The 111437-nt window shown below is 65.7% G+C and carries 112 protein-coding genes (2 of these 112 only partly in view); 57 read left to right on the forward strand and 55 right to left on the reverse strand.

Annotated elements, in window-relative coordinates:
• On the forward strand, positions 1 to 723 hold the 3' end of the coding sequence (locus tag IEW02_RS01320) for an amino acid permease (protein WP_188542912.1). Its footprint begins 759 nt before the window's first position; 723 of the gene's 1482 nt are visible here — the last part of the coding sequence; the start codon falls outside the window, past its left edge; its stop codon occupies positions 721 to 723.
• Positions 724 to 737: 14 nt separating this feature from the next.
• On the opposite strand, the gene IEW02_RS01325 is transcribed toward IEW02_RS01320, so the two are convergent.
• Both IEW02_RS01325 and IEW02_RS01330 read right to left on the reverse strand, forming a co-directional pair.
• On the reverse strand, positions 738 to 2009 hold the full coding sequence (locus IEW02_RS01325; RefSeq protein ID WP_188542913.1) for a YhgE/Pip domain-containing protein: 1272 nt from the start codon (positions 2007 to 2009) through the stop codon (positions 738 to 740).
• Between the two features lie 64 nt (positions 2010 to 2073).
• Positions 2074 to 3660: an MFS transporter gene (locus IEW02_RS01330; protein ID WP_229745722.1), complete on the reverse strand. Its 1587-nt coding sequence runs from the start codon at positions 3658 to 3660 to the stop codon at positions 2074 to 2076.
• A 68-nt stretch (positions 3661 to 3728) separates the two neighbouring features.
• Here IEW02_RS01330 and IEW02_RS01335 point away from each other — a divergent pair, with 68 nt between their 5' ends.
• Positions 3729 to 4280, forward strand: a complete 552-nt coding sequence (locus tag IEW02_RS01335; RefSeq protein WP_229745723.1) for a TetR/AcrR family transcriptional regulator — start codon at positions 3729 to 3731, stop codon at positions 4278 to 4280.
• A gap of 89 nt (positions 4281 to 4369) precedes the next feature.
• Positions 4370 to 4639 (forward strand): YchJ family protein, encoded by a 270-nt coding sequence (locus tag IEW02_RS01340; protein WP_371829897.1) that lies wholly within the window; start codon positions 4370 to 4372, stop codon positions 4637 to 4639.
• On the opposite strand, the gene IEW02_RS01345 is transcribed toward IEW02_RS01340, so the two are convergent.
• The 3 genes from IEW02_RS01345 to IEW02_RS01355 are packed head-to-tail and all read right to left on the reverse strand — an operon-like array spanning position 4627 to position 7491.
• Entirely contained in the window at positions 4627 to 5529 is a 903-nt protein-coding gene (locus IEW02_RS01345) for an alpha/beta fold hydrolase (protein ID WP_188542916.1), read from the reverse strand. The two genes, IEW02_RS01340 and IEW02_RS01345, sit on opposite strands and share 13 nt — an antisense overlap.
• A gap of 13 nt (positions 5530 to 5542) precedes the next feature.
• On the reverse strand, positions 5543 to 6610 hold the full coding sequence (locus IEW02_RS01350) for a PDR/VanB family oxidoreductase (protein ID WP_188542917.1): 1068 nt from the start codon (positions 6608 to 6610) through the stop codon (positions 5543 to 5545).
• Positions 6607 to 7491: a metal-dependent hydrolase gene (locus tag IEW02_RS01355; RefSeq protein ID WP_188542918.1), complete on the reverse strand. Its 885-nt coding sequence runs from the start codon at positions 7489 to 7491 to the stop codon at positions 6607 to 6609. The genes IEW02_RS01350 and IEW02_RS01355 overlap by 4 nt, the downstream gene beginning before the upstream one ends.
• Before the next feature lie 203 nt (positions 7492 to 7694).
• Between IEW02_RS01355 and IEW02_RS01360 the strand changes: the two genes are divergently transcribed.
• Positions 7695 to 8270: an Rv1733c family protein gene (locus IEW02_RS01360; RefSeq protein ID WP_188542919.1), complete on the forward strand. Its 576-nt coding sequence runs from the start codon at positions 7695 to 7697 to the stop codon at positions 8268 to 8270.
• Between the two features lie 24 nt (positions 8271 to 8294).
• Here IEW02_RS01360 and IEW02_RS01365 read toward each other — a convergent pair whose 3' ends face one another.
• Complete coding sequence (locus IEW02_RS01365; protein ID WP_188542920.1) at positions 8295 to 8738, reverse strand: 2-isopropylmalate synthase; 444 nt, start codon at positions 8736 to 8738, stop codon at positions 8295 to 8297.
• Positions 8739 to 9025: 287 nt separating this feature from the next.
• On the opposite strand from IEW02_RS01365, the gene IEW02_RS01370 reads away from it, so the two are divergent.
• Positions 9026 to 10213, forward strand: a complete 1188-nt coding sequence (locus IEW02_RS01370; protein WP_188542921.1) for a DUF8462 domain-containing protein — start codon at positions 9026 to 9028, stop codon at positions 10211 to 10213.
• A gap of 4 nt (positions 10214 to 10217) precedes the next feature.
• Here the strand turns inward: IEW02_RS01370 and IEW02_RS01375 are convergent, their stop codons facing one another.
• The 7 genes from IEW02_RS01375 to IEW02_RS01405 form a co-directional block, all read right to left on the reverse strand.
• Complete coding sequence (locus IEW02_RS01375) at positions 10218 to 10934, reverse strand: SIMPL domain-containing protein (RefSeq protein WP_229745724.1); 717 nt, start codon at positions 10932 to 10934, stop codon at positions 10218 to 10220.
• Positions 10935 to 10991: 57 nt separating this feature from the next.
• Positions 10992 to 11888 (reverse strand): ferredoxin family protein, encoded by an 897-nt coding sequence (locus IEW02_RS01380; RefSeq protein WP_188542922.1) that lies wholly within the window; start codon positions 11886 to 11888, stop codon positions 10992 to 10994.
• The gene (locus IEW02_RS01385; RefSeq protein WP_188543927.1) at positions 11885 to 13108 is read right to left on the reverse strand and encodes a cupin domain-containing protein; all 1224 of its coding nucleotides are present in this window, start codon (positions 13106 to 13108) and stop codon (positions 11885 to 11887) included. The genes IEW02_RS01380 and IEW02_RS01385 overlap by 4 nt, the downstream gene beginning before the upstream one ends.
• Before the next feature lie 32 nt (positions 13109 to 13140).
• Entirely contained in the window at positions 13141 to 13392 is a 252-nt protein-coding gene (locus tag IEW02_RS01390; protein WP_188542923.1) for a BatC protein, read from the reverse strand.
• A gap of 109 nt (positions 13393 to 13501) precedes the next feature.
• Positions 13502 to 15280, reverse strand: coding sequence for an MFS transporter (locus IEW02_RS01395; protein WP_188542924.1), 1779 nt, complete (start codon positions 15278 to 15280; stop codon positions 13502 to 13504).
• A gap of 85 nt (positions 15281 to 15365) precedes the next feature.
• Positions 15366 to 16553, reverse strand: coding sequence for an acetyl-CoA C-acetyltransferase (locus tag IEW02_RS01400; RefSeq protein WP_188542925.1), 1188 nt, complete (start codon positions 16551 to 16553; stop codon positions 15366 to 15368).
• Entirely contained in the window at positions 16550 to 17206 is a 657-nt protein-coding gene (locus IEW02_RS01405; protein WP_308933147.1) for an SACE_7040 family transcriptional regulator, read from the reverse strand. The genes IEW02_RS01400 and IEW02_RS01405 overlap by 4 nt, the downstream gene beginning before the upstream one ends.
• 280 nt (positions 17207 to 17486) lie before the next feature.
• Here IEW02_RS01405 and IEW02_RS01410 point away from each other — a divergent pair, with 280 nt between their 5' ends.
• Genes IEW02_RS01410 through IEW02_RS01430 form a run of 5 tightly spaced genes read left to right on the forward strand, consistent with a single transcriptional unit; the run spans position 17487 to position 22666 of the window.
• A complete protein-coding gene (locus tag IEW02_RS01410) occupies positions 17487 to 19724 on the forward strand; it encodes a putative bifunctional diguanylate cyclase/phosphodiesterase (protein WP_188542926.1) in 2238 nt (745 codons plus the stop codon).
• Positions 19725 to 19779: 55 nt separating this feature from the next.
• Positions 19780 to 20772, forward strand: a complete 993-nt coding sequence (locus tag IEW02_RS01415) for an NADPH:quinone oxidoreductase family protein (RefSeq protein WP_188542927.1) — start codon at positions 19780 to 19782, stop codon at positions 20770 to 20772.
• Entirely contained in the window at positions 20769 to 21152 is a 384-nt protein-coding gene (locus tag IEW02_RS01420) for a carboxymuconolactone decarboxylase family protein (RefSeq protein ID WP_188542928.1), read from the forward strand. Before IEW02_RS01415 ends, IEW02_RS01420 begins: the two co-directional genes overlap by 4 nt.
• Positions 21153 to 21170: 18 nt before the next feature.
• Entirely contained in the window at positions 21171 to 21935 is a 765-nt protein-coding gene (locus tag IEW02_RS01425) for a deoxyribonuclease IV (RefSeq protein ID WP_188542929.1), read from the forward strand.
• Positions 21936 to 21952: 17 nt separating this feature from the next.
• On the forward strand, positions 21953 to 22666 hold the full coding sequence (locus IEW02_RS01430) for an IclR family transcriptional regulator (protein WP_188543929.1): 714 nt from the start codon (positions 21953 to 21955) through the stop codon (positions 22664 to 22666).
• A 22-nt stretch (positions 22667 to 22688) separates the two neighbouring features.
• On the opposite strand, the gene msrB is transcribed toward IEW02_RS01430, so the two are convergent.
• The 6 genes from msrB to IEW02_RS01460 all read right to left on the reverse strand — a co-directional run bounded on the left by msrB (position 22689) and on the right by IEW02_RS01460 (position 27853).
• Positions 22689 to 23138 carry a peptide-methionine (R)-S-oxide reductase MsrB gene (gene msrB, locus IEW02_RS01435; protein ID WP_188542930.1) on the reverse strand — a complete coding sequence of 150 codons (450 nt, stop codon included), beginning with the start codon at positions 23136 to 23138 and terminating at the stop codon, positions 22689 to 22691.
• Entirely contained in the window at positions 23110 to 24378 is a 1269-nt protein-coding gene (locus IEW02_RS01440) for a multidrug effflux MFS transporter (protein WP_188542931.1), read from the reverse strand. The genes msrB and IEW02_RS01440 overlap by 29 nt, the downstream gene beginning before the upstream one ends.
• Positions 24379 to 24478: 100 nt before the next feature.
• Positions 24479 to 24877, reverse strand: a complete 399-nt coding sequence (locus IEW02_RS01445; protein WP_188542932.1) for a DUF309 domain-containing protein — start codon at positions 24875 to 24877, stop codon at positions 24479 to 24481.
• Between the two features lie 72 nt (positions 24878 to 24949).
• Complete coding sequence (locus tag IEW02_RS01450; RefSeq protein WP_188542933.1) at positions 24950 to 25897, reverse strand: aldo/keto reductase; 948 nt, start codon at positions 25895 to 25897, stop codon at positions 24950 to 24952.
• Between the two features lie 40 nt (positions 25898 to 25937).
• Positions 25938 to 26840, reverse strand: coding sequence for a DNA-3-methyladenine glycosylase family protein (locus IEW02_RS01455; protein ID WP_371829898.1), 903 nt, complete (start codon positions 26838 to 26840; stop codon positions 25938 to 25940).
• A gap of 8 nt (positions 26841 to 26848) precedes the next feature.
• Positions 26849 to 27853 (reverse strand): oxidoreductase, encoded by a 1005-nt coding sequence (locus IEW02_RS01460; RefSeq protein ID WP_188542934.1) that lies wholly within the window; start codon positions 27851 to 27853, stop codon positions 26849 to 26851.
• A gap of 128 nt (positions 27854 to 27981) precedes the next feature.
• Here IEW02_RS01460 and IEW02_RS01465 point away from each other — a divergent pair, with 128 nt between their 5' ends.
• On the forward strand, positions 27982 to 28464 hold the full coding sequence (locus tag IEW02_RS01465) for a ribonuclease H family protein (protein WP_188543931.1): 483 nt from the start codon (positions 27982 to 27984) through the stop codon (positions 28462 to 28464).
• On the opposite strand, the gene IEW02_RS01470 is transcribed toward IEW02_RS01465, so the two are convergent.
• Positions 28451 to 28723 (reverse strand): autophagy-related protein 2, encoded by a 273-nt coding sequence (locus IEW02_RS01470; RefSeq protein ID WP_188542935.1) that lies wholly within the window; start codon positions 28721 to 28723, stop codon positions 28451 to 28453. The two genes, IEW02_RS01465 and IEW02_RS01470, sit on opposite strands and share 14 nt — an antisense overlap.
• A gap of 76 nt (positions 28724 to 28799) precedes the next feature.
• Between IEW02_RS01470 and IEW02_RS01475 the strand changes: the two genes are divergently transcribed.
• Positions 28800 to 29264 (forward strand): SRPBCC family protein, encoded by a 465-nt coding sequence (locus tag IEW02_RS01475; RefSeq protein ID WP_188542936.1) that lies wholly within the window; start codon positions 28800 to 28802, stop codon positions 29262 to 29264.
• Here IEW02_RS01475 and IEW02_RS01480 read toward each other — a convergent pair.
• From IEW02_RS01480 to IEW02_RS01490, 3 genes are read right to left on the reverse strand one after another with little or no spacing between them, the layout of a single operon-like run.
• Positions 29261 to 30238, reverse strand: a complete 978-nt coding sequence (locus tag IEW02_RS01480) for a pirin family protein (protein ID WP_188542937.1) — start codon at positions 30236 to 30238, stop codon at positions 29261 to 29263. The two genes, IEW02_RS01475 and IEW02_RS01480, sit on opposite strands and share 4 nt — an antisense overlap.
• Before the next feature lie 14 nt (positions 30239 to 30252).
• On the reverse strand, positions 30253 to 30741 hold the full coding sequence (locus IEW02_RS01485) for a winged helix-turn-helix transcriptional regulator (RefSeq protein WP_188542938.1): 489 nt from the start codon (positions 30739 to 30741) through the stop codon (positions 30253 to 30255).
• Positions 30742 to 30797: 56 nt separating this feature from the next.
• Entirely contained in the window at positions 30798 to 31316 is a 519-nt protein-coding gene (locus IEW02_RS01490) for a DUF4190 domain-containing protein (protein ID WP_188542939.1), read from the reverse strand.
• Between the two features lie 153 nt (positions 31317 to 31469).
• Between IEW02_RS01490 and IEW02_RS01495 the strand changes: the two genes are divergently transcribed.
• Positions 31470 to 32654: a thiolase family protein gene (locus IEW02_RS01495; RefSeq protein WP_188542940.1), complete on the forward strand. Its 1185-nt coding sequence runs from the start codon at positions 31470 to 31472 to the stop codon at positions 32652 to 32654.
• Here IEW02_RS01495 and IEW02_RS01500 read toward each other — a convergent pair.
• Positions 32638 to 33702 (reverse strand): Brp/Blh family beta-carotene 15,15'-dioxygenase, encoded by a 1065-nt coding sequence (locus IEW02_RS01500; protein WP_188542941.1) that lies wholly within the window; start codon positions 33700 to 33702, stop codon positions 32638 to 32640. The two genes, IEW02_RS01495 and IEW02_RS01500, sit on opposite strands and share 17 nt — an antisense overlap.
• Here IEW02_RS01500 and IEW02_RS01505 point away from each other — a divergent pair.
• The 6 genes from IEW02_RS01505 (at position 33695) to IEW02_RS01530 (ending at position 41085) form a co-directional block, all read left to right on the forward strand.
• Positions 33695 to 34750: a bacteriorhodopsin-like gene (locus IEW02_RS01505; protein WP_188542942.1), complete on the forward strand. Its 1056-nt coding sequence runs from the start codon at positions 33695 to 33697 to the stop codon at positions 34748 to 34750. The genes IEW02_RS01500 and IEW02_RS01505 overlap by 8 nt on opposite strands.
• 146 nt (positions 34751 to 34896) lie before the next feature.
• Complete coding sequence (locus tag IEW02_RS01510; RefSeq protein ID WP_188542943.1) at positions 34897 to 35385, forward strand: hypothetical protein; 489 nt, start codon at positions 34897 to 34899, stop codon at positions 35383 to 35385.
• Positions 35386 to 35476: 91 nt separating this feature from the next.
• The gene (gene lon, locus IEW02_RS01515) at positions 35477 to 37795 is read left to right on the forward strand and encodes an endopeptidase La (RefSeq protein WP_188542944.1); all 2319 of its coding nucleotides are present in this window, start codon (positions 35477 to 35479) and stop codon (positions 37793 to 37795) included.
• A gap of 104 nt (positions 37796 to 37899) precedes the next feature.
• The gene (locus IEW02_RS01520; RefSeq protein WP_188542945.1) at positions 37900 to 38748 is read left to right on the forward strand and encodes an SDR family oxidoreductase; all 849 of its coding nucleotides are present in this window, start codon (positions 37900 to 37902) and stop codon (positions 38746 to 38748) included.
• Positions 38749 to 38760: 12 nt separating this feature from the next.
• On the forward strand, positions 38761 to 40638 hold the full coding sequence (locus IEW02_RS01525) for an ABC transporter ATP-binding protein (RefSeq protein ID WP_188542946.1): 1878 nt from the start codon (positions 38761 to 38763) through the stop codon (positions 40636 to 40638).
• A 9-nt stretch (positions 40639 to 40647) separates the two neighbouring features.
• Positions 40648 to 41085: a hypothetical protein gene (locus tag IEW02_RS01530; protein WP_188542947.1), complete on the forward strand. Its 438-nt coding sequence runs from the start codon at positions 40648 to 40650 to the stop codon at positions 41083 to 41085.
• Here IEW02_RS01530 and IEW02_RS01535 read toward each other — a convergent pair.
• The gene (locus IEW02_RS01535; RefSeq protein ID WP_188542948.1) at positions 41057 to 41374 is read right to left on the reverse strand and encodes a hypothetical protein; all 318 of its coding nucleotides are present in this window, start codon (positions 41372 to 41374) and stop codon (positions 41057 to 41059) included. The two genes, IEW02_RS01530 and IEW02_RS01535, sit on opposite strands and share 29 nt — an antisense overlap.
• A gap of 113 nt (positions 41375 to 41487) precedes the next feature.
• Here IEW02_RS01535 and IEW02_RS01540 point away from each other — a divergent pair, with 113 nt between their 5' ends.
• The gene (locus IEW02_RS01540) at positions 41488 to 42981 is read left to right on the forward strand and encodes an AfsR/SARP family transcriptional regulator (protein WP_188542949.1); all 1494 of its coding nucleotides are present in this window, start codon (positions 41488 to 41490) and stop codon (positions 42979 to 42981) included.
• A gap of 25 nt (positions 42982 to 43006) precedes the next feature.
• Here IEW02_RS01540 and lpqN read toward each other — a convergent pair whose 3' ends face one another.
• On the reverse strand, positions 43007 to 43747 hold the full coding sequence (gene lpqN / locus IEW02_RS01545) for an envelope biogenesis lipoprotein LpqN (protein ID WP_188542950.1): 741 nt from the start codon (positions 43745 to 43747) through the stop codon (positions 43007 to 43009).
• Between the two features lie 135 nt (positions 43748 to 43882).
• Between lpqN and IEW02_RS01550 the strand changes: the two genes are divergently transcribed.
• Positions 43883 to 45238 carry a neutral zinc metallopeptidase gene (locus tag IEW02_RS01550; protein WP_188542951.1) on the forward strand — a complete coding sequence of 452 codons (1356 nt, stop codon included), beginning with the start codon at positions 43883 to 43885 and terminating at the stop codon, positions 45236 to 45238.
• Positions 45239 to 45328: 90 nt separating this feature from the next.
• Here the strand turns inward: IEW02_RS01550 and IEW02_RS01555 are convergent, their stop codons facing one another.
• Both IEW02_RS01555 and IEW02_RS01560 read right to left on the reverse strand, forming a co-directional pair.
• Entirely contained in the window at positions 45329 to 46555 is a 1227-nt protein-coding gene (locus IEW02_RS01555; protein ID WP_371829915.1) for a lipase family protein, read from the reverse strand.
• A gap of 194 nt (positions 46556 to 46749) precedes the next feature.
• On the reverse strand, positions 46750 to 49017 hold the full coding sequence (locus IEW02_RS01560; protein ID WP_188542953.1) for an ATP-dependent DNA ligase: 2268 nt from the start codon (positions 49015 to 49017) through the stop codon (positions 46750 to 46752).
• A 72-nt stretch (positions 49018 to 49089) separates the two neighbouring features.
• On the opposite strand from IEW02_RS01560, the gene IEW02_RS01565 reads away from it, so the two are divergent.
• Positions 49090 to 49518 (forward strand): type II toxin-antitoxin system Rv0910 family toxin, encoded by a 429-nt coding sequence (locus IEW02_RS01565; protein WP_188542954.1) that lies wholly within the window; start codon positions 49090 to 49092, stop codon positions 49516 to 49518.
• On the opposite strand, the gene IEW02_RS01570 is transcribed toward IEW02_RS01565, so the two are convergent.
• Both IEW02_RS01570 and IEW02_RS01575 read right to left on the reverse strand, forming a co-directional pair.
• Positions 49515 to 49925: a hypothetical protein gene (locus IEW02_RS01570; protein ID WP_188542955.1), complete on the reverse strand. Its 411-nt coding sequence runs from the start codon at positions 49923 to 49925 to the stop codon at positions 49515 to 49517. The genes IEW02_RS01565 and IEW02_RS01570 overlap by 4 nt on opposite strands.
• The gene (locus IEW02_RS01575; RefSeq protein WP_188542956.1) at positions 49918 to 50298 is read right to left on the reverse strand and encodes a hypothetical protein; all 381 of its coding nucleotides are present in this window, start codon (positions 50296 to 50298) and stop codon (positions 49918 to 49920) included. Before IEW02_RS01575 ends, IEW02_RS01570 begins: the two co-directional genes overlap by 8 nt.
• A gap of 141 nt (positions 50299 to 50439) precedes the next feature.
• Between IEW02_RS01575 and IEW02_RS01580 the strand changes: the two genes are divergently transcribed.
• From IEW02_RS01580 to IEW02_RS01615, 8 genes are all read left to right on the forward strand, one after another.
• Positions 50440 to 50985, forward strand: a complete 546-nt coding sequence (locus IEW02_RS01580; protein WP_371829899.1) for an MSMEG_0572/Sll0783 family nitrogen starvation response protein — start codon at positions 50440 to 50442, stop codon at positions 50983 to 50985.
• Positions 50986 to 50994: 9 nt separating this feature from the next.
• Positions 50995 to 52050 (forward strand): MSMEG_0568 family radical SAM protein, encoded by a 1056-nt coding sequence (locus tag IEW02_RS01585; protein WP_188542957.1) that lies wholly within the window; start codon positions 50995 to 50997, stop codon positions 52048 to 52050.
• Positions 52051 to 53454, forward strand: coding sequence for an MSMEG_0567/sll0787 family protein (locus tag IEW02_RS01590; RefSeq protein ID WP_188542958.1), 1404 nt, complete (start codon positions 52051 to 52053; stop codon positions 53452 to 53454). It begins immediately after the preceding gene.
• A 90-nt stretch (positions 53455 to 53544) separates the two neighbouring features.
• Positions 53545 to 53859: an MSMEG_0570 family nitrogen starvation response protein gene (locus IEW02_RS01595; RefSeq protein WP_188542959.1), complete on the forward strand. Its 315-nt coding sequence runs from the start codon at positions 53545 to 53547 to the stop codon at positions 53857 to 53859.
• Between the two features lie 22 nt (positions 53860 to 53881).
• Complete coding sequence (locus IEW02_RS01600; protein ID WP_188542960.1) at positions 53882 to 54721, forward strand: carbon-nitrogen hydrolase family protein; 840 nt, start codon at positions 53882 to 53884, stop codon at positions 54719 to 54721.
• A gap of 4 nt (positions 54722 to 54725) precedes the next feature.
• Positions 54726 to 55799 carry an MSMEG_0565 family glycosyltransferase gene (locus IEW02_RS01605; protein ID WP_188542961.1) on the forward strand — a complete coding sequence of 358 codons (1074 nt, stop codon included), beginning with the start codon at positions 54726 to 54728 and terminating at the stop codon, positions 55797 to 55799.
• A 161-nt stretch (positions 55800 to 55960) separates the two neighbouring features.
• On the forward strand, positions 55961 to 57376 hold the full coding sequence (locus IEW02_RS01610) for a sugar porter family MFS transporter (RefSeq protein ID WP_188542962.1): 1416 nt from the start codon (positions 55961 to 55963) through the stop codon (positions 57374 to 57376).
• A gap of 26 nt (positions 57377 to 57402) precedes the next feature.
• Positions 57403 to 57762 carry a universal stress protein gene (locus tag IEW02_RS01615; RefSeq protein ID WP_188542963.1) on the forward strand — a complete coding sequence of 120 codons (360 nt, stop codon included), beginning with the start codon at positions 57403 to 57405 and terminating at the stop codon, positions 57760 to 57762.
• Between the two features lie 16 nt (positions 57763 to 57778).
• Here the strand turns inward: IEW02_RS01615 and IEW02_RS01620 are convergent, their stop codons facing one another.
• Together IEW02_RS01620 and IEW02_RS01625 are read right to left on the reverse strand one after the other, a co-directional pair.
• Entirely contained in the window at positions 57779 to 58390 is a 612-nt protein-coding gene (locus tag IEW02_RS01620; RefSeq protein ID WP_188542964.1) for a lipocalin family protein, read from the reverse strand.
• The gene (locus IEW02_RS01625; RefSeq protein WP_188542965.1) at positions 58374 to 60482 is read right to left on the reverse strand and encodes an MMPL family transporter; all 2109 of its coding nucleotides are present in this window, start codon (positions 60480 to 60482) and stop codon (positions 58374 to 58376) included. The genes IEW02_RS01620 and IEW02_RS01625 overlap by 17 nt, the downstream gene beginning before the upstream one ends.
• 66 nt (positions 60483 to 60548) lie before the next feature.
• Here IEW02_RS01625 and IEW02_RS01630 point away from each other — a divergent pair, with 66 nt between their 5' ends.
• Positions 60549 to 61046 (forward strand): MarR family winged helix-turn-helix transcriptional regulator, encoded by a 498-nt coding sequence (locus IEW02_RS01630; protein WP_188542966.1) that lies wholly within the window; start codon positions 60549 to 60551, stop codon positions 61044 to 61046.
• Here the strand turns inward: IEW02_RS01630 and IEW02_RS01635 are convergent.
• The 5 genes from IEW02_RS01635 to IEW02_RS01655 form a co-directional block, all read right to left on the reverse strand.
• Entirely contained in the window at positions 61030 to 62211 is a 1182-nt protein-coding gene (locus tag IEW02_RS01635; RefSeq protein ID WP_188542967.1) for a lipase family protein, read from the reverse strand. The two genes, IEW02_RS01630 and IEW02_RS01635, sit on opposite strands and share 17 nt — an antisense overlap.
• 84 nt (positions 62212 to 62295) lie before the next feature.
• Positions 62296 to 62592 carry a chorismate mutase gene (locus IEW02_RS01640; RefSeq protein WP_371829900.1) on the reverse strand — a complete coding sequence of 99 codons (297 nt, stop codon included), beginning with the start codon at positions 62590 to 62592 and terminating at the stop codon, positions 62296 to 62298.
• A gap of 57 nt (positions 62593 to 62649) precedes the next feature.
• A complete protein-coding gene (locus IEW02_RS01645; protein ID WP_188542968.1) occupies positions 62650 to 63774 on the reverse strand; it encodes an adenylate/guanylate cyclase domain-containing protein in 1125 nt (374 codons plus the stop codon).
• Positions 63767 to 65197 (reverse strand): HAD-IB family hydrolase, encoded by a 1431-nt coding sequence (locus IEW02_RS01650; RefSeq protein WP_188542969.1) that lies wholly within the window; start codon positions 65195 to 65197, stop codon positions 63767 to 63769. Before IEW02_RS01650 ends, IEW02_RS01645 begins: the two co-directional genes overlap by 8 nt.
• Positions 65194 to 67482, reverse strand: coding sequence for a glycerol-3-phosphate 1-O-acyltransferase (locus IEW02_RS01655; protein ID WP_188542970.1), 2289 nt, complete (start codon positions 67480 to 67482; stop codon positions 65194 to 65196). The genes IEW02_RS01650 and IEW02_RS01655 overlap by 4 nt, the downstream gene beginning before the upstream one ends.
• Positions 67483 to 67755: 273 nt before the next feature.
• Between IEW02_RS01655 and IEW02_RS01660 the strand changes: the two genes are divergently transcribed.
• The 5 genes from IEW02_RS01660 (at position 67756) to IEW02_RS01680 (ending at position 71023) form a co-directional block, all read left to right on the forward strand.
• Positions 67756 to 68484 (forward strand): hypothetical protein, encoded by a 729-nt coding sequence (locus tag IEW02_RS01660; RefSeq protein WP_188542971.1) that lies wholly within the window; start codon positions 67756 to 67758, stop codon positions 68482 to 68484.
• Entirely contained in the window at positions 68484 to 68912 is a 429-nt protein-coding gene (locus IEW02_RS01665) for a helix-turn-helix transcriptional regulator (RefSeq protein ID WP_188542972.1), read from the forward strand. The genes IEW02_RS01660 and IEW02_RS01665 overlap by 1 nt, the downstream gene beginning before the upstream one ends.
• Before the next feature lie 17 nt (positions 68913 to 68929).
• Positions 68930 to 69340: a VOC family protein gene (locus tag IEW02_RS01670; RefSeq protein WP_188543934.1), complete on the forward strand. Its 411-nt coding sequence runs from the start codon at positions 68930 to 68932 to the stop codon at positions 69338 to 69340.
• Positions 69341 to 69580: 240 nt separating this feature from the next.
• Positions 69581 to 70300 carry a DUF6319 family protein gene (locus IEW02_RS01675; RefSeq protein ID WP_188542973.1) on the forward strand — a complete coding sequence of 240 codons (720 nt, stop codon included), beginning with the start codon at positions 69581 to 69583 and terminating at the stop codon, positions 70298 to 70300.
• Positions 70301 to 70393: 93 nt separating this feature from the next.
• Complete coding sequence (locus IEW02_RS01680) at positions 70394 to 71023, forward strand: chymotrypsin family serine protease (RefSeq protein WP_188543935.1); 630 nt, start codon at positions 70394 to 70396, stop codon at positions 71021 to 71023.
• 66 nt (positions 71024 to 71089) lie between these two features.
• On the opposite strand, the gene IEW02_RS01685 is transcribed toward IEW02_RS01680, so the two are convergent.
• Positions 71090 to 71569 (reverse strand): DUF6764 family protein, encoded by a 480-nt coding sequence (locus tag IEW02_RS01685; protein ID WP_188542974.1) that lies wholly within the window; start codon positions 71567 to 71569, stop codon positions 71090 to 71092.
• A gap of 420 nt (positions 71570 to 71989) precedes the next feature.
• Here IEW02_RS01685 and IEW02_RS01690 point away from each other — a divergent pair, with 420 nt between their 5' ends.
• Positions 71990 to 74005 carry an MFS transporter gene (locus tag IEW02_RS01690; protein WP_188542975.1) on the forward strand — a complete coding sequence of 672 codons (2016 nt, stop codon included), beginning with the start codon at positions 71990 to 71992 and terminating at the stop codon, positions 74003 to 74005.
• 30 nt (positions 74006 to 74035) lie between these two features.
• Here the strand turns inward: IEW02_RS01690 and ilvD are convergent, their stop codons facing one another.
• Positions 74036 to 75739, reverse strand: coding sequence for a dihydroxy-acid dehydratase (gene ilvD, locus IEW02_RS01695; protein WP_188542976.1), 1704 nt, complete (start codon positions 75737 to 75739; stop codon positions 74036 to 74038).
• Between the two features lie 201 nt (positions 75740 to 75940).
• Between ilvD and IEW02_RS01700 the strand changes: the two genes are divergently transcribed.
• Positions 75941 to 76546 (forward strand): sigma-70 family RNA polymerase sigma factor, encoded by a 606-nt coding sequence (locus tag IEW02_RS01700; protein WP_188542977.1) that lies wholly within the window; start codon positions 75941 to 75943, stop codon positions 76544 to 76546.
• Here IEW02_RS01700 and IEW02_RS01705 read toward each other — a convergent pair whose 3' ends face one another.
• Both IEW02_RS01705 and lppU read right to left on the reverse strand, forming a co-directional pair.
• Positions 76547 to 77959, reverse strand: a complete 1413-nt coding sequence (locus IEW02_RS01705; RefSeq protein WP_188542978.1) for an MFS transporter — start codon at positions 77957 to 77959, stop codon at positions 76547 to 76549. It lies immediately after the preceding gene.
• Positions 77956 to 78588: an LppU family putative lipoprotein gene (gene lppU / locus IEW02_RS01710; protein WP_188542979.1), complete on the reverse strand. Its 633-nt coding sequence runs from the start codon at positions 78586 to 78588 to the stop codon at positions 77956 to 77958. The genes IEW02_RS01705 and lppU overlap by 4 nt, the downstream gene beginning before the upstream one ends.
• 100 nt (positions 78589 to 78688) lie before the next feature.
• Here lppU and IEW02_RS01715 point away from each other — a divergent pair, with 100 nt between their 5' ends.
• Together IEW02_RS01715 and IEW02_RS01720 are read left to right on the forward strand one after the other, a co-directional pair.
• Positions 78689 to 79762 (forward strand): ATP-dependent DNA ligase, encoded by a 1074-nt coding sequence (locus IEW02_RS01715; protein ID WP_188542980.1) that lies wholly within the window; start codon positions 78689 to 78691, stop codon positions 79760 to 79762.
• Positions 79762 to 80862 (forward strand): DNA polymerase domain-containing protein, encoded by a 1101-nt coding sequence (locus IEW02_RS01720; protein WP_188542981.1) that lies wholly within the window; start codon positions 79762 to 79764, stop codon positions 80860 to 80862. The genes IEW02_RS01715 and IEW02_RS01720 overlap by 1 nt, the downstream gene beginning before the upstream one ends.
• Here the strand turns inward: IEW02_RS01720 and nhaA are convergent.
• Together nhaA and IEW02_RS01730 are read right to left on the reverse strand one after the other, a co-directional pair.
• Positions 80851 to 82818, reverse strand: a complete 1968-nt coding sequence (gene nhaA / locus IEW02_RS01725) for a Na+/H+ antiporter NhaA (protein WP_188542982.1) — start codon at positions 82816 to 82818, stop codon at positions 80851 to 80853. The genes IEW02_RS01720 and nhaA overlap by 12 nt on opposite strands.
• Before the next feature lie 126 nt (positions 82819 to 82944).
• A complete protein-coding gene (locus IEW02_RS01730; RefSeq protein WP_188542983.1) occupies positions 82945 to 83493 on the reverse strand; it encodes a Dps family protein in 549 nt (182 codons plus the stop codon).
• Positions 83494 to 83653: 160 nt separating this feature from the next.
• Here IEW02_RS01730 and IEW02_RS01735 point away from each other — a divergent pair, with 160 nt between their 5' ends.
• Entirely contained in the window at positions 83654 to 84676 is a 1023-nt protein-coding gene (locus IEW02_RS01735) for a zinc-binding metallopeptidase family protein (RefSeq protein ID WP_188542984.1), read from the forward strand.
• Here the strand turns inward: IEW02_RS01735 and IEW02_RS01740 are convergent.
• The gene (locus tag IEW02_RS01740) at positions 84673 to 85938 is read right to left on the reverse strand and encodes an EAL domain-containing protein (protein WP_188542985.1); all 1266 of its coding nucleotides are present in this window, start codon (positions 85936 to 85938) and stop codon (positions 84673 to 84675) included. The two genes, IEW02_RS01735 and IEW02_RS01740, sit on opposite strands and share 4 nt — an antisense overlap.
• A gap of 261 nt (positions 85939 to 86199) precedes the next feature.
• Between IEW02_RS01740 and IEW02_RS01745 the strand changes: the two genes are divergently transcribed.
• The 6 genes from IEW02_RS01745 (at position 86200) to IEW02_RS01770 (ending at position 92186) form a co-directional block, all read left to right on the forward strand.
• Positions 86200 to 87132: a L,D-transpeptidase gene (locus tag IEW02_RS01745; protein ID WP_188542986.1), complete on the forward strand. Its 933-nt coding sequence runs from the start codon at positions 86200 to 86202 to the stop codon at positions 87130 to 87132.
• 131 nt (positions 87133 to 87263) lie between these two features.
• A complete protein-coding gene (locus tag IEW02_RS01750; protein WP_188542987.1) occupies positions 87264 to 88202 on the forward strand; it encodes a carbohydrate ABC transporter permease in 939 nt (312 codons plus the stop codon).
• Complete coding sequence (locus tag IEW02_RS01755) at positions 88199 to 89071, forward strand: carbohydrate ABC transporter permease (RefSeq protein ID WP_188542988.1); 873 nt, start codon at positions 88199 to 88201, stop codon at positions 89069 to 89071. The genes IEW02_RS01750 and IEW02_RS01755 overlap by 4 nt, the downstream gene beginning before the upstream one ends.
• A gap of 28 nt (positions 89072 to 89099) precedes the next feature.
• The gene (locus tag IEW02_RS01760) at positions 89100 to 90416 is read left to right on the forward strand and encodes an ABC transporter substrate-binding protein (protein ID WP_188542989.1); all 1317 of its coding nucleotides are present in this window, start codon (positions 89100 to 89102) and stop codon (positions 90414 to 90416) included.
• Positions 90416 to 91477 carry an ABC transporter ATP-binding protein gene (locus IEW02_RS01765; RefSeq protein WP_188542990.1) on the forward strand — a complete coding sequence of 354 codons (1062 nt, stop codon included), beginning with the start codon at positions 90416 to 90418 and terminating at the stop codon, positions 91475 to 91477. The genes IEW02_RS01760 and IEW02_RS01765 overlap by 1 nt, the downstream gene beginning before the upstream one ends.
• Positions 91478 to 91571: 94 nt before the next feature.
• Positions 91572 to 92186: an FKBP-type peptidyl-prolyl cis-trans isomerase gene (locus IEW02_RS01770; protein WP_371829901.1), complete on the forward strand. Its 615-nt coding sequence runs from the start codon at positions 91572 to 91574 to the stop codon at positions 92184 to 92186.
• A gap of 11 nt (positions 92187 to 92197) precedes the next feature.
• Here the strand turns inward: IEW02_RS01770 and IEW02_RS01775 are convergent, their stop codons facing one another.
• Complete coding sequence (locus IEW02_RS01775) at positions 92198 to 94165, reverse strand: M13 family metallopeptidase (RefSeq protein WP_188542991.1); 1968 nt, start codon at positions 94163 to 94165, stop codon at positions 92198 to 92200.
• Positions 94166 to 94275: 110 nt separating this feature from the next.
• Complete coding sequence (locus tag IEW02_RS01780) at positions 94276 to 95184, reverse strand: peptidase associated/transthyretin-like domain-containing protein (protein WP_188542992.1); 909 nt, start codon at positions 95182 to 95184, stop codon at positions 94276 to 94278.
• A 119-nt stretch (positions 95185 to 95303) separates the two neighbouring features.
• Between IEW02_RS01780 and IEW02_RS01785 the strand changes: the two genes are divergently transcribed.
• A complete protein-coding gene (locus IEW02_RS01785) occupies positions 95304 to 95960 on the forward strand; it encodes a cutinase family protein (protein ID WP_188542993.1) in 657 nt (218 codons plus the stop codon).
• Positions 95961 to 96045: 85 nt separating this feature from the next.
• The gene (locus IEW02_RS01790; protein ID WP_188542994.1) at positions 96046 to 97413 is read left to right on the forward strand and encodes a maltokinase N-terminal cap-like domain-containing protein; all 1368 of its coding nucleotides are present in this window, start codon (positions 96046 to 96048) and stop codon (positions 97411 to 97413) included.
• On the opposite strand, the gene IEW02_RS01795 is transcribed toward IEW02_RS01790, so the two are convergent.
• A complete protein-coding gene (locus IEW02_RS01795; protein ID WP_188542995.1) occupies positions 97410 to 98366 on the reverse strand; it encodes a pirin family protein in 957 nt (318 codons plus the stop codon). The two genes, IEW02_RS01790 and IEW02_RS01795, sit on opposite strands and share 4 nt — an antisense overlap.
• Before the next feature lie 97 nt (positions 98367 to 98463).
• On the opposite strand from IEW02_RS01795, the gene IEW02_RS01800 reads away from it, so the two are divergent.
• Positions 98464 to 99150: a M50 family metallopeptidase gene (locus IEW02_RS01800; RefSeq protein WP_188542996.1), complete on the forward strand. Its 687-nt coding sequence runs from the start codon at positions 98464 to 98466 to the stop codon at positions 99148 to 99150.
• On the opposite strand, the gene IEW02_RS01805 is transcribed toward IEW02_RS01800, so the two are convergent.
• Complete coding sequence (locus IEW02_RS01805) at positions 99147 to 99827, reverse strand: dienelactone hydrolase family protein (RefSeq protein ID WP_188542997.1); 681 nt, start codon at positions 99825 to 99827, stop codon at positions 99147 to 99149. The genes IEW02_RS01800 and IEW02_RS01805 overlap by 4 nt on opposite strands.
• A gap of 152 nt (positions 99828 to 99979) precedes the next feature.
• Here IEW02_RS01805 and IEW02_RS01810 point away from each other — a divergent pair, with 152 nt between their 5' ends.
• On the forward strand, positions 99980 to 100180 hold the full coding sequence (locus IEW02_RS01810) for a hypothetical protein (protein WP_188542998.1): 201 nt from the start codon (positions 99980 to 99982) through the stop codon (positions 100178 to 100180).
• 7 nt (positions 100181 to 100187) lie between these two features.
• Here the strand turns inward: IEW02_RS01810 and IEW02_RS01815 are convergent, their stop codons facing one another.
• Together IEW02_RS01815 and IEW02_RS01820 are read right to left on the reverse strand one after the other, a co-directional pair.
• The gene (locus tag IEW02_RS01815) at positions 100188 to 100979 is read right to left on the reverse strand and encodes a UbiA family prenyltransferase (protein WP_229745726.1); all 792 of its coding nucleotides are present in this window, start codon (positions 100977 to 100979) and stop codon (positions 100188 to 100190) included.
• Between the two features lie 26 nt (positions 100980 to 101005).
• A complete protein-coding gene (locus IEW02_RS01820) occupies positions 101006 to 101296 on the reverse strand; it encodes a hypothetical protein (RefSeq protein WP_188542999.1) in 291 nt (96 codons plus the stop codon).
• A 102-nt stretch (positions 101297 to 101398) separates the two neighbouring features.
• Between IEW02_RS01820 and IEW02_RS01825 the strand changes: the two genes are divergently transcribed.
• The 4 genes from IEW02_RS01825 (at position 101399) to IEW02_RS01840 (ending at position 103921) form a co-directional block, all read left to right on the forward strand.
• On the forward strand, positions 101399 to 102136 hold the full coding sequence (locus IEW02_RS01825) for a lysophospholipid acyltransferase family protein (protein WP_188543000.1): 738 nt from the start codon (positions 101399 to 101401) through the stop codon (positions 102134 to 102136).
• Between the two features lie 166 nt (positions 102137 to 102302).
• Positions 102303 to 103061 carry a 3-oxoacyl-ACP reductase FabG gene (fabG, locus tag IEW02_RS01830; RefSeq protein WP_188543001.1) on the forward strand — a complete coding sequence of 253 codons (759 nt, stop codon included), beginning with the start codon at positions 102303 to 102305 and terminating at the stop codon, positions 103059 to 103061.
• Positions 103062 to 103553, forward strand: coding sequence for a metallophosphoesterase family protein (locus IEW02_RS01835; RefSeq protein ID WP_188543002.1), 492 nt, complete (start codon positions 103062 to 103064; stop codon positions 103551 to 103553).
• A complete protein-coding gene (locus IEW02_RS01840) occupies positions 103550 to 103921 on the forward strand; it encodes an RNA-binding S4 domain-containing protein (protein WP_188543003.1) in 372 nt (123 codons plus the stop codon). Before IEW02_RS01835 ends, IEW02_RS01840 begins: the two co-directional genes overlap by 4 nt.
• Positions 103922 to 104068: 147 nt before the next feature.
• Here the strand turns inward: IEW02_RS01840 and IEW02_RS01845 are convergent, their stop codons facing one another.
• Together IEW02_RS01845 and IEW02_RS01850 are read right to left on the reverse strand one after the other, a co-directional pair.
• Positions 104069 to 105226: an acyl-CoA dehydrogenase gene (locus tag IEW02_RS01845; protein WP_188543004.1), complete on the reverse strand. Its 1158-nt coding sequence runs from the start codon at positions 105224 to 105226 to the stop codon at positions 104069 to 104071.
• 88 nt (positions 105227 to 105314) lie between these two features.
• A complete protein-coding gene (locus IEW02_RS01850) occupies positions 105315 to 106106 on the reverse strand; it encodes a TetR family transcriptional regulator (RefSeq protein WP_229745727.1) in 792 nt (263 codons plus the stop codon).
• Between IEW02_RS01850 and IEW02_RS01855 the strand changes: the two genes are divergently transcribed.
• Together IEW02_RS01855 and IEW02_RS01860 are read left to right on the forward strand one after the other, a co-directional pair.
• Complete coding sequence (locus IEW02_RS01855) at positions 106075 to 107466, forward strand: xylulokinase (RefSeq protein ID WP_188543005.1); 1392 nt, start codon at positions 106075 to 106077, stop codon at positions 107464 to 107466. The two genes, IEW02_RS01850 and IEW02_RS01855, sit on opposite strands and share 32 nt — an antisense overlap.
• Before the next feature lie 221 nt (positions 107467 to 107687).
• Entirely contained in the window at positions 107688 to 108836 is a 1149-nt protein-coding gene (locus IEW02_RS01860; RefSeq protein WP_268236706.1) for an L-talarate/galactarate dehydratase, read from the forward strand.
• A 7-nt stretch (positions 108837 to 108843) separates the two neighbouring features.
• Here the strand turns inward: IEW02_RS01860 and IEW02_RS01865 are convergent, their stop codons facing one another.
• The 3 genes in view from IEW02_RS01865 to IEW02_RS01875 are tightly spaced (at most 45 nt apart) and all read right to left on the reverse strand, a layout consistent with a single transcriptional unit that may run on beyond the window.
• Positions 108844 to 109644, reverse strand: coding sequence for an IclR family transcriptional regulator (locus tag IEW02_RS01865; protein WP_188543006.1), 801 nt, complete (start codon positions 109642 to 109644; stop codon positions 108844 to 108846).
• Between the two features lie 45 nt (positions 109645 to 109689).
• Positions 109690 to 110850, reverse strand: coding sequence for an enolase C-terminal domain-like protein (locus tag IEW02_RS01870; RefSeq protein WP_188543007.1), 1161 nt, complete (start codon positions 110848 to 110850; stop codon positions 109690 to 109692).
• Between the two features lie 12 nt (positions 110851 to 110862).
• Positions 110863 to 111437: the 3' portion of an ABC transporter substrate-binding protein gene (locus tag IEW02_RS01875; protein WP_188543008.1), read on the reverse strand. It continues 751 nt past the right edge of the window; only the last 575 of its 1326 coding nucleotides appear in the window; the start codon falls outside the window, past its right edge; its stop codon occupies positions 110863 to 110865.

Genomic DNA, 111437 nt, shown 5'->3' on the forward strand with positions numbered 1-111437 from the left:
TCCGTGATCGCCCGTATCGCAATCTTCTACGTCGGCTCGCTCGTCCTGCTCGCTCTTCTGCTGCCGTACACGGATTACGAGAAGGGGACGAGCCCGTTCGTGACCTTCTTCGGCAAGATCGGGCTGGCGGGCGGCGGCACCATCATGAACATCGTCGTGCTCACCGCCGCACTGTCGAGTCTCAATGCCGGCCTCTACTCCACGGGCCGCATCCTGCGATCCATGGCGATGAACGGAAGTGCCCCCGCCTTCACCGGCAAGATGAGCAAGAACGGTGTGCCGTTCGGCGGCATCCTGTTGACCGGCTTCATCACGCTGTTCGGCGTCGCACTGAACGCGTTCAACCCGGGTGAAGCATTCGAGATCGTGCTGAACATGTCCGCACTCGGCATCGTCGCATCGTGGGGCACCATCGTGATCTGCCAGATCCAGCTGTACCGCTGGGCGCAGAAGGGGATTCTGTCGAGGCCGACGTTCCAGATGCCGTGGGCGCCGTACTCGAGCTACGTCACGCTGGTGTTCCTGTTCGCCGTGTTGGTGCTCATGGGCTTCGACCGCCCCATCGGAACCTGGACTCTCGCAACGCTGATCATCATCGTTCCCGCGTTGATCGGCGGCTGGTACGCAGCACGCGGCAAGGTGCTGGCCATGGCGCAGGAGCGGATCGGCTACACCGGTGAGTACCCGGTGGTGGCGAATCGGCCGCTGCCGGAGGACAAGTAGCTCGCTCCCCTGACTCAGGGGCGTCGAGGGCGCACACTGGTGAACACCAGCAGGACGGCCAGGACGACGATGACGGCGCCGAACAGAAACGGCACCCAGTTCGTCGACTCGGTCGACTGCCCGGTCGTCGACGCGTACGTCACGTTCACCGGATCCTTCAGGACGGAGGACAGTGCGGTCGATGTGGACGGTAGGGCGGAGACTCCCGCGCCGATCTGCTTGCCGATGGTGTCCGACAATGTCGACAGCTGCGTGATGGCACCCAGAATCTGGTCCTTCGCACCGCCGAGCAACTGCGGAGCGCCCTCGGCGATGGGCCCGATAGCGGCTTGCAATTGGGAACCGGCGCTGGACAATTGAGCCGATATCTCGGCGAGCTGGTCGTAGCCGTTCTGAACTGCGCTCCCCAACAGCGTGTCCGGCCCGCTCCCGAGCAAGGTCGAGAAACTGGTCAGTTGGTTCGTGGCCAGAGCGATGTCCGACTGTGTCTGCACTACCGGGGCCGCATCGATACCGTTGGCGCGCAACGTGTTCTGCACTGTGTCGAGCAGCCCACGCAGTTGATCGGCACCTCGGGTCACGTCCGCGATGGTCAGCCCCGCCTGATTGAGCCGTGCGGACAGATCGGCTGTGGGTTGGCGGGCTCCGTCGACGAGGCGGGAGACGTTGTCCGACGCCGCAACCAGCTGATCGGCGCCGGAGCTCGCTGTCTGCAGGAACGGCAGAAACTGATCGACGCTTCCCAGTAGCTGTTCGCCCTGAGCGCCGGCACCCTTCGTGGCGGCGGCGAGGAGCTGCGACGGGAGAAGAGCTTGCTGCAGTTGCGCTTTCGCACGCGCCGTCTGGGTCAGTAGCCCTTGGACACCCGTGGACGACGTCCGGTCGGCTGCGGCGTCGACGAGTGCGACGAGAGTCGGATCGGCCGCGCCGTCGACACTCAACTGTGCCTGCTCCGGTGTCGTTCCCGTGGTCGAGTTCAGTGCGGTGGAGAATCCGGCCGGCACCGTGACGGTTGCGTCGAAGGTGCCCGTCGGACGCTCACCGCTGGTGACGGTCCAGTCGAACGCTGTCGACTGGGTGAGGTTGTCGGCGAAGTCCGTGCCGGCTTCGACGGTCGTGGTCCCGACGGTCACGCCGTCGTCGTTGTTCAGGACGAGGACCTTCGGTGCCCGATCCCCGCCGCTGCTGATCGCGGTGTACGCGCCCACTCCGATGACGAGAAGGACTGCGATCAGTGCGACGACGATCGGCCAGCGCCGACGTGTCGCCGAGGAAGTGTGGACCATGAACTCCACGGTAACTGTGGCCGCGCCGGACCCCTGAAATGCAGAGCCTACGAAAGCCGAAGCCTCAGCCCATGTGCACCGGTGTGTCACCGGCCGGCAGGTCGTCCTTCTTCGCGCGGACGAGGAACAGCACGATCGGCGTGATGATGATGACCATGACCGCAGCCGCGGCGAACGCGTGCGCGTATCCGGAGACCTCGGCCGAGAACATGTAGTCGATGGTCGAGTTGATGAAATTCCGGATGGGTTCGGGCAGCGCGGCGAGGGCTTCGTCAGACGGAAGCGTTTGCGACGCAAGCGCTTCGGGCGGAACACCGGCCGGGGGAACGGGCGCGGCGTTGGAGCTCATGTACGACGACTTGGCGGAGGTGTAGATGGTGGTGAAGACGGCGGTGCCGAGGGCGCCGCCGATCTGCAGTGCCGCGTTGACGAGGGCGCTGGCTGCGCCGGCGTCGTGATCGGCGACGCCGATGAGTGCAACGTTCTGCATGGGCACCATCAGCAGGCCCAATCCCAGGCCGAGAAGAAGAACGCCGGGCAGAACGTGGGTCCAGTAGGACGTGTCGACGCCGATCTGCGTCAGCAGTACCAATCCGACGGCCGAGACGACGGGACCGGCGGCCATGAGCGGCTTCGGTCCGACTCGGGGCATGAGGGCGGACGCCGCACCGGCGGTGATCATGATGCCCGCGGTCATGGGCAGCGACGCGACGCCGGCCACGACGGGGCTGAAGCCGAGCACGATCTGGAAGTAGAACGTCAGGTACAACGTGCCACCGAGGAGGGCGGCACCGATGATGGCCGAGCCCAGGTAGGCCGACCCGCGATCGCGGTCCAAGAGGACACCGAGCGGAAGAAGCGGGTGATCGGACTTGGCCTCGACGACCACGAACGCGGCCAGCAGCACGATTCCGAGGGCGATGAAGCTGAGGGTGGAGACGTTGGACCAGCCGTCTTCGGCCTTGGTGAAGCCGTAGACGAGCGAGCCCAGTCCGAGTGCGACCAGCACGGCGCCGGGGACGTCGTACTTCGTGTTGCCCTCGGCCTTGCTTTCCTTGACCAGCGGAATCGCCGCAGCCGCGGCAAAGATGGCGACGGGGACGTTCACGAGCAGGCACCAGCGCCAGTTCGCGTATTCGGTGAGGACACCGCCGAGGAGCAGGCCGACGGCGGCGCCGCCGCCTGCGATCGCACCGAAGACACCGAACGCCTTGGCGCGTTCCTTCTCGTCGGTGAAGGTGGTGGTGAGGATCGCGAGCGCGGCGGGCGCGAGGAGTGCGGCGAAGACGCCCTGTCCGGCGCGTGCGATGAAGAGTTGGTACCCCTCCTGCGCGAGACCGCCGATTGCGGACGCGATGGCGAAGCCGGCCATACCCACGAGGAACGAGCGCTTGCGGCCCCAGTAGTCGGCGATGCGACCGCCGAGCAGCAGCAGCGCACCGAACGACAGCGCGTACGCGGTGATGACCCACGCGCGGCTTCCGTCGCTGATGCCCAGATCCTCCTGAGCCTGCGGCAGGGCGATGTTGACGATTGTCGCGTCCAGCACGATGGTCAGCTGAGTGATCGCGACGATGCAGAGCACCAGCCAGCGGCGTTCGTAGTTCGGGTTCGCGTGCGCCAGATCGGTCGCGTTGCTCGGTGAAGTCACGGGAGAAATTTACCGGGGACCTCCGACACCCGTCAAACGAACTGGTTGGTTGGGGTAGAATATCGGCTGTGAAATCGGACACCCGGGACCGCATATTGGGCGCAGCTCGCACGGAGTTCTCGCATCACGGACTCGCCGGCGCTCGCGTCGACCGGATCGCCGTGGCCGCGAAGGCGAGCAAAGAACGGCTCTACGCCTACTTCGGCGACAAGGACAAGCTCTTCGAGGCGGTGCTCGAGGCCGGTTTCGCGCGGTTCGTCGATTCGGTGCCCTTCACCCCGCGAGATCTGACGGCGTATGCCCTCGCGAGCTTCTCGCACCTGTCGACCACGGACGGCGATCTGCGCATGTTGCTGTGGGCACAACTGCAGGGCGACGGACAGCGGATCGCCTCGGCCGAGCAGACGATGCTCGATCGCATACAACTCGTGGAGAAGGCTCAGGCCGACGGCGTCGTCGATTCGACGTGGCGGGCGGACGATCTGCTGACGATGATCTTCGGCGTGGTGTTCAGCTGGGCCACCATGCCTCACTCGGAGACCGATGTCGACGAGACGGAGATCGGGCGTCGTCGACGGGTGATCGGTGACGCGGTGGGCCGGTTGGTCGACCCGCGATGATGTGTCCGTGCGGGTTCGGACCGGACTACGCCTCGTGTTGCGGTCCCCTGCTGGAGGGGTCGGTAACCGCCCCGACGGCCGAACGGTTGATGCGATCGCGGTTCACCGCCTTCGCACGCGGCGACCGCGACTACCTGCTCCGCACCTGGCATCCGTCGACCCGTCCGAAACGGCTCGATCTCGACGACGACCAGGAATGGACCGGGCTCGAGGTGCTCGAATCACAGAACGGCGGGTTGTTCCATCACGACGGGACGGTCGAGTTCGTGGCGCACTATCGACAAGCGGGTCGGCCCGGGTCCATGCGGCAGCACAGCCGTTTCACCCGCGTCGACGGCCTGTGGACCTACCTGGACTGATGTTCGGCCGAGTCCCGCGCCTCCACCGAGAGCGCGAACTCCGTCGTCAACCGCGCCAGGTGTTCGGGATGCGAGAGCGGTGACCAGTGTCCGGCCTCGATGTCGTTGCGGCGCAGGTCTTTCACCCACAGCCCGGTGTCGTCGTAGTGGAACGGACGCACGGCGACGTCCTCGGTGTTCACGATGAGCTGCACCGGGATGTCGACGTACCGTTCGCGTGGACGGGTCAGGCGCGGAACGAGATTGGCGCGATAGAGGGCGCCGCCGTTCAGCGCGTCCTCGAGGAGGGTCGGCGACATCTCCACGCGAGACGGATCGACGTTCGAGAACGTCTTCAGAAAGTTCGCCCAGCCCTTGCGGTAGTAGCGCTTGGCGCGCAACCGTGCGAGCGGCGGGATGTGGAACGTCACGGTGTACCAGGACGCGCGAACCTGCGCGAACACCTGCGCGAGGTTGCGGGGTGTCGGTCGCTTCAGGCGCGCCCTCGACCATTTGCCGAGATGGTCGAGATTCGGGCCGCTGACCGATGTGTAGGACCGGATACGCTGCGCTGCGCGAGGTTCCGCGGCAGCTTCCCAGACTTCGACGCCGCCCCAGTCGTGCGCCAGCACGTGGACGGGCGCGTCCGGACTGACGGCGTCGATCACGGCGTAGAAGTCGGCGGCCAACTTGTCGAGAGTGAAGTCCGACGTCCGCGGCGGGGTCGTGCTCTGGCCCGCTCCACGGGAGTCGTAGCTCACGATGCGAAACTTGTCCTTCAGCAACGGAACTACGTGCATCCATAGCGCGTGCGTGTCGGGCCACCCGTGGACGAGCACCAGCGTGGGCCCCTCGGGGTTGCCGGTCTCGAACACTGCGAGGTCGACGTCTTGACTTCGAACGGTGATCAACGTGCTCCTTGAACTAGAGGTCGAGAACGAGCCGCGTCCGATCGGCGCGGGAGACGCAGATCAGCATGTGGTCGGCGCGCTCGTCGTCGGTGAGTCGTTTCTCGCGATGATCCGGAATCCCGGACAGCACCCGGACTTTGCACGTTCCGCAGAAACCCTGTTGGCACGAGTACCCGATGTTCGGCTCCTGTTCCTTGATCACCGACAACGCGGAGCGGTCGGCAGGGACGTCCAGAATCTGTCCCGAGGAGACGAGTTGCACCTGAAAGGCTCGGCCGTCGACGATGGGCGCAGGCCCGAAGCGCTCGAAATGCAGTGCGATCGCCGGACATTGCTTGAATCCGGAACGTACGGCAGCGAGCATCGGAGGCGGTCCGCAGCAGTAGACGGCACCGCCGTCGGGCGCGTCGCCGAGCAGGTCGTCGGTCGTGGGAAATCCATTGTCGACATCGGTGTGGATGCGGACGCGGTCGGATTCCCACGATTCGATCTCGTCGAGGAACGGCATCGACTCGCGCGAGCGTCCGGCGTAGACGAACCGCCAGTCGAGTCCGCGGTCACGCGCGGCGCGCACCATCGGCAGGATCGGTGTGATGCCGATACCGCCGGCGAGAAACAGCACGCTGGGTTCGGCTGCGAACGGGAATGCGTTGCGGGGGCCGCGAACGGTGACCGTCGATCCGGCGAGCAGGGCGTGCATGAAGCCGGATCCGATGCCGGACGGGATGCGTCGCACGCCGACGCGATAGCGGCCCCGATCTGCGGGGTCACCGCACAGCGAGTACTGACGACGCACGCCGCCGCCGAGGTGAATGTCGATGTGCGAACCGGGTTTCCACGCCGGGAGTTCGTCTCCGGACGGATCGACCAGTTCGATCACCGCGACCTCGCCGTCGGCTGTACCGGGGCGTATGGAGTCGACCGCGAGTTCGAGTGCTGCGGATCGGTCGGTACCCGCGACGGACTCGTCGTACGCGAAGCGGGACACCGCACCGAGATAGTTGTTGACCACGAGACCGATCGCCGACAGGATGCGATCGGGTCGTGGTCGGCCGCGTAGATCCAGCGGCCCGTCGATCATCTCGTAGCCGCCTGCGCTGCAGGTGATTTCGCAAGATAGGCGATTGCCTGCTCCGTGGATCCCTCGTGGCTGGGGTGGTAGCCGCGATGGAAGTAGTGCGAGTAACGGACGGTCAGCTCCACGGCGGACGGCAAGGTGCCCTTCCGTGCGGCTCGCCACCACTTGATCGGGGTCGGGCGACGGCGTTTCGCGGAGTTGCCCTGCAGCTCGGGGTCGTTGGCCATGAGGAAGCGCGTGCCCCGCATCCAGAGGTAGACCATCATCGGGCCCGCGATGAGTTGGGTCCGCAGTCGGCGCACCTCGCGCTTGTCGAAGTAGCGCAGCGTGTCGTACGCGACGGAACGGTGTTCGACCTCCTCCGAGCCGTGCCACCGCAGGAGGTCCAGCATCGTGGGGTGAATGCGGGCGCGGTCGAGGCCGTCGGCGTTGAGAACCCAGTCGCCCAGGAACGCCGTGACGTGTTCGATCGCTGCGATCAGCGCAAGTCTTTCGACCAGATGGTTCTTGGACCGGGCGCTGGTGACGGGTCGCGGTCCGATGACCTTGAAGAAGATCCAGTTCATCTGTTCGGTGAACGGCGTCGGATCCAGCCCGCTCTCCTTCAGATGTTCGAGCACACCCGCGTGGGCGTTGGAGTGCATCGCTTCCTGGCCGATGAAACCGACGACGTCGTCACGCAGTTTCTCGTCCTCGATGAACGGCAGCGCCTGCTTGAACGTCTCGACGAACCATTCCTCGCCCGCGGGAAGGAGAAGGTGCAGGACGTTGAGCACGTGGGTGGAGAACGGATCGTTCGGAATCCAGTGCATCGGAAGTTCGTCCCAGTCGAAATGCACGTCGCGTGCCTGCAGGACGAGATCGTCCGTCTCGGTGCCAGTCATGGAGTGCCTCTCGTCGACGATCTTGCCTATGACGACAAGTTACTATGACGGAGCGTAACGGTAAAGGCGTTCCGGCTACGAAACGTGCGGGCGAACACATGTGATGCTGGTCAAGAAGCCTTGCGTGGTGTAGGAGGTCTGCGAATCATGAGAGAAGGTAATGAGACGGTTGCGGGGACTACATCGATCGAGGTAATCAGCGGATGGACAAGTTCAGCAGCCTGACCGGGCGTGACACGGTCGGCAGTACGGAAAGCCCACTCCTGCGCACCGTCGACCGCATCGAGCGGGCCGTGCACCGCATCACCGTCGCTTTGATCGTGGCCACCGTCCCCCTCGCGTTGTGGCTCGGCTTCTCGACGTACAGCCAGCAGGAACAACTGTCCGACCAGATCGCCGCGTCGACACGCACTGTCGAGGCGACGACGCTGGAAGACGCGCCGAAGTTCACGATGATGACCTCTGACTACTCGACGCCTCCCTCCATGGCCGTCCCCGCGAAGTGGACCGTGGACGGTATCGAGCACGACGGGCAGGTGACGGTCACCGCCGGCGCTCTGGCAGGCACCAAGACCGACCTGGTCGTCGACGAAGCCGGTCTGCCGTCCGCACCCGCAGCCAGCAGCACCGACATCACCGTCGTCTCGATCTTTGCCGTGATCGTCACCGTCATCACCGTGGTGAGCGTGCTGGCCCTGCTCGGGTGGGCCGTCCGCCGGCAGTTGGACCGTCACCGGGACGCGATGTGGGACGACGCGTTGTACCGCTTCTTCGCCTGATCCGAACGGGCTACCGACTTCCGTTCAGTGCAACCGATTGGCCCCGGCGACGATGGCCCGCGCGGTGGATTCGAACGATGTTGCGCCGCTCCCCATCGCCCACGCAGTGCGATGACCGTTGCTGCACAGGGCGAACGTGACGGTGCCCGTCTCGGTCGGCTGCTGATGGAACGACGTGATCTCGACATGGATGCCGGCCTCGTAGAGCATCGACGTCATGGCCTCGGCCGGACCGAACGCGGTGATCGCGGCGCTGTGAATGGTGTCGGCGACCGCGAAAGTGGCGGCACAGTCGTACCGTCCCGAGCCGCATGCGGTGGACTCCCAGCTACCGAGCCGCAGTGGCCCGAAGGTCGGCGAGTACGTGGCGCGAAAGTCGGTGAAGGACATGCCCTGCGCCTCGGCATGCAGAGCTCGCGGCATCGCAGGAGTCGAGAACGAGTCGAGGAATGCGTGTGAAGTAGTCATTTCGGGGTTCTTCCGGTGTAGAGGAAGGACCGACTGGTAGCGAACGACCCGCAGCGAGGGGTCGGTCCGAATCAGACCCCGCTACGGTGACGTACTACGAGTACACGCGACATGCAATCACAGTAACCCGGCGCGGTGACGTCAGGCAAGCACGGCCGTGACCACCGGAGTATTCGTCTTTCTAGCCTCCGCGCAAGATTTCGGTAGACGCTCATGTCGCCGTTTTGTGTCTAGGACACGCGCTAGAGAGCCGCAGAATTGCCTGTCGAACTTGTTAGCGTCGCGCCATGGATCCCGTGCGCAATCCGTACGCCCCCGGCGCCGGACAACGTCCGCCCGAACTGGCGGGACGAAGCAAGCAGCTCGACGCGTTCGACGTGGTGCTCGAGCGCATCGCGCGTGGCCGGCCGGAACGCAGTGTGGTGCTCACCGGGCTCCGCGGTGTGGGCAAGACCGTGTTGCTCAACCACCTGCGATCGGCGGCCATTTCGCGTCGGTGGGGAACGGGCAAGATCGAGGCGCGGCCCGATCAGGACCTGCGCCGGCCCCTGTCGTCCGCATTGCACATGGCCGTCCGCGAGATAGCCGCGTCTCATCGGGACCCCGACCGAGTCGACGAATTCCTGGGTGTGCTCAAGTCTTTCGCGCTGAAGGCGTCCGCCGACAAGGGAATGCGCGACAAATGGCAACCCGGCATCGATGCGCCTGCGCTGAAGGGCCGCGCCGACACCGGCGACATCGAGATCGACTTGGTCGAACTGCTGCTCGATGCGGCGTCCCTCGCGCGGGACGTCGGGGTGGGCATCGCCATCTTCATCGACGAGATGCAGGATCTCGCCGCCGAGGACGTCTCCGCGATCTGCGGCGCGTGCCACGAACTGAGCCAGGATGCGGCGCCGCTGATCGTGGTCGGTGCCGGGCTGCCGCATCTACCGGCGGTGTTGTCGGCGTCGAAGAGCTACTCGGAGAGGCTGTTCAGCTACCACCGCATCGACCGGCTCGATCGCGCGTCCGCGGATCAGGCGCTGATCGCGCCGGCCGAGCGCGAGGACGTCGAATTCACGTCCGGCGCCCTCGATGCCCTGTACGCCGCGGCGGACGGTTACCCGTACTTCGTGCAGGCGTACGGCAAGGCGACGTGGGACCACGCCGCGGCGAGCCCGATCACCGACGCCGATGTTCGGGTGGCGGCACCCACCGCGGAAGACGAACTGGCCGTGGGGTTCTTCGGCTCTCGCTACGAGCGAGCCACTCCCGCCGAGCGGGAGTACATGCGCGCCATGGCCGATCTGTCCGGCGACGACGGGCCGGTGGCGACCGCGAAGATCGCGTCGGAACTCGGTCGGCGTCCGGCGTCGCTGTCCCCGGCACGCGACGGGCTCATCAAGAAGGGCCTCATCTACTCGGCGGAGCGAGGGTCGATCGGGTTCACCGTTCCGCACTTCGGACGCTATCTGCGCGGGCAGGCGGACTAGCGGGTCAGTTCAGTGCCCACTCGACGGCCACGGACACGCCGACGGTCTGCTGCCCGGGCTCGATGGGAACCGCCGAACTCGCGGAACTGCGATCGCTCAGCGTCATCGGTTGCTCCTGGCCGGTGATGTTCTCGGTGATGGACAGGACGCCCCCGAGTTCGCCGCCCGACAACGTCGCGTATTGCTCGGCGCGGTCGCGTGCGTCGGCGAAAGCACGCGATCGGGCGTCCGCGACGAGTGCCGAGTTGTCGTCGATGCGGAACGACACCCCGGAGACACGGGTCGCGTTGCCGCCGGCCGTCGTCGCGTCGCCCAGCACGGACGACGCCTTCGACAGATCGCGGACGGTCACCCGCAAGGTGTTCGTCGCCCGGTAGCCGGAGATCTCGGAGGTGTCGCCCGAAAATCCGCCGGAGTACTGCGGGTCGATCGACACCTGTTGCGTCTGCACATCGCTGCGATCGACGCCGGCAGCGACGATCGCGTCGGTCACCGAGGTGACCGCCGTGTTCGCTTGTTCGATGGCTGCGGTCACGTCGGTCGCCACAGCTTCGACGCCGATCTGGGTGGTCAGAGTGTCCGGAGTGCCCTGGACCTCGCCGAGACCGTTGACCGACACGCTGGGAGGCCCGTCGCCCGATCCTGCCGTAGGGGAGCTGCTTCCACACGCTGTGGTCAGGGCCGTCGTGAGCACGAGTGCGGCTGCCAGTTTCCGTTTCACCGCCCGTATTGTCCACTGCCGGTGCCGAGTTGGAAAGACCTGGCTACGGATCCGGCGTCAGTGGGTGATGCTGCGCAGTGTGAAGGTGCGCACCGGACCGGGGATGCTCGCGTCGCAGGTGGTCAGGATGGGCGTCGACCACCCCTGCTCGAGGGTGACGGTGACGTCGCTACCGCTGTCATGGGCCAGGACGATCGTCCACACATCGTGCTCGACGGACTCCGACAGCGGTGCGAGTGTGTCGATTCTGTTGTCCTGCAGCATCAGTCGTGCGTGATGCTGGGCCGCCTGTACCGGGTTGGACAGCGAACTGCGTCCACGTACGAAGCGTGTGTCCACCGTCCCCTGCGTGTACTGCTGAAACAACGTGCTCGTGTCGGTCAGATCGGCACGGCCGAAGTAGAACCCGTGGGGGAACATCACCATCGTTGCCGCGAAGCGGTCCCCACCGAGGTGCGAGCACTCCCACATCTGCTCGGGATGCGTCGCGTCGAGTGCCTGCGCGGCTCGGCGGCCGTGGACGGCGCAACACTGATCGTGCCGCCCGTGCGTGCAGACCACCACGATCGGGTCCGTGGAGGGAGAACCGGTCGACCCGTCCAGCGGGACGTCGAGCAGTTCTCGGGGTGTGTCGACGCGGCCCCACCGAATCGTTTCGTGGCCGGGCCGCGAGTCGACGAACGCCCACCGCCACACGTCCGGCTCTGCTCGCCGGCCGGTTCGGCGAATGGCCAAGGGCCGCATGCCTGCTCGTTCGATGCGGCGAACGATGTCTCTGCCCAGGCCCGAGTCGATCACGCCGGGCGAGTCGATGAACGCCGAATGGCCCCAGGATCCCGACAGCTCGATCAGGAACCACTGCAACCCGCGTGATCCGGTGCCTTCGAGATTGTCACCGCGTTCGAGTGCGCAGTCGCTGCAGGGTCGCCAGTTCGGATCCGAGCGTGGTGTCATCTCTTCCGACCGGGCACGAGGATTCCCTCGCGCAGCAACCGCGTGACCACGACCTTCGAGTCGTCGGCGTCGAGACCGTCGAGTTCGCCTGCGCGGGCAGGTTTTCCCTCGTGCAACCGCCGCACGGCGGGAGCACAGACGAGAGGGAGGGTCACCGTCTTGCCGGGCAACACGACGGAGACACCTCCGGCACCCTCGACGATTCGCGCGCTCGACCCGTGTCGCCAGATCACCTCGTCCGCGTCGGTCAGGCTTGCCATCGTCGCCACCGTACGGAGTGGGCGCACTGGCTCGGGGCGGGTGGTGTCGAGGAAACGCGAACGAATGCGTTCGGCGACCGCCTGCGGATCGGTGTCCACGGCGCCGAGTGCGTCGAGCGTGGAAAGGACGTGCGGTGCAACGGCATCGACGTCGGTGAGGTCGATGCCGAGCGGTAGCGGCGACCGCATGGCCGGGTCGTCGGCCCACGTCTTCAGCATCTGCAGTGCGACGTCGTAACGCGTGAACGCGGCCATTCCCACGGTGAGATGTATGGACGTCTCGCCCAGCGCCGTGGCCGAGTGGATCCAGCCCTTCGGGATGTACAGCGAATCACCTTCGCGCAGAACGACATCGAGGGTGGGTTCGGTGGCCGCCATACGTTCGACCGCGGACCGGTGGTCGGTCCAGGGCTGGTTCGACAGGGGATGCTCGTGAACCGGCGGATGTATCAGCCAGCGCTTCTCGCCACTGACCTGGAGTACGAACACGTCGTGCACGTCGTAATGGGGATCGAAACCACGCGACGACGACGGTGTCACGTACGCGTTGATCTGTACCGGATGACCCACGTCGTCGACGAGGTCTCGGGAGAACCGAATCAGTGGGGGCCACAGTCGATGCAGACCCTGCAACACCATCGTGGCGCCGGCGGCGAACTCGGCCAACGCCTTCGCGGAATCGACCTGGTCGGGCATCTCCGCACCGAAACCACCGGACGCCGTGTAGGACTCACGCGGCAGAACCGAGCCCTCGTGCGCCATGCGCAGGAACGGTGTGCGCACACCACGCTCGGCGACGAGCTCGTCGACGGCATCGACGGACAGAAGGTCGGTGAACGGCGTGGGCAATTCGTCGGCGCGACTGAGCAGCGGTGCGCGGCCCCAGAATTCGTCGGCGAAGCGTTTCGTGTCGTGTGAGATGCAACGAGAAAGCGCGGACCGGTTCTCCGGCCCGCGCATCCCGTCACGCAGTGTGTTCAATGGACGCAGAACTACGCGGTGCCGTCGGCTCCGCCGTCGTGGCCGTCCGGGTTCGAGCCGCCGTCGGCCGTGCCCTCGCCTGCGCTGCCGTCGGCTCCGCCGTCGTGGCCGTCCGGGTTCGAACCGCCGTCAGCGGTGCCCTCGCCGGGTGCTGCGCTGCCGTCGGCTCCACCGTCGTGTCCGCCGGGGTTGGATCCGCCGTCAGCGGGACCCTCGCCGCCTGCGGCTCCGGATGTGGTGATGTCGTCGTCGTTGATGCTCATCGAATTCCTCTCGTTGCCATCCATACCTGGTCTACAGGCATGTCATCAGTGTTGACCGAGCGGGCTCCATTCAAACAGTGAACGGCATAACTCACCACACCGACTCGGTTCAGTGATCGGCCAATGCCCGGTCGTCCGCTTCTCTCAGTTCTTCCGCTTCGTCGTGCACGTACCGACCGCCGGCGAGCAGCGACGCCACGGACCCGATCACCATCAGAATCGCGGCCGCGACGAACACGACCACCAGACCGGAATGGAACGGACCGCTGATGAGGTTCGGGAAGAAGCTCTGTCCGGTGAGGACGTCGGTGTTCACTCCTGCCTGCCCCAGAACGCCTGTGGGACCGAGGAGTTCCTGGATCGGGTTGAATCCGAGGAACGCCGCGAACAGGCTGCCCACGGGAGGCAGCCCTGCGACGGTGTTCGCCACGTCGGCAGGCACGCCCTGCCCCGTCAGTCCCGACGTCAGTGCTCCGGGGAGGGTGTGCGAGAGCCCGGCGATCATGAGCGAGAAGAAGATCCCGATGGACAGGGCCGATCCGGCATTGAAGAACGTCGCCCGCATCCCCGACGCCGCTCCGCGCTGTTCGGCGGGGACGCTGGACATGATCGCCGCGGTGTTCGGCGAGGAGAACAGGCCCGACCCGACACCGTTGAGGAACACGATTGCTGCGAACACCCAGTAGTCGAAGTCGACGGGAATGACCAGGAGCAGGACGAACGTCACGGCGACCAGTGCGAGACCTCCGGTCGCGAACGGCCGTGCCCCATAGCGGTCCGACAGGTATCCCGAAACGGGACCCGCCGCGAGGAAGCCGACGGTGAGAGGTAGCAGGTAGATCCCGGCCCACAGCGGGGTGGACTCGTAGCTGTATCCGTGCAGCGGAAGCCAGATGCCCTGTAGCCAGATAATCAGCATGAACTGGAGGCCGCCGCGGCCGACCGACGCCATGAGGCCCGCAAGGTTGCCCAGCCCGAACGCGCGATTGCGGAACAGCGAGAGGTGGAACATCGGTTGCGCGACAACCGATTCGACCCAGCAGAACGCTCCGAGGAACGCGATGCCGCCGATGATGGCGCCGAGCACCCAGGGGTTGCCCCAGCCTGTCGGCGAATCACCATAGGGCTGAATGCCGTAGGTGATGCCCGACAGGAGCGCGATGAGACCGACCGCGAAGGTGACGGTCCCCCACCAGTCCAGCCGGCCGGCGACGCGTGCGGCGACTTCGTGCAGGGACCGGTAGGCCCACACCGTTCCGAGAACGCCGATGGGCACGCTGACCCAGAACACGGCCTGCCAACTCCACTCCGAGAGCACACCGCCGATGATCAGGCCCAGGAACGAGCCGGCAACGGCGGCTACCTGATTGATACCCAGTGCCATGCCGCGCTGGTTCGACGGGAATGCGTCGGTGAGGATTGCGGCGGAGTTGGCCATCAGCATGGCGCCACCGATTCCCTGCACGACGCGCCAGACGATCAGCCACATCGCTCCGGCGCCCTGATCGAGAAAGTCGAAGCACAACAGGACCGACGCGAACGTGAACACGACGAACCCGAGGTTGTAGACCTTGACTCGGCCGTGGATGTCCCCCAGTCGCCCGAACGCGACGACGAACACCGCCGACGCCAGCAGGTAGCCCATCAGGAGCCACAGCAGATAGCTGACGTTTCCCGCCGCGAGCGGATCGAGGTGGATCCCCCGGAAGATGGCGGGCAGCGAGATGATCACGATCGAGGAGTTGATGGTGGCCATCAGCACGCCGAGCGTGGTGTTGGACAGCGCGATCCACTTGTAGTTCGGGTGGTTCTGGTCGAGGCGTAGCCGTCGTCGGACGGTGTCCACGTCGCCTTGGTCGAAGTCGTCGGGCTTGTCGTCGATTGTCATGACCCCACCTATGAATTCGCAATTTAGTTAGATAGGCGAATTGTATTTCAGAGGTGGGTGAGTAATCGAGTCGTAAAGACGGGGCTTAGGGGACGCGAATGATCAGCGCGTCACCTTGGCCGCCGCCGCCGCACAGGGCGGCCGCGCCGACACCGCCGCCGCGACGCTTCAACTCCAGCGCCAGGTGCAGTGCGATGCGTGCGCCGGACATGCCGAGGGGGTGGCCGATGGAGATGGCGCCGCCGTTGACGTTGACCTTCTGCGGGTCGAGACCGAGTTCGCGGGTGGATTCGATGCCGACGGCGGCGAAGGCTTCGTTGATCTCGACGAGGTCGAGGTCGGTGGGGGCGATGCCCTCTTTCTCGCAGGCCTTGGCGATGGCGCGGGCGGGCTGCTGTTGCAGGGTGGAGTCGGGGCCGGCGACGACGCCGTGGGCTCCGATCTCGGCCAGCCACTCGATGCCCAGTTCCTCCGCCTTTGCCTTGCTCATCACGACCACGGCGGCGGCGCCGTCGTTGATGGTCGAGGCGTTGCCCGCGGTGATGGATCCGGTCTTGGAGAAGGCCGGGCGAAGTTTGGAGAGGGTGTCGGCGGTGGTGTCGGCGCGCACCCCTTCGTCCTCGGCGAACACGAGCGGATCGCCCTTGCGCTGCGGGATGGACACCGGCACGACCTCGTCGTCGAAGAGTCCGTTCTTCCACGCGGCCGCGGCGCGCTGGTGCGACTGCGCGGCGAACTCGTCCTGCTCTTCGCGGGTGAGCGGTGTCTGTTCGTCGGCGTTGTAGGACTCGGTGAGCGAGCCCATGGCCTGGTCGGTGAAGATGTCGTAGAGGCCGTCGTACGCGAGGTGGTCCTTCATGGTCACGTCGCCGTACTTGAACCCGGCGCGCGACTTCTCGAGCATGTGCGGTGCCTGTGTCATGGACTCCTGTCCGCCGGCGACGACGATGTCGAACTCGCCCGCACGGATGAGCTGATCGGCCAGGGCGATGGCGTCCACGCCGGACAGGCAGACCTTGTTGATGGTGAGCGACGGAACGGACATGGGGATTCCGCCGGCGACGGCGGCCTGGCGGGCGGGCATCTGCCCGGCGCCGGCGGTGAGGACCTGGCCCATGATCACGTACTGGACCTGGTCTCCGGACACTCCAGCCTTTTCCAGTGCCGCCTTGATGGCGATGCCGCCGAGATCGGAGCCGGAGAAGTCCTTGAGCGACCCCATGAGTTTTCCGACGGGGGTACGTGCGCCCGCGACGATGACCGATGTGCTCATGCTGTTTCCCTACTGTCGTTACGAACGTCGATTGCCAACGCTGACAAGGCCATACGAGAAAGTACGGCCTTCATGGCCGCGTCCGGGACGCGGCCTGTGGAGTGCGGCGTGGAGTTCAGGAGACCGAACGCCGCGTGTGCCTGGACCCGCGCAGTGTCTTCGGTGCGCCCGGAGTCGGCCGAACACAGAACCTGGACCCACAACTCGACGTACAGCCGCTGCAGCCGCCGGACGCGCCCACGCGCGGTGGGAGGAAGGTTCGCCAGATCGCGTCCCTGCACGCTGATCAATCCGGGAGACGTCAGAGCGAAATCGAGATGGAAGTCGACGAGCCCGCGTACGGCGTCCACGGGTGAGGTGCTGCTGCGCACCACGTCCTCGCCTCCGGACTGCAGGTGCTCGGAGATTCCGACGAGCAATTCGACCAGGACAGCTTCCTTGTTCGAGAAATGGCGATACACGGCCGGGCCGCTGATTCCGACGGCCGCTCCGAGATCCTCGAGCCGGACGCCGTGGAAACCCCGTTCGGCCACGAGATGAGCGGCGGCGTCCAGAAGTTGGTGCCGGCGGTCGGCCTTGAGCTGAGAACGGCGCGTCAGCGGCTGCGGCATCGGTTCCCCTGCCGACCCTGCTGCCGACCCTGCACTGGCCATCGCCGCGTCCCACTGCTTCCGCTCGAATGTACTGACCTCGAATGCTACCGGGTTGGGTTACTCGCTGTTCACTCGTCTGGAACCCTTCTTCGGGCCCATCCGGTGTGACCGTTGCCACGAATAAACCAGCACAGGGATCGGTGAACAGGTCGAAAAACGGGTGACTTGTCATCCGGACACCGTTCCTGGATGGTCAGCTTCAGAGATTCGGTAATGGCGCGTCCACATTGTTCGATAATGGTCGTCAGGGGCGACTAAGAGAGAGAGATCCGGGCAGACGATGGCGTGGACACGTGTACTCACGCTGGGGGTGTTCGGCGTGGTCGTCTATGTCGTCGTGCCGTCCGCGTGGGGCCAGTCCGTCGTCTACTACTCGGTCGCGGCCCTCGCGGTCGTGAGCATCGGACTCGGGACCAACGCGAACTGGCCGCACAACATCCTCTCGGCGCGGCTGTTCACAGCCGGGGTCGCGTCGTGGGTCGCAGGCGACGTCGTGGTCGGTTTCCAGGAGGATCCGAACGCCCTCGGGTCGGTCGCCGAACCGCTCTACATCGCCGGGTACATCGCCATCATCTGCGCCCTGGCCACCGTCACCGTCGGCGGGCGCCGCGTCATCCGCACCGCGGAACTGCTCGAGAGCGCCATCGTCGCCGTCGGAGTCGGTCTCGCGTCGTGGACGTTCGTCGTGGTCAACCGGTCACCCGAGATCGGCGGCAACACGTGGGCTGCGGTTGTCTACACCAATCTGGATGTTTTTCTGCTCGCCATTCTCGGCTATTTCCTGTTGTCGCGACGGTCCCGCACCGCAACACTCGGACTGACCGCGGTTGCGCTCACGATCATGGCCGTCAGCGACTACGCGTCGTACGTTCTTCTCGATCCGTTGGGCCGGTACAGCGAGACCGCGACGAACGCTGCCTGGCTGCTGTCCTACGTCTTGATGGCCGCTGCGGTTCTGCATCCCCTTCCGCGTATCGATCCAGCCAAGGCGCCGTCGGCTCGGGTCATGCCGTCGCTTCCGGCCTGGCGTCTGGTGCTGCTCACCTTCGCCGTCAGCATCGCGCCCGTCGTCATGGTCATCGAGCTGGTGCGCGGCCTGCCGGTCGAAGTGTGGGGGTGGGTCGTGGTGCTGTCGTCCGCGGTCCTCACCCTGCTGGCGTCCACGCGGGCGTACGTCATCCTGCGCGACCTACGACGCTACGCACGCAAGGTGCACGACTCCGCACGCACCGATCTGCTCACCGGTCTCGCGAACCGGCTGTCCCTCACCGAGTGGGTGGAGGAGCTGCTGGACGTGCACGACCACGAAGGTGTGGCGCTCCTGGTCGTCGACCTCGATCGGTTCTCGCACATCAACGAGACGTTCGGCTACGGCACCGGCGATCGGGTGCTGACCGAGGTGGGAGCGCGCATCGGATCGACGTTGGGGCCGAACGGTCTGGTGGGGCGGCTGGGAGGCGACGAATTCGTCGTCGTGCTGGCTCCCGAAGCGCGTCACGACACGGCCGTGTCGACGGCGCGCGCCATTCGCCGAGCCGTCGGCAAGGAACTGCGCGTCGGCGATATCGAGCTGGGTATCGAGGTCACGGTCGGAATTGCGTTGTCCTCCAGCGTTCTTCGACCGAGCGCCGAGGTGCTGTTCCAGCGAGCGCATCTTGCGATGACCGAAGCCGAGCGCCGGCAACCACGCCTGGCGGTCTACAACCGGTCGATGGACATCGACCGGCATCGCCAGCTGCGTCTGATGAGCGAGATTCCCAAAGCCATTGCCGAACAGGAACTGCGGTTGTTCTACCAGCCACTGCTGGACCTGCGAACCGGCCGGGTGACGGGGGTGGAGACGCTGCTACGTTGGCAGCATCCCGTCGACGGTTTGCTCTGTCCGGGAGACTTCCTTCCCAGTGCCGAACAGACCGGAATGTTGCCCGCCATCACCTCTTTCGTCCTGCGTGAAGCGTTCTCCCAGTGCCGACGCTGGCGCGACGACGGGCGCGACCTGTCCGTCGCGGTGAACCTTTCGGTGCGAAATCTCGTCGATTCGACTCTTTCCGAACAGGTTCGAGTCGAGCTGTCCCGAGCCGGCATTCCCGGATCCGCAGTAGCATTCGAGGTGACCGAATCCGACGCGATGACCGATCCGACGAAGTCGATCGAAACCCTGCTGTCCCTGCGCGAGCTCGGTTCGTCGATATCCGTCGACGATTACGGCACCGGCCACAGTTCGCTCGCGTATCTCAGTTCGCTTCCCGTGCAACAACTGAAGATCGACCGATCTTTCGTCACGACGATGACCACGGACCCCGCCAACGCCGCGATCGTCCGGTCGACGGTCGACCTGGCTCGGGGTCTGGGGGTCAGCGTTCTCGCCGAGGGTGTGGAGGACGAGGCGACGTTGGTCGCCCTGCGCGGCCTCGGTTGCGACGCCGCCCAGGGATTCCACATCGCCGAGCCCATGCCCGCCGCGGCCGTCCTCTCCACCGTCTCTTCGATAGAGGGCAGGTCCGGCGTACTAGCCTGAGCGGAATGCCAGGCGGGCAGGCCGGAGGCCCGTCGAAACGAGAAAGAGGCGTCACATGCGCGCAGTTCAGGTCACCACCCTCGACGGCCCGGAATCAGTCACCGTCGCCGACATCGACGAACCGTCGGGTGACGGGGTGGTGGTCGACGTCCGCGCCGCCGGAGTCGCGTTCCCCGACGCACTGTTGACGCGCGGCCTCTACCAGATGAAGCCCGAGCTGCCCTTCGTCGCCGGCAGCGAGGTCGCGGGGGTCGTGCGGTCCGCTCCGGACGGTTCGGGATTCGCGCCGGGCGATCGCGTTGCCGGGCTCACCGGGTTCAGTGGAGGGATGGCCGAGGTTGCGGTCGTGCACCCGGATCTGACGTTCCGCCTTCCCGATTCGATCTCGTTCGAGGCCGGTGCGGGGGTGCTCTTCAACGATCTGACCGTGCACTTCGCCCTACGTGAACGTGGTCGGCTGGCCGCCGGTGAGACGGTGTTGGTGCATGGCGCGGCGGGTGGGATCGGTACGTCCGCGCTGCGTCTCGCCCCACTGCTGGGCGCGGGCAGGGTGGTAGCCGTGGTCAGCACCGAAGCGAAGGCCGATGTCGCGCGGTCGGCCGGCGCCACCGACGTGGTGCTCGTCGACGGATGGCGCGAGGCGGTGAAGGAACTGACCGGCGGGAAAGGTGTCGACGTGATCGTCGACCCGGTGGGCGGTGATCGATTCACCGACAGTCTGCGGTCGTTGGCTCCCTCGGGGCGCATCCTCGTCCTGGGGTTCACCGGTGGTGAGATTCCCACGGTGAAGGTGAATCGGTTGCTGCTGAACAACATCGACGTAGTCGGAGTCGGGTGGGGTGCGTGGTGGATGTCGCGGCCCGGGTACACCGCGACACAATGGGAGGAGCTCGAACCGTTGTTCGCCTCCGGCGAGTTGAGTGCTCCGGAACCGGTCGTCTACCCCGTCGACAAGGCGGCGGAAGCAATCGCGTCCCTCGAAAATCGCACGGCCGCAGGCAAAGTCGTGATCTCCTTCACGACTCCCGACCGGCCTCCGCTCGCATGAGCTACGACGACGGCCTCACCGTCCGACGCGAGGTGATGGGTGACGCGTTCGTCGACCGCGCCCTGTCGAATTCCGCCGGGACGGACTCGGAGCAACTGCAGAAGCACATCACCGAACACGTGTGGGGCTCGGTCTGGACTCGCCCGGGGCTGGATCGCCGCAGCCGAAGTCTGCTGAACCTGGGCATGCTCATCGCGCTGCGCGCCGACGACGAACTGGCCGGACACGTGCGCGGTGCTCTCACGAACGGACTGACTCGGGACGAGATCGTCGAGTCCGTGATCCATGCCAGCGGATACGTCGGGGCGCCCGCCGCTCTGGCTGCCATGCGAGTGGTGCAGAAGGCACTGGTCGACGAGCTCGGTGAGCTGTCGGAGTAGCGCAGTATCGTGAACGGCATGCGCATCGGAGCCCACGTCCGCAACTCGGATAACCCACTCGAGGAGGCCGAGGCACTCGACGTCGACCTCGTTCAGCTCTTCGTCACCGATCCGCAGAAGTGGAAGAAGCCCGTCGTGGGTGAGGGGCTCGAGCGCATTCGCGACAGCGCCGTCGACGTGGTGGTGCACTCGTCGTACGTCATCAACGTCGCCAGCCTGAACAACCGAATCCGCATCCCCTCACGCAAGTCCGTCACCGAGCAGGCCGCGGTGGCTGCCGAGGTGGGGGCGCTCGGGCTGGTGGTACACGGTGGGCACGTGCGTGACGGCGAAGATCCGGACGAGGGGATTGCGAACTGGCGCAAGCTTTTCGAGCGGCAAGCCGAATCCGGCGGGTTCGCGGTTCCCATCTGGATCGAGAACACCGCCGGCGGCGACTTCGCGATGGCACGACACTTCGACGCGATCGCCAAGCTCTGGGACGCGGTGGGTGAGTTCGGCGCAGGGTTCTGTCTGGACACCTGCCACGCCTGGGCCGGCGGCGAGGACTTGGTGGGCGTCGTCGAGCGCATCAAGGCGATCACCGGACGGATCGATCTCGTCCACCTGAACAACTCTCGCGACGACTTCGACTCCGCACGCGACCGTCACGCGAACCTCGAGGAGGGCACCATCGAACCGGAGGTGCTCGTCGAGGTCGGTCGAGCCTCCGGCGCGCCGGTCATGCTCGAGACTCCGGCCGAAGGTATCGCCGCCGACGTGGCGTACTTGCGCTCGTTGTGAGCGAGCCGCACCCGGGCATGATCGCCAGGGTGTTCGCGGTGCTGAACTCGTTCGGAGACAACAGGACACGGCTCACGCAATCCGACCTGTCGCGCTCCACCGGTCTCCCGCTCCCCACCGTGCACCGGCTGTGTCGACAGTTGGTGGACCACGGTGCCCTCGAACGTGACGACGACGGGCACTACACGATCGGGGTGCGGATCTGGGAACTCGGATCGCTGGCCCCGCGCGCTCACGGGCTACGCCAAGTCGCGCTTCCCTACCTGGAAGACCTGTACGAGGCAACGCACCAGAACGTGCAACTCGTCGTGCTGGACGGAACGGATGCGCTCTACATCGAACGGTTGTCGGCCCGCAACGCTGTCCCGCTGATCTCGAGGGCCGGTGGGCGCCTCCCGCTCCACGCGTCGAGCGGTGGTCTGGTTCTGTTGGCGCACAACCGAATCGAGTTACTCGATCAGGTGCTGGCCGGCGGGCTGGCGGCGTTCACCCCGCACACCGTCACCGACGAACACCGACTGCGCTCCGTCCTCGCCGACATCCGTCGTACCGGGGTGGTGGTGTGCCGGGAGTATCTGAACTTGGGGTCGCTGGCCATCGCCGCGCCGGTACGACGGGGGAACGAGGTGGTCGCCGCCGTGTCGGTCGTGATCTCGGTACGGGACGATCCGGCGCCGGTGGTGCCGGCGTTGCGGGCGGCGTGCCGGGCTATTTCGCGTGGGCTGATCTGACGCTTACCAAACGGGGAACGAACTATTTCTCGAACCGCGCCTTGTACTCTCCGTACCCCTCTGCTTCGAGCTGGTCGACAGGGATGAAGCGCATCGAGGCGGAGTTCATGCAGTACCGCAGACCGCCGTCGGCCTTGGGTCCGTCCTTGAACAGGTGGCCGAGGTGGCTGTCCCCGTTCGCGGAGCGGACCTCGGTGCGGAGCATGAAGTGGCTGAGGTCGCGCTTCTCCACCACGTTCTCCGGCTCGACCGGCCGGGTGAAACTGGGCCAGCCCGAACCGCTTTCGAACTTGTCCTCCGAGGAGAACAGCGGCTCACCGGAGACCACGTCGACGTAGAGACCGGGCTCGTGGTTGTCCCACGTCTCACCGGTGAACGCGGGTTCGGTGCCGTTCTTCTGGGTTACCTGATACTGCTCGGGTGTGAGAGCCGCAACGGCCTTCTCATCTTTGCGATACTGCTGCGTCGACATCGACGTCCTTCCCTTCGTACACGACCACACTTTCGGTGTCGGTCGTGGATTTGCGTACCGAGAACAAGGCGAGAAGCGCGATGAGCGCTCCCGCCGTCATGGTGATGGCGATGGCGGGACCATCGTTTCCGAGCACTCCGACCAGCGGTGCAACCAAGGCGCCGAGGCCGAACTGGGCCGCGCCGAGGACCGCGGCGGCGGTGCCCGCTGCTTCGCCGTGACGGGACAGAGCCAGTGCGGGCGAGTTGGGGATCACGAAGCCCGCGGCTCCGAGAACGAACCACACCGGAATCAGGAAGCCCCACATGCCGCCGATCTCGAACTCGGTGGTGACGATCAACGCCGCGCCGGCGATGGTCGAGGCGAGCAGAGCCGCGATCACGATCTGCTTGGGGTTGTAACGCTGCAGCAGAACGACATTGAACTGCGACGCGCCGATCAGCGCGATCGCACCGACGGCGAAGACCAGCGAGAACTGCTGCTGACCGAGGCCGTACTGGTCCTGGAGGACGAACGACGATCCCGAGATGTAGGCGAACAGCGCCGCCATGCCCAGTGCGGCGACGAGCACGAGCACGACGAACTGCCGGTCCCGGAACAGCGATCCGTAGGTCCGGAACACCGGTCCGAACTCCAGTTCACGTCGCTTCGGTTGCGGCAGTGTCTCTTTGAGCAGGAAGATCGCAACGAACATCAGAGCCAGGCCCAGCACCGCGAGCATTGCGAAAACCCCACGCCACGATCCGTGGACCAGGATGACGCTGCCCAGGCTGGGTGCGACGATGGGGGCCACTCCCATGACGAGCATCAGACGCGACATCACGGTGGCGGCGGCGTTGCCGTCGTACAGGTCGCGAACGACAGCCAGTGCGATGACCATGGCGGCTGCGGCGCCGAATCCTTGAACGGCGCGAAGCACGCCGAGCACGGCGACGTTCGGTGCGATGACGCAGAGCATCGACGCGACGATGTGGATGACGGTGCCGGCGATGAGGGGTCGGCGTCGACCGAGGGCGTCGGACAGTGGGCCGACCACCAGCTGACCGATGGCGAGGCCGATCAAGGTGCCGGTGAGAGTGAACTGAACTGCCGCGTCCGTGGACTGGAGATCGTCGGTGATCGCGGGGAGGGCAGGCAGGTAGGTGTCGATCGTCAGCGGCCCCAAGGCCACGAGGGCACCGAGGACGAGGATGGTGCGTAGGCGCGAGGTGGGCGCGGCGTTCTGGAGACTGTTCTCCATGTGCGAATCTCCCTGAACGTTCTGTATGTGTGCCTTACCCGTGATGCAGCGTCCCGAAGCCTCGTTATGTTCCCGAAGTACGTTGCCGGCGGGTTAACACTCAGCGGGTTCGGAGCGCGGGGACCGTCGGCTTCGTACTGCGGCCCTCTTCCAACGCCTCACCGAGGGTGTCCGCCCAGGCGACCAACCCGTCGACGTCGACGCCGTGTGGTGGGTCGAGGTGGTACGGCCAGATTCGGTTCCGCCCCTGCATGAGAAGCGACAGCGCCCCCCGCTCGTTACCCCGCAGAAGGTGCGTGAGGCCGACGGCCAGTTGCGCCAGTCCCTGCCACAGCGCGCGTTCGCCCGGGACGGAAATCTTCCAGGTGCCTTCCAGAATCTCGTGCGCATGGAAGGGCATGCCGGCGTCGAGCAGGCGTTGCGCTTCGGTCAACGACTCGTCCGGCGGCAATTGGACATCGTCTGGGATGCGCGGAACCCCGACCGACCCGCGCGGCATCGGCCTCCCCAACTCGTCGCGAGGACGTGAGTTGAGGGGGCGGCCGTCGATGTCGCGTTCGCGGGCGATGAGTTACTCGCCGACCTTGTCCGAGGTGGCCGTCAACAGATCGAGTTCGTCGGCGGTGAGCGTGAGGGTGGTGGAGTCGAGCAGGCTCTGAAGCTGGTCGATGCGGCTGGCGCTCGCAATGGGAGCCACGATGCCGGGACGTGAGAGCAACCAGGCGAGAGCAACCGTGGCGAGCGAGGTGCCGTGCGCGTTCGCGACGGTGTCCAGTGCGCCGACGACCTCGAGCCCGGCGTCGCTGAAGTACCCCTGCGTCAGACGCTCGCGCGGAGTGTTCGCGAGGTCGTCACGGGTGCGGTACTTGCCGGTCAGGAACCCGGACGCGAGCGCGAAGTAGGGGAACACGCCGAGATTGTTCGCTTCGGCGATGTCGCGGATCTCCGGCTCGTACGACCGGCGGTGCACCAGGTTGTAGTGCGGCTGGATGGCGATGGGGAGGGCGAAACCCTCGCGTCGGGCGATCGACAGCCACTCCTCGATCCGTGCCGGCGAGTAGTTGGAGATCGCGACGTAGCGAACCTTCCCGTCCTTCACCAACCCGTCGAAGGCTGCGAGCGACTCGTCGAGCGGAGTCTTGTCGTCGTCGTAGTGTGCGTAGTAGACGTCGATGTGATCGGTCTTCAGGCGGGACAGGGATGCGTCTGCCGCGGCGCGAATGTTGTCGGGCGCCAGGCCCTTGAAGTCGGGATGCTGGCTGACCTTCGTAGCCAGAACGATGTCGTCGCGGTTGCCGCGGGCGGTGAACCACGAGCCCAGCACGCTCTCGGACTCGCCACCGGAGTTTCCGGGCGCGAACGCCGAGTACGAGTCCGCGGTGTCCACGAAGTTGCCGCCACCGGCGACGAACGCGTCGAGGATCGCGTGGGAGTCCTTCTCGTCGCTGGTCCAGCCGAATGTGTTGGCGCCGAGAGCGAGAGGAAAGACGTCGAGGTCAGAGTTTCCGATCGTGGTCATACGAGGTGCAACCAGGATCGGGTGAGGGGTATTTCGTGTGTCAGTGCCATCGGTGATCCGCAATCTGCGTCCGCGGCCCGAATCGCGGCCGCAAGGCGGTGCCGCTGATCTCCAGGAGTCGAACCGCGCGATAGCGGTGCGGACGCAGCGGCTCCATGTACGCCACCATCTCGTCGTCGGTCATGGGTTTACCCGTCAGCGAGCGACCTACGACCGTGGCCAGGTGATAGTCGCCGACGGACAGAGCATCTGCGTCACCGAGCGCGCGCTGCGTAACCTCCGCTGCCGTCCACAACCCGATTCCGGGCACGAACCGGAGCCGACGCTCGGCGTCCTCTCGATTCATCGTCGTGATCGCTTCGAGTTTGTCGGCGTACTGAGCAGCCCGAACAATCGTCTTGGATCGCTGAGGGTCGACGTTGGCGCGATGGAACTCCCACGACGGAATGCGTCGCCAGACCTCGGGCGGCGGCGGAACACGCATGCCCTCGGGGGCGGGTCCGGGGGCCGGCTCCCCGAACTTCCGCAACAGATATCGCCATGCGGAGAACGCCGACGCGCCGTGAACCTTCTGTTCGAGGATGGCCGGCACCATCGCTTCCATCACCCGGTTCGTCCTGCCGATCCGAAAATGCGGAAAGCGTCGGTGGGCTTCCTTCAGAATCGGGTGGTCGGGCGCGAAACCGTCCGGGTCGTCCTGCGCTCCGACGATGCCTGGCACCGTCTCGAGAAGTTCCGCCGCGCCCGGTCCCCACGCCTCGCAGTGGGCGTCGTCGCCCGCGCGGGTCAGTCGGTAGGTGACCGGCCCCGACGGCATGAGCGAACACCGCCACAACGACCCGTCGGCGATCTGGCGATGCGCCGGGTCGCCGGGTCCGCGCCGGTTCGGCGAGAGCGTGCGAGCCAGGGCGACCGGATGCCCGACGCTGACGGTGACCTCCACGGGGCCTGTCAGAAACCGCCGGCGACGCGCACCAGCGCCCGACCGGTATAACCGCCGTCGCGAATGGAGTCGATGACCGAGGTGACGTTCTCGACGTCCACCTCGCGCGTGATCGACGCCAGGTGCCGCGGCTTCAGATCGGTGGCAATGCGCTTCCACAGCGCGCGGCGCTCGTCGATCGGCAACTGCACCGAGTCGATACCGAGCAGGTCCACGCCGCGAAGGATGAACGGAAGCACGGTGGTCGGCAGGGACGGCCCGCCGGTGAGACCGCTCGCGGCCACGGCGCCGCGGTACTTCAGCGTGCTCAGAACATGTGCCAGCGTCTTGCCGCCGACGCAGTCCACGGCGGCAGCCCACTGCGATTTCCCGAGGGGCCGCGGCTTGACGTCCGGATCTTCGGGCAACCGGCCGATGACGGTCGAGGCGCCCAGCTCGGTGAGGAAGTCGTGTGCGTCGGATTTGCCGCTGGAGGCGACCACCTCGAAGCCCGCCGCCGCAAGCAGATCGACGGTGACGGATCCGACGCCGCCGGACGCTCCAGTCACCAGCACCGGGCCGTCGTCGGGTGTCAGTCCCCGATCGAGCAGCGCAGCGACCGACATCGCGGCCGTGAACCCGGCGGTGCCGATGGTGGCCGCGTCGGCGGGGGACAACCCGTCCGTCAACTTCACGACCCACTCGGCGGGCACTCGGGCACGCTCGGCGTACCCGCCGTGCCGGGCGGTACCGATGTCGTATCCGTGGGCGACGACGAGATCGCCCGGCGTGAACTCGTCGCTGTCGGACGAGATGACCTCACCGGCGACGTCGATACCCGGAACGATCGGATAGTCGCTTACCACTCCACCTTTTGGGGTGACGGCGAGGGCGTCCTTGTAGTTCACGCTGGAGAAGTGGACCGCAATGGTCACCTCTCCCGGTGGCAGGAACGACTCGTCCACTGTCTCGGGCGCGAAGTCGATCGTCCCGTCGCCTTCACGTGCGACCCAGGCTTGAAAGGAGGTGCTCATGCCGAAGACCCTAAGCCCGCCGACCGACACGACCGACACGACCGGCCTCCGGCCTTCCCGAACGGCCTCCGGCCTTCCCGCGGCGCGGGACCGACGGATTGTCGGTGGCCCGTCGTAAGGTGCGCAGCGTGATCATCGTGAGTACCGACGGCTCGTGCCTGAAGAATCCTGGAGGCGCCATCGGCTGGGCGTGGGTCAACCACCTCGGGCCGCAGGCTTCCGGAGGGTGCGCGTCGGGCACGAACCAGATTGCCGAGCTGCGAGCGCTGCTCGAAGCCATCCGTGCACACGGTGGGGACGAGCCCCTGCTCATCGAGTCCGACTCCCAGTACGCCATCAAATGCGCGTCGGAGTGGCTGCCCGGATGGAAACGCAAAGGCTGGCGAACGGCCGGCGGCACGCCGGTGAAGAACATCGACCTCGTTCAAGCGATCGACCGCGCCATCTCCGAGCGGGAGGGACCCGTGCGGTTCCGGTGGGTCCGCGGACACGTCGGAAACCAGTACAACGAGATGGCCGACGAGTTGGCGGGTGCCGCCGCGCGGGCCGTCCTGGCCGGCGGCGAGACGTCCCCGGACGTGGTGCGCGCCGAACCGGTCACTCTGTTCTAGAGGTGGCCTTCGGGTCGTCGGACGCCTCCGTGGAGGTATGCGGGGTCGGCAGCGTCTTGCCGTCGTCGCGAAAGTCGCCGTCGTGCTCTTCTTCGCTGCCGTCCAACGTGTCGGGACCCTCGTCGTCCGAATGATCGTCGAACTCGCGGACAGCCTCGGCGCGCTCGCCGGGACTCTGCGCATCGTCCGCGTCCAGACCCTTGGTGTGAGCTGCCGGGTCCTGCGTCGCATCGACTGTGTTCTCTGAGCTGTCGGTCATGTCCAGGAGAGTGCCCAGTACGGTCGACCTCGAACCGTCCGACTCGATGAAGAGTCCGATCCGATGAGGAGGATGTATGTCCGACGAACTGGTAGTGCGCCGAGTGATCGAAGCCACCGCAGCCACGGTCTTCGAAGCGCTGAGCGATCCGAAGGTCCAGGCCGAGATCGACGGGTCGGGAATGCTGAAAGGAGCGGTCGATCCGAAGCCGCTCACCGAGGTCGGTGACGTGTTCACGATGAAGATGCATCAGCCCGAGCTCGGTGACTACGTCATGGAGAACACGGTGTTCCTGTTCGAGCAGGATGTGCGGATCGGCTGGGAGCCGCAGCGTCAGGGCCAACCGCCGCGTGGCTCACGGTGGTCGTGGGAGTTGGACGTTGTCGATTCCGAGCGCTCCGGGCTGACCCAGATCTACGACTGGTCCGGTGTCACGGACTTGGAGTTCAAGAAGGTCTTTCCCCGCGTGACGGAGCAGCAGATCGTCGCAACCATGCAGCGGCTGGCCGATCACCTGGGTGTGTTGCTCGAGGACAGTTAGCCGCGGGTCTTCAATCGCGAGGTGGGCATCGACGGAGCGTGAAGCCATGCTCCGTCGTACCCCTCGACTGTGCCGAAATGTGTTGCAGTACGGGTGTGGTCGACTTCGGCGTTCCATTGTTCGCGGTATGCCACGATCTCGTCGTGCGTGCGCCCCATGAAGTTCCACCACATGATGACCTGTTCGCCGAACGGTGTGCCGCCGAGGAGCAGGACGCGCGCAGCGCCTCGGCCGCGGTTCCGGATGCGAATCCTGTCGGCGTCGGGTGCGAGGTAGCCCATCGCGCCGTGGTCGACCGGGGTGCCGTCGACGAGTACGTCTCCGGAGTCGACGAGAACGCCGTGCTCGAAGGTCGGGTCGACGGCAAAGGTCTCCTCGCTCTCGGGCTCGAGCACGATCTCGGCGCCGAGGAGGGGGCTGAACGTGGAAACGGGGGACGCGTCACCCGCGAGCGATCCGAGGAAGACCCGAACGGTAGCGTTTCCATGGTCGACGCCGTCGGGTACGTAGTGCTCGAAATGTGCTGCGGTATTTCGACTCTCGTCGGGGAGTGCAACCCACAACTGGGCGCCGTGCAGGATGGTCGTCGCCGGCGTCGACACCTCCGAGTGCGCGATACCGGACCCCGCGGTCATGATGTTCAACTCGCCGGGGCGGACCATTGCGTGGGCACCCGTGGAATCACGGTGCTCGATCTCGCCGCTGAAAAGCCAACTGACCGTTTGCAATCCGGTGTGTGGGTGCGGCGGAACGTTCATGCCGCCACTGACCGCAACGTCCTCGGGGCCGAAGTGGTCCGCGAAACACCACGCTCCGACGAGGGTTCGCTCTCGCGACGGCAGAGTTCGCCGAACCGTCATGGCGCGCGGCCCGCCGAGGGGGACCTCGCGGGGAACGATGACCTGAACGTCGCTGCGCACCTGCACGGTCGAGGCGCACACCGTCTCCGCGGGGGCGGCTTCCAGATTACTCATGACGCCTCCGGTGATCAGGGCTTGCTGTGTGCGCTGGCGACCTGAATACGCAACTCGTCCAGTTCTACGCGTCGGCCGTCCTCGGTGCGAACTTCGGCGGCCACCGCGGATCCGGTCGCGTCCTCGACGACGTCCAACGGCTTCCCGCGGGGCCCTTGCAGATAGGTGTCTCCCCACTGCATGAGGCCGATGATCACGGGCACCAGATCGCGCCCCATCTCGGTCAGGACGTACTCGTACCTCGTCCGTGATCCAGGAATCTTGTAGGGCCGACGCTCGAAGATGCCGGCTGCCGCCAGCTCTTTCAACCGCGCTGCCGTGACTGCTTCGGTGATGCCGACCCGATTCGCAAAATCGTCGAAACGCGTGGTGCCGTAGATCGCTTCGCGCAGGATGAGCATGGCGGATCGGGTGCCCACGACGTCGAGGGCCTTCGCGATGGAGCAGTGCCTAGCCTGCCACGAGTCCCTGTCCTCGAGAACGCCTTCCAGCCGTGCTGCCATCGGTTCAGGATACGTGACTCTCATAGTGCATAGTCAGGTTGTCGTTCATTCGGTTGCTAGGGCGTGGGCAGCGGCGTGATCGTGACGCTGAACCGGTCTTCGAGGTTGTTCTGGAACTGATCGTTGCACGACGCGATCGCCTGCTCGTTGCCGTTCGCGTCGCTCAGGCACGTCGCGTAGTCACCGACACCGATCTTGTCCGCAGCCCACACCACCACCCAGAGGAACGCGATTCCGGCGATCACACCGATGACGCCGAGAACGATGCCCGTGAGTGCAACGCCACCGTTGGTCGCGACGCGCTTCTTGACGCGGGAGCGGCCCAGGAAGCCGAAGAGAATTGCGAGAAGTCCGAGGACGATTCCGAAACCGAAGCTCCAGAACGCGAGAATCGACAGGATGCCGAGGATCAGTGCGGCGAGGCCGAAACCGTTCTTGGGGGCGACGGGTGGCTGGCCGTACTGGGGTTGGCCATACTGCTGGGGTTGGCCGTACTGGGGCTGGCCGTACTGATTCGGCTGGTTGTACGGCTGCTGTGGATCGCCGCTGGGGTAGGGATCGGTGGGACCGGTCATTGCTGACTCCATTGTTCGGCGAGGTCGGGTGGACCGACTGTAAAGGACAAACCGCCCTCGACCACGAAAAACTTTGCTGACTATGGAATATCCGAGCCTGCGTACGCATTGTTGGCTATGTAGAACCACAGTCAGCTTCGGAAGGTGAGTCCCATGGCACAGTCATTCGGTCGCGACGCAGTCATCGTCGGCGCAGTCCGCACACCCGTAGGCAAAGGAAAGGGCAGCGGCGCGCTCCACGGTGTCCACCCCGCAGACCTGCTCGCGCACAGCCTCAGGACACTTGTCGACCGCGCCGGCATCGATCCTGCACTCGTCGACGATGTGATCACGGGTGCGGTCACGCAAGCGGACGAGCAGGCGTTCAACATCGCGCGCACGGCCTTGCTGGCCGCCGGGTATCCGGAGTCGGTTCCCGGCACCACCGTCGACCGCCAGTGCGGAAGCAGTCAGCAAGCCATTCACTTCGCCGCGCAGGGCGTCATGTCCGGTGCGTACGACGTCGTGGTCGCCTCCGGTATCGAATCCATGGGCCGGGTACCCATGGGGTCTAACGTCCGCCCGGGCTTCGACCCCCGCGGACACGATTTCGTCGCCCGGTACCCGGACGGGCTGGTCGGGCAGGGCCACAGCGCCGAACTGATCTCCGCCGAGTGGGGGTTCTCGCGCACCCAGCTCGACGAGTTCGCCGTCAGAAGTCACGAAAAGGCCACCACTGCAACGAAAGAGGGCCGCTTCGCCACCGAACTTGCCCCGATTGCCGGATTGGAGACGGACGAGAACATTCGTCCGGGCTCGGGTGTCGAGACGTTGGCAGGCCTGAAGCCTGCGTACTACGACGAGGCCGTCGGCCGTCGCTTCCCGCAGATCGAATGGAACATCACCGCCGGTAACGCCAGTCCACTGAGCGACGGAAGTGCGGCCGTACTGATCACCACCAGCGAGGTTGCGGCCAAGCTCGGTCTCACCCCGCTGGCGCGCATTCACAGTGTGGCAGTGATCGGTTCGGACCCGCTGTACATGCTGACCGGTGTCATTCCCGCCACGAAGAAGGTACTCGAACGCGCCGGGCTGACGATCGCCGACATCGACCTGTTCGAGGTCAACGAGGCCTTCTCACCGGTCGTGCTGGCGTGGGCTCGGGACACCGGAGCGGACCTCGCGAAGACGAACGTCAACGGCGGCGCCATCGCCATCGGTCATCCGCTCGGTGCGAGTGGTGCGCGCATCATGACCACCATGGTCAACGCCCTGGAGCAGACGGGCGGTCGCTACGCATTGCAGACCATGTGTGAGGCAGGCGGATTGGCGAACGCGACGATCATCGAACGGATCTGACGGGTCTCCACAGCTGCTGCCGGTAGTCCATGTAGGACACGACGGCGACGTGCGGAACGGTGAGTGCCGAGATCAGCACGAGGTACACACCCAGGGCCGCGCCGCCGGTGTCGTGGGCTCCCGGCAGCGCGACCGCCATGACCACGAGCAGAACGATGGCAGCCGCGGTGGTGGGGAGAGCGCCTCGCGCCAGATCCCACACGCGAGTTCTCAGCGGCTCCCGGTTCACCGACCCGATACTGTCCAGCCTGACGAAGTGTCGCAGCGCGTGCCAGAGCGAGAAGTAGAGGCCGACCGCGAGTATCGGCGGAACCACGACGAAGAAGATCAGCAGCGCAACGACTTCCGCTTGATCACGCCACCAGGCGCGACGGTCTCCCGCCGTACAGCGCCGCCTCGTCACGAGCGCCGTCGCGACCAGAAACGCGATGAACGACCCCGCGAGGACGGTGCGCAAGGTGGGGTCGTCGAGTGGCGTCGAGGTGGGCCCGGCGCGATCGAACAACGAGACGGAAGCACCCAGGACCATGTGGAAGCTCTCGGGGTGGAACACAAGAGGAATCAGCATCGGAAGGCCGCCGCGGGAGACGACAGCCGCGCATCGAAGAGGTGCAGTGTCGAGGTAGCGCGAATCGTTGATCGCCACGAGTGCGTAGAGATCGCCTTGGCCCCAGTGAAACCACGTCAGCGCGACGAAAGCGATGGCCGCTGCGGTTGGCACCCACATCCACAGCAGTGCGGTGGCACCCGCGAGTACTCCGTACAGAGCGACGACACGAGCGATCGAGGCCAACGACTGGCCGCGACGATCCAGCCACGCCGGAACCAAATGGTCCAGAGCGCCGTGCGGCAAACCCAGCACGACAAGGCTGAGTGCGAACGGCACGTACTGCCAGAGCAGAGGAATCGGTGTCACCGCGCAGACGGCCGTCAGTAGAACGAACGCGACGAGGACGGGCACCAGCAGGCGAGCACGAATCGCGGCGGCATCGCCGTCGCTGACCGATTCGAATGTATACGTTGATTTTTCGGCACTGGGAATGGCCATCTGCGACCTCGGATCTGTCGTTCATGTGTACCACCGCAGGGCGGCCCGTGATCGGTTCCGTGAAAGTTCGTCCGGGTTGGGGAGCCGGTACGAACCACTGGTGTCGGTGATCAAGACCACAGCCAGACGCAGTGCCTCTTCCGCTGTCCTCTCCCACACCGACGCTTATTCACGTCGACTCTGGAGGGACATCTTGATACCCGATTCTATTTCCGCGGGACAGCACGATGCGATCTACAACATTTTTTCGTTGGTGATCGCATCGCAACTGTTCGCTGCCTTGTTCATGATCGCCTGTCTCCCAAGAATTTTGCCACGATATCGACAGGCCATGATCGTTGCGGCGACGGTGTGTGGGATCGCCGCCTACCACTACTTCCGCATTTTCAACTCCTTCAACAGCTCGTTCGTCACGGACTCTGTGGGTGGCAAGGGTGACTACACCCAGGCCGCGGGCGAGGGCTTCAACGAGGGTTACCGCTACGTCGACTGGCTGCTCACCGTGCCGCTTCTCCTCGTCGAATTGGTCGCTGTGCTTGCGTTGGCGCGCAAGCTGCAGACCAGTCTGCTGCTGCGCCTCGTTCCGGCTGCGGCCCTGATGATCATTCTCGGTTATCCTGGAGAACTGAGCGGCGACAACAGTATTCGGACGATCTTCGGCACGCTGTCGACAATTCCGTTCCTCTACATTCTCTACGTTCTGTTCGTGGAGATGACGAAGTCGCTCGGCAATCAGCCGCCGCAGGTGCGTTCGACAATCAGTCGTCTGCGCATCCTGCTGGTTGCAACGTGGGGCGTGTACCCGATCGCGTACCTGCTCCCGCAACTCGGCTTCGATGGAGCGGCTGCGTGGACGGGCAAGCAAATCGGCTACTCGATTGCGGATATTCTCGCGAAAGCGTTGTACGGCTTGATCATCTACCGCGTTGCTCGCATCAAGTCCTTCGCGGACGATCCGTCGTTCGCCGAGAACGAGTTGTCGGTGGAGGAGGCCCGCGAAGTGCTCGGGAATTCCGAGAGAGCGAAGTCCCCGGCTGGACGAAACTGATTCCTACGATCTGAGCGGGTGCACTCGACCACTGTCACAGTGGCCGAGTGCACCCGATTTTCGTCACAAGATCGTGACCTTTGCTCAGCTTTTCTCGTCGTACAGTTCGGACACGGTCGGTCTGTCTCGAACGAGAAGGGAACGCCATGCGGAAAATTTTCGCCGCTGTCGTCTTGTCCGTCGCAATGCTCGGCGTGATGCCGGGGGTCGCGTCCGCGAATCCGACGTCGACGTACACGACAGTGACGGGTCCGAGCCCGTACCCGTGGGAATCGCCTCTCACCCTCGGCGTGAGTGGCTCGGGTGTGGAGGAATCGGTCGATCAGGGCCCGGTCGTCGCGAAGTTGGCCGTCAATGTGCAGCCCCCGACCACGGACCCCCTGTACAGCCAGCAGTTCCGCTTGCTCACGTTCGGAACCCACACGGAGATCCGGTGGCGCAACACGGCCACGGGTATGTCGGGAACCGCGGTGAGCGACAAGTCGCTGCAATACCCGGCGGGCGGGGCGGTCATCGATACCGGTATCGGCACTGTCGAGTACACCGTGATCGTGACGGTCGGAGCGTTCGTGCCGCAGATCAACCCGCAGACGGTCACCGCCTCCGGCGTCGTCCAGGTGGACGTGCGTCGCTAGCCGCTCCGCTGACGGCGAACGGCGGAAGATTCGGGAACACAACTGGCGTGTGTGAAGTTGAGCTGATCACGCTTAACTTGAGGAGAACCCCATGACCGAACCGACACGTCTCCCCGTGCTCTTTCTGACCGATCCCGTGGTCCTTCCCGGCATGGTCGTGCCGGTGGAACTCGACGACTCCGCGCGCGCCGCCATCGACGCCGCACGCAGCACCACCGACGGCAAACTGCTGGTCGCACCCCGTCTCGACGACCGCTACCCCGCGTACGGCGTCATCGCATCCATCGTGCAGATGGGTCGTCTGGCCACCGGTGAGCAGGCCGCCGTCATCAAGGGCGAGGGTCGCGCCCACATCGGATCCGGGGTCAGCGGACCCGGCGCAGCACTGTGGGTCGAGGCCGAGCCTGTCGATCAGGCTGTCATCACCGACGACACTCGCGCTCTGGCGGGCGAGTACAAGAAGCTAGTCCTGGCGATGCTGCAACGCCGTGATGCGTGGCAGGTCATCGACTCGGTGAACAAGCTCACCGACCCGTCCGCTCTTGCCGACACCGCCGGGTACGCGTCGTACCTGACGGACGTGCAGAAGCGCGAGCTTCTCGAAACCCCCGATGTCGCAGAGCGTTTGACTGCACTCATCGCATGGACGAAGGATCACCTCGCCGAGGTCGAAGTCAACGACAAGATCGCCGGCGACGTCCGCGACGGTATGGAGAAGACGCAGAAGGAATTCCTGCTGCGCCAGCAACTCGCCGCGATCCGCAAGGAGCTCGGCGAGGACGAGCCCGACGGCGCGGACGATTACCGCACCCGTGTCGAGATGGCCACCCTCCCGGACAACGTGCGGGAAGCAGCGATGCGCGAAGTCGGCCGGCTCGAACGCTCCAGCGATCAGAGCCCCGAAAGTGGTTGGATCCGAACCTGGCTGGACACCGTGCTCGACCTTCCCTGGAACGAACGCACCGAAGATTCGACGGACATCGCGGCTGCGCGGGCCGTTCTCGACGCCGACCACCACGGACTGGACGACGTGAAGGACCGCATCGTCGAGTACTTGGCGGTTCGTGCGCGTCGCGCCGACCGCGGTCTGCAGGTGGTCGGCGGGCGCGGCTCCGGTGCCGTGATGGTGCTGGCCGGTCCTCCCGGAGTGGGCAAGACATCGCTCGGTGAGTCGGTCGCACGGGCCCTGGGACGTAAGTTCGTTCGCGTCGCCCTCGGCGGTGTCCGAGACGAAGCAGAGATCAGAGGTCACCGTCGGACGTACGTCGGCGCCCTGCCCGGTCGTATCGTGCGGGCGATCGGTGAGGCGGGATCGATGAATCCCGTCGTGCTGCTCGACGAGATCGACAAGGTCGGATCCGACTACCGCGGCGATCCGAGCGCAGCGCTGCTCGAGGTGCTGGACCCGGCGCAGAACCACACGTTCCGTGACCACTACCTCGATCTGGACCTCGACCTCTCCGACGTCGTGTTCCTCGCGACCGCCAACGTGATCGAGCAGATCCCGGCGGCCCTCATCGACCGCATGGAGCTGATCACGATCGACGGCTACACCGAAGACGACAAGGTGGCCATCGCGCGTGATTACCTGCTGCCTCGCCAGGCCGAGCGCGCTGCGCTGACGGCCGAGGAAGTGACCGTCACCGACGCTGCCTTGCACAAGATCGCAGCCGACTACACCCGTGAACCGGGTGTGCGACAGTTCGAGCGGCTGCTGGCCAAGGCCCTCCGCAAGGCCACGACCAAGCTTGCGGCGTCGAGCGATGCCATCGTCATCGACGAGCCGGATCTGGTCGGCTACCTGGGCCGCCCGCGATTCACCCCGGAGTCTCACGAGCGGACCGAGGTGCCCGGTGTGGCAACAGGTCTGGCCGTGACCGGACTCGGTGGGGACGTGCTGTTCATCGAAGCCGGATCGAACGAGGGCAAAACGGGCTTGGCCCTGACGGGTCAGCTGGGCGACGTCATGAAGGAGTCCGCGCAGATTGCGCTCTCGTACGTCCGCGCACACGCAGTCGAGTTCGGGATCGAGCCGGCGGCATTGGATCGCAGCATCCACGTCCACGTTCCGGCCGGAGCAGTGCAGAAGGACGGGCCCTCGGCGGGCGTCACCATGGTGACCGCGTTGGTCTCGATGGCGACGGGCCGACCGGTGCGCTCGGACGTCGGCATGACCGGCGAGGTGACGCTGAACGGGCGGGTTCTGCCGATCGGCGGTGTGAAGCAGAAGCTTCTCGCCGCGCAACGGGCCGGTCTGAAGACGGTGTTCATCCCGGCGCGCAACGAGCCCGATCTCGATGACGTCCCTCAGGAAGTCAAGGACGCGTTGGACATTCGTCCGATGACCGACGTGGCCGAGATCGTGGCGCTGGCTCTGGAAAGCCAGGCAGTGACAGAGCGGGCTGCCTGAGCCGTAGCTCGAGTTCGAGAGCCCTTTGTCTGTTCGAGAGCCCTGCAGGGCCCGCGGATGGATGCAGGGCTCTCGAACATCTGCCGTAGGCGGATACTGACGAGATGAAGACGATCCTGGTAACCGGTGCTGCCCGCGGTATCGGCAGAGTGACGGCGCTCGAGCTGGCCGGTGCGGGCTGGCACGTGTTCGCGGGGGTGCGCAGCGAAGCCGACGGAGCGTCGTTGGCTGCGGCCACCTCGGGTTCCCTGACCCCGGTACTGCTCGACGTGACCGATGCAGACCAGGTTGCCGCCCTGGACGGCGTACTCCCCGATCGGCTCGACGCGGTGGTCAACAACGCCGGCATCGTCGTCGACGGACCGGTCGAGACACTCTCGGCGGAGGCACTGCAGAAGCAATTCGACGTCAACGTGTTCGGGGCGATGGCGGTGACCCGCGCGGTTCTGCCGCGGATCCGGCGGGCACAGGGCCGCATCGTGTTCGTGTCGTCGGTGAGCGGCCGAGTCTCGACGCCGTGGATGGGTGCCTACTGCGCATCGAAGTTCGCGTTGGAGGGGTTGGTGGACGCACTTCGAATGGAGCTGCGGCCGTGGAAGATCGGTGTGAGCCTCGTCGAGCCGGGTGCCACCGCCACCGACATCTGGGGCGGGGTGAACGAACAGGTCGACGCCACGGTAACCGAGTTGAACGACGAGCAGAAGTCGCTGTACGCCAAGCATATTCGCGGAGTACGCCGTGTCATGCCCATGATGCAGAAGCAGGCCGTGCCGGCGTCGAAAGTCAGCGCGGTCATTATCGCAGCGCTCACCGCTCGTCGGCCCAAGGCGCGGTACCCCGTCGGCGCGTCGTCGACGGTGCAGATCGCGTTGACCACGATCACCCCCACCCGGTTGACGGACCTCACCCTGGCCACGGCCATGGGTATCCCCCGTCGGCCACCACGCGCCTGAGAGAGATTCACCATGAGCATGGAATCGGTTGCCTACAACCAGATGTACCGGTCGGCGAATGCGCCCGACACCTCGAGACCGTTCTCCAAGGTGACGGTCCGCCGCATCCTGGTGTTCGCGCGGCCCCTGCGCCGCTTGCTGGTCGGGTTCTTGATCCTCAGCGTGTTCTCGGCCGCGCTCGCGGTGGCGACGCCGGTGCTCGCCGGTCGCGTCGTCGACGCGATCGTGCGGGGCAGCGAGTACCGGACGGTGCTGATTCTTGCGATAATCATCGCGTTCGTGGCTCTGCTGGACGCGGCAAGCGGGTTGACGAATCGCTGGCTGTCGTCCCGAATCGGTGAGAACCTGATCTTCTCGTTGCGCACCAAGGTCTTCGACCACGTACAGAAGATGCCCATCGCGTTCTTCACCCGCACCCGTACCGGCGCGCTGGTCAGCCGGCTCAACAACGACGTCATCGGTGCGCAGCGCGCCTTCAGCGGAACCCTGTCCGGTGTGGTGAGCAACCTGGTCACCCTGCTGCTCACGCTGGTCGTGATGCTCGGGATCTCATGGCAGATAACCCTTCTCGCACTGGTGCTGCTACCGATCTTCGTGATCCCGGCGCGGAACATGGGCAACCGCCTTGCCCGGCTGCAGCGTGAAGCGGCAGGTTACAACGCCACGATGTCGACGCAGATGACCGAGCGGTTCTCGGCGCCCGGTGCCACGCTGATCAAACTGTTCGGCCGGCCTGCGCACGAGTCCGAGGAATTCGCCTCGCGCGCAGATCGGGTACGAGACATCGGTATTCGTACCGCCATGGTGCAGACGGTGTTCGTCACGGCGCTCACCTTGGTGTCCGCACTCGCACTCGCCCTGGTCTACGGACTGGGCGGCTTCTACGCGCTCCGCGGCCAGCTGGACGCGGGTTCCGTTGTGACGCTCTCACTTCTGCTCACACGTCTCTACGCCCCTCTGACAGCGCTGGCGAGCGCGCGGGTGGACGTGATGAGCGCGATCGTCAGTTTCGAGCGTGTCTTCGAGATCCTCGACGTGACACCGCTGATCGTCGACAAGCCGGACGCCCGCACGATTCCCGACGGTCCGGTGGCCGTCGAGTTCGACGACGTCCGCTTCGCCTACCCGTCGGCGGACAAGGTGTCGCTCGCCTCGCTCGAGGACGTCGCAGTTCTGGACTCTCGGGGCGGCGAAGAGGTGCTGCACGGGGTGTCCTTCCGAGCCGAGCCCGGCCACATGGTTGCGCTGGTGGGATCGTCCGGTGCCGGGAAGTCGACCATCGCGCAGTTGGTGTCTCGTCTGTACGACGTCGATTCGGGTGCGGTCCGGTTGGCGGACAACGACGTTCGTGATCTGACCGCCGAGTCGATCCGGGGCGCTGTCGGAATGGTCACGCAGGACGGCCACCTCTTTCACGAAAGCCTCCGTTCCAATCTGACGCTCGCGCGGCCGGACGCGTCGGAGGAGGAGGTGTGGGACGCACTGCGCCGCGCTCGTCTGGCCGACCTGGTCTCCGCACTACCCGACGGCCTCGACACGGTCGTCGGCGAACGCGGGTACCGGTTCTCCGGCGGTGAACGTCAGCGCGTCACCATCGCCCGGCTGCTGTTGTCGCAGCCGCGTGTCGTGGTGCTCGACGAGGCGACGGCGTCACTGGACTCGACATCGGAAGTAGCCGTGCAGGAAGCGCTGGCCGAGGCGCTCGCCGGTCGAACGTCGATCGTCATCGCGCACCGGCTGTCGACGGTCCGAGCGGCGGACACGATTCTGGTGATCGAAGCCGGCGCAGTCGCCGAGCAGGGCACTCATTCGGAACTGCTTGCCCTGGGCGGCCGGTACGCGGAGCTCTATCGAACTCAATTCGACGAGCCGGTCACCGTGAGCGGGTAAGAAGGACCCATGACGATCTCACCGGCAGTCGTGTCGTACGCAATCGGGTTCGCGAGCGGGCTCCGCAGCTCGATGGGAATCGCGACCTATGCGGTGGCGCGGTACGCGGGAACGGACCGCGAGCAGGTGGCGGGCGGAGTTGCGGCGGTCGCCGTACTCGGCGAGGCCGTCGTCGACAAGCTGCCGTCGACCCCGTCCCGCATGGAATTTCCCGGACTCGGTGGTCGCATCGCAGCGGGGGGAGCGGGTGCCTACGCGCTCGCTCGCCGAGACGGCACCGACCGAGTTCAGGCGGCCGTCCTGGGGGCTGCGGGATCGCTGGCCGGCTCGTGGGGCGGTTCCCGCTACCGCGCGTGGGCGTCGACGAAAGCGCCTGCGTTGGCGGGCGCCCTCGCCGAAGACGTTGTGGCGCAGTCGCTCACTGCGTGGGCGTATCAGGCTCGATAGCGCTGTCGATCGGTTTCCTGTCCTTGAAGACAACCCGCACGGGCCAGAACAGCACGTACAGAATCGGAAACAGAACGAAGTGATACCCGATCGACACGACGATCACGGCCACTGCCCAGAACGGCCACACCAGTAGGAAGAACCCCTGGATCAGTTGCTTGATCACCACCGGGTAGCCGTCGCCGAGGGCGAGCAGCATTCGGGGATGCGCCGCACCGACGTCGTCGCGGAATTCACGCCAGGAACCGGGGTTCGTGGACCGGGCGGGCGGCACTGGTTCTTCGGTCACGGATCGAACGGTACGACCGGTGGATTGGATCCACGTTGGACTTTCGCCGTGCCCGGACCTGGCGAATGGTGTACCAATAACCGACAGACGTCGGGTCCAGAACGAGGGGTCGATTGGACTACGCACTGATCGGATCGATGGAAGCTCGGCACCGGGGCACGGTGCTCGATCTCGGGGGACGCAAACAACGCGCGGTACTCGCCGTGCTGCTGCTTGCCCGTGATCGGGTGGTCGAGTTCGACAGAATCGTCGACGACGTCTGGGACGCTGCGCCTCCGCCCAAAGCGATGGCGTCCGTGCGTGCCTATGTTGCGAACCTGCGTCGAATACTCGACACCCCCGGCGAATCCCACCGGCACCGAGTGATCACCTCGGCCGACGGGTACCGCCTGAATCTCGGTTCGGACGCAGCGATTCCCGACACCGTCGACATCGACCTCTTCGATCGGTTCTGTGCGACGGCCCGTGACTCCTGGGTCGCCCGCGATGCCGTCACGGCCGAACGGGCAGCGTCCGACGCCCTGCGACTCTGGCGCGGAACGCCTCTCGTGGACTTCCGCGACCACTCCTTCGCCTACGACGAGGCACAGCGGCTCGAGCAGCTGTACGCGGACACCTTCGAAGTTCGGGTGGACGCGCAGTTGAGTCGGGGTGTCGGCTCATCCGTGATCTCGGAGCTCGAGTCCCGCCTCCGGGTCGACCCGTTGCGCGAGACGTTGTGGGTGCGGTTGATGCTCGCTTTGCATCGGAGCGGCCGGCGGGCCGACGCCTTGATCGCCTTCGACCGCGCCCGCTCCACTCTCGCAACCGAACTCGGTATCGAGCCGGGGGAGGAGTTGGTTCGCACCCACGACGACGTTCGTGGTCGACGGTCGAAGCCCCCGAAGACTACGCACCGCAGCGTCTTCGGGCGTGACGACGAACTGGAGATTCTGCACCGCTCCCTGCGAGACGCGCGCGCCGGTCGCGGCCGAATCGTCGTGATCACCGGTGCCGGAGGGCTCGGGAAAACGGCTCTGGCCTCCGAGATCTCGGCCGACGCACAGGCTGCAGGATTCGCCACAGCGTGGTCGTCGCTGTCCGTCGATGACCGAAAACCGGTGTTGTGGGATTGGACTCGCGTTCTTCGACGGCTAGGGGTCGAAGATTCAGACGCGCCGGACCCACTTTCCCCGTACGCCACGGCGGTGTCCTTACGTGCCGCGATCGGGTCGACGCCCACCGTGATCGTCCTCGATGACTTCCACCTCGCCGATGCCGGTAGCAACGAGGTCCTCGCCCACGTGGAGAAGTGGATCGCCGGCGCGCCGTTGGTCGTGGTGACGACCTGGCTCGACGGGAGTCCCGATCTGCCGCGACGACGAACGCTCGGCGGTTCCGCGCCGCACGAGGGCGATATCGCGGTGTTGCCGCTGACCGGTCTCGACGGCGACGCAGTGGCCGCCCTCGTCCAGCACCTCGGCGGCATCACACCCTCGCCTGACGTCGTCGCCCGAATTCTCGCGCGGACCGGCGGTAACCCGCTGCATGTCCGCGACGCGGTGCGGCTGGGACTCAGCGACAACGGGTCCCCGTTCGTCGACGACGACCGCGCCGAGGCCAATTGACCTCGGCGCGATCGGTATTCGAGTCTCAGACGGTGATGGTCGTCTGCTGATCGATGGTCTGCACTGCCGCGATGAGTAGATCCTGCTGCGATTCCGCACCGTCGATGTTGATCTGCATGACGTACATTCCGTCGGCGGCCGGGATCACCACGGTCTCCTGCGCCGAGAGCAGGCTCATTCCGTCCTGGGTGTAGGTACCGGCGATGTGATACGCGGGAAACCCACCGAGAGTGGACGTTTCGCCGGGGCTGACCTCCACGTAACCCGGAAGGTTCTGCAGTTCGCCGCCGGCGGCGTCGATGAGCTTTTGCGGGTCCACGTTGCCGTCGAGCTTGGACACCAGCGCGATGATGCTCGGCTGATACTGCGCCTCGTCGGTTTCCGGTCCGTTGTAGACGATGGCTCCGTAGGCGTAGTCGGGGGTCGAGTCGCCGGCGTTCTCCCACCCGTCGGGGAACGGAAGGTCGATGACCGGAGCGCCGGGATCACCCATGTGGATGGGGGTTTCGACGATTCCCGCCTCGGCGATGTAGTCGGCGATCGTGTAATTCGGGCCCGCGACGTCGGCCTCGGGCGTCGGGGCCAGCTTGTTCTTGGCGGTGGAGGACGCGGCTGCGGACGTGGTGGTGGAGCTGGACACCGCGGCGGTCGTGGACGTTGCGGTGGCAGTCGAGCTGTCGCTCGAACCGCACGCCCCGACGCCGAAGGCTGCAGCGGTGGCGATCACGGATGCGCACACGACGGTGCGCACGTTCGAACTCTTCATCTTCAGTGTTCTTTCTCTCGAACGACCCGACAATGGTGTAGCCGGAGCGTAGGAACCGAGAATTGGAATTGCATTGGATCGCCGTTCGGGCCGTCTCCAATGTCGTTCCAATCCGCGCCGTTAGCGTCCCCACGTATGAGACGGATCAGAGGACTGCGAACTCTTGCGGCGGCGGCAGCAGCGATGGCCGTGTTGGCTGGGTGCTCGGGAGTCGACACCACGACCGGGTCGGCGAGCGCGACGAGCGGGGCCCCGTCGGACGGCGTCGAGATCGTGGGCGATGCATCCACCGACGTGAACAAGATCGCGATCGCGGCCATTGCGGACCTGCAATCGTATTGGGCCGAGGAGTACCCGCAGATCTACTCCGGCGACTACACGCCTGTCGGTGGCGGCTTCTACGCGGTGGTGCCGTCCTCGGGAGACCTTCCGCCTTGTGCATCGTCACCGGACGACGTCTCCGGCAACGCGTTCTACTGCGCCGACGCCGACAACGTCGCCTGGGACTCCGAAGGACTGTTCCCCGAACTGCAGAGCAAGTTCGGTGACGACGTCATTCCGCTGGTTCTGGCCCACGAGTGGGGGCACGCTGTGCAAGCACGGTCGAACTTCGACGGGATGACCGTGACTCGCGAGATTCAGGCCGACTGTTTCGCCGGTGCGTTCGCGCAGCGCATGCACAGCGGCAACACCAGTTTCGACCTGAGCGACGCGGACCTCGATCTCGCACTCGCCGGCTTTCTCTCCCTGCGCGACACACCGGGCAGCTCGTCGGAGGATCCGTCTGCGCACGGCAGTGGCTTCGATCGAGTGACGTCCTTCCAGACCGGGTTCGGCGGCGGTGCGGAGAGTTGCACGTCGTACGCCGACGGAACCCCCGCGGTTCTGGAACTCCCGTTCACCACGCAGGAGGACGCGGACCGTGCCGGAAACGCACCGCTGCAACAGATCTACGACGGTGTCCCAAAGGACTTGGAAGACTACTGGGCAGCGCTGTGGCCCGAACTGCACGACGGGGAGCCATGGACTCCCCTCGAGAACGGTGTCATCGGGTTCGACCCGGACGACGCTCCTACCTGCGGCGGGTCGTCGACGACGGACTACTCGCTGTTCTACTGCGTCCCCGACGACTACGTCGGTTTCGACGCGGCGGGCGCCATGCCGCAGTTCTACGACCAGGGTGGTGATTTCGCGGTCGCGTCGCTCATTGCCACGCAGTACGGTCTCGCGGCCGAGGCGCGTGAAGGTGACACCGGTGACGAGAAGTCACAGTCGCTGAAGGCCGACTGCTTCGCCGGCGGTTGGACGGCGAGCGTCCTGCTTCAGAACCGTCCGACGAGTGGCTACTCGCTCTCTCCCGGCGATCTGGACGAGGCACTGTCTGCACTCCTGCTCTTCCGCGGATCGGGCGACGTGGACCGGCAGGGAAGCGGGTTCGAGCGGGTCGATGCGTTCAGGTCGGGAGTGATCGACGGAGCGCAGGCCTGTTAGTCGGGCGCTGACGACCCGACGGAACATGACTCAGGGGCACCCTCTCGTCGATGGATCGACTGAAAGTGCCCCTGAGTCAGAACGGAAGTGTCAGCAGTTCGACGGTGCCGGCACTCCGTTGAAGCGGTCCTGCAACCAGTTGAGTGCGACGGGCAGACCGATCACGGCCGCGGACAGGTGATCCGGACTGGGTGTCAGCAGCCGCTGCACCTTGGCGCCGGCCGCGCAGTACCGGTTCAGGGTGTTGTCCACGGAGTCGACCGGGATGAGAGCGTCTGTCGGGCTGTGCCAATCGAAGATCGGCGCCTTGGGAACGCCGGCGTACGTTTCGAGGCTGTTCTCGAGGACGACCGCGCGGCCTTCGACGTCGTCGAAGATCGACTTGTTGTTCGTCAGCTCGTTGGCGCTGTGATTGGTGCCGATCCGGAGAATGTCGTTGGTGCAGGAGTTCGCCATCTCGTTCATCAGCTGAGTGCCGAACGGCGTCAGATTCTCGCTGACCGGCATCTGCTGCGGGTACTCCCGGCCGAAACCGATGGCCGCAGCCAGCGCCAGACCGAAGACCGGATGCGGGTTGTCGGCGCCGAGCATCATCGCCATCTTGAGCAGGTTCATCGGGACACCGCCCTGAGCACTGCCGACGATGTTCAGCTCGGGTGCGTACGACGGCGCGAGAGCCGCAGCCCACGCGCTGGCCATGCCGCCACCGGAGTATCCGGCGATGGCGACGGGGCTGTTGCGGACCTGGAGCGGATCGAAGCGCTGCGCGGCGCGGATTCCGTCGAGGACGATGGTGCCGCCGAGTTTGGCGGCACCGTACGCGCTGTTGGGCCCGAGGTGGTCGGGCATTGCGACGGTCCAACCGCGGGTGAACACCGCGTTCAGCGCTGCCGCATCACGAATGACGACGTCGGGATCGGTGGAGTACAGCGCCTGCGACGGTGCGCACTTCAGTCCGAGGGCGTTCACGATCTGCTGGTACGAGAGCAGCGGACCGTCGGGCGCTTTGCCGATCGGCGCGAAGACCGTGGTGACCGCGACGATCGGATTGCCGAGAGAATTGGTCGAGCGGAACGCCAACTGCCACGTGGTGACGCCGAAGAAGTTCGGCGGGTTCGGCATGGGCCGACTGCGCACGACGTCACCCGGCGCGAAGTTCGCGATGTCCGCGGGCGCCGAGTAGAAGGGATCCGGAAGCGGGGCGACCGGGACTGCGGACGCTCCTGCCGTAGCCGGTACGGACAAGGCCATGAGCGACGCCGCTATCAACGCGACCGACGCTTTCTTCAAAAACCGCACTGTTCCCGCCTTCATCATCCGTCGTCTCACACGGCCGGCCCTCGCCGGATGCAATTCGAACGGGTCTTGCTCGAATGTCGATAAAACAGGAATCCCCCGATCCTGAGAGGAAACCGTATCCAGCGTTCCGATGTCAGGCAACCGAACCGAGAGAACGCTGTGACATTCACTCGAGTGTCGGTGATCTTCCTGATTCTGTAACGATCGGACCCTCAGTTCTCGATGACGACCGACTCCGGCGTTTTGTCCGGCCGCAGACCGCGCCAGCTCGGATGCCGTAGCGAACCACCGTCTGTCCATTCGAAGAAACGAACTTCACCGACATACTGCGGCTGCACCCACGTCGCGTCCCGGCGGTCGGCGGTCGGAAGGGGTGAGGCGAACGGGCTCTCGTCGGTGACGGTGGGTGAGAGCAGCGCCCGGATCTCGGTGAGTTGCTTCTCGGTGAAGCCGGTGCCGACGCGTCCGATGTACCGCAGGCCGTCAGGTTCCGGGATGCCGAGCAGGAGCGATCCGATGCCGCCTCCGCGAGCGCCCTTGCCGGCTCGCCACCCGCCGATCACGACTTCCTGGGTCCGCCAATTCTTGACCTTTATCCACGACTTGCTTCGTCGTCCGATCTCGTAGGTCGAATCCTTTCGTTTGGCGACAATCCCTTCCCATCCGCGTCGTTCGCTTTCGGCGAGGGCGGCGTCGGCGGTACCGGGAAGAATGGTCGAGACCACGATCGACGGCGTCGTTTCGGCCAGAAGTTCCAGCAATGTCCGACGGTCCGTGAACTTCTTTCCCGTCAGGTCGGTGCCGTCGAGGTACAGAAGGTCGAAGGCGATGAAACGGACGTCCTTCGGGCGTGCGTCCTGGAGGAGCCCGAAACTGGTAACACCACCGGTGTTCCAAACGACGGCTTCACCGTCGAGCACCGCGTCGTGTTCACCGAGTTCGCGGGCCAGGGGCGCGATACCGGCGTATCGCTCGGTCAGGTCCTGTCCGGTGCGGCTCTCCATTCGGAGTTCTCCGCCGGTCACGGTGGCAACGACACGGACCCCGTCCCACTTGCCCTCGAAGACCCACTCCCGTTCCGAGAGCCCGGCCGCTTCGCCCGCGGTGGCGAGCATGGGGCGCAGTGACTTCGGGGTCGACGGGTTCTTCTCCGGCGCTTGTTCTTTCATCAGGTGCGCGAGCCATTGGTCACCTTTGGTACGGATGAGCGCGTAGCGCCCGCGGGCGCGACTGCCACTGAGCCGCACGATCACTTCGTCGTCTCGCCACTTCTCGGTCTCGTATGTGCCGTGATCCCACACCGTGACCGAGCCCCCGCCGTACTCCCCGCGCGGGATGGTGCCCTCGAACGTCGCGTATTCGAGTGGGTGATCCTCGGTGTGCACGGCCAACCGGTTGGACTCGACCTCGGTGGGCAAGTTCTTCGGTACCGCCCACGAGACCAGCACGCCGTCTCGCTCCAAGCGGAAGTCGTAGTGCAGGCGCCTCGCGTGGTGTTCCTGGATGACGAAGACAGGTTCCGCGTTCGGGGTCGACGGTGACGTCGGAACAGGTTCGGGAGTTTTTGTGCTGCTTCGCTTTCCGCGATACGGTCCGAGAAGATCACCGTTGGTCGACTCGACGTCGGCGTCGAGTTCCGCCAGGAGATCGCCGTCGCGTGCGAACCTGTCGAGCACGTCGGTGAAGGTCAGTTGAGTCAGTCCGCCGGACTCGATCTCCTCCCACGTCCGAGGCGCTGCGACGGTCGGGTGTGCTCGCCCACGCATGGAGTACGGAGCGATCGTGGTCTTGTTTCCGTTGTTCTGGCTCCAGTCGAGGAAGATCTTCCCCGGTCGTTCCACCTTCGCCATCGACGAGGTGACGAGATCGGGCATCGTGGTTTCCAGGAGTGTCGCAACACGTTTGGCGATGGTCGACGCCCCGGACGTGGTGAGCTGTTTGTCCAACGGAACGTAGAGGTGGATACCCTTGCTGCCACTGGTGACCGGGTAGGCGGTCAGTCCGATGCCGACGATCATGTCCCGCACGGCAAGGGCCACCTCGGCGCACTGATCGAGGTCGACGTCCTCACCGGGGTCGAGGTCGAACACCACGCGGGTGGCCTTGCCGGGGACGTCACCGTCGAAACGCCATTGCGGCACATGCGCTTCGAGTGCGGCCTGTTGACCGAGCCACGCGAGTTCGGCGACGGAGTGGAACACCGGGTAGACCACGACGCGGTCCGAGTGCTGGATTCGGCGGCGGTCGAGCCAGTCCGGCGCGGACGCCGCCAGGTTCTTCTCGAAGAACGCTCCCTGCTCGACGCCGTTGGGCCACCTCTTGCGGGTCACCGGCCGGCCTGCGAGGTGCGGAAGCATGGCGGGTGCGATGGCCGTGTAGTAGTCGATGACCTCCCCCTTGGTGGTCCCGGTCTCCGGGTACAGCACCTTGTCGAGGTTGGTCACCGCGATTTTTCGACCAGCGTGCTCTCGCGTCGCCATGGAGTCAGCCTAGATGGCCGTTTCGGGGCTCTGGGTATTGTCGACGGTAATCATCATTCGAGAGGACCTTTTGTGGCTGGCGTGAACGTGACGGTCGACTCGACCATGACTCCGGACGAGGCGTGGGCCCGTGCCGCGGATCTGGCGTCGTTCGGTGAGTGGATGACGATATTCGGTGGCTGGCGCAGTGAGATTCCGACCACATTGAGCGAAGGCACTCAGGTCGATTCGCTGATCAAGGTCAAGGGTTTCCGCAACATCATCTCGTGGACCATCACCCAGTACGACAAGCCGCACGAAATCTCGCTTCTCGGAAAAGGCAAGGGCGGCATCAGGATCAGCCTCGACATGAAGGTGGGCGAGCACGAGAGCGGTTCACGTTTCTCCCTCGCCGCGGACTTCCACGGTGGCCTTCTCTCGGGCCCGGTCGGGTCGGTCGTCGCCAAGGTGCTCGAGGGTGACGTGAAGCGGTCGGTGACGAACCTCGCCAAACTGGGTTAGCCGGGCCGGCCGGGGTCCGTCTTGCGCAGCCACCAGAGCGCGGCGATCGGCAGTACCACCGGGATGAAGACGTACCCGGATCCGAAGTGCGACCACACCGTCGCGTCGGGGAATTCCTGCGGCACGACGTAGCTGGCGATGCTGACGGCGATGACTCCGACGAGCTCGACGATGCACGACACCGTCGCCACCTTGCGCGAGACGACGGACGCCGTGGCCAGGCACACCGTGCCGACGATGTAGACCACCGCGGCGAACGCCGACAGCAGGTACGCGACGGGCGCGACGGAGAACTGGGTCCCGATCTGCACGGCAGACCGCGACACGGCGGCGAGCGAGAAGATCGCGTAGACGGCGATGAGGATGCGGCCGGGGCCGGATCGGGTGGTTTCCTTCAGATCAGGCATATCCGTCCCAGATGTTCGTCAGGCGCAGCACCATCGCCGCGAGAGTCAGGTTCGCCACGATCAGGACTCCGGTTCCGCCGCGGCTGCGGTCGCCGAGCGCCCACCAGGTCCCGACGGGGACGATGAACAACAGGCCGACGAGGTACGCGCTGAAGGTCAGTCGGTGGATGTCGCGGTCGCCGGCGAACATCGCGGCGAACCCGATGACGGCTTGCGCCACCACCACGATTTCGATGACGACGATCAGTCGGAACAGCCACTGATCGGATGCCGTCTTCAACAGGAAGGGCTTGTTCCCGACCAGCTTGACCAGCGCCCACACCGCTGCGACGAGGGTGAGTGCGTAGAGCGCGACGGTGACGGGGGTGAACATCGGTTCCAGCCTATCGGGTGTTGCCGGGACGTTACGGCGGTGAGGTTTACGAAACGCGGCATTGTTCCGGTGGTGACCATTCGGTCATCGACTCCGCATGTACTTGGTGCACACCGGAAGCGAGGCGACCGGGGAGAACCAGTGAACCAGCAGGAGGAACTCGTGTCCGAGATCGACCAGACCATTGCCGAGAATATCAAGACTTCGCTCGCCGAGATCCCCCATCCCTCGCTTCCGAAGGGATCGAACATCTACGGCAGCACCAAGATCTTCCCGGACTACAAGGCCGAGAACGGTGAGTCGTACTTCACGCTCGTACACGGAATCGCCCACGAGTCGTCGGTCAGCTTCGTTGCCGTACTGCAGGCGACTCGTGCGCTGCGCAAGGGGTTCGAGTCGGCAATGTACTTCTACGGGCCGGGCGCTATCAATTGCCTTGCCACTCGCGGTTTTCCGACAACGGGCGATTCGGCCTTTCCGGGCGAACAGAACATCAACGATTCTCTCGCGACGTTCATCGCCGAGGGGGGCACGGTCTTCTGCTGCCGTTTCGGTCTGTCCCTGCACGGCGGGCGTGAAGAAGACCTGATCGAGGGTGTCATTCCCTCGCATCCCCTGGACGTGCAGGACGCGCTGATCCATTACGCGCGCAAGGGCGCGATCATCAACTCGACCTACAACCTCTAAGGCCGAGAAGTGTCTGTCACCACGCGTGTGGACCTGGCGTTGCTCGGAGTACGAGGAACGCCACCGGTCAACAGAACGGGCGGCGCCGGGCCCAGCGACGACGGGCACCTGACCATCGACGGCATCGGTGCCGCCGTACCCCGAAACCCGTTGAGTCCCTACGTTCTCGACGGCAACCGTGTTCTCTTCGACGGCGAGGACACGGGTCTGGACATCGCGGCCATCGACCGGCCGAAGTTCTACGACCTGCACACGAGCGACGGCGTGTCGTACGAGAAGATCGCAAAGCTGCACGGCCGCAACGTACTTGCCACCACGGTGGTCCAGACGTGCATCCGGTACGACGAATCGCAGCGCTGCCGCTTCTGCTCGATCGAGGAGTCTCTGCGGGCCGGAGCCACGGTGGCGGTGAAGAAGCCGGCGCAACTCGCCGAAGTGGCGGAGGCCGCGTTCCGGCTCGACGGTGTGACGCACATGGTGATGACCACCGGCACGTCGGCCGCCAAGGATCGAGGCGCGACGCACCTGGCGCGGTGCGTCCGAGCCGTGCGTGCGGCGGTCCCCGACCTGCCCATCCAAGTGCAGTGCGAACCGCCGGGCGACCTGTCCACCATCACCGAGCTGTTCGAGGCCGGCGCGGCATCGATCGGCATTCACGTCGAATCGCTCGACGACGACGTGCGCCGGAAGTGGATGCCGGGCAAGGCATCGGTGACGATGGCCGAGTATCGCGCCGCGTGGGCCGAAGCCGTCCGCGTCTTCGGCCGCAACCAGGTCTCGACCTATCTGCTGGTCGGGCTCGGTGAGGACCCTGACGAACTGGTCGAGGGCGCCAGGGACCTCATCGAGATGGGTGTGTACCCGTTCGTGGTGCCGTTTCGGCCGCACGCCGGAACCCTCGCCGTCGACGTCGACGGCGCCGTACCCCCGCGGGCGGACGTGCTCGAGGACGTCACGCGCCGGGTGGCGAAGGAGCTGGAGACGGCGGGCATGCGAGGCGCCGATCAGAAGGCCGGATGCGCAGCATGCGGTGCGTGCAGCGTGCTGCAGAACGCGGGGGGCTGAGTGTTGCGCACCGACCTGTCCATTCTCACCGGGCATCGCTCCGACGTCGATGCTCCGCCGTTCCTCATCCATCCGACCGAGCGCACCGGTGAGCTTGCCGACTACCGCCTGCTCCGGCACGACGCGTTCGTCTCCGAACAGGGCCTCTTCGCGGGCTCGGATCGGGACGACGTCGACGACGACCCGCGCCTGGTCGTGCTCGTCGCCACCGCGGACGACGGTACGGTCCTCGGCGGAGTTCGGCTGGCGCCGTGCACATCCGACGATCTCGGGTGGTGGGCGGGAAGCCGACTCGTCGTCGCGACCGAGGGGCGATCGCACGGGGTCGGTCCCGCGCTCGTGCGCGCTGCCTGCGCCTACGCCGAAACCCGCGGCGTGCTCAGGTTCGAGGCGACGGTGCAGACACGGTACGAGCGCATGTTCTCGGCGCTGGGGTGGCAACGCACCGGGGACGCCGTCGTCGGGGGAACTCCGCACGTTGCGATGAGATGGCCCATCGACCGGATCGAAAAACTCGTCGGCGCCACCAAGGCGTTGCTCTCGGACGTCCTGGCGCCGCTGCGATCGCAGCCACTGGGACTGGGAACGAGAGGCTTTCGAGGAGACGACGGCGTCCCTGTGCCGGGAAGCGACATCATCGCCGCGTGCGACGCCATCGTCCCGTCGATGGTCGAACGAGACCCGGAGTGGGCAGGGTGGTGCGCGGTGCTGGTCAATCTGAACGACCTGTCCGCGATGGGCGCCACGGCCGTCGGGATGTTGGACGCCGTCGGGGCGCCGACCACGTCGCAGTTGACCCGCATCGTGCGCGGACTCGCCAGGGCGAGCGAAGCCTGGGGAGTCCCCGTTCTCGGCGGTCACACCCAGGCGGGTGTGCCCTCGTCGTTGTCCGTCACCGCACTCGGCCGCACCGACGCGCCGGTACGGGCCGGAGGCGGAACCGTCGGGGACCGGGTGTGGCTGACCGCGGACATCGACGGTTCTTGGCGGCCCGGATACCATGGGCAGCAGTGGGATTCGACGTCACGCCGCACCTCGGCCGAGCTGGCGTCGATGGCCTCGTTCGTCGCGCGGGCGCAGCCCACGGCAGCGAAGGACGTCAGCATGGCCGGCTTCGTCGGCACGACGGGCATGCTCGCCGAAGCAAGCGGAACCGGCGCCGAGATCAGCGTCGCGGACATACCGCGTCCCGCGGGAGTCGCTGTGGGCGAATGGATCACGTGCTTCCCGGGCTTCGCCATGATCACCACGGACGCACAGGATCGGCAGCTTCCGGACGCCGGTCCCGCGACGTCGGCAGCGTGCGGGCGCCTGACGGCCGAGCCCGGGGTCACGCTGAAGTGGCCCGACGGCGTGGTCACCCGCGCGGTGCGTGCGGGTGTCACGGGACTCGGAGAGGCATGACGGGCAGGCCGGAGGCCGGTCGAGGTACGAACGAGCGGGAAGGCCGGAGGCCGGTCGAGGTACGAACGAGCGAAGCGAGAGGACGATTCTGTGCCCGAGATGACGTTCACCGTGCGGTGGCCGGACGGCACCACCCCGCGCTACTACTCACCGTCCCTGGTGATGCACGATCACCTGACCGCCGGCTCTCGGTACGCGGTGCCGGAGTTCGTCGACCGCAGCCGGTCCGCCCTCACCGAGGCCAGCGATCGGGTGCGCGCCAGGTACGGATTCGCCTGCACCTCCGCCGCGGCCACATTGGAGGAAATCATCGATGCCGCAGCAGGATTCGATTCGGGTTCGGTCGAGATCCTTGCGATGACCGGTACCGACGTGGTCGAACGAGAGAGATCGAGCCGGCAATAACCCGACACGCTAGGCTGACTCGATGACGCCGACCCGAGTCGCTGCCCTCGCAGCACATTTCGGCAGAGACGTCGACCGCGCGGTCTCGAAGATCGTCGGCATCATCGAGGGCGCCCATCGCGACGGCATCGAGTTGCTGGTGCTGCCCGACGCGTCGCTCGGGGGATACATCGGCGACCTCAGGGCGCCCGACATGGACGAACTGCCCCCGGCAATCGATCCGGACGGGCCCGAGATCGGGGCCATCGTCGCGGCTGCCGGGCCGATGACCGTGTGCGTCGGGTACACCGAGGCGGCCGAGAACGGTCTGCACTTCAACTCGGCGGTGTGTGTCACGGGTGACGGCATTCTCGGCCGACACCGCAAGGTGCACCAACCGGCCGGCGAGTCCCTGGCCTACGCGGCGGGCGACCGTTTCGATGCGTTCGATACTCCGGTGGGACGCATGGGCATGCTGATCGACTACGACAAGACCTTTCCCGAGGCCGCGCGAACCTTGGCGCTGGACGGCGCACGCGTCATCGCGGCGCTGTCCGCTTGGCCCGCGAGCGTGACCGACCGCGCGTCTCGGTTGCCGAACGACCGGCAGTCGCGGTTGTTCGATCTCTACGACGCGGCGCGGGCGGCGGAGAATCAGGTGGTGCTTGTCTCGTCGAACCAGACCGGGGTGATGGGATCACTGCGGTTTCTCGGACAGGCAAAGGTGGTGGGCCCGGGCGGGGAGGTGCTCTCGAAGACGTGGGCCAAAGGCGGACTCGCAGTGTGCGACATCGACATCGGTGCCGAGGTCGACCGTGCCCGACGAGTCCTGCGTCATCTCGACGAGATGCGTATGGACGCCTACCGGATTGGAAAGGATTAGGACTGTGCGTGTCTCGTTGCTGACGTACTCGACCAAGCCGCGCGGCGGCGTGGTGCACACGGTGGAACTCGCCGAGGCCCTCGCCCGCGCCGGCTGCGACGTCACGCTGTGGTCACTGGCACGCGGTGGCGACGAAGGGTTCTATCGCGCAGTCGATCCCGCGGTGACCGTGCGACTCGTTCCGTTCCCGTCGATCGAGGACGAGACGGTCAGTGATCGCATTCTGCGGTCCATCTCCGTCATGGCTGCCGCGTTCGACCGATCGGGTGCCGATGTGGTGCACGCGCAGGACTGCATCACGGCAAATGCTGTGGGAGAGTGCATTCGGACGATTCATCATCTCGAGCATTTCACCACCCCCGCACTCGCGGAATGTCACGAGAAGGCGATCGTGCAGCCCTACGCTCGGATCTGTGTGTCCCGCGCGGTCGCCGACGAGGTGCGTGCAGGATGGGGGTACGAGCCGACGGTGATACCGAACGGCGTCGACGCGAAGAGATTCGTCGCCGGTGCACGGTCCCCACTGGTCGATCGGTGGCGCACGCGATTCGGGAGATACGTTCTTGCGGTCGGTGGTATCGAGCCCCGCAAGGGAAGCCTGGATCTGCTCGAATCCTATGCGCTGCTGCAGAAACGACTACCGGAGGTCTCCCTGGTGTTCGCGGGAGGTGAGACGTTGTTCGACTACCGCGGCTACCGAGAAGAGTTCGACGCGCGGCTGGCCGAACTGGCCGTGACACCGAGTGTGCTCGGCACCGTCGACAACGACGACTTGCCGTCTCTCGTCGCCGGGGCGTCCGCGTTCGCCTTCCTCTCGACCAAGGAGGGGTTCGGTCTCGCCGCGATGGAGGCTCTCGCGGCGGGCACTCCCGTCGTCACGCGTGACCTTCCGGTGTTCCACGAAGTGTTCGGCGAGACGGTGCAGTACGCGTCGACTCACGAGGAGACGGCAGACCGACTTGCCGACGCGCTGACCGGTCCGAGTCATCGGCGCGACGCGGGTGTCGCGCTCGCGTCGTCGCTCAGCTGGGACGACGCCGCGGACAAGCATCTGGAGTTCTACGCCACCGCTCGTTAGGCGGGGTTACCGTCACACCACGGGCTCGATGTGACCTGCTTCTCACCTCGGGTAGTATGTAAAGACATACATACATGGATTGAGTACCTGGACGGCGTCGGCCCCTCCTGTCAACGCCGTCGCGGGCACCTTGTCCTTCGCGACGACGCAAAGGAAATCGCATGACACGGACCACCGGCTCCTCCGGAGTGGAACTACCCCCTGACACGCGGGGACCACACTCGCATCGACTCGGCGTCATCGCCGTGATCGCCACCTTCGGCGGACTGCTCTTCGGCTACGACACCGGCGTGATCAACGGTGCACTCGAGCCCCTCAAAGCCGACCTCGGCCTGACCTCCTTCACCGAAGGCTTCGTCGTCAGCATCCTGATCTTCGGTGCTGCCATCGGCGCTCTCGTCGGCGGGCGATTGTCGGACAAGTACGGGCGCCGCCACAACATCCTCGTGCTCGCCCTCGTCTTCATGGTCGGCACCCTCGGCTGCGTCCTGGCGCCGTCGTGGGAGATCCTCGCGGTGTTCCGATTCGTCCTGGGTCTCGCCGTCGGCGGCGCGTCCGCGACGGTTCCCGTCTACCTCTCCGAGATCGCCCCCGTCGAGCGACGTGGCAGCTTGGTCACCCGGAACGAGGTCATGATCGTCAGCGGCCAGTTCGCCGCGTTCGTCGTCAACGCGATCATCTTCAACATCTGGGGACAGCACGACATCGTGTGGCGCTTCATGCTGCTCGTCGCGGTACTGCCGGCCATCGTCCTGTTCGTCGGCATGCTCCGGATGCCGGAGAGCCCCCGATGGCTGCTCTCTCAGGGCCGGGAGGACGAGGCGCTCGCGGTGCTGAAGCAGGTGCGCTCTCCGGAACGCGCCGAAGCGGAGATGGCCGAGGTGCGGGCGCTGGCCGACGAGGAGAAGTTGTCGCAGACCGGCGGTGCGGCGGACCTGTCCGTGCGCTGGATCCGTCGGCTCATCTTCATCGGCGTCGGTCTGGGAGTCTTCCAGCAGTTCACCGGCATCAACTCCGTGATGTACTACGGAACGCAGCTGCTCGGCGATGCCGGGTTCTCCTCCAGCGCAGCCATTCTGGCCAACATCCTCAACGGGCTGTTCAGCGTCCTCGGTATCACGGTCGGTCTCTTCCTCATGAACCGTGTCGACCGCCGCACGATGCTGCTGGGCGGGTTCGCGCTCACGACAACCTTCCACATCCTCGTCGGGCTGTCTGCGCTCCTGCTTCCGGACGGCACCGCGAAGGCGTACTTCATTCTGGTGTTCGTGGTCTTGTTCGTCTTCTCGATGCAGGGAACCATCGGGCCGCTGGTGTGGCTGATGCTCGCCGAGATCTTCCCCCTCAAAATCCGCAGTTTCGCCATCGGCGTCTGCGTCTTCGCGCTGTGGATCGCCAACGCGGTTGTGGCCCTTGCATTCCCGCCGGTGGTCAACGCACTCGGCATCGCCCCGACGTTCTTCATCTTCGCGGCGCTCGGAATACTGGCCCTGATCTTCGTCAAGACACAGGTACCGGAGACACGCGGTCAATCCCTCGAGAAGCTGGAAGAGCGATTCCGCAAGGAATACGCATGACATCGACCCCGACAGGAGCATGAATCATGTCCGTACTCGTGGCCGTCACCGACAGCGGCGAAGGGTCCTACGCACTCGCGGCCGCAGCGGAGGAAGCGGCGATGCTGGGCACCGACTTGCTGGCGATGAACCTCACGCTGAGCAGCTTGGACTTGTCCACACTGCCGGAGAATCTATCCGTCACCCTCATCGAACGTGCGGGCCGCGCCGATCGTGATCCGGTGACTGCGGTCATCGACGAGATCGACGCGAACCCCGACGTCACTCGTCTGGTCATCGGTATCAAACGGCGCAGCCGAGTGAGCAAAGCGTTGCTGGGCAGTGTGAGTCAACGGCTGCTGATGACGTCACCGGTGTCGGTGCTGGCGGTCAAGACTCCCGCCTAGCACCGACCGATCGGATCTAGACCGTGCAGAGCGGACGGATGTCCGGCGAACCCGCGGTGGTCGGTGAGGTGATCACCAGGCACGCGTTGTACCCACGCTGCTCCACGACGCGACGGATCTCGCGCCACTGGTCGGGCGTTGCCTGCGGGGAGCGTGAGAGCACGAAGCCGGACGTGCGGAACGGATCGCCGACCAGAGCCCACGAGTAGTCGTCGGCGATGTAGGTGACGATGTAGTTGGTCGGGCCGTCGGGGTTCTCCTGTGTGGGAACGCCGGGGAAGCTGACGTGCAGCTGTGCGGTGGTGACCGGGTCGTTGACACGGGCGTTGCCGACGATGAGGTTCTGCCCACCGGACCACGTGGTGCACGTGTTCTGCACACGCACGTTGTTCGGGTCGATCAGCTGGTAGTTGGCCTTGGTGTCCTTGGCGCAGTTCAGGTTGAACGGCTGCGGCACGGCAGCCAGCTGCCACCAGTCGCCGGTGTACCGATCCACGTCCAGCTTCTGGATCGGCGCGAGCGGCTCGAAGAGCGGTGCGGCACCGGCCGGTGCGACGGCACCGAAAACGGCACCGGCCATGAGGGCACCGGCGATCACGGCACGAGTCAGACTACGACGCAAAGACATTCGGATCTCCTTGGTTGATTTTTTCTGCGGTTGCACGGGCGCTCGGCCACCAGACGCGGGGACCGATCAGGGTGAAGAGGGCGGGGATGACCACGGTCCGGACGACGAACGTGTCCAGCAGGATGCCGATGCACACGATGATGCCGAGTTGGGTCAGGGTGATCAGGGGGAGCACTCCGAGCACGCAGAACACCGCGGCCAGGACGACGCCGGCGCTGGTGATCACGCCCCCGGTAGCCCCCACGGCTCGAACGATACCGGCGCGGGTTCCGTGCTCGGGAGTCTCCTCGCGTGCACGGGTGATCAGGAAGATCGTGTAGTCCACTCCGAGCGCTACCAGGAAGAGGAAGGCGAAGAGCGGAACGTTGTCGTCCAGGGCGGGGAAACCGAACAGGTGCTCGCTGACCCAGCTACCGACGCCCAGCGCAGCGAGGGCGCTCAGTACGGTCGCAGCGACGAGAATCAGCGGCGCCACAACGGCTCTCAGGAGGACGAGCAACACCACGAGCACGATGACGAGAACGATCGGGATCAGCAGTAGTCGATCTCGCGAGGCTGCAGTGCTGATGTCGTACGCCTGCGCGTCGCTTCCGCCCACGAGGGCCTGCGCTCCCGCGACGTCGTGGACCGCCGCGCGAAGTGACGCAACGGTGTCGAACGCCGCTTCGGACGCCGGGTCGGACGTCAGCACCACCGACCATCGAGTCAGGCCCGAGTCGGACTGCGCGACATCCGTGGACGAGTCGACACCCGGTGTGCCGTCGATCGCGCGGACCACCGCGTCGGCCTCGGAAGTCCGGGCGACGACAGTCGTCGGGTCCGACGATCCGGCCGGAAAGTGTTGTGCCAGCGTGTCGAAGCCGTCCACCGAATCGGCCGAGACTCGGAACTGATCGGTCTGGGACAGTCCGATCCCGGTGCCGAGCACGCCGACGGCGCAGACGGCCAGCACGACGACCGAGATCGCGGCGACCCGGCCTGGAGTGCGCGCGACCGCCGACGCGATGCGGTACCAGACGCCGGTGTGCTCGTGACCCGTCCCGGACGTCTTAGACACCTCGGGTACGAACGGCCAGAACACCTTTCGCCCACACAGAGCGAGTGCGGGGGGCAGTACGAACAGTACGAAGATCGCCGCCACGATCAGTCCGGCGGCTGCGAGGGCGCCGAGGCTGCGAGTGCTGGGCAGGATGCCGAGCACGAGGGACAGCAGGGCGAGCACGACGGTCACGTTGCTGGCGAGGATTGCCGGGCCCGACTGGCGTACCGCGTGTGTCAGGGCCAGTCGGTGGTTGCTTTCCCGCATCAACTCTTCCCGGTAGCGCGAGATCAGCAGCAGCGCATAGTTCGTGCCGGCGCCGAACACGAGCACGCTGGTGATTCCCGATGTGGAACCGTCGAAGGTCAAGCCGGTGAGGTCGGCGACGGCGGTGCCGACGGTACTGGCGACGCGATCGGCGATACCCACCACGAGGAGAGGAACCAGCCACAGGATGGGAGAGCGGTACGTGACGATCAGGAGCAGCGCCACCACGGCCGCCGTCACGGCCAGGAGCCGGAAGTCGGCTCCCGCAAAGGAATTGGCGATGTCCGCGCCGAATGCGGGACCCCCGGTGACCTGTGCGGTCAGATCGGTCGGCAGGCCGTCGGTCGCTGCGGACCGCAGCGAGGACACCGCGTCGTTCAAGTCGAAGCCCGACAGGGACGAATCGATCTGTACGGGAGCGATGGCGGCTTGCCCGTCGGGCGAGGGAACGGCCGGGGGAGCCGCCGCACCGACCGTCGACGCCATCCTGGCTGCCGCATTCTCGGCGTCGGCCAGATCGGTCGGGGTCAGTTCCGCACCGTCTCCTCGGGTCACTACCAGGATGACCGGGGCGGTGTCGGAATCGGGGAACTGTTGGAGAAGTGACTGCACCGCAGCAGATTCCGAGGACGGAGGAAGCGACGTCGGTGACTGTCCGGCCGAATCGTTGCTTCCGACGAAGCCCATGAGTGCGGCGGAGAAGACGAGTACTGCCAGTGCGACGGCCCACGAACGGCGCCGCGTGACGAGGGCGGCCACACCGTCCCAGCGCGAGGTGTCAGGCATGGGATCGATAATTTCAGATACTTAATCATTAAGCAACTGAGAGATTGATGGAGTACCCTTCGAGCCATGTCGGAAGGCGAAACGCGTCGCGAACTCGAGTCGCAGATGGCGTCCGACGTGCGCGCGCTCTCCGCGGCGTCGGACCAGATCTCGCGCATCTTCGCCCAGCAGCACAGCCTCGGGCCCAACGACTTTCGTGCGCTGCTTCACATCATGATCAGCGACATGTCCGGGCGTCCGTCCACGCCCGGTGAGCTCGGGCAGGCGTTGGGCCTCTCGTCCGCGGCCATGACCTACCTCGTGGAACGCATGATCACATCGGGGCACATCATGCGCGAACCTGACGAGACCGACCGTCGACGCGTGATCCTGCGGTACTCCGATCCGGGGATGGAGGTGGCCCGCGAGTTCTTCACCCCACTCGGTGCCCACACCCGCGAGGCGATGGCAGACCTACCGGACAGCGACCTGGCCGCGGCACACAGGGTGTTCGCGGCCATGATCACGGCCATGCAGACCTACCACGGCGAACTGGGAGGACGGCGCCCTAACTCGACCCGCTGAGCGCGAATTGCCGTGCAGTCCAGCGCATCACGAAGGGCAACCCCGTCATGGCGCCGATGAAGTGGTCGCCGGCGACGGGTTCGTAGTGCACGTTCGCACCGCCCTGGCGCCACTGCTCGACGAGCGTGGTGACGCCCGCTTCGGGAATGTAGCGATCGCCGATCAGTTTGCTCGCGGAGCCGTGAAAGAACGCGAACGGTGCGGCGGGAGCAGTGGCGCCAGGGCGGTTGGCCTCGATCACCCGGCGGGCGATGTCGGTCTCGAACGGGTTGGGCTCGTCGGTGAGGTCTTCTAGTCGCATACGCATCAAGCCGCCGAGAGCCAGCGGTAGCACGGACATGTCCTTCACCCACGAGGCCAGAAGCAACGCCTTCGGTCCGAAGAGCTCCACCATCTCCGGGTGCTCACGGGCGAGGCCCATGCTGGCGGCGCCGAGGAGACCCGCGGCGATGGTGCCGTTCATCGTGTCCAGGAGCAAGGAGAAATCGGTGGGAGTTCCACCGGCGACTGCGCCGGCAAGCGTCACGTCGGGGGCGTACGACGGCTGCAACTGAGCGGTCCAGGTGGTCGCGATGGCGCCGCCGCTGTATCCGTAGGCCACCACCGGGCTGTCCGCCAGCTCGGGCAGCACCGCCTTCATGCCGCGGATCGCGTCGAGCACCGCGTGCCCGGCCATCGTTCCCTCGGAATACGACATCCGGGGACCCTGATGATCGGCGACCAGCACGGCGTACCCGCGAGCGAGCCACAGCGGCATGACCGGAGGCAGGTCGGCACCCACGCCGTGCACGAGACGGTACGACGGGGTGCTCGTCGCACCGAGAGAGTCGATGGCGACGTTGTGCGCGACGACGGGCCGCGGCCCGGAACCGGTCCACGGACGCTTCGGAACGAGAAGCGACGCCGTGACCCCGGCGGGACGACCGCGCGCGTCCGTCGACCGCACCATGAACTGATGCAGCACCGTTCGCGGGCGCGGAACGAGACCGCGGGTGATCCGTCGACGGATCACCTCACCGGGCGCGAGATCGTCGATTCCCGGGGGAGTGAGGAAGAAGTCGTCGTTGCCGATGGGCGTGGGAAGGATCGATGCGTAGGGGTCGTCCGGTGGATTCACCGGCAGTCGTCCGGCCAGCACACGATCCATCACACCGAACAAAGTCATCTCTACCCCCTGCTGTCACTCTAGGACAGCGAAAAGGGGACGTCCCAGCGGGACGTCCCCTTCTGCGAGGTACAGGCGGAAAGGCTACTTGCTCTGCCGACCGCGGCCGATGCGCAGCATCAGCATGCCGAGGGTGCGGCCTTCCTGGCCGAGCTCGGAGAAATGATCGAGAACTTCGAGCTCACGGTTCGACGAAACCTGCGTGCGGCCGATGCGCGCGGCCAACTCGGAACGGCGCTGAACAGCAGCCTGAATATCCGCGTCGATACGCTCGATTTCGGTCTGAAGCTCGTCGAGCTCGGCTTCGGTGGTCGGCAACTCGGTTTCTGCCGGTGCGGTGGTGACCTGCGACGGTGCCGTCGTGTGCATCAGAAGACTCATATCCACTCCTCGTGTCACAAAGCATGTCGCTGTCGCGTTCCGGAGTGTTACCGGTCGTTACGAGTTTTTCTCCGAGACGGATATCACGTCGCCGTCGTCGCCCTTGCCGTGTACCTTTTGCCAACGCAACGAGTAGGGGCGAAGCCTGCGGTACCCCCGGACCCGGAACGGGCGGACCGATTTGAGGCGGAACGACTCGTCGTCGGCCAGCGCGTCGGCCATCTCCGAGTCCACGAGAACCGTCCCGGGATGCGCGACGCTGGTCAGGCGGGCGGCGATGTTGACCACCGAGCCATACAGATCGCCGAATCGAGCGAGGACCGGTCCCAGCGCAATGCCCACCCGCAGATCGGGCACGTCCTCCCGGTCACTGAACGCCTCGTGCAGGTGCAGCGCGATCCGGGCGGCGTCCGCGGGAGTCGACGTCTGGAACATCACCTCGTCGCCCACGTTCTTGATCACCGAACCGCGCCCGCGCGCGATCGTGTTCGTGGTGACGCTCTCGAACTCCTCCAGCAGCGACGTGAGCTCGTCGACCCCGAGCCGACGGGTGAGGCTGGTGTAGCCGACCATGTCGGCAAATCCGACGCACGTGACCGAGCTCGACTCGCCCTCGCTGTCGGTTGCCAGCGCACGGCCGGCGACGGCAGCGAGGTGTCGACGCCACGCGTAGTTCTGCAGCGACTCGATGGTGGGCACGGTCTTGGCGGCCAGGTCACGGGCCTCCCGCCGCACGGTGTCCGCGTCGGTCGACGACGACCGCTCCTGAAGTTGCTTGACGACATAGTTGTTGACCACGCCGATCTGCCACTCCGCCAGGCGCGACATCGACTGACCCAGGGTGCGCGCGATCGCGACTTCCATGGACTGCTCGATGATCTCCGCGTCGACGAGGCCGGTGATCAACTTCAGCGCCTCGATGTCGGCGTCGGTGAACATGACCGCGTTCTCGTCGGGGTTGACCGGGAAGCCCATGGCCACCCAGAGTTGTTGTGCGCGAGCCAGATCGATACCCACCGCGTCGGCGACCTGCGTCCGGTCGTAGCGGACGTCTCCGCCGAGCAGGTTGCGATCGATCTCGGACCGAACCAGCTCCGACACGTCCGATTCCGACCGGCCTCCGGCCTGCCCGCCGCCTGATTCCGACCGGCCTCCGGCCTGCCCGCCGTCCGATTCAGACATTTCCCAGCGTTCTGTCGAAGAAGGAACGAACATCGTCGACGTACTCGTCGAGCTTCGTCGGATCCCAGTCGGTGGTGGGAATGGGCTCCCCCACGGTCACTCGGACACTTCCGGAGTGCGCGGTGAACGAGGACTTCCACATGACCGAACCGGTGTCGTGCAGAACGATGGGCACGATCGGTACTCCCGCCTCCATCGCGAGGTGGAAGCCGCCCTTCTTGAACTTCCCGAGCCGCGTGGTGGGCATGCGGGTGCCTTCCGGTGCGATGGCCACCGACACCCCGCTGTGGAGTTTGTCGATGGCCGGTTGCATCGCCTCTCGCGCGGCTTTGCTGTCGGATCGGTCGACGTACGCCACGTCGAACACCGCACCCAGGAGTGCGAACCGCGGATCGCGGCTCAGTTCCTTCTTCGCGATCGCCGTGACGTCACGGGCGATGATGCCCGAGACCACGATGGCGTCCAGCGTGCTCTGGTGGTTGAACATGAACACTGCAGGGCGGTGGCTCCACAGATTCTCCTCACCCTCCACCTCGACCTTGACGCCCATGATGGCCAGGGCCAGAGCAGGTGCCATCGCGTTGGTGACGTTCGCCCCGGTGCGCCGGTTGCGACCCAGAATGCCCAGTGCCGCACCGAGTCCCGCGCTCGCCATCACCGAACCCAGAGCGGTCACCGTCCGCACGGTCGACACCACGTCGGCCCCACGCTGCGGCTTCGTCAGATGCAGTGTCGGCCATCCGCGCTCGCGGGCTTCGCGCTCGAGATCCTTGTCGGGATTCAGCGCAACCGGGGTCCCGACCGTCTCGAGCATCGGCACGTCCTCGAAACCGTTGGAGTAGCCGAAGCACTGATCGATGTCGACGTCGTGACTCTCGGCCCAGTCCAGGATGGCCTGCGCCTTGCGTGGGCCCCACAGGGACCGTCCGTCGAGCTCCCCGGTGAGCACGCCCGACGCGTCGACCGTCGGGATGGTGGCGATCAAATCGTCGAATCCGAGGTCGTCGCACACCGGGACGGCCTGATACGGGGTCGCCGACGTCGACATGACCACGAGGTGCCCGGCCTCGTGATGGGCGTGCACGACTGCCCTGATCTGAGGGAAGATCATGGCTGCGATCTCGGACCGGAACAGTGCGTAGGCCTGTTCCAGCAGCTCTTCGTGCGTTTTGCCCTCGAGTGCGCGAACGGCCTTGTCCATGAGGTTGTCGACCGTCGAGTTGCGTACGCGCATCTCGAGAACCGCACTCGTGATGTCCCACAGCTCGACGACGTTGACGTCGAGACGGCGAAGCCGTTCCTTGAAGATCGCGCCGGCGGAGAATCCGTCGATGACGGTCCCGTCGAAGTCGAAGAATGCCACGGTGCCGGGTCCCCGAGGAGCATCTGCGATCTGCTCCAGAAGTGTGGGCATCGTGATCATGTGTTCTCCCCTCGTCGACGAGCTGCGTCGGCGTCGACCTTGTCCAGTGCAATGTGTGCCATCACGCGGATCTGGCCCGACACGCGCGCCCACGACGCTATCTCGGCGGCAAAGTCGCGCCTGCGGACGGTCACACCTGCGGCGTCGGAGTCGAGCAGATCCCGGTTCTCGGCCAATTGCAGTGCGGTGTCGAACAACTCGTTCGAAATGGCGTCGCTGTGTTCGAGTTGCTGTCGAAGACGCTTGGCCTGCGCCGCCCCGAGGCACTCGGTCAGGAACGCCGGCTTGTCGAACTCCTTGCCCGGAGACAACATCAGAAGCTGATCTGCCACAACCTGATACGCCTCGAAGATCGGCTGCAGAACACGATGAGCCAGATGGAACGGCTGGCTCTCGAGCGACTTCACCGCATACGAGGGTTCCGAGATGGCTGTGCGCCACTGCGGGTCGATCAGATCGACCTCGGCTTCGAGACGCTCGCCGAACTCGCGCTTGTCCCCGAAGAAGAACTCGAACTTCAGCAGATCGCGGAGCTCGAGTGCCGACTTCCACAGGTCCTCGGCCGCAACCACTCCGGTCGGGCAGTCCTTGGTGCGCAACACCACCAGTTCGCCGATTGCGCGCATGACGAAGAAGTGAATTGCGTTGTTACGGAAGAACGCGAGCACCAGGTGCTTGTCCTGAGCCAGGTAGAACAGCGGCTCGGGTCCCTCGTCGAAGCGCTTCACCACGCCGGCAGCGACCTGCGCGCGGACGGCCGAGGTCATCACGTCGACGTTGTCGAGGTCGATTCCACCCGCAGTGGGCAGGCCGCGATCTCGGATGTACGTCGAGAGCGGAGCGATGATCGACCACATCTCGTTGACGTTGAGCGCGCGGTCCTCGATTCCGAGCATCGCCATGGCCACCAGCGCCGCCGGCGTGACGGGCGTGGCCTCGTTGATGGCATGCGACACCGCCAGAGCGGCCTTCTGCACCGCCACTCGCTTGTCCTCGTTGGCGTCGAGGAACCCGCGAACCGACATCGGCGTCCCGAACGACAGATAGACCGTTCCACGGATCTTGCCCTGCGCGCGGATGTACCCGATGGCCATGCGGATGCCCTCGGCCTGCTTCTGCGCGCCATGCATCTCTTCGGCCATGGTCGAGACTTCGTGAAGCCGGTCGTAGGTGATCGAGGTGGGCACCAGGTACGCGTCGGACGCGGTGCTGTTGTCGAGCGCGTCGAACAGGTACGACAACAGTCCGAACCTGGGCGGGCGCAGCTTTCCGGTCCTGGACCGGCCGCCCTCGATGTACCACTCGAGGTTGAACTTCTTGCCCAGCAGGAAGCTCATGTACTGGCGCAGAGTCCACTTGTAGATCTCGTCGGAGAACTTGCGCTGAATGAGCACGACGCCGCTGCGTTTGGCGAGGGGGCCGATCGGCCAGAACCCGACGTTGATCCCACCCATCACGTGGTTCATCGGGAACCCCTCCTTGAGGAGGGCGGGCCGCAACACCAGTGGGTCGAGGTAGGACCGGTGATTGGGTAGGAACACCAACGGGTGCGTCTTGTTCAGGTCCCGTACGGCCTGGAGTCCGGTCTTGTCGACCTCGACGTTGTACGCACGCGAGAAGTACTTGCCCAGCTGTCCCCACAGGTCCACGGCGCGATGGTTCTCGGTCGCCACCATCTCGTCGAGGATTTCGTGGACGCGGTTCTCGACGTCCTCGACGGGTCGATCGGCCGACTCGGCCAGTGCGGCCAGGTCGGTTCGGAACGACGCTCGGTCGGTCATTTCCTCGACGACGAACCGCGGCACCTTGTACTCGGAGCCGATGACCTCACGCTCGGCCCGGTCCAGCGCCAGAGATGCCTGACGCGCGATGAACGCCGACAGCGATCGGCCGCCGGTGTCGTCGAACCGCTCGCGCAGGTCGGACAAGGTTGCCGGTTCGCCGACGACGATGGTCCACGAATCGGCGTCCTGCGCGGGGGCCCAACGCAGGACCGACTTGCTCAGGCGAGACACGACCCGTCGACTCAGCGCGAGCTGCTGGTCGGGGGACTTGTGCGAGACGCGCAAGGGCACGACGAGCGGATCGGAAGCGGCCGCGGAGTCGGTGAATTCGGCGAGCGTGTCCGGTGACATCACGACCGACTCGGGCCGGTGCTCGGAGTCGCCCGACTGATCGTCGATCCACTGATTCGCCGCTTGTACGTCGAGATCGGACATCGCATCGATCAGATAGACGTGGGAGTTGCTACCCGTCGAGGCGCGGCGTGAATCGAGTTGAGACATGAACGTGTCGCTTTCCGCCGGGACTGGTGGCGGCAACGCTACGCCCGGGACCTGTACCTCGGTGCCACTTTCCGGCGACGGATCGGACCCGGCGCTTTGTGTCTTGTCACTGCGATCATTCGATCGAATTACGCCGGTAACACAAAGTCTGTGGTCGACGACTTCATGATCGGATCCGTGTCGCGTCGCCTAGCCCCCCGACCGGGCGGCGCGACGCGGGTCCCCATTCCGATGCCGGTGTACAGATCGCCGCTGATTGTTAGTCTCGGACACATGCGGACCGGTTGGATCGTTCCCATTGCTGCACTGTCTCTGTTGGTCGGATGCTCGGCCGGAACCGAGATCGAGGGTTCCCCGAAGGTCGAGGGCTCGCAGAGTGATCCGCCGTCGTTGGCGGAGCTGTTGCCCGACGAGTCGGACTACCCGATGGCGGTGTCGATCGAGACGGCGACCAAGAACCAGCTGGTCGAAGGCACGGGACCGTCGGTGTCCGCCGGCAAATGCAACGACATTCTCCAAACCGCGAACGACTCACGTCGGCAGCTGTTCGAGTCCGCAGACGACCTCGTCGGCAATGCGGCTACGTCGGAGGACACGTACTTCTCGACATCGGTGATCATGGTCGACGGTCCCGACAGTTTCGGCATGCTGCGAGAATTCGTCGACAAGTGCCCCTCCACCGAACTTCCGGCAGAGAACAACGCCTCCGGTAGTCAGAAGGCCGAAACGTTGGACCTGCCCAAGGTGCTGACGGACGCGGATGGGGTCACGGACACGTTCTTCGCGCAGTTCGATGTGCAAGACGTAACGGACGGGGCGACGACCTCCAGCACGAGCCTCAGTGCGTACGCGGTCGTCGACGGTGTCTCGGTCTACGTCGACAGCACGTACGCCACGGGTGTCAGCAATGGTGATCGGTTCACGCCACTGAGCAATGCCGACCGCGGTCAGGTCGCCGACCTGCTGAGTTCGTTGGTGAACTCGATTTCTACCACCTCCTGATGACGACACCGCGGACCGAAAGCCTGGTCCGGCTGCGACGCGTACGCGACCGCATCGACCGCGACTTCGCGCAACCCCTCGACGTGGAAGCGCTGGCGCGCGGTGCGCACATGTCGGCGGGGCATCTGAGCAGACAATTCCGCTTGGCCTACGGCGAATCGCCGTACAGCTATCTCATGACACGCCGCATCGAGCGGGCCATGACCCTGCTTCGCCGTGGTGATCGCACCGTCACCGACGCATGCTTCGCCGTCGGGTTCTCCTCGCTCGGCACCTTCAGCACGCGTTTCAGCGAGCTGGTCGGGATGTCGCCGAGTGCGTACCGGCGCAGCGCGGTCGGCGCCACGGACGGAGTTCCGGCCTGTTTGGTCAAAGTCGCCACCAAACCGGTCAGGAATCGAGAAGCGGACTCCGGCGTGGATCAATAGCGTTCCGGTCCATGACCATCACCATCACCATCCACGCCTCCTTCCTCCCCCACACCGACGCCGAAGCGTCCCTCGCCTTCTTCCGAGACGTCCTCGGCTTCGAAGTGCGACTCGACGTCGGATACGGCGACATGCGCTGGATCACCGTCGGGCCGCCCGGTCAGCCGGATACCTCGATAGTGCTGACGCCACCGGCTGCGGACCCCAGCATCAGCGACGCCGAACGCGCGGTCATCGTCGACATGATTGCGAAGGGAACGTACGCCTCCCTTCTGCTCGCGACCGACGACCTCGATGCCACCTTCGAGAAGATCGAGGCGAGCAACGCCGACATCGTGCAGGAACCGATGGAACAGCAGTGGGGAACGCGAGATTGCGCGGTGCGAGACCCGGCAGGAAACATGGTCCGGATTCAGCAGGCGGGGTGAGGCGGGGCTGCGTTCATTACTGTCTCGGATTCGCCGAATTGGGAAAATCTGCGCGAAGAATGAACGCTCAGCGTCGGTCGGTAGGGCGTGTAAGGGATGTGACGTGAGTCCGAGCTGCACGACTGAACACGTCCCAGCAATCCGCACCGGTTGCATACTGTGCGGACTGCCGGAAGGTGACCAGTCGTCGGGAGGCGTGGCATCTTCGATTTCCTCGCACGTATGTGCGAAGCTTGGCCGATGACCGCACCGTCCCGCACGCGCAGATCGCGACCGGCCACAGACGTTCTGACCGTCGACGACTTGAACTCGATCACCGCTGCCCTCGCGGAGGGGCGTCGGGCGACCGTCTACCTGCGGGAACCCACCCCGTCGCTGGGGCTGGAGGCCGGTGCGTCCGCGCGGGTGGTGTCGGTGGACGGCACGACGGTGACGGTGCGGCCGAAGGGTGTCGACGATCAGCTGCCCTTCGAAGCGGACGAGTTGAGGCTCACCCGGGCGCCGGCCGAGCCCCAACCGAAGTCCCAGCCACAGCCACAGCCTCAGCCCAAGGCCACGTCGCGGCTCGCGACGGCTGCACCTCGACTTGCCGCCGTGGTGACGACTCCCGCAGCGGTGGAAGAGGCTTCGGCCGAGCCCGCCGAGCCCCCGGCGGCTCGACCGAAGCCCGCTCGTCGCCCGAAGGCGCAGCCCAGCGCGGTGAGCGTCACCATCACGTCCGGCGCCGACAACAGTTGGACGGTGTCGGTGTCCAGCGGGGCGAAGCGGCAGGGCAAGCCCGCCGATGTCGCCGCCGACCGCGTTGCGCGAGCGATGAGGGAGCTGGGCGACCCGACCGTCGTCGCAGCGGTCGACGAGGTCATCGAATCGGCACGCGCCGCCGCTCAGCGACGGATCGCCGAGCTCAGCGACGAGCTCGAATCTGCGCGTGCAGCGCTGGCTCGCCTGGAAGGTCACTGACTCCGGTCACGTCGGCTTGCTACTGTGAGCTCACCTTCGGAGGGAACAGACTTGAAAAGACTTGTATTTGTCGTGGCCACGATCGCCGCAGTGATGGCGGGCGTCGGGGTGGGGACCGCGTCGGCCGTTCCTGTCGCCGTATTGGGCGGCGGTTCCGGCATCATGACCGCGGACTCCGCGGGAACCGGAAAGTTCGAGTGCACGCTCACCACCATCGGTTACGACGCCGGGGGGCGGCTGGTCGGGTTGACGGCTGGCCACTGCGGCGTTCCGGGTGACCTAGTCGGAGCGGAGTACTCGCCCGATTCCGGTGTCGTGGGCCGAATCGTGTCCTCGGTTCCGGGCCTCGACTACGCGGTGATCCAGTTCGATCCGAGCCGTGTGGCTCCGACCAACCACGTCGGCAACGCCACCATCACCGGACTCGGCTCGCCTGCGACGTTCCCCGGCGTGATGTGCAAGGAAGGCCGCACCACCGGCACCACCTGCGGCATCACGTACGGACAGTTCTTCCAGAACAGCAAGACCTACACGCAGATCTGCGTCGTGCAGGGTGATTCCGGTGGTCCGGTACTCGCCGGGACCACGTTGGTCGGCATGGTCAACGCCTACCTGGGACCGTTCTCCTGCGTGGGGCCCGAGGTGGGTACCGACATCGGCGCGATTCTCGACGACATCAATCGTGGTGGCGGAGTGGGAACCGGGTTCGCTCCGATCCCCTGAGACACGTTCGACAAGAAATGGCCGCCATCCCTCGGGACGGCGGCCATTTCTTGTCGGGTCTAGTGGTCAGCCGAGGCAGGCCTGCAGGGTGACGAGGCTGCCGGCGAATCCGGGGCCGTCGCACACTGCACCGAGATCGGTGATGCTGACGGTGGAGCCGGGTGCAGCGATGGCGATGGACAGGCCGGGGGCCGTGCCGGTTGCCGTCGCGACGGAGTCGATGCCGTACGCGATTGCGGCCGGTGCGGCACCGTTGCTGGCGGTGGAGGAAGCGTCGCCGCCGGTGAAGCCGAGGGCGAGGGCCAACGAGTTCAGGTCGGCCGCGGCGTCGCCCGTTCCGTTGTAGCCGTACGCAGCCGCGGCGCTGGTCGCGTCGCTGATGCTCGCGCAGCCCGAGAGGGCGTCGGTGAGCGAGCGGGCCGGTGCGCCGGCGGGGCTCAGGCAGGTGGTGGGTGCGGCCGAAGCGGCGCCGGGTGCGATCACGGCGAGTGCGATAGCCGTTCCAACTACCCCGATACCGCCGATCATTCTGGTCGAGAGAGACATCGAAGAACCTTTCGCGTGCGCTGACACGACAGCAGGACTGCTGACGCTTGGTCGACCGCCATCCGGACTCGTGGCAGATCGGGTGTCCCCCGAAAACCTAAGTCTGCTGACGACCTCCTGCACGCAGTGTTCCCCGTGGAGGCCTCGAGCAACACTCGCAGAGATAACGGCAGTATCACGATAAGGTAACGAACCGGACTCGACGGCCTGCGTTCGGCGGCCGGTCGAGCCGAGTCGATGCAGATCCTCTGGCTTGGGAGCAGCTCCATTGTGCGGCAACCGTTTTGGTGCGCGACTCCAGAAGTGCCGGCGCGGCGTGTAACGGCCGACACATAGAATTGCGGATTGTAAAGCAGCCTTTCTAGGCTGCTCAGCACTGCTCGCGGTGTGTCGCAAGTGGTGCATACGGGGGGAACACACATGACACTGCTCGCGATGACGCCTGTCCAGGAGATGGAAAAGCCGTACGCCAAACGTTGGGCGGCACTGGGGGTTCTGTGCCTGAGCCTGCTGGTCGTCGTCATGGCCAACACGTCGTTGCTGGTGGCTGCACCGGCGATGACCATGGATCTGCAGCTGTCGAGCGCCGATCTGCAGTGGGTCATCGACGGATACACCGTGCCGTACGCCGCACTCATGCTGCTGTTCGGAGTCATCGGCGACCGATACTCCCGACGCGGTGCGCTGCTGTTGGGGTTGTCGACCTTCACGGCAGGGTCTGTTGCGGGCGCTCTGACGGACGCGACCGCCGGCGTGATCGCGGCGCGTGTCGTGATGGGTGTGGCCGCGGCGATCGTCATGCCGGCCACGCTCTCGCTTCTCGTCGCAACGTTTCCCAAGCGGGAGCGCGCCACCGCCGTCACCATCTGGGCGGCGACGTCCGGTCTGGCGATCGCGATGGGTCCGCTGCTCGCCGGGTGGCTGCTCGAAAGCTATTGGTGGGGTTCGAGTTTCCTGATCAACGTGCCCATCACGGTGTTCGCGATCGTGGCAGCCATCGCGCTCGTCCCGCCGTCGCGCGCAGTGAATCCCGGCCGGATCGATTGGCTCGGCGGAGTGTTGTCGGTCGTCGGCGTGGCATCGGTCGTATACGCGATCATCGAAGGAATGCACTCCGGGTGGGCCGACGGTCCGCGACTGTTCGCCGTCGTCGGAGCGGCGAGTATCGCCGCGTTCGTCGCCTGGGAACTGTGGCATCCGAACCCGCTTCTCGACGTGCGGGCCTTCCGCTCGCGGGTCCTCACCGGTGCGACGCTTGCCGTCCTGTTGTTTTTTCTCGTCACCTTCGGCGCTATTTACTATGTGGCGCAATACCTTCAGTTCGTTCTCGACTATGGTCCCGTCGCCACCGGTGTGCATCTCCTGCCGCTCGCCGGCGCAGTGTTCGTCGGTTCGGCGGTCACCCAGTGGCTGACGCCGAAGTTGGGCATGCGGTACACCGTCACCGCCGGCATGCTCGTCGGAACGCTCGCGGTGGCGTCGATGGTCCGAATCGGCACCGGCGCAACGTTCCTCGACTTCGTTCCGGTACTGACCCTGTTGGGATTCGGCATCGGCCTGGCTGTATCGCCCTGTACCGACGCCATCATGGGCGAGTTTCCGGACAACAAGCTGGGCGTCGCCGGCGGGCTCAACGACACCGCCCTCGAACTCGGCGGCTCCTTCGGAATCGCGGTTCTGGGTTCGATTCTCGCAACGTCGTACCATAGCGGCATCGCCCCGTTCCTGACCGGTTTTCCGGGCAGGGGCGCCGACGGTCAGCCGACGGCGCAGGCCGCACAGGCAATCGAAGCATCCGGCGACTCGGTCGCGGGCGCGGCGATCGTCTCGGACATTCTGCGCGAGAACAACTTTCTCGCGGGTTACGCGAACACCCTCGAGGTCAATGCGATCGACGCGTTCAACCGAGCCGTCGTGCACACCTCGATCATTGCGGCCGTCGTCTTCGGGGTCGGTGCGGTTGTCGTCGGGTTGTTGCTCCCCGGCCGGAAGCGGATGTCCGACGGGGCGGCCCGCGAGGTTGCCGAACTCGAACATCTGCTGGAGCAACCGTCCGCGTCCAAACCGTCTGTTGCAGTTATGCATACGAGCTCGGTGACGGACCTCTCGGTGGAGGCGCGGCCGAACATCTACCAACTGGCCGCCAAGGTCTCGAAACTGCAGGCGGCGGTTGCGGAGGAGGAAGCCCTCAGCGACACCGGCCAACTCAACCTGCTCCGGCTGGCGTTGGGTGATGTCGCCCGCAGCCGTAGGAGAGCCGCCGAGGACGAACTGCACGCGGCGCAGTTCCTCGCCGAACGTCCGCTGTTGCGCCCGTCGCCCTGGCCGGTGGCCATAGCGGCGCAGCAAAACATCTACGAGTTCGCTGCGGTCACCGACCGTACCGACCATGGGGCGGACGAGCGTTCGAGTTCCGCCTGGGCCATGCCCTTGTAAAACCGGGGCCGTTGTAGTAACTCGGGCCCGTCAGCCGCAGACTGCTCCCTGCGACGCCGAGCCGACCAGCTTCGAGTATTTCGCGAGCACGCCTCGGGTGTAGCGCGGGGGCGCGGGCTGCCAGCCTTCCTTGCGCGCGGCGAACTCGTCGTCGTCGACGAGCACGTCCAAGGTGCCGCTGGCCACGTCGAGACGAATCTTGTCGCCGTCCTTCACGAAGGCGATGGGTCCGCCGTCGACCGCCTCGGGAGCGATGTGTCCGACGCACAGACCGGTCGTGCCTCCGGAGAAGCGGCCGTCGGTCATGAGCAGGACGTCCTTGCCCAGTCCGGCGCCCTTGATGGCGCCGGTGATGGCAAGCATCTCGCGCATACCGGGTCCGCCCTTGGGGCCCTCGTAGCGGATGACGACGACGTCGCCCGCGGTGATGGTGCCGTCCTCGAGCGCATCCATGGCGGCACGCTCGCGTTCGAAAACCCGTGCAGTGCCCTCGAACACGTCGGAATCGAATCCGGCCGACTTGACCACGGCACCGCCGGGAGCGAGCGACCCCTTCAGGATCGTGATGCCGCCCGTCGGGTGGATGGGCTTGTTCATCGCGCGAAGAACGAGACCGTCCGGGTCGGGGGGTGCGATGTGCGCGAGATTCTGCGCGACGGTCTCGCCGGTGACGGTGAGGCAGTCGCCGTGCAGCAGGCCGGCGTCGAGCAGCGCCTTCATGATCACGGGGACGCCGCCGATGCGATCGACGTCCGTCATGACGTGCTTGCCGAACGGTTTGACGTCGGCGAGGTGTGGAACCTTGGCGCCGACTCGAACGAAATCGTCGAGCGTGAGTTCGACGTGCGCTTCGTAGGCGATCGCGAGCAGGTGCAGCACGGCGTTGGTGGAGCCGCCGAAGGCCATGACGACGGCGATGGCGTTCTCGAACGCCTCCTTGGTCATGATGTCGCGGGTGGTGATGCCCCGGCGGAGAAGTTCGACGACGGCCTCGCCGCTGGCGCGCGCGAATCCGTCGCGCCGCTTGTCGGGGGCGGGGGGCGCGGCGCTGCCGGGCAGCGACATTCCCATGGCTTCGGCGGCGCTGGCCATGGTGTTCGCGGTGTACATACCGCCGCAGGCGCCCTCGCCAGGACAGATGGCGCGCTCGATCGTGTCGACGTCCTCGCGGGACATCAGGCCGCGCGAGCACGCGCCCACCGCCTCGAAGGCGTCGATGATGGTGACCTGGTGCTCGCTGCCGTCGGACAGAGTTGCGAAGCCGGGGAGTGTCGATCCGGCGTAGAGGAAGACGCTGGCGAGATCGAGCCGCGCCGCCGCCATCAGCATTCCGGGGAGCGACTTGTCGCATCCGGCGAGAAGAACGGAGCCGTCGAGACGCTCGGCACTGATGACCGTCTCGACGCTGTCGGCGATGACCTCACGCGAGACCAGGGAGAAGTGCATGCCCTCGTGGCCCATGGAGATGCCGTCGGAGACGGAGATGGTGCCGAACTCGAGGGGGTAGCCACCGCCGGTGTGAACACCCTCCTTGACCGCCTTCGCGAGACGATCCAGGGAGAGGTTGCACGGGGTGATCTCGTTCCAGGACGACGCAACACCGATCTGCGACTTGCCCCAGTCGGCGTCACCCATCCCGACGGCGCGAAGCATGCCGCGAGCAGCGGTTTTCTCCAGTCCGTCGGTGACGTCGCGACTGCGTGGCTTGATGTCGTTCTCTGCACCTGCACTCATGATCGAAAACCCTAGACCGGTCGCAGATCCACCCTGTCGGCGTGGTCCTGCGGAACGGTTGCGACAACCGATTCTCGTTACCGATCCGTTATACATCGGTGACCTTATCGCTACACTTGCGATGCGGTACCGACGAGTAGCGCTGGCACGATCGGGTACACGATCAATACATCAGTAGGGTCGTGAATCGAGGTACCTGCTATGAACTCGTCACTCGCACAACGTGACTCGATCAACGATGGTCGAACGCAGTACTCCGTGGCCGAACTGTCCAGCCTGCTCGAAGCTATCGGGCGCGGTGACCGTCAGGCCTTTGCTCAGTTCTACGACGCAACATCCACCCGTGTCTACGGTGCAGTGCTCCGCGTCCTGCGCGACCGCGGGTTCACCGAGGAGTGCGTCCAAGACGTCTACCTCGAGGTCTGGCAGAAGGCCCCATCCTTCTCTCGCGCAAGCGGATCACCCAGCGCGTGGTTGGTCACGATGGCGCATCGCAGGGCCATCGACCGGGTCCGGTCCGAGCAGTCGCGGTCCGATCGCGAATCTCGGTACGCCATGCTCGACGACGCTCTCGGGACGCCGAACGACGCCTCCGCCAGCTTCCTCGATCGCCGACCGGTGATGAGCGCGCTCGGTGATCTGTCCCTCCGGCAGCGTGAATGCCTGTTCATGGCGTTCTTCGAGGGTCTGACCTATGCCGAGGCGGCCGATCGCATGGGCATCCCCGTGTCGACGATGAAATCACGCATCCGTAGCGCGCTCGCCAACCTGCGAGCGGATCCTGGAATCGCCTGTCTCGCAGAATGATCAGCGGGTGAGGCGGGGCCCGCTCACGTCGCAGTGAACCGTCGACGCGGCTCCGCGTCGCGGCGCACGGATCATGACGGCGGCGATGGCCCCGCCGACCACCAGCAGCCCGGCGCAGACCAGCATGGACGTCTGGAAGCCGGCGTCGAACACGTCGGGCCGGTCGTAGTCCGCACCGGCGATTCCTGCCAGCGCGGGCAGGGCGGCGACCGCAAGCAGTTGAGAGGTTCGCGCGACTGCGTTGTTCACTCCCGACGCCGTACCGGCGTGCTCGGTCGGTGCGGCCGCCAGGACAGCCGTGGTCAACGGCGCGACCAGGGTCGAGAGTCCCAGCCCGAACACGACGACAGCGGGTAGCACGGAGCCGACGTAGGACGCACCCTGATCGATTCGGGTCATCAGCAGCAGCCCGGCAGCGGCGACGACGGGCCCGACGGTCAAGGGGAGTCGCGGACCGATTCGTGACGCCAAAGCTCCGGCGCGGGACGACAGGACCAGCATCAAGGCGGTGATCGGGAGGGTCGACAGTCCCGCTGCGAGCGGCGAATACCCGACCACGATCTGCAGTTGCAGCAACAGCAGGAAGAACACCCCGCCGAGGGCCGCATAGACGGCGAACGTCACCAGGTTCGCGGCGACGAAGACGCGGGACGAGAAGAGCGTCGGCGGCACGAGCGGGTGGTCGCTGCGTCGTTCCAGCCACACGAACAACCCGAGCGCGACGATGCCGGCGAGGGCGGGAACGAGCTGGGTCTCGATCAGTCCGTACGTCAGACCCGCAAGCGCGAACGCTCCGACCGCAGCGCCGACGAAGTCCAGCTTCTTCGGCGCCTCCGGGTCGAGACTTTCCGGCACGTGACGCGCCGCCACGAACACCACGGCGATTGCGAGCGGCACGTTGATCAGGAACACCGTCCGCCACCCGGCCACCTCGACGAGCCACCCGCCCAGCAAGGGCCCCGCAGCCGACGCGACTCCGCCGAGCCCGGACCACAGGCCGATGGCCGCCCCACGGTCGTCGGGGTCGATCGACGCGGAAATGAGCGCCAGGCTTCCCGGAGTGAGCAGCGCCGCACCGACACCCTGCAGAATTCGGGCGGCGACGAGAGTTTCGATGTTGGGGGAGAGCCCGCACAGCAACGACGCGGCCGTGAACCACACCGTCCCCAGGATGAACACGCGTCGACGGCCGAATCTGTCACCCAACGATCCGCCGAGAAGAATGAATGCGGCCAGGGTCAGGGTGTATCCGCTGAGCGTCCACTGCAGGCCCTGTACCTGTGCGTCGAGATCGGCTCCGATGTCCGGTAGCGCGATGTTCACGACAGTGGAGTCGAGCATCGCCAGGGAGGATCCGAGGACGGTGGCGGCGACGATCCATCGGCCGCGCCCGGTCTTCAGAGGGACCGTCACAGCTCCTCGACGCACACGACGAAATTGCGCTCGTCGTGGGTGTATCCGTAGGTGGCCGGGTCCGCGCACGAGTCCACGTCGGTGGTGCCGGTCAGAATCTCGGTCACGCGAACCCCGTCGATCGCGCTCTCGTCGCAGTCGATTCGGGTGGGGTCCGGGGTCCCCACGTCCATGCAGCCGCCGACCACGTAATCGATGTCGAGGCACAGAGCGCCCTGCTCCACACCCCGATACGTCTCGTAGTAGTACTGATCGACGTCCGACCCGCACTGATCACCGGACGGCACCTTCGCCACGACCCGGTAGTTGGACTCGGGTGATCCACACACGGCGTTGTCGATGGTTGCGTCCGAGATGGTTCCGCCGAGTTCGACGCAATCACCGATTTCCACGTCGATGTCCACGTCACCCCCCTCGTCGATTCCGGTCACCGGAGGCGCGGTGGTGCCCGGGGTGGCGGTGCTGCTCGGTGAACTGCCGGTGCTCGGTGAGCTGCCGGTGGCCGGCACGATCCCTGCCTGCGCGACGGGGTTGCCTTCGATCGTCGACCCGCAGCCGACCAGAACGAAGGCCGACGCGATGGCGACGGCCGCGAGGGCCGCACGTGCAGGTCGGAACGAAACACTCATCGCGCACTCCAGAGATTCGACGCAAGACAGTCGGTTCGAATTATGAGGTATGCCGCCGTTCTCCGGTACCGGTAAAGGTCGGACGTGACAGAATCGGCTGGTGGATCTGCCTGTAGCGCCGCCTTTGCAACCCATGCTCGCCAAAGCGGCGAAGGTGGTCCCGCCGCAGCCCGACTCGGGTGACCCGGTGTGGTCCTACGAACCGAAGTGGGACGGATTCCGCACGATCGTCTTTCGTGACGGCGACGAGGTGGTTCTCGGTTCCCGTGGGGGCAAGGACCTCGCGCGCTATTTCCCGGAAATGGTCGACGCCGTTCGCGCGGAACTTCCGGACAGATGCGTCGTCGACGGGGAGCTGGTGGTCGCCCTCGAGAAGGACGGGTCGTCACGCCTGGACTGGGACTCGCTCTCCGAACGAATTCATCCGGCGGACAGCCGTGTTCGCATGCTTGCGGAGAAGACGCCGGCGCAGTTCATCGGCTTCGATCTTCTCGCCCTCGGGGACGACGATTACACCTCGCGTCCGTTCGAGGCCCGCCGCGCGGCTCTCCTCGACATCGCCGGGACGGGGGCGGGCAGGCCGCAGGCCGGTCGGAGTCATCCGATGTGCCATGTCACCACCGCCACCGCAGACGCCTCGGTGGCCACGGACTGGTTCGAGCGCTTCGAAGGCGCCGGCCTCGACGGCGTCGTGGCGAAGCGTCTCGACGGAACGTATGTGCCGAACAAGCGCGAGATGGTCAAGGTCAAACACGCGAGAACTGCCGATTGTGTGCTGATCGGTTACCGAATTCACAAGTCGGGCAACGGTATCGGATCGATGCTGCTGGGGTTGTATTCCGGCGGTCAGATCCAGTTCATCGGCGGTGCTTCGGCGTTCACCGACGCCAAGCGTCTGGAGTATCTGGCCGAGTTGGAACCGCTGCGTGTCGGTGACGACGTGGTGGCGGACGGCGAACAGACTCGCTGGCGCAACGGCATCGACCGGACGTGGATTCCGCTTCGGCCCGAGCGCGTGGTGGAAGTGGCGTACGACCAGATGGAGAAACACCGGTTGCGGCACGCAGCACGGTTCCTGCGGTGGCGTCCGGACCGAGACCCGTTGTCCTGCACGTACGATCAGCTCGAGGTGCCGACGAAATACGACCTCTCCGACGTGTTGGAAGGTAAGTGATGGCCGCCAAGGCGATCGAGATCGCGGCGCCCACGCCCGACGGCGGGGAGCGATTGGTCCGGGTGACCAATCCGGACCGTGAGATCTACCCTCCGACGGACCGCACGCCGTCGGTGACCAAGAAGATGGTTGCCGAATACGTTGTGGCAGTCGGTGAGCCGCTCATGCGCATTCTCGGAAACCGGCCCACTGCGCTGGAGCGGTGGCCTGGAGGCGTGCACCCTGGTATGCACCTCGCGCTGGGCCCCGGCGACAAGGACGCCGACGGTTTCTATCAGAAACGGCTGATGAAGGGCGCCCCTGACTACGCCCGGACCGCGTCCATCACGTTCCCCTCCGGTCGCACGGCGGCCGAGTTGTGTCCTTCGGAAATCGCCGTCGCCGTCTGGTGCGCTCAGATGGGAACCATCGCGTTCCATCCCTGGGCGGTGCGCAAGACGGACGACCCGGCAAGCCTCGATCAGCCGGACGAGTTGCGCATCGACCTCGACCCGCAGCCCGGCACCACGTTCGCCGACGTCGTGCGGGTGGCCGGCGTGACCCGCGAACTGCTGGCGGATCTCGGAATGACCGGCTACTGCAAGACATCCGGCAACCGCGGCGTGCACGTGTACGTCCGCATCGAGCCGCGATGGGACTTCGTCGACGTGCGGCACGCGGCGATCGCCCTCGGTCGAGAACTCGAGAAGCGTGACAGCGGCACCACGACCGCCTGGTGGAAGGAGGAGCGCGGCGAGCGCATCTTCGTCGACTACAACCAGAACTGCCGCGACCGCTCCATCGCCGCGGCGTGGTCGCTCCGCGCGGTCCAGGGTGCGACGGTGTCGACTCCGCTGACGTGGTCCGAGTTGGCCGACGTCGATGATCCGCACGAGTTCAACCTCTTCACGGTGCCGGACAAGGTTGCGAGCGACGGCGATCCGTGGAGCGACATGGATTCGACATTCCACTCCATCCAGCCTCTGCTCGACCTCTGGGATGCGAACCCGGTCGAACTCAACTACCCCCCGGACTACCCGAAGATGCCGGGCGAACCTCCCCGCGTGCAGCCCAGCAAGAAGGTTGCCGCCAACTGGGAGGACGACGGTTCACGCGTCTGATTCCCGACCGGCCTCCGGCCTTCCGTCTAATTCCCGACCGGCCTCCGGCCTTCCGTCTGATTCCCGACCGGCCTCCGGCCTTCCCGCGCGTAACGCCTCGAGCTCCCTGATGATCGTCGCCGCGTCGTGGGGACCGTTGTGCCGCTTCGGTTTCGAGCCGGCAACGCCGAGATAGAACGTCGGCGTTCCGGGCAGCTCGCTGGTGAGCGCGTCGAGATCGTCGTCCAGCACGCGCGTGGCGAAGTCGCCGGTGCGAATGTCCTCCTCGAAACGTTCCAGATCCAGTCCCAACTCGGCGGCGTACCCGTCGATGTCGTCGGGCTCCAGGGCGTCGCTGTGCAGAAACAGCGTGTCGTGCATTTCCCAGAACTTGCCCTGCGCGGCAGCCGCTTCCGATGCCTGTGCGGCGTGCCGGGCGTGCGGGTGGTAGTCGTCGAGAGGGAAGTGCCGGAAGACGTATCGAACCTCACCGCCGAAGTGCGCCTGCACTTCGCGGGTGGAGCCGGTGGCCTTGCTGCAGAACGGGCACTCGAAGTCGCCGTACTCGACGATTGTCAGCGGAGCGTCGACCCTGCCTCGAATGTGATCTCGCTTCGGGTCGACCCGCCGCAGCAGCGTGGTGGGCGGTTCTGCCGGGGGCGGTGAGAACCGGTTTCCGACTCGAAACACGATGGCGCCCAACACGACAGCGAGAACGGACGCGAGGAGGACGCCGACGCGCGCCTCGTCGGCCAGTGCCTGGTTCGGTAGCGCGAGGTCGACGATGAACAACGAGATGGTGAAACCGACACCGGAGAGCGCAGCTCCACCGGCCACCTGCGGGATGGTCAGACCGGGGGTCAGGCTACCGCGCCTGGCTCGCGCGAATGCCACTGTTGCGCCGGTGATTCCGATGAACTTACCGCCGACCAGCCCCAGCACGATTCCCCAGGTGATCGGCGAGGTGGCCGCCGCGCGGAGCGTGTCACTGCTCAGGACGACCCCCGCGTTGGCGAGCGCGAAGATCGGAACGATGATGAACGCGGTGTACGGCTGGTAGAGGCGCATGAGCCGCTCGTTGACGGACACGGCTTGTTCCATTCCGAGGCGTGCGGCCCGCGCGTACTCCGGACTAGGAGACTGGCGGAACGCACGGGCGAGGTCGGACGCGCGTTCGACTTCGCGTCGCCGCGGTGGGTACACGGGCAGGATCAGTGCGATCATGACCCCGGCCAAGGTGGGATGCACTCCGGAGAAGTACATCGCGACCCAGGTGACCAGCGAGACGACCCCGTAACCGGCACCTCGCCACACCTTCAGCTGCCGCAGGGATGCGATCAGCGCAAGCCCGACGAGCGAGACGATCAGGGGAGTGACCGACAGGTCCTCGGTGTAGAAGAACGCGATGATCGCGAGCGCGCCCACGTCGTCGGCCACGGCCAGGGTGAGCAGGAAGATTCGCAGGCGAACGGCACGTTCGGGCCCGATGATGGCAAGGGTGCCGAGGAGGAACGCGGTGTCGGTCGAGATGACCACGCCCCAGGCGCTCGCGGCCTCGCCGGACGGGTTCAGCACCAGGTAGAGCGCTGCGGGTAGTGCGAGCCCGGCTATCGCGGCGACGATGGGAATGGCGGCCCGCGATCTGTCGCGCAGTTCACCCATCGCGAACTCACGCTTGACCTCGAGGCCGACGACGAAGAAGAACAGCGCCATCAACCCGTCGTTCACCCAGTGTTGTAGGTCGAGTTCGATTCCGCGACTGCCGATCTGGATCGACAGCGGGGTGTGCCAGAACGAGGTGTAGGTGGCGCCCCACGGCGAGTTCGCCCACACGAGGGCGACGACGGTGGCGACGAGAAGGAACACGGCGGACAGCGTGCCGTTGTCCTCGCGCCGTGCGGCCGCGACTCGATCGACGAGACTTCGCAATCGCTGGGAGCGCGGTCGTTCGGAGCGCAGTGTGATGGGGTCGGCCATGCGTGGATTGTCCCTTTTCTCGCCGGTTGGTACAGCGCGACCAACAGCGGGAGGACGCAATTCGTTCCCCACACACGAGAACAGCCGCGTCCCCGAAGGAACGCGGCTGTCGAGTACTGCTGGAAATCAGGCCTTGTCGGCTGCTTCCTTCTCACTGGACGCACCGGCGGTCGAGAGCTGGCCGCCGGCGTTCTCGAGGTGGGCGCGGACGAACCAGTGGAACAGTTCGAGCTGACCGCTCTGTCCGATCAGCAGGTCCTCGGTGACGGGGTCGACGTCGCCGGTCTCCTCGATCGCGTTGCGGTGATCGGAGATGACGCCGGTGTAGACGAGGTCGAGGGCACCGAGGTGGTCGATCGCGGGTGCGCGGCCGATGGAGTAGTCGTCCCACTTGCGCTCGTTGACGATCGTGCCCGGTGTGCCCTTGGCGGACCCGCCGAGGGTGGCGATGCGCTCGGCGACCTCGTCGGCGAACCCGCGCACGGCCTCGACCTGTGGGTCGAGCATCTCGTGCACGGAGATGAAGTTCGGACCGACGACGTTCCAGTGGATGTGCTTGAGCGTCAGGTGCAAATCGTTCAACGCATTGAGGCGATCCTGCAGAAGCGCGGCGACCTTGGTGCCGTCCTCGGTCGACATCCCTGGCACGGTGTACGAAGCTGTCGTGTTAGTCATGGAGGAGGGATTGACGCGCCGGGCGAGATTCAAACAGTTGAGCAGGTCACATGGCCGTTCCGCGGGGTTGAACGTGCGCGGGTTGGGTACTCGGACCCGCGCACCTGCTCCGATGGGTCGGTCGTCCTCTTCTCCCAACGTCAAGAAAGGTTTCCCACCCATGCGTGACTTCGTCTGCCGCAAGTGCGGCCAGCGACTCTCCTTCGAGAACTCGGTGTGTCTGCACTGCAACTCTCCCCTCGGATTCCATCTTCCGAGCCGTGCGCTGCTCGTTCTGGACGACAAGTCCGACGTCACCGTCGACGAGACGGTGTGGCACATCTGCGGAAACCTGGGCGTTGCCGCCTGCAACTGGCTCGTCGACACCAGTACCGGCGACATCCTGTGCACCTCCTGCAAGTTGACCCGCACCCGTCCCGCAGACACGGACACCGTCGCCATGGCCGAGTACGCCGCCGCCGAGACCGCCAAGCGACGCGTGATCCTCGAACTCGACGAGTTGAAGCTTCCGATCATCGGCCGCGACGATCAGCCCGAGACCGGTCTCGCCTTCGATCTGCTCTCCAGCGCGAACCAGCAGGTGATGACCGGCCACGACAACGGGCTGATCACGCTCGACCTGGCCGAGAGCGACGACGTGCATCGCGAACAGCTGCGCGTGTCGATGAGCGAGCCGTACCGCACCTTGGTGGGTCACTTCCGCCACGAGATCGGCCACTTCTATCAGATGGTGCTGATCGGAACCGGCGAGTACCGCGCCGACTTCGAGGGACTGTTCGGCAACCCCGACGACGACTACCAGGCCGCACTCGATCGCCACTACAGCGAAGGTGCGCCGGCCGGCTGGGAGCAGAACTACGTCTCCTCGTACGCGACCATGCACCCGGCCGAGGACTGGGCGGAAACGTTCGCGCACTACCTCCACATCAGGGACACGATCGACACCGCCGCAGCCTTCGGAATGGCGCCGGCAGGGTCGACGATCGAGAGCCCGCTCCCGGGTGACGTCGGCTTCGATCGACTGATCGAGTGGTGGTTACCGCTGACGTGGGCGCTGAACCAGATCAACCGGTCGATGGGCCACCAGGACCTGTACCCGTTCGTGTTGCCGCCGCACGTGCTCGAGAAGATGCGGTTCGTACACCGCGTCATCGAACCAGTGGACGTGGCGCTGCCGGCCTAGCTGCCGGATCGTTCCGGGGGGAGTCGCGACAGCAGCGACCGTGCGCACTCGACGGTCAGGCGGGGGTCGTGCGAGAGCACGTAGTCGAACCGCCTGTCCATGTCGGGACCGGTGTCGCCCACGTCGCGCGCCGCCAGAACGGCCGAGAAGTGTGGTGTCAGAACGACGACGTCCCACTCGGCTCGCACGGGGTCTTCCGAGGCCAGCGAGGCGCCTCTGACCTTGGGCGCCGGCTCGGTGCCCATGCCGTCGGCAAGCGCGCCGACGAGGGCGGCGTTGGTGGCCATGAGCTCCCAGCGCCGTCCCGTCAGTGGCGTGAAGTGATACACGTCCTGGAACGTGCCGAGCATCAGCGCCGTCTGTTGACTGTCGGTCGCCATCGCCTCGAGATTCTTGCTGATCTCGATGAGCAGCCGCTTCGACGCTCGGCGCACGTCGCGGCCGGCGGCGGCCAGTTGGTACGGCGACGACATGGGAATCGCGCCCCGATCGGACGACGAGTGGAACTCCAGCGGCGACCCCACCGGCCGCAGTTCGGCGCCGAGGTGAGTCGTGGAACCGAACAGTGCGCCCTCGCCGACGCGAGCACCCATGGCCTCGGCGTTGAGGCGGATGCGCTGCGTGTCGACGCCCTCGGCCATGACGATCGCACCCGTCCGTTCCACCTGCGCTGCAACGGCATTCACCGCTCGCGCGGTGAGGCGGTTCGGGCGGGTGCCGATCAGGGAGCGGTCCAGTTTGACGACATCCGGCTCGAGCAGCGGAAGCAACGCGAGCGATTCCGACCGCACGCCGACGTGGTCGACCGCGATCGCCCATCCCAGTCGGCGAACCTCGGTGACCACGCGCATGAGGTGCGCGGGTCGTCGGATCAGCGCGGTCTCGTCGAACTTCAGAACGGCGCCGCCGTGCGGGTGGTGCCGGAGGTCGGGAAGATCGGTGATCGAATCTGGATCGACGGCGATGAAGAGTGGCAGCTCGCGGGGAAGGGATGCGGCTGCGGCCTCGGCCAGCGCCCCGTTCCAGCGGGCCGCGTCCAGGTCCGCAACCATGCCCATCGACTTGGCGGCCGACGCAAGCGCTTCCGGCTCTTCGAACGCCGAACCCTCGGGCCCACGCACCACCGCCTCGTACCCGACGACGGAGTCCGTCTGGAGGTCGGCGATCAGCTGAAACGACGTGCGAAGGCTGTCCGGACCCAGGAGTGCCCGAAGGCCCTCACCGCTCGCCTGTCCCAGGAATGTCGGCGGTCGGTCGGTCATGTCGAACTCCTTCCGTCTAGGGACGCGTACGTCGTGGTCGACTTCGTCGCTGCGCACCCGACTCGGCGCGCTAGTTTCGATTTCGACAGCCGCCGCGTGTTTGACAGAAGTCTGAAACACGAAGCATTACACGTCGGCGTGCGGTTCGCCACCACGGACCCACAGTTTCGGCCCGGTGAATTCGCTTCGAGGCACCGCGTGTGTGTTAATGACTGTGCTCGTCCGGCCACGAACACACGAAAAGAAGCAGGTACAGAACCGATGACATGGAATCGACGCGTCTCCAGGGCTGCACTGGGAAGGGCCGCAGTGGGAGTTGTCGGTGCCGCCGTCCTCGGACTCGCCGTCGCCGCACCCGCCGGCGCCGTCCCTCTCTTCCCCGGTGGCCCGGACATTCCGCTGCCTGTCATTCCCGGCATCACCGAGCCATTGCCCGGTCAGCCTGCAGCTCCGCTCGCGCCGGCCGCTCCCGCCGTTGCTCCCACCGCGCCCGCCAACTTCTCCGCGCCGTCGATCAACCCGGCCAGCGGCGAAACCGTCGGCGTTGCTCAGCCGATCATCATTCGCTTCGGGTCGCCGGTCACCGACCACGCCACCGCGGAGCGTGCCATCGCGATCACCAACTCGGCGAACGTGCCCGGACACTTCTACTGGTTCGGTGACAAGCAGGTCCGCTGGCGCCCGGAAGCCTTCTGGCCGGCCGGAACCGACGTGAAGGTGGACGCGGGCGGCACCGTGTCGACGTTCCACATCGGCGACGCCATCGTCAGCACCGCGGACGACAACACGCACCAGATCACGATCACCCGCAACGGCGAGGTCGTGAAGACCATGCCGACCTCGATGGGCAAGGGCGGACACGAGACGCCGAACGGCACGTACATCGTCGGCGAGCGCTTCCGCGACATGTACATGGACTCCTCCACCTACGGAGTTCCGGTCGACTCACCCGAGGGCTACCGGACGTACGTCGAATACGCCACGCGAATCTCCAATAGCGGCATCTTCGTTCACGCGGCACCCTGGTCGGTCGACGCGCAGGGCAGCTACAACGCGAGCCACGGTTGCCTGAACGTGAGCACCGAGGACGGCAAGTGGTTCTTCGAGAACGCCCAGAAGGGCGATCCGGTCGTGGTCGTGAATACATCGGGTGGCGTCCTGAACCGCGGGGATGGCCTCGGCGACTGGAACTAGGCGCTTCGCACACGGGTGTGAAAAAGAGTGCAGGAGGACTCTTTTTCACACCCGAGCACGTAGTGCAGTGTTAAACCCGGCGGACTCCGCCGTTCACCATCCGTTCGTGCAGGGCCAGCAGAGTCCACCGAGTGAGAACCGCTCCCCAGCGGACGCTTCCGGACCTTCCTCCCGATCAGCGCTCGTTCCTCCGACGCCCCTGGCGTGACTACGCCCTGTTCTTCGTGCTCGTCGGCCCCAATCTCGTTCTGCTGGCGGTCTTCACGTACCGCCCGCTCGTCGACAACATCAGGCTCTCGTTCTTCGACTGGAACATCAGCTCGCCGACGGCGACCTTCCTCGGCCTCGCCAACTACCGGGAATGGATCTCCCGCAGCGACACCTGGCAGATCGTCTCGAACACCGTCGTCTTCACCATCGCGGCGGTGGTGGGCAGTATGGCCCTCGGCCTCGCCCTCGCCCTCCTGCTCGATCGGAAGCTGAAGGGACGCAACATTGTCCGTTCTGCCGTGTTCGCACCGTTCGTCATCTCCGGTGCGGCGATCGGTGTCGCTTTCCAGTTCGTGTTCGACCCGAACTTCGGCCTCATCCAAGACCTGATGCGACGGATCGGGATCACCGGCGTCCCGGATTTCTACCAGGACCCGAAATGGGCCCTGTTCATGATCACCGTGACCTACATCTGGAAGAACCTCGGCTACGCCTTCGTCATCTATCTCGCTGCGCTGCAGGGACTTCGGCAAGACCTGACGGAGGCCGCGCAGATCGACGGCGCGAGCCGGTGGACGTCCTTCACGCGCGTCGTGCTTCCGCAGTTACGCCCCACCACATTCTTCCTCTCCATCACCGTCATGCTGAACTCGCTGCAGGTGTTCGACATCATCAACGTCATGACCCGGGGCGGACCGCTCGGTACCGGCACCACCACGATGGTCTACCAGGTGTACGAGGAGTCGTTCCGCAATTTCCGAGCGGGATACGGAGCAACGGTGGCGACCATCATGTTCCTTGTTCTCCTGATCGTCACCGTCGTGCAGGTACGCATCATGGATCGGGGTGACGCACGATGACCCTTCTCGCCGAACCTGTTGTGTCGGAACAGGACAAGACCGAGTCGAAGCGACGCGGGGCCAACGTCTTCGGATACCTGGCCATGGTGGTCGTCATCCTCATGGTGGGCCTGCCGCTGTTCTGGATCGTGCTGACCTCCTTCAAGGAACGACCCGACATCTACGTGCAGCCCGCCGACTGGTGGCCGGGACTGTTCCGTCCCCAGAACTACTCGGACGCCACCTCGACCGTCCCGTTCTGGACCTTCCTCCGCAACTCCCTCGTGGTCACCAGCGTGCTCGCCGTCGTGAAGTTCGCACTCGGTGTGCTCAGCGCCTACGGATTGGTGTTCCTCCGCTTCCCCGGCAAGAACGTCGTCTTCCTCGTGATCATCGCCGCGCTGATGGTGCCGAACCAGATCACCGTCATCTCCAACTACGCTCTGGTCGCAGAACTCGGCTGGCGCAACACCTTCCAGGGCATCATCGTCCCGCTGGCCGGTGTCGCCTTCGGTACGTTCCTCATGCGCAACCACTTCCTGTCCATCCCCTCGGAGATCATCGAGGCCGCGCGGATGGACGGGGCCGGGCCGATCAGGTTGCTCACGCGCGTGGTCCTGCCCATCTCGGGCCCGACAATGGTCGCGTTCGCCACCATCACCGTCGTCAACGAGTGGAACGAATATCTGTGGCCGTTCCTGATGGCCGACGACGCCAGTCGCGCGACTCTGCCGGTCGGACTCACCCAGTTGCAGAACAACGACGGCGTCACCAACTGGGGACCGGTGATGGCCGGGACCATTCTGACCATGATCCCCATCCTGATCGTCTTCCTCGCACTCCAACGTCACATGATCAAGGGCCTCACCTCCGGTGCGGTCAAAGGCTGATTTCCTTTCTATCTCCAGGAGTATTCACATGACCGTTCTGTCTCGTCGTGGTTTTCTCGGCCTGGCCGGAACCGCCACTGCTGCTGCGGCTCTCGCTGCCTGTGCGGGTTCGGGCGGGAGCTCGACGCCGGCCGCGAGTGGCGACACGAACACCATCACGTTCTGGTCGAGTCACCCCGGCAGTTCCACCGACGTGGAGAAGGAACTGATCTCGCGCTACGAGGCCGCCAACCCCGGCATGAAGGTCGACCTCATCGACGGCGGCAAGAACTACGAGGAGATCGCGCAGAAGTTCAACGCCGCCCTCTCCGGCGGTTCGCTGCCCGACGTCGTGGTGCTGTCGGACGTGTGGTGGTTCAACTTCGCACTCCTCGGTGCGATCACTCCGCTCAGCGACGTCTTCCCCTCGGCAGGCGTGGACACCAGCGACTACGTGGATTCGCTTCTGGCCGACTACAAGTGGAACGACAAGACCTGGGCGCTCCCGTACGCCCGGTCGACGCCGCTGTTCTACTACAACAAGGCCGTCTGGTCCGCAGCCGGCCTTCCCGACCGTGGTCCGGCCACCTGGCAGGAATTCGACCAGTGGGGCCCGGAGCTGCAGCGCGTCGTCGGCAACGGCAAGCTCGCTCACGGGTGGGGCAACGCCACCGACTACCTCGGCTGGACGTTCGAGGGTCCGATCTGGACGTTCGGCGGGTCCTACTCCGATCAGTTCGACCTGAAGTTCACCGACGAGCGCACCGTCACGGCCGGCAACTTCCTCAAGGACATGATCCACACCAAGAAGTACGCGGCCGTCTCGAACGACATCGCGAACGACTTCGCCGCCGGCATCCTCGGCTCCACCATCGCCTCGACCGGTGACCTCTCGGGCATCACCAAGAACGCGAAATTCGACATCGGCACCGCCTTCCTTCCCGCAGTCGACGGCACCCCCGGATGCCCGACGGGTGGAGCCGGTCTCGCGATCCCCGCGAACATCGCCGACGACCGGAAGGTCAACGCGCTGAAGTTCATCGATTTCTACACCAACGCTCAGAACACGGCGTACTTCTCGCAGAACGTCGGCTACATGCCGGTGCGCAAATCCGCTCAGACCGACGCCAGCGAAGTGGCGTTCCTGCAGGCGAACCCGAACTCCAAGACGGCCGTCGACCAGCTCTCCCGCACGCGCTCACAGGACTACGCCCGCGTGTTCGTGCCCGGCGGCGACAAGATCATCGGCACCGGCCTCGAGCAGATCGCACTGCAGAACGCCGACGTCACCGCCACCTTCTCCAGCGTTCAGGACCAGCTGCAGCAGATCATCGACCGCCAGATCACGCCGAAGCTGCCGAAGTAATGGCGGCAGTTCACTTCGCCGGGGTATCGCATCGGTACCCCGGGGCACCGGACCTGTCCGTGAAGTCCTTGGAACTCGACATCGAGGACGGTGAATTCATCGTTCTCGTCGGGCCGTCCGGATGCGGCAAGTCGACCTCGCTTCGGATGCTCGCCGGTCTCGAAGCGGTGGAGAGCGGGCGCATCGACATCGGTGGTGCCGACGTGACGTCGCTGGCCCCCAAGGCACGAGACGTTGCCATGGTGTTCCAGAACTACGCGCTGTACCCGAACATGACGGTCGCCGCCAACATGGGTTTCGCGCTCCGCAACGCTGGAATGAGCAAAGCGGACACCGACATTCGTGTGCAGGAGGCCGCGCGCATCCTCGAGCTCGAACCGCTCCTGGACCGCAAGCCGGGCAAGCTGTCCGGTGGACAGCGTCAGCGCGTGGCCATGGGCCGCGCGATCGTGCGCCAGCCCAAAGTGTTCTGCATGGACGAACCGCTGTCCAACCTCGACGCCAAGCTTCGGGTCAGCACGCGTTCGCAGATCGCGGGACTGCAGCGACGGCTCGGCACCACCACCGTCTACGTCACGCACGATCAGGTCGAAGCCATGACGATGGGTGATCGGGTGGCGGTGATGCTGGATGGGGAACTGCAACAGATCGCGGCTCCCCGCGAGCTGTACGACAATCCCGTGAACACGTTCGTCGCATCGTTCATCGGCTCGCCCGCCATGAACCTGATCGGAGCGGACGTCGTCGGAGGGGTAGCCGAAGTCGGTGCGCTCCGCGTTCCGGCTCCACGGGCGGCGACCGGACGGGTGACCGTCGGAGTCCGGCCCGAGTCGTGGAACATCGTCTCGAGCGGATCACCCGGTGCGCTCGAGGTGACGACGGACCTGGTCGAGGAACTGGGAAGCGAGTCCTTCGTGTACGCGACCGGCCCGAACGCCGTGGGCAAAGTCGTTGTGCGGGTGGACCGTCGGCAACGCTTCGCGGCGGGGGACACGCTGTCGTTGCAGCCGGTCGCTTCCGAGGTCTACTTCTTCGACGGGGTGAGCGGCGACCGGATCTGAGCGGAACAGGCGGGCCGATACCGTCACGAATGCGCGGGATCCCGCGTGCAGCGAACGGTATCGGCCCAGCAGTGCCGCCGTGGTCGGCTGTAGCGTGACGGGCGTGAGAAGAACCCGCGCACTCGTCGCCACGTCCACCCTGTCGCTCGCCCTTCTTCTCGGTGCGTGCAGCAGCGACTCGGACACGCCGGCCGCGACCTCGACCACCACTGCGGCCGCCGCGTCCACCAGCGCGGCACCGTCGGCGGCCAGCACCTGCCCCAGTGCGGCACCGGCGGCCGGTGGCACACCCGAGTGGACCCTTTCCGGCGACACCGGCAGCATCGCCGTGATCGGATCGACCGACACCACGGCGCCCGCGGTAACCGTGACGCCGCCGTTCGGCGTCACCGAGACCCAGGTCAAGACCCTGAGCGTCGGAGACGGGCCCGTCGTCGCCGACGACGCGACCGTGTCCGTCTGCTACGCCGGAGTCAACGGCCGCGACGGATCTACCTTCGACAGCAGCTACGAGCGTGGGGCACCCATCGAGTTCCCGCTCGACGGTGTCGTCGCCGGCTTCCAGAAGGCGATCGCAGGCCAGACCGTCGGGTCCACGGTGGCGGTCGCCACCAACGCCGCCGACGGATACCCGAACGGTCAGCCCCGCGCGGGAATCGAAGCGGGCGACAGCCTGATCTTCGCGATCAAGATCCTGGCGGTGAGCTAGGGCGGAACGCCCTACCAGATTCGCACTCGCTCCGACGGGTCGAGGAACAGCTCGTCCTGCTCGGTGAGCTCGAACGCCTCGTGGAAGCTGTCGAGGTTGCGCACCACACCGTTGCAGCGGAACTCGGGCGGGGAGTGCGGGTCGATGGACAACCGGCGCAGCGCCTCGGCGTCACGTGCCTTGGTCCGCCACACCTGCGCCCAGCCGAAGAACACTCGTTGCAGACCGGTCAGACCGTCGATGACGGGCGCATCCTTGCCGTCCAACGAAATTCGGTACGCCTCGACGGCGATCGACAATCCGCCGAGGTCGCCGATGTTCTCACCGATGGTGAATTCTCCGTTGACGTGATGTCCCGGTAGCGCCTTGGGCTCGAACGAGTTGTACTGCTCGATCAATGCCGTTGTCCGCTTGCCGAATTCGGTACGGTCGCTGTCGGTCCACCAGTCGACGAGGTTCCCGTCGCCGTCGTACTTGGCGCCCTGATCGTCGAACCCGTGCCCGATCTCGTGCCCGATGACGGCGCCGATGCCGCCGTAGTTCGCCGCGTCGTCGGCCTCGGGGTCGAAGAACGGCGGCTGCAGAATGGCTGCGGGAAAGACGATTTCGTTCATGCCGGGGTTGTAGTACGCGTTCACCGTCTGCGGGGTCATGAACCATTCGGTGCGATCGACCTCGCCGCCGAGTTTGTCGAGATCGCGTCGATACTCGGCCTCGAAGCCGGCGCGGTAGTTGCCCACCAGGTCGTCGGGATCGATGGTCAGGGACGAGTAGTCACGCCACTTGTCCGGGTAGCCGATCTTGGGCGTGAACTTCTCGAGCTTCTCCAGCGCCGCGGTGCGGGTCTCCGGGCTCATCCACTCGAGGTCGGTGATGTTGCTGCGGTATGCCGCAACGAGATTGACCACCAGTTCCTGCATCCGGGTCTTCGAGTCCGACGGGAAGTGCCGGTCCACGTACAGCTTGCCGACCGCTTCGCCGAGAAGGTCCTGAACCAGGGACACGCCGCGCTTCCAACGCTCGCGGTTCTCCTCGGTGCCCGTGAGGGTCCTGCCGTAGAAGTCGAAGTTCTCGTCGACGATGTCGGACGTCAGATACGGTGCGCGCGAGTGGATCACCTTCCACGTCGCCCACGCCTTCCACACCTCGAGGTCTTCCGACACCCACAACCCGGCGAACGTGCGGACGAAGTCGGGCTGACGCACGACGATCTCCGCGAAATGGTCGGTGGACGACGCACCGAGGCCGCTCAGCCAGGCACCCCAGTTGAACCCGGCCATCTGCTGAACGAGCGTGTCGAAGGATGTCAGGTTGTAGCTGAGGTCGGCGTCGCGCCGCTTGACCACGTCCCAGTGTCCCGCGGCCAGTTTCGTTTCGAGTTCGAAGACCACGCGGGCATCCCGATCGACACCGGCGAGCCCGAACATCTTGTCGATGTGTGCAACGTACTTGTCACGAATCTCGGCGTGGTCGTCCTCGCGGTAGTACGACTCGTCCGGCAGGCCGATGCCCGACTGAGAGAAATGCATGATGTAGCGGGACGAGTTCTTGGCGTCGGTATCCACGTAATGCGCTACGGCGCCGCTGATTCCGGTTCGCTGCAACGCACCCAAGACCTGCGCCAAGCTCACGCGGTCGGATGCCTCGGCGATGGCGGCGAGTTCGTCGGCAACGGGCGTGAGACCGGCCGCTTCGACGACGTCGGAGTTCATGAAACTGGAGTAGAGATCACCGATCTTGCGTGCGTCCGATCCGGGTGCGCCCTCGGACTCGGCCGACTCCGCGATGATGGTGCGCACATCTTCTTCGGCGCGGTCGTACAGAGTGCGGAAGGCACCGTCGACGGCCCGGTCGGCGGGAATCGCGTACTCGGTCAGCCACTTGCCGTTGACATGCTCGAACAGATCGTCCTGGGGGCGGGTGCCGTCGTCGACGAAGGAAAGGTCGAGACCGGACGGCGCGTCGGAAACGGAAGTCATGAATCCATAGTGGCACGGCTGGTCGATTCCGACCGGCCTCCGGCCTACCCGCTGGTCGATTCCGACCGGCCTCCGGCCTGCCCGCTGGTCGATTCCGACCGGCCTCCCCGCTACGCGCCGACTCCCAGGTTGATTGCACCGATCCATCCGTCGGCCGCCTGTTGCGCGGTGACGAGGCCACTGGCGTCGTAGATGTTGTCGGTATCGTTCTGCGTGTTGTTCTCCCAGCCGGCGTGATCGGAGTACGGGGACTGTGCGTACACGGTGGCCTTCGTGGCGTCGTCGAAGAACAGTTGGGTAGTCAGCACCGTCTGTTTGTCGACGTGCACCTTCGCGTGAATGTGCGTGGTGCGTCCTCGATACCAACCAGGGAAAATCGTGGTGAACACGGCGACGCCACCCGCGTCGGTGGTTTGCGCGCCGCGCAGGTAGGTCCCGTCGTCGGTGGTGGTCGCCTCGGTGTCGCCGACGCTGTAGGACCCGTCGGACGTCTCGCCCGAATCGCTCGCGCCGGTAGCGCCCTCGCTCCCGCCTGACGGTCCGCCGCCCGGTCCGCCTCCCGACGGTGGGGCGCCGCCCGCGCCCATCGAGCCCGACTCGAACCCGGAGTAGACGCCGCCTGCGTCGCAGTGCCAAATCTCCACGACGGCGTTGGCGATCGGTGTGCACTCGGTGGAATCCTGGACGCGCAGAGCCAGTTCGAACGTCGTACCGGGTCGGTCCTCACGCAGGTCGCTGCGAATGGAGTCGACGTCGAACCAGTACGGACCTTGCGTCTCTTCCTTGCTCAGGACGCACTGAGCGGAGCCGTCGAGAAGCGAGGTGGCTCCGGCTGCGGTTGTACGGGCAGCTGCAGCGGAGGTAGGTGTCGTGGAGGTCGGTGCGGCGGACGTGGCTGCGAGTGAGTCGGTCGCTCCACCACATGCGGCGATCAAGCCTCCGAGGCTGATCGTTCCCCCGACGGCGAGGGCGCGCCGGCGACTGACTCGTAGTCGACTGTTCTGGACGTCGTTGTTCATGATGTCCAGCTTGTCCCATGTGTCTGTGAACAGTGACGCGACTTCCCGGGTGAATGCTGTGAAAACTCCTGCGTCGCCATCACTCCCAGCGGCGGGAGCCGGACGGTAGCGTCCCAAGAATGTTGCGTCGACTGCTGATCTCGCTGGTGACCTCGACCGCCGCGGCGGCGTCGATCCTGCTCGTCGGCACCGGTTCGGCCGTCGCAGCACCGGCCGCATGCCCCGACGTTCAGATCGTGTTCGCCCGCGGCACCCTCGAGTTCCCGGGACTCGGCTTGGCCGGGGCGCCCTTCGCGCAGAAACTCGAGTCTCTCCTGCCCGGCAAGACCGTCGATTCCTATGCGGTGAACTACGAGGCGAACGTGCTGCAGACCAGCTCGGGCCCCGGTGCCACCGACCTCACACGCGAGGTCACCTCACTGGCAGCGCGGTGCTCGAACACGCGATTCGTTCTCGGTGGGTACTCGCAGGGCGCGTCGGTGGTCACCATCGCGGTCGGCCTGACCACGCGATCCGGTACGCCGGGAGAGGTGCTGGCGCCGGAACTGGCTTCGCGCGTCGACGCGATCGTGGTGTTCGGTAACCCGTTGGGGCGTCAGGGCGGGTCGATCGAGGCGGACAGCCCGCTGTACGGGTCGAAGACGAGGTCGTTCTGCGCACCGAACGAGCCGGTCTGCAGCCCGGGTTTCGACTTCCCCGCCCACTTGGCCTACCTGTTCAACGGTGACCTGGACCGAGCCGCACGCTTCGCTGCCGACAAGGTCATCGCCGCCTGACCCGCCCGGGGTCGTCGGCGGAGAACTAGAGTGGTCGGCGGAGAATCCGACGACTACTCACAGGATGCACGGGGTACTCACGCGTATGTCTCTCGAACCCGACGATCGACTCGACACCGCACTCACCTCCTGGATTCCGCAGCAGCGCTGGTTCGGATCCAAGGGCAAGCCGGTCAGCGCCGTCCGCACGATCATGCGGGAAACGGTGGTCGAGTACGAGGATCTACGCGTCGACCACCTGTTGGTCTCGGTCGAGTTCGACGACCACGAGCCGGAGATCTATCAAGTGCCGCTCGGCATCCGAGAGTCCGTGTCCGATGACCTGTTGCCGTGGGTGGTGTCGTCGGACGGCCCCGTCGTCTACGACGGGATGCGCGATCCCGACGTCATCAGCGTGTACGCCGACCAATTTGCCACGGGCACAGCACCGCGGGAAGGCCGGAGGCCGGCCGGAACGACCGGCGATGTTCGCTTCAGGACGATGGACGGAAGCGTCATCGAGGCGGGTATGAAGGGCAGAGTGCTCGGCGCCGAGCAGTCCAACACCTCGGTGATTCTCGGAAACACGCTGCTGCTGAAGATCTTTCGGCGGGTGAATCTCGGAATCAATCCTGACGTCGAGTTGCATCGGGCACTCGGGGAAGCGAACTGCGAATTCGTCGCATCGCTTCGAGGGTGGATGGAAGCGGACGTCGACGGTACCGAGACCACCCTCGCCATGGCGCAGGACTTCGCAGCCGGATCGTCCGAAGGATGGACCACGGCACTGGAGAGTGTGAAGGCTGCCCTCGACGCGCACGACGTCACGGTTTCCGACTTCGCCTCGGAGTCGGACGAACTCGGTGCTGCGGTTGCCGCGGTACACGCCGATCTCGCGTCGAGTCTGGGCAAGTCCGACGATTCCTCCCCCGCGGGCACGGTCGCAGCCATTCTGAACCGCGTCGAAGAAGCAAGCGCCGTGGTGCCGCAGCTGGTTTCGTTCCTCCCCCGTATCAGAGCTCTGATCGAACGCGCGAAATCGGCGGACACGTTCTCGGTTCAGCGAATTCACGGCGATCTGCACCTCGGTCAGGTTCTGCGGACGCAGCCCCGGTGGTTGCTCATCGACTTCGAAGGCGAGCCCGCGAAGTCGTTCGACGAGCGCCGCATTCCCGACAGCCCGTTGCGGGACGTGGCGGGAATGCTGCGATCGTTCGACTACGCCGCACGTAATCTTCTCGTCGATTCCAGTGACGCCGCGCGCGAGGAGGTGGCCCGAGAGTGGGTGAACCGCAACGTCGCTGCATTCTGCGACGGCTACTCTCGGGTGGCGGGCGTCGATCCGCGCGATGCCGCAGACCTGTTGCGCGCCTACGAACTCGACAAGGCTGTGTACGAAGCCGTGTACGAGGCGCGCAACCGTCCCACCTGGCTGTCGATCCCGATGCACGCGATCGAGCGGTTGGTTGGCTAGCTGTAGATCGCCGGAATCGACCCCAACTTACCGGCCTGGAAGTCGTCGAACGCCTGGATCACTTCGGCCTTCGTGTTCATCACGAACGGTCCGGCCATGGCGATGGGCTCGCGAATCGGCTTGCCGCCCAACACGAACACCTCGAACGACTCGGACCGCGAGTCCTGTGAATCCGATGCGGCGAAGGTGATGGAGTCGCCGCGTCCGTAGAGCGCGGTCTGCCCCATTTTCACCGGCTTGCGCTCGGAGCCCACGGTTCCCGATCCCGCCAGAACGTAGGCGACAGCGTTGAACTCGGGATTCCAGGGCAGGGTCACCTTGGCTCCGGGTGCAACGGTGATGTGAGACAACGCAATCGGAGTGTAGGTGGAACCGGGACCCTGGTGTCCGTCGATCTCGCCGGCGATGACGCGGACGAGTGCGCCGCCGTCCTCGCTGGAGAGCAGAGAGACGCGCGATCCGGTGATGTCCTGGTAGCGCGGGGCAGCCATCTTGTTGTCGCGAGGAAGGTTGACCCACAACTGCACGCCGTGGAACAGGCCGCCGGACTGCACGAGATGTTCGGGCGGAGTCTCGATGTGCAGGATGCCGCCACCGGCCGTCATCCATTGGGTGTCACCGCCGCCGATGGTTCCGCCGCCACCGTTGGAGTCCTTGTGCTCCATGATTCCGTCGATCATGTACGTCACGGTTTCGAATCCGCGGTGCGGATGCCACGGGGTGCCCTTGGGCTCGCCCGGTGCGTAGTTCACCTCACCCATTTGGTCCATGTGAATGAACGGATCGAGACGGGCGAGATCGATGCCCGCGAATGCGCGTCGTACCGGGAACCCCTCACCTTCGTAGCCGGTGGGCGCGGTGGTGACGGACACGACCGGGCGGTCGACGCTCGTGGGGTCCGGGGTGGCGATGCGGGGGAGAGCGAGAATGTTGTCGACGGTCACTGCAGGCATAGCGGCCTCCTGAGGGATGTAGTTGATGGATCAACTACCTGTGCACGGCTCAACCGTGAATAGGCAGATCGTATTCCGCAGCTACCCTCGGCGAGCGATGAATGCCTTCTGGGAACGGGTCACCGCCGTCGGACCTCCGCCGAGCACCGCCGTCGTCGTGTCGGTCGTCGTCGCCGCGGCCCTGCTCGTTCTGGAGCCGAACGCGTGGCGACGAAGCCGGGGCGTCGTCACCATCGCGCACGAAGGAGCACACCTTCTGCTGGCGCTGCTGACGGGTCGGCGCCTGCACGGCGTTCGCCTGCACGCGGACACGTCCGGCGTCGCGATCTCGTCGGGCAAACCGACCGGGATCGGAGTCGTCCTGATGACCGCCGCCGGATACGTCGGCCCGTCGCTGCTCGGACTCGCCGCAGCTCTCACCCTGAACACGGGCCACATCGTCGCCGTGTTGTGGACGGCGGTCGCCGTCTGCGCGCTGATGCTCGTGCTGGTCCGCAACGTCTACGGGGCTTTCTCACTCGTCGTGACGGGTGGGGCACTGGGTGCCGTCGGGTGGAGGGCTCCGGACCAGGCGCAGATCGCCGTCGCCTACCTGATTGCGATCTTTCTTCTGATGGCGGGACCGCGGCCGGTGCTGGAATTGCGACGTCGACGATCGCGAACGTCCGACCCGGACCAACTCGCCCGGCTCACCGTCTTCCCGGCGGCAGTCTGGACGGGCTTCTTCCTCGTCGTCACCGTCGGGGCGCTGGTTGCGGGTGCGGGTTTGCTCAATCCCTTCTAGCGCGCGACGTGGGTGTCGAACCAGTCCAAGGTCTTGGACCACGCGTCGTGCGCGGCGCGCTCGTTGTAGACCGCCGGGCGGTCGTTGCAGTGAAAGCCGTGCTCGGCGTCGGGATAGCGCGCGATTCGGGTGTCGACCGACGCAGAGGCGGCCGCAATCCGCAGTTCCTCGACCTCCTCGACTGGAATCCCCTTGTCCTGGTCTCCGAAGAACCCGTGCCACGGCGTGCGCAGGTCGGGTGCGGAGTCCAGAAGCGAGGAGTAACCGAAACGACCCTCACGAATTCCGCCGCCGTAGAACGTCGCCGCGGCGCCGAGGGGCCGGCGGACTGCGGTGGCGAACGAGACGGTGCCGCCCATGCAGAACCCGACGACCGCGCACTGGGACGGCCCGAATCCGTACGACGCCAGCTCGTCGACGGCCGCGTCGATGTCCTCGTCGATCTCGTCCGACGTCAGCTTCTTCATCAGGGGCATCGACGTCTCGAGGTCGTCGTACGCGACGACTGGATCCCCGCTGCGGTGAAACAGGTGCGGAGCTGTTGCCACCCAACCGGCGGCAGCGAAGCGTCGGCAGACGTCGGCAATGTGGTCGGTGACGCCGAATGCCTCCTGCACGACGACAACACCTCCGCGAGCGGTTCCGTCGGGGGAGAACGTGGTCACTGGGGTCGTCATGGTTCGATCACATCACAAGCCGTTCGGGTGCACGATGTGTGGATATCCACTTCGCCGGGAATACCTGCTTGCGTTAAACCATCTCGAGGAGGAACACCGTGGTGTCAACAGAGCGGGAAACAACGACGCCGCCACTCGCAGTCGGATCGCGTGTGCGCACCAAGTACTCGACCGACCGCACGGCCGATCCGTCGACCTGGAAGGACGAGTCGGGCAAGATCGTGCAGGATTTCGCCGCGAACCTCGACGGGTCGATCAGTCGCGAGTGGGCGCAGGCCCATCGGTGGGGAATTGCGTTGGACAACGGGTGCCTGGTGTTCCGGGACAACGACGACGTGACACCCGAGAACTGACAGCGGTTCAGGCAGCCACCAGCATCACCACGTCGACGGCCGCGATACCGATCGCGGCGTAGAACGGCGTCTTCGATCGCCCGGTGCACGCCACGACCGCAAGAACGATCACCACGGGGAGCACGATCCATCCCCACCGGGACGCACTCCCCACCACACCGACGACGGATGCGACGACCAACGCCGCCGCGGCCACCGGTGCCACAGCTCTCCGCGGAAGCCGGTGCGGGAATCCACGCACACCCGTCGCGTCGTCGTCGGCCAGGTCGGGAAGCACGTTCACCAGGTGCGCGCCGAATCCGAGCAGACCGCCCACCGCGACCATCCACGCGGGTGGCAGACCGCCCGGTTCGACAGACAGGTAGACCACGATCGGCAGCGCCCCGAACGCCACCGTGTACGGCAGCCACGACAGGACCGTTGCCTTCAGAACGACGTTGTAGGCCACCGCTGCGCCGACACCGAACACCAGGTGAACGAGTCCGGGTACCCATCCGCAGGCCAGCGACGAGACGACACACACGGCGAATGTCGCTGTCGCCCAACGCCCCACGAGTACCGGCGCGATCGTCCCCAGTGCGATGGGCTTGTCCGTGCGGCCGGTCTGCGCATCTCGATGCCGGTCGACGATGTCGTTCGTCCACCCGACCACCATCTGACCGGTGAACACGGCGAGGACGATCGGCAGAACTCGAGCGTCGAATCCGCCGACGCTGATCGCGAGGACCGCGGTGAGGGCAGTGACGGCGATGCCCGGCATCGGGTGGGCGCTGCGTGCGAGGGCGCCGAAGGTCGTCACAACTCGACACTAGGCGGGGACGAGCCCTAGGTCGCGACCTGTAGAACGATCACGTCGTCGAGGAACTGGTAGGTGTTCGGCAGATTGTTGGATCCGGTGACCGTGGCCACGGTCGGATCGACGGCGGTGTCGGTCACCGTGATGTCGGTGAAGCCGGCGGCTTCGAAGGCCTGCGTCGCTCCAGCGACGGTGTCGCCGGATACGTCCGGCACCAGTGCGGTGTGTTCGACGGCAGCGTTCGCGACGCCGGCACCGCCACCCGCGAGAGCGGTGGCGATCAGCGTCGTGGCGGCGAGGCGGCGGAAGGTGGTCTTCATGGTGGGTCCTTTGCTCGTGGTCCGTTCTTCTCCAACGGCTTCCACAGTCGCCCCGAAACTCGAGGGTCCGCTGGCAGCGTCCTGTCAGTACGCTCATGGCTCATGGAGCGCCCAGCGGTCACCCTCGACAACAGCGACGCCGTCTACGACTTCTACCTCGACCACCAGCAGAATCGCCGGTTGGCGCGTGTCGCCTACCAGGTGCTTGCCCGACGGTTTCGCCCCCGGGTCCGTTACGCCGATACCGCTCGGGAGCGCCTGCGCGCGCTGGTCTACGACGAGCGCCGCCTGCTGATCGCGGTCAACCACGTCAGCGAGACCGACCCGTACACCCTCGCCGCCACCGCCTGGGCCAGCCCGTTGCGGCCGATCATCGGACGAACGCGGGTCCTGGCCAAGGACGAATTGTTCGAGGATCCGAAGCAGCGGCGTCGCATCGAGATGATGGGCAGCATCCCCGTTTTTCGCGGCAAGAACCACGGAATGCGTGCGGTCAGCGCCGCCGGCAGTCGCATGATGGACGTCTGCGCCGAACGTATGCGGCGCGGTGACGATCTCGCCGTGTTCCCCGAGGGAACGTGCAACGACGGTGACCCGCGCATCCTCCAACCCGTCGGAAGCGGAATCGGCCACATCGCGCTGCGTGCCCGCGCGCTGGGCGTCGACCCTGCCCTCGTCGTCATCGGGCTCCACTACGGACCCGCCGCCGGAACGCTGAAATCGGCGAGCGTGTACGTCGACGTACCCGAGGAACCGTTGCCGGAGAAGCCGATTCACATGTCGAGGCACGTCGCCGAGAAGTTGCAGGCTGCAGTGGATCGTGCGGTGGAGCTGTACTGATCGCCCTGTGGCCCTATCTATTTCGCGAGGTCGAGAGGATGATCGCCCGCACTCCTGGACATCGACGCGGTGACGGGTATCCGCACACGGCATCTCGGCTGATCGACCTCCCACGGCGCTTGGTACAAAGGGACGAGAGAGCACGCCCCTTTACGGAAGGTCAGTTGTGAGCGATCAGATCAAGACAGCCATCGTCACCGGTAGCGCCCGAGGCATCGGAGCCGCCGTGGCTCAGCGCCTCGCCGCCGACGGTTTCGGCATCGCCGTCGTCGACCTCGACGAGGCGGCGTGCGCCGGCACCGTCGAGAAGATCCAGTCGGCCGGTGGCCAGGCCATCGCAGTCGGGGCGAACGTCTCCGACGAAGATTCGGTGAACGCAGCTGTCGATCGCATCGCCTCCGAGTTCGGCGCACCCACCGTCCTGATCAACAACGCCGGCATCACGCGCGACAACCTGCTGTTCAAGATGACGACCACCGATTGGGATTCCGTTCTGGGCGTTCACCTTCGGGGATCTTTTCTGATGTCGAAAGCTGCTTCGAAGCACATGGTCGACGCCAAGTGGGGCCGAATCGTTAACCTCTCGAGCACCTCCGCGCTGGGCAACCGGGGCCAGGCGAACTACTCCGCAGCCAAGGCCGGCATGCAGGGCTTCACCAAGACCCTCGCCATCGAGCTCGGCCGCTACAACGTCACCGTCAACGCCATCGCCCCCGGGTTCATCGAGACCGAGATGACCGCCGCGACCGCCGAACGCGTCGGTGTTCCCTTCGAGGACTTCAAGAAGGGTGCGGCGTCACAGATCCCGGTGCAGCGCGTCGGCCAGCCGGAGGACATCGCGCACACGGCGTCGTTCTTCGTCAGCGAAGGCGCGTCGTTCGTCTCCGGCCAGGTCGTCTACGTCGCCGGTGGCCCCCGCGACTAGATGCGAGTCCTATTGTTGGCCGACACCCACGTTCCCACCCGCGCACGGGATCTCCCGGCCGCGGTGTGGGCGGCCGTCGACGACGCAGATCTCGTGATCCACGCCGGCGACTGGATGTCTGCGGACCTGCTCGACTCGCTCGAGGCGCGGTCGTCGGACTTCCTGGGCTGCTGGGGCAACAACGACGGCGACGACGTGCGGTCACGTCTTCCCGAGGTTGCCCGTCGGACGGTCGAGGGCGTGCGCGTCGCCGTCACGCATGAGACGGGCGGGAAGGCCGGACGCGAGAAGCGGATGGCGGCGGCCTATCCCGACGTCGACCTGTTGATCTTCGGGCACAGTCACATACCGTGGGACACTGTGTGCGACAACGGGTTACGTCTGCTCAATCCCGGTTCGCCCACCGACCGCCGACGCCAACCCGTGTGTTCCTTCATGACGCTGACGCTCACGGACGGCGCAATTCGCGACGTCGAGTTGGTTGCGTTGTGACCCGCGTCGACGCGTGGACGTGGTCGGTCCGGCTGTTCAAGACGCGGTCCGCGGCGGCGACCGCGTGCCGGGGCGGTCACGTCCGGATCAACGGCGTGACGGCCAAGCCGGCCCAGACGGTGGTTCCCGGCGACGAGGTTCGAGTGTGGGCAGGTGGGCGCGAACGCATCGTCGAGGTGGTGCAGTTGCTGAGCAAGCGGGTGGGGCCGTCCGTCGCCGCGACGGCGATGATCGACCGCAGCCCGCCCCCGCCGCCGAAGGAACTGTTCGCCGCCGTGCCGGTCCGCGATCGCGGGGCCGGACGGCCGACGAAGCGGGACCGTCGGGAGATGGAGAAGTTGCGGGGGCAGACGCCGCCCACGCCTTAGCCCAAAGCTGACTCAGGGGCACCCTCACGTCGATGGATCGACCGAGGGTGCCCCTGACTTGTGTTCAGTAGCTACGTGCTGTGAGTCAAGGGCACATTCAGTCGATCTATCGGTATGAGGGTGCCCCTGAGTCGGAAACGGGAAGAGCTAGCGCAGAATCGCCCGCGACATCACGACGCGCTGAATCTGGTTGGTGCCCTCGTAGATCTGCGTGATCTTGGCGTCGCGCATCATGCGCTCGACCGGGAAGTCGCGGGTGTAGCCGGCGCCGCCGAAGAGCTGAACGGCATCGGTGGTCACCTGCATCGCGACGTCGGAGGCAAAGCACTTCGATGCTGCGGAGATGAAACCGAGGTTCTTCTCGCCACGCTCGGCCCGGGCCGCTGCGGTGTAGACCATCAGGCGTGCCGCTTCGATCTTCATCGCCATGTCCGCGAGCATGAACTCGACGCCCTGGAACGAGCTGATGGACTTCCCGAACTGCTTGCGGTCCTTGGTGTACGCGATGGACGCGTCGAGCGCGCCCTGCGCGATGCCCACGGCCTGCGCACCGATGGTGGGACGGGTGTGGTCGAGAGTGGCGAGCGCGGTCTTGAAGCCGGTGCCGGGCTCACCGACGATGCGGTCTCCGGGGACGCGGCAGTTCTCGAAGTACAGCTCACGGGTGGGGCTTCCCTTGATGCCGAGCTTGCGCTCCTTGGGTCCCACCGAGAAGCCCTCGTCGTCCTTGTGAACCATGAACGCCGAGATGCCGTTGGCGCCCTTGTCCGCGTCGGTGACGGCCATGACCGTGTACCAGGTGGACTCACCCGCGTTGGTGATCCAGGCCTTGGCGCCGTTGAGAATCCAGTCGTCCCCGTCGGCCTTGGCGCGCGTGCGCATCGCCGCAGCGTCACTGCCCGCTTCACGCTCGGAGAGGCCGTAGGACGCCATGGCACCGTCGGCGATCGACGGGAGGACCTGCTTCTTGAGCTCGTCGCTTCCGCTGAGAATGAGGCCCATCGTGCCGAGCTTGTTGACGGCCGGGATCAACGAGGACGAGCCGCACACGCGTGCTACTTCCTCGATCACGATGCACGCGGCAACGGAATCGGCGCCCTGGCCACCGAACTCGTCGGGGACGTGGATGGCGTTGAAGCCCGACGCGGTGAGTGCCTTCAGTGCTTCCTCGGGGAAGCGTTCGTTCTCGTCCACCTCGGCGGCGTACGGTGCGATTTCCTTGTCCGAGAGGGAGCGGATGGCCGAGCGCAGCTCGTCGTGCTCCTCGCCCAGCTGGAAGAGATCGAAGTCGGAATTGCCGGCCATATGGGTTGCCTCCTGGGCGTGGCACGCAGTGTCAGTGTGAGTCTGATGATAGACCCACGTAAACCCAGAAGCTAGTCCGGTTTGGCACTCAGTGCCGAGAGTCACCTTCCAGGTGCTCGGCCAGTGCCTCGGTCACAGACCGAGTGGATGTTCCGCGCGGAAAAACAGCCACCACGACGCCGTCGTCTCGGGGCTCGAATCGCCCGTGGACGCCCGCGAGAACGTGGCGAACCGCGTCCACGCTCATGACCTTGTCGTCCCTGATCGTGCGCCGCAGAAGGTAGTTGTGCGTCGCGGTCACCGCAGCGGCGTACTGGACCAATTCGAGGTCGTCGACGTTCGGCAGCGCGCCACGCAGGTAGTCCATGAACACACCTTCGTACCGGAAGATCATCACGATCTCCCGATCTCGCAGCGTCGGAACGTCTTTCACGATCGTGTAGCGGCGATGTGCCGTGTCGAGCGTCGCGGCGAAGCGCTCGAACACGCGCGCGGCTGCCTCGGCCACGGCTGCACGCGGATCGGTGTGGGCCTCGGACAGGTATTCGGTGACCTGCGCGAGCATGATGTCGTGGTCCACGAACACAACGTCTTCCTTGGCGCGGAACTGCCGGAAGAAGGTTCGGCGGGAAATGCCTGCGGCGTCTGCGATTTCGTCGACCGTCGTCGCCTCGTACCCCTTCGACTCGAACAGGTCGAGGGCACCGAGCATCACCGTCATCCGGAAATCGTCCGGGTCCTGTCCGTCGGCGGCCACGTCGCCACGGTATCCGAACCGCGACGAGGGCCCGTATCCGGCGCGTACGGTGCGAGTGAAGAAGCGCTCGCCCAGTGGAAGGAAGTTGGCAGTGGCACTCGTCGCAGGGGTGGATTCGTCCACCCAGTCCTGCAAAGTCGTTGTTCGAGATGCCGATTCCGGTGAGCTGGTGCGCAGCGGACGGGCGGCCCATCCGGACGGAACCGAGGTCGACCCGCGGCGCTGGCTCGACGCCCTCCACGCTGCGATCGACGCCGCAGGCGGGATCGACGATGTCGACGCCGTCGCGGTCGGAGCGCAGCAGCACGGACTCGTCTGCCTCGACGAGTCCGGCGCCGTCGTGCGACCGGCGTTGCTGTGGAACGACACCCGGTCCGCACCATCTGCGGACGATCTCGTCTCCGAGCTCGGCGGAGCGCAGCAATGGGTCGACGCGGTAGGCGTCGTCCCGGTCGCCTCGATCACGGCGGCGAAGTTGCGGTGGGTCGCCGACAACGAGCCGGAACATGCGAATCGGACTGCGGCAGTATGCCTTCCACATGACTGGCTCAGCTGGCACCTCGGCGGCGCGTCGTCCCTGTCGTCCCTCGCAACGGACCGCGGCGATGCGAGCGGGACCGGCTACTTCTCCGCCCGCGACGACGAGTATCGCGTCGATCTGCTCGAATTGGCGTTTCGGGGGCGGCGACCGGAACTCCCCCGCGTCGCACGCCCGTCCGAGGGGATCGGCACCACCTCCGCCGGCGCAACCATCGGACCGGGCACCGGAGACAACGCGGCCGCCGCACTTGCCCTCGGTGCGCGAGAGGGCGACCTGGTCGTGTCCGTCGGGACATCGGGTGTGGTGTCGGCGGTCGCGACGGTGGCCCCGAGGGATGCGTCGGGACTCGTGGCCGGATTCGCCGACGCCACCGGTCGTCACCTCCCACTCGTGTGCACTCTGAACGCCGCACGCGTGCTCGACGCCACCGCGCGCATGCTGGGGGTCGATCACGACGAGCTGTCTCGATTGGCGCTGTCCACCACGAGTGAGGGTCTGGTGATGGTGCCGTACTTCGAAGGCGAGCGCACTCCCAACCGTCCGGACGCCACGGGGGCGATCCACGGTCTGCGCCTGACGAATTCGACACCGGCCCACCTGGCGCGCGCCGCGGTCGAGGGGTTGCTGTGCAGCTTGGCCGACGGTATCGACCACCTGGTGGAGCAGGGAGCGACGGTGCGACGCGTCGTGCTGATCGGCGGCGGCGCCAAGTCGGAAGCGTTGCGCCTACTCGCCCCTGCGGTGTTCGGTGTGCCGGTCGACGTGCCGCCGTCGGGGGAATACGTGGCCGACGGTGCCGCTCGGCAGGCGGCGTGGGTGCTGTCCGGGAAGGATCAGCCGCCGAACTGGGAATTCTCGGACGTCCCGCGGTTCGAGGCGGATCCGACGCCCGCGGTGCGGCAGCGCTACGCCGAGGTCCGCGACCTGACCGACGGGGTGTAGATCAGCAATACCTTTATTGGATGAATAGATCCGAATTCGGTGTTGGACAGCAATGAAAGACGTCCCTAACGTTGTGACACAGCGCATGTGGAGTCGTCAACACGTCGGCTCGTTCAGGTTGCGACGAACGATCAGAGGAGTCTCACGTGTCCACCGACACCATTGCCAACACGTCCACCGTCACGCGGCCCACGAGCGGTTTGAGTGCGCCCGACGCGGCCGTGAAAGCGCTCGCGTCCGGCGACGCCACTCTCGACCGCATTGCGGAGATCACGCTCTCGTCCGTCGTTCTGCCGCTGAAGAATCCGATCAGTGACGCGAAGGTGCTCACCGGCCGGCAGAAGCCGATGACGGAGGTGGTGTTCCTGTTCGTGGAGCTCCGCACCGAACAGGGACACGAGGGAATCGGGTTCAGTTACTCCAAGCGCGCGGGCGGACCGGCCCAGTTCGCGCACGCACAGGAGATTGCGCCCGTTCTGATCGGCGAGGACCCCAACGACATCGGCAAGATCTGGACGAAACTCGTGTGGGCCGGCGCATCCGTCGGCCGCAGTGGTGTTGCGACTCAGGCCATTGCCGCGATCGACATCGCGCTGTGGGATCTCAAGGCCAAGCGCGCGAACCTGCCACTGGCCAAGCTGATCGGGGCGTCACGCGATTCCGTTCAGACGTACAACACGTCCGGCGGGTTCTTGCACACCCCGATCGGCGAGGTCATCGAGAATGCCGCAGCGTCGTTGGCGAACGGCATCGGTGGAATCAAACTGAAGGTGGGACAACCGGATTGGCGCAAGGACATCGCCCGCGTCACCGCAGTGCGGGAGTTCCTGGGCGACGACGTGCCGCTGATGGTCGATGCGAACCAACAGTGGGACCGCCCGACGGCCCAGCGTATGGGGCGCATCTTCGAGCAGTTCAACCTGGTGTGGATCGAAGAACCTTTGGACGCATACGACGCCGAGGGGCATGCGCAGCTCGCGCGAAGCCTCGATACCTCCATCGCCACGGGTGAGATGCTGGCGAGCGTCGGGGAGCACCTACGTCTGATCGAGGCCGGTTCGGTCGACATCCTCCAACCGGATGCGCCCCGCATCGGCGGCATCACTCAGTTCCTCAAACTCGCCGGGTTGGCCGAGCATCACAACCTTCAGCTGGCTCCACACTTCGCGATGGAGATTCACCTGCACCTGGCTGCGGTCTACCCGTTGCAGACGTGGGTGGAGCACTTCGACTGGCTCGATCCGTTGTTCGACGAGCACCTCGAGACGCGAGACGGCCGCATGCACCTCTCCGGCCGACCGGGGTTGGGCTTCACACTCAGCGATCAGGCGCGGGCGTGGACGGTGGGAACGGTAACCGTGACCAAGTGAGCCCGGGTCATCGAACACCGTCGGCGCGCAGTTCCCGAGCCCATGCCTGTGCGTGTTCGGTGAGCACGAGGGCGATGCGGTCGAGTTCGCCGGGGTAGGAGGCGACTTCGGCGGGCATCGACACGCTGAGGGCGTCCGTGGCCGGGATGCGGTAGGGGACCACGGTCGCGATGCAGACCACGCCGACCGTTCCCTGCTCCTGTTCGAGAGCCCAGCCGCGCCGCCGTACGGCACCCAGTTCGGTGATCAGCTCGGCGCGGTCGACGATGGAGTTCTTCGTGTACCGCTCCAACGTGGCGGGTAGAAGCTGTTCGACCTCGTCGGTTGTCAGCTCGGCGAGGAGCGATTGCCCCAGAGCCGTGACGTGGCACGGCAGCTTGCGCCCGACGCGGTGCATGCGCCGCACCTCGAGCTTCGATCCGCGGCTCGCGAGGTAGATGACACTGTCCTCGTCGCGGCGGGCGAAATGGACCGTGTGGCGGACATCCGAGCGCAGCGCCTCGAGGACCGCAGCCGCCCGACCGACGACGGAATCCTTGTCGAGGTACGACGTGCCGGTCAGGAGAGCGTGGGTACCGATGCCGTACCGCGAACCGGACTCGTCCGCCTCGATCCAACGAAGTTCCTTCAGCGTGCGCAGGAGGGCGTGCAAGCTCGAACGCGGGTACTTGCACGCCACCTGCAGCTCGCCGAGACTCATGCGCGTCGGGGATGCGGCCAGGGTCTCGAGAATGTGGATGGTGCGCTCCGCCGACTTGACCGCCGGCTGGCTGTCCGAAGCGGGTCCGGACGCGACATCGTTCACCATGACGACAGTGTTCCTCATCGTGAACCCGCCGTTGTCACCGGCAGGTCAGTATTCCGACACGAGGTTTTCGGCCACGTAGGTGTGGTCGTACTCCTCGCCGAGACCGGGACGCGTCGGCATGTGGACGATCCCGTTCTCGTCTATCGGGTCGACGATGGACTTCAGGTGCGGCGGCACCCAGTCGTAGTCGGTGTGCGGGTGCAGCAGTCCGCGTTCGTACCAGGCGACGTTCGTGGCTCCGCCCACGAGGGCAAGGTTGGGTGCCCCGTTGCCGTGGATCTCGCAGTCCAGCCCGAAGCCGTCCGCCATGTGCACGGTCTTGAGCGCAGGGGTGATGCCGCCGCCGTTCATCGCGCCCACCCGCAGAATGTCGCAGGCGTCGTTGACGATCCACTCCGATCGAGAGCGGTGCCGTCCCGGCGTGGTCTCCGGGCCGATCACCGGGGTGTCGATCTGATCGGCGAGCCACTTGTACGAACGCAGTGAGAACTCGTCCATCGGCTCCTCGATCCAGTCGAACTTCAACCGATCCAGTTCACGACCGATGGTGAGCGCCTGCATCCGGGAGTACCAGTGGTAGCCGTCCAACATCAGCGAGAATCCCGGTCCGACGGCGTCTCGCACCGCAGCGCACGCCTCGATGTCGCGGTGGACATCCAGAGCACCGCGGTGCGACGGCATCCACGTGTGGAGTTTGATGCCTCGGTAGCCGCGATCCTTCAGTGTCACAGCGAAGTCGGCGTAGTCCTGCGGTGAGGACAGACCGCCCTCGATGTCGTCCCCGCACATGGTGCTCGCGTATGCCTTCACCTCCGAACGGGCGCCGCCCAACAGTTTCCACACCGGGGTGTCGAACTTGTTGCCGGCAAGATCCCACAACGCCTGATCGACGTAGCTGAGTGTGTGCTCCGGAAGTTCGACGGCCTTGGTGCGCTGGCGGACGGCGAACATGGTCTCGATCGCTTCGCGAGCCAGCGGATCGGTTCCGATCAGAACCGATCGGAACGACTGCTCCACCTGGTCCTGCCGCAGATAGTTGGGCTTGCCGACGGCGTAGCCGCTGACCCCGTCGGAATCGGTGATGCGGAGCAGTGCCTGCAGCGTCTGGACGGACGGGCCGGGGTGGCGGTGCCCGTAGGCGTCGACGGAGGTTCGTGCTTCGGTCTTGAACACCTGTACGGCGACTTGTTCGATCACACTCGACATGAAGATGCTCCCCTAATTGCCCTGACGGGCATCGTATTTGGCCTTGCTCCGATTGAGCTTCTCCGCGAAGTCGTCGGCGAAATCCTGCGCGCTGATCTGCCCGATGAGCACCTTCTGCCACTGTCCGAGCATCTGCACCTGGACGATCTTGCCGAAGTCGGGCAGGTAGTCCGGGGGCGTGACCAGGACGGTGTCGGGGTCGTCGAGCGCGGCTTGCGCAGCCTGCACCGACGGCATCTCGGCGAACGACGGCGCCGAACGAGCGATGGTGTTGACCGGGATCTGCCCGACGTTCTCGTTCCAGTACGCCTGCGAGTCCGGTGAGGTCATGAATTCGAGGAACTTCCACGCTGCGGCCTGGTGCTGACTGCTCTTGAAGACCGTGTACGAGGGGAAGGGGTCGGTCATGACCGTGCGAACACCGTTGTCCGCCAACGGAAGGGCCACCGCTCCGACCTTGTCGCCGAGCGACTTCTTGTGGTTGCTCAAGGACCCGAGATTGTGTTGCATCATGGCCACCGACCCGCCGCCGAAGCTGGCCACCATCTGCGGGAAACCGTTGTTCACGTCCGCGGTGGGGGTGTCGA

It is taken from the genome of Rhodococcoides trifolii (assembly GCF_014635345.1).
In the GTDB taxonomy this organism is placed as follows: domain Bacteria; phylum Actinomycetota; class Actinomycetes; order Mycobacteriales; family Mycobacteriaceae; genus Rhodococcoides; species Rhodococcoides trifolii.

What these genes read in the sequence shown, in the direction of transcription:
- IEW02_RS01325 (WP_188542913.1), bottom strand. Translation starts at nt 2,009, where the DNA reads ATGGTCCACACTTCCTCGGCGACACGTCGGCGCTGGCCGATCGTCGTC.
- IEW02_RS01340 (WP_371829897.1), top strand. Translation starts at nt 4,370, where the DNA reads ATGCGATCGCGGTTCACCGCCTTCGCACGCGGCGACCGCGACTACCTG.
- IEW02_RS01350 (WP_188542917.1), bottom strand. Translation starts at nt 6,610, where the DNA reads ATGATCGACGGGCCGCTGGATCTACGCGGCCGACCACGACCCGATCGC.
- IEW02_RS01355 (WP_188542918.1), bottom strand. Translation starts at nt 7,491, where the DNA reads ATGACTGGCACCGAGACGGACGATCTCGTCCTGCAGGCACGCGACGTG.
- IEW02_RS01360 (WP_188542919.1), top strand. Translation starts at nt 7,695, where the DNA reads ATGGACAAGTTCAGCAGCCTGACCGGGCGTGACACGGTCGGCAGTACG.
- IEW02_RS01365 (WP_188542920.1), bottom strand. Translation starts at nt 8,738, where the DNA reads ATGACTACTTCACACGCATTCCTCGACTCGTTCTCGACTCCTGCGATG.
- IEW02_RS01370 (WP_188542921.1), top strand. Translation starts at nt 9,026, where the DNA reads ATGGATCCCGTGCGCAATCCGTACGCCCCCGGCGCCGGACAACGTCCG.
- IEW02_RS01380 (WP_188542922.1), bottom strand. Translation starts at nt 11,888, where the DNA reads ATGACACCACGCTCGGATCCGAACTGGCGACCCTGCAGCGACTGCGCA.
- IEW02_RS01385 (WP_188543927.1), bottom strand. Translation starts at nt 13,108, where the DNA reads ATGCGCGGGCCGGAGAACCGGTCCGCGCTTTCTCGTTGCATCTCACAC.
- IEW02_RS01390 (WP_188542923.1), bottom strand. Translation starts at nt 13,392, where the DNA reads ATGAGCATCAACGACGACGACATCACCACATCCGGAGCCGCAGGCGGC.
- IEW02_RS01395 (WP_188542924.1), bottom strand. Translation starts at nt 15,280, where the DNA reads ATGACAATCGACGACAAGCCCGACGACTTCGACCAAGGCGACGTGGAC.
- IEW02_RS01400 (WP_188542925.1), bottom strand. Translation starts at nt 16,553, where the DNA reads ATGAGCACATCGGTCATCGTCGCGGGCGCACGTACCCCCGTCGGAAAA.
- IEW02_RS01405 (WP_308933147.1), bottom strand. Translation starts at nt 17,206, where the DNA reads ATGGCCAGTGCAGGGTCGGCAGCAGGGTCGGCAGGGGAACCGATGCCG.
- IEW02_RS01410 (WP_188542926.1), top strand. Translation starts at nt 17,487, where the DNA reads ATGGCGTGGACACGTGTACTCACGCTGGGGGTGTTCGGCGTGGTCGTC.
- IEW02_RS01415 (WP_188542927.1), top strand. Translation starts at nt 19,780, where the DNA reads ATGCGCGCAGTTCAGGTCACCACCCTCGACGGCCCGGAATCAGTCACC.
- IEW02_RS01420 (WP_188542928.1), top strand. Translation starts at nt 20,769, where the DNA reads ATGAGCTACGACGACGGCCTCACCGTCCGACGCGAGGTGATGGGTGAC.
- IEW02_RS01425 (WP_188542929.1), top strand. Translation starts at nt 21,171, where the DNA reads ATGCGCATCGGAGCCCACGTCCGCAACTCGGATAACCCACTCGAGGAG.
- IEW02_RS01430 (WP_188543929.1), top strand. Translation starts at nt 21,953, where the DNA reads ATGATCGCCAGGGTGTTCGCGGTGCTGAACTCGTTCGGAGACAACAGG.
- msrB (WP_188542930.1), bottom strand. Translation starts at nt 23,138, where the DNA reads ATGTCGACGCAGCAGTATCGCAAAGATGAGAAGGCCGTTGCGGCTCTC.
- IEW02_RS01440 (WP_188542931.1), bottom strand. Translation starts at nt 24,378, where the DNA reads ATGGAGAACAGTCTCCAGAACGCCGCGCCCACCTCGCGCCTACGCACC.
- IEW02_RS01445 (WP_188542932.1), bottom strand. Translation starts at nt 24,877, where the DNA reads ATGCCGCGCGGGTCGGTCGGGGTTCCGCGCATCCCAGACGATGTCCAA.
- IEW02_RS01450 (WP_188542933.1), bottom strand. Translation starts at nt 25,897, where the DNA reads ATGACCACGATCGGAAACTCTGACCTCGACGTCTTTCCTCTCGCTCTC.
- IEW02_RS01460 (WP_188542934.1), bottom strand. Translation starts at nt 27,853, where the DNA reads ATGAGCACCTCCTTTCAAGCCTGGGTCGCACGTGAAGGCGACGGGACG.
- IEW02_RS01470 (WP_188542935.1), bottom strand. Translation starts at nt 28,723, where the DNA reads ATGACCGACAGCTCAGAGAACACAGTCGATGCGACGCAGGACCCGGCA.
- IEW02_RS01475 (WP_188542936.1), top strand. Translation starts at nt 28,800, where the DNA reads ATGTCCGACGAACTGGTAGTGCGCCGAGTGATCGAAGCCACCGCAGCC.
- IEW02_RS01480 (WP_188542937.1), bottom strand. Translation starts at nt 30,238, where the DNA reads ATGAGTAATCTGGAAGCCGCCCCCGCGGAGACGGTGTGCGCCTCGACC.
- IEW02_RS01485 (WP_188542938.1), bottom strand. Translation starts at nt 30,741, where the DNA reads ATGGCAGCACGGCTGGAAGGCGTTCTCGAGGACAGGGACTCGTGGCAG.
- IEW02_RS01490 (WP_188542939.1), bottom strand. Translation starts at nt 31,316, where the DNA reads ATGACCGGTCCCACCGATCCCTACCCCAGCGGCGATCCACAGCAGCCG.
- IEW02_RS01495 (WP_188542940.1), top strand. Translation starts at nt 31,470, where the DNA reads ATGGCACAGTCATTCGGTCGCGACGCAGTCATCGTCGGCGCAGTCCGC.
- IEW02_RS01505 (WP_188542942.1), top strand. Translation starts at nt 33,695, where the DNA reads ATGGCCATCTGCGACCTCGGATCTGTCGTTCATGTGTACCACCGCAGG.
- IEW02_RS01500 (WP_188542941.1), bottom strand. Translation starts at nt 33,702, where the DNA reads ATGGCCATTCCCAGTGCCGAAAAATCAACGTATACATTCGAATCGGTC.
- IEW02_RS01510 (WP_188542943.1), top strand. Translation starts at nt 34,897, where the DNA reads ATGCGGAAAATTTTCGCCGCTGTCGTCTTGTCCGTCGCAATGCTCGGC.
- lon (WP_188542944.1), top strand. Translation starts at nt 35,477, where the DNA reads ATGACCGAACCGACACGTCTCCCCGTGCTCTTTCTGACCGATCCCGTG.
- IEW02_RS01520 (WP_188542945.1), top strand. Translation starts at nt 37,900, where the DNA reads ATGAAGACGATCCTGGTAACCGGTGCTGCCCGCGGTATCGGCAGAGTG.
- IEW02_RS01525 (WP_188542946.1), top strand. Translation starts at nt 38,761, where the DNA reads ATGAGCATGGAATCGGTTGCCTACAACCAGATGTACCGGTCGGCGAAT.
- IEW02_RS01530 (WP_188542947.1), top strand. Translation starts at nt 40,648, where the DNA reads ATGACGATCTCACCGGCAGTCGTGTCGTACGCAATCGGGTTCGCGAGC.
- lpqN (WP_188542950.1), bottom strand. Translation starts at nt 43,747, where the DNA reads ATGAAGAGTTCGAACGTGCGCACCGTCGTGTGCGCATCCGTGATCGCC.
- IEW02_RS01550 (WP_188542951.1), top strand. Translation starts at nt 43,883, where the DNA reads ATGAGACGGATCAGAGGACTGCGAACTCTTGCGGCGGCGGCAGCAGCG.
- IEW02_RS01555 (WP_371829915.1), bottom strand. Translation starts at nt 46,555, where the DNA reads ATGATGAAGGCGGGAACAGTGCGGTTTTTGAAGAAAGCGTCGGTCGCG.
- IEW02_RS01560 (WP_188542953.1), bottom strand. Translation starts at nt 49,017, where the DNA reads ATGGCGACGCGAGAGCACGCTGGTCGAAAAATCGCGGTGACCAACCTC.
- IEW02_RS01570 (WP_188542955.1), bottom strand. Translation starts at nt 49,925, where the DNA reads ATGCCTGATCTGAAGGAAACCACCCGATCCGGCCCCGGCCGCATCCTC.
- IEW02_RS01575 (WP_188542956.1), bottom strand. Translation starts at nt 50,298, where the DNA reads ATGTTCACCCCCGTCACCGTCGCGCTCTACGCACTCACCCTCGTCGCA.
- IEW02_RS01600 (WP_188542960.1), top strand. Translation starts at nt 53,882, where the DNA reads ATGACGCCGACCCGAGTCGCTGCCCTCGCAGCACATTTCGGCAGAGAC.
- IEW02_RS01610 (WP_188542962.1), top strand. Translation starts at nt 55,961, where the DNA reads ATGACACGGACCACCGGCTCCTCCGGAGTGGAACTACCCCCTGACACG.
- IEW02_RS01615 (WP_188542963.1), top strand. Translation starts at nt 57,403, where the DNA reads ATGTCCGTACTCGTGGCCGTCACCGACAGCGGCGAAGGGTCCTACGCA.
- IEW02_RS01620 (WP_188542964.1), bottom strand. Translation starts at nt 58,390, where the DNA reads ATGTCTTTGCGTCGTAGTCTGACTCGTGCCGTGATCGCCGGTGCCCTC.
- IEW02_RS01625 (WP_188542965.1), bottom strand. Translation starts at nt 60,482, where the DNA reads ATGCCTGACACCTCGCGCTGGGACGGTGTGGCCGCCCTCGTCACGCGG.
- IEW02_RS01630 (WP_188542966.1), top strand. Translation starts at nt 60,549, where the DNA reads ATGTCGGAAGGCGAAACGCGTCGCGAACTCGAGTCGCAGATGGCGTCC.
- IEW02_RS01635 (WP_188542967.1), bottom strand. Translation starts at nt 62,211, where the DNA reads ATGACTTTGTTCGGTGTGATGGATCGTGTGCTGGCCGGACGACTGCCG.
- IEW02_RS01640 (WP_371829900.1), bottom strand. Translation starts at nt 62,592, where the DNA reads ATGAGTCTTCTGATGCACACGACGGCACCGTCGCAGGTCACCACCGCA.
- IEW02_RS01645 (WP_188542968.1), bottom strand. Translation starts at nt 63,774, where the DNA reads ATGTCTGAATCGGACGGCGGGCAGGCCGGAGGCCGGTCGGAATCAGGC.
- IEW02_RS01650 (WP_188542969.1), bottom strand. Translation starts at nt 65,197, where the DNA reads ATGATCACGATGCCCACACTTCTGGAGCAGATCGCAGATGCTCCTCGG.
- IEW02_RS01655 (WP_188542970.1), bottom strand. Translation starts at nt 67,482, where the DNA reads ATGTCTCAACTCGATTCACGCCGCGCCTCGACGGGTAGCAACTCCCAC.
- IEW02_RS01660 (WP_188542971.1), top strand. Translation starts at nt 67,756, where the DNA reads ATGCGGACCGGTTGGATCGTTCCCATTGCTGCACTGTCTCTGTTGGTC.
- IEW02_RS01665 (WP_188542972.1), top strand. Translation starts at nt 68,484, where the DNA reads ATGACGACACCGCGGACCGAAAGCCTGGTCCGGCTGCGACGCGTACGC.
- IEW02_RS01675 (WP_188542973.1), top strand. Translation starts at nt 69,581, where the DNA reads ATGACCGCACCGTCCCGCACGCGCAGATCGCGACCGGCCACAGACGTT.
- IEW02_RS01680 (WP_188543935.1), top strand. Translation starts at nt 70,394, where the DNA reads ATGGCGGGCGTCGGGGTGGGGACCGCGTCGGCCGTTCCTGTCGCCGTA.
- IEW02_RS01685 (WP_188542974.1), bottom strand. Translation starts at nt 71,569, where the DNA reads ATGTCTCTCTCGACCAGAATGATCGGCGGTATCGGGGTAGTTGGAACG.
- IEW02_RS01690 (WP_188542975.1), top strand. Translation starts at nt 71,990, where the DNA reads ATGACACTGCTCGCGATGACGCCTGTCCAGGAGATGGAAAAGCCGTAC.
- ilvD (WP_188542976.1), bottom strand. Translation starts at nt 75,739, where the DNA reads ATGAGTGCAGGTGCAGAGAACGACATCAAGCCACGCAGTCGCGACGTC.
- IEW02_RS01700 (WP_188542977.1), top strand. Translation starts at nt 75,941, where the DNA reads ATGAACTCGTCACTCGCACAACGTGACTCGATCAACGATGGTCGAACG.
- lppU (WP_188542979.1), bottom strand. Translation starts at nt 78,588, where the DNA reads ATGAGTGTTTCGTTCCGACCTGCACGTGCGGCCCTCGCGGCCGTCGCC.
- IEW02_RS01720 (WP_188542981.1), top strand. Translation starts at nt 79,762, where the DNA reads ATGGCCGCCAAGGCGATCGAGATCGCGGCGCCCACGCCCGACGGCGGG.
- nhaA (WP_188542982.1), bottom strand. Translation starts at nt 82,818, where the DNA reads ATGGCCGACCCCATCACACTGCGCTCCGAACGACCGCGCTCCCAGCGA.
- IEW02_RS01730 (WP_188542983.1), bottom strand. Translation starts at nt 83,493, where the DNA reads ATGACTAACACGACAGCTTCGTACACCGTGCCAGGGATGTCGACCGAG.
- IEW02_RS01735 (WP_188542984.1), top strand. Translation starts at nt 83,654, where the DNA reads ATGCGTGACTTCGTCTGCCGCAAGTGCGGCCAGCGACTCTCCTTCGAG.
- IEW02_RS01740 (WP_188542985.1), bottom strand. Translation starts at nt 85,938, where the DNA reads ATGACCGACCGACCGCCGACATTCCTGGGACAGGCGAGCGGTGAGGGC.
- IEW02_RS01745 (WP_188542986.1), top strand. Translation starts at nt 86,200, where the DNA reads ATGACATGGAATCGACGCGTCTCCAGGGCTGCACTGGGAAGGGCCGCA.
- IEW02_RS01755 (WP_188542988.1), top strand. Translation starts at nt 88,199, where the DNA reads ATGACCCTTCTCGCCGAACCTGTTGTGTCGGAACAGGACAAGACCGAG.
- IEW02_RS01760 (WP_188542989.1), top strand. Translation starts at nt 89,100, where the DNA reads ATGACCGTTCTGTCTCGTCGTGGTTTTCTCGGCCTGGCCGGAACCGCC.
- IEW02_RS01765 (WP_188542990.1), top strand. Translation starts at nt 90,416, where the DNA reads ATGGCGGCAGTTCACTTCGCCGGGGTATCGCATCGGTACCCCGGGGCA.
- IEW02_RS01775 (WP_188542991.1), bottom strand. Translation starts at nt 94,165, where the DNA reads ATGACTTCCGTTTCCGACGCGCCGTCCGGTCTCGACCTTTCCTTCGTC.
- IEW02_RS01780 (WP_188542992.1), bottom strand. Translation starts at nt 95,184, where the DNA reads ATGAACAACGACGTCCAGAACAGTCGACTACGAGTCAGTCGCCGGCGC.
- IEW02_RS01785 (WP_188542993.1), top strand. Translation starts at nt 95,304, where the DNA reads ATGTTGCGTCGACTGCTGATCTCGCTGGTGACCTCGACCGCCGCGGCG.
- IEW02_RS01790 (WP_188542994.1), top strand. Translation starts at nt 96,046, where the DNA reads ATGTCTCTCGAACCCGACGATCGACTCGACACCGCACTCACCTCCTGG.
- IEW02_RS01795 (WP_188542995.1), bottom strand. Translation starts at nt 98,366, where the DNA reads ATGCCTGCAGTGACCGTCGACAACATTCTCGCTCTCCCCCGCATCGCC.
- IEW02_RS01800 (WP_188542996.1), top strand. Translation starts at nt 98,464, where the DNA reads ATGAATGCCTTCTGGGAACGGGTCACCGCCGTCGGACCTCCGCCGAGC.
- IEW02_RS01805 (WP_188542997.1), bottom strand. Translation starts at nt 99,827, where the DNA reads ATGACGACCCCAGTGACCACGTTCTCCCCCGACGGAACCGCTCGCGGA.
- IEW02_RS01820 (WP_188542999.1), bottom strand. Translation starts at nt 101,296, where the DNA reads ATGAAGACCACCTTCCGCCGCCTCGCCGCCACGACGCTGATCGCCACC.
- IEW02_RS01825 (WP_188543000.1), top strand. Translation starts at nt 101,399, where the DNA reads ATGGAGCGCCCAGCGGTCACCCTCGACAACAGCGACGCCGTCTACGAC.
- IEW02_RS01835 (WP_188543002.1), top strand. Translation starts at nt 103,062, where the DNA reads ATGCGAGTCCTATTGTTGGCCGACACCCACGTTCCCACCCGCGCACGG.
- IEW02_RS01845 (WP_188543004.1), bottom strand. Translation starts at nt 105,226, where the DNA reads ATGGCCGGCAATTCCGACTTCGATCTCTTCCAGCTGGGCGAGGAGCAC.
- IEW02_RS01865 (WP_188543006.1), bottom strand. Translation starts at nt 109,644, where the DNA reads ATGGTGAACGATGTCGCGTCCGGACCCGCTTCGGACAGCCAGCCGGCG.
- IEW02_RS01870 (WP_188543007.1), bottom strand. Translation starts at nt 110,850, where the DNA reads ATGTCGAGTGTGATCGAACAAGTCGCCGTACAGGTGTTCAAGACCGAA.